Source organism: Desulfitobacterium elongatum, from assembly GCF_055378975.1.
The window spans coordinates 1,671,909-1,787,251 of sequence record NZ_AP038772.1; the positions used below are offsets into that span (position 1 = coordinate 1,671,909).

At 42.4% G+C, this 115,343-nt stretch carries 118 protein-coding genes, 2 pseudogenes and 2 riboswitches (1 of these 122 only partly in view); of the genes and pseudogenes, 111 read left to right on the forward strand and 9 right to left on the reverse strand.

All coding sequences use genetic code 11. The features are described 5' to 3' along the window. Positions 1-357 precede the first annotated feature (357 nt). The 9 genes and pseudogenes from ACZ42W_RS07870 to ACZ42W_RS07910 all read left to right on the forward strand — a co-directional run. Positions 358-1,140 (forward strand): annotated as a pseudogene (locus ACZ42W_RS07870) (DUF5714 domain-containing protein); the annotation flags it as partial. 119 nt (positions 1,141-1,259) lie between these two features. Further along, positions 1,260-1,427, forward strand: coding sequence for a hypothetical protein (locus ACZ42W_RS07875; RefSeq protein WP_464169759.1), 168 nt, complete (start codon positions 1,260-1,262; stop codon positions 1,425-1,427). Between the two features lie 235 nt (positions 1,428-1,662). Further along, a complete protein-coding gene (locus tag ACZ42W_RS07880) occupies positions 1,663-2,175 on the forward strand; it encodes a hypothetical protein (protein WP_464169761.1) in 513 nt (170 codons plus the stop codon). A 418-nt stretch (positions 2,176-2,593) separates the two neighbouring features. Further along, the gene (locus ACZ42W_RS07885; protein WP_464169762.1) at positions 2,594-3,148 is read left to right on the forward strand and encodes a GNAT family N-acetyltransferase; all 555 of its coding nucleotides are present in this window, start codon (positions 2,594-2,596) and stop codon (positions 3,146-3,148) included. Between the two features lie 136 nt (positions 3,149-3,284). Continuing rightward, on the forward strand, positions 3,285-4,013 hold the full coding sequence (locus ACZ42W_RS07890) for a class I SAM-dependent methyltransferase (protein WP_464169764.1): 729 nt from the start codon (positions 3,285-3,287) through the stop codon (positions 4,011-4,013). Positions 4,014-4,298: 285 nt separating this feature from the next. After that, positions 4,299-4,838: a nitroreductase family protein gene (locus tag ACZ42W_RS07895; RefSeq protein ID WP_464169766.1), complete on the forward strand. Its 540-nt coding sequence runs from the start codon at positions 4,299-4,301 to the stop codon at positions 4,836-4,838. Positions 4,839-5,026: 188 nt separating this feature from the next. Further along, the gene (locus tag ACZ42W_RS07900) at positions 5,027-5,581 is read left to right on the forward strand and encodes a GNAT family N-acetyltransferase (protein WP_464169768.1); all 555 of its coding nucleotides are present in this window, start codon (positions 5,027-5,029) and stop codon (positions 5,579-5,581) included. 13 nt (positions 5,582-5,594) lie between these two features. Further along, positions 5,595-5,990, forward strand: coding sequence for a ribosomal maturation YjgA family protein (locus ACZ42W_RS07905; RefSeq protein WP_464169770.1), 396 nt, complete (start codon positions 5,595-5,597; stop codon positions 5,988-5,990). A gap of 267 nt (positions 5,991-6,257) precedes the next feature. Further along, positions 6,258-6,605: an NUDIX domain-containing protein gene (locus ACZ42W_RS07910; protein WP_464170910.1), complete on the forward strand. Its 348-nt coding sequence runs from the start codon at positions 6,258-6,260 to the stop codon at positions 6,603-6,605. A gap of 80 nt (positions 6,606-6,685) precedes the next feature. Here ACZ42W_RS07910 and ACZ42W_RS07915 read toward each other — a convergent pair whose 3' ends face one another. Beyond that, positions 6,686-7,408 carry a hypothetical protein gene (locus ACZ42W_RS07915; RefSeq protein WP_464169772.1) on the reverse strand — a complete coding sequence of 241 codons (723 nt, stop codon included), beginning with the start codon at positions 7,406-7,408 and terminating at the stop codon, positions 6,686-6,688. 364 nt (positions 7,409-7,772) lie between these two features. Here ACZ42W_RS07915 and ACZ42W_RS07920 point away from each other — a divergent pair, with 364 nt between their 5' ends. From ACZ42W_RS07920 to ACZ42W_RS07930, 3 genes are all read left to right on the forward strand, one after another. Then, positions 7,773-8,273, forward strand: coding sequence for a GNAT family N-acetyltransferase (locus ACZ42W_RS07920; protein ID WP_464169774.1), 501 nt, complete (start codon positions 7,773-7,775; stop codon positions 8,271-8,273). Positions 8,274-8,552: 279 nt separating this feature from the next. Beyond that, complete coding sequence (locus tag ACZ42W_RS07925) at positions 8,553-9,029, forward strand: hypothetical protein (RefSeq protein WP_464169776.1); 477 nt, start codon at positions 8,553-8,555, stop codon at positions 9,027-9,029. A gap of 237 nt (positions 9,030-9,266) precedes the next feature. Continuing rightward, a complete protein-coding gene (locus ACZ42W_RS07930) occupies positions 9,267-10,190 on the forward strand; it encodes a TIGR01777 family oxidoreductase (protein WP_464169778.1) in 924 nt (307 codons plus the stop codon). 69 nt (positions 10,191-10,259) lie between these two features. On the opposite strand, the gene ACZ42W_RS07935 is transcribed toward ACZ42W_RS07930, so the two are convergent. Continuing rightward, positions 10,260-11,360, reverse strand: a complete 1,101-nt coding sequence (locus tag ACZ42W_RS07935; RefSeq protein ID WP_464169780.1) for a lactonase family protein — start codon at positions 11,358-11,360, stop codon at positions 10,260-10,262. Between the two features lie 501 nt (positions 11,361-11,861). Between ACZ42W_RS07935 and ACZ42W_RS07940 the strand changes: the two genes are divergently transcribed. The 6 genes from ACZ42W_RS07940 to ACZ42W_RS07965 all read left to right on the forward strand — a co-directional run bounded on the left by ACZ42W_RS07940 (position 11,862) and on the right by ACZ42W_RS07965 (position 15,852). Continuing rightward, positions 11,862-12,437 carry a hypothetical protein gene (locus ACZ42W_RS07940; protein ID WP_464169782.1) on the forward strand — a complete coding sequence of 192 codons (576 nt, stop codon included), beginning with the start codon at positions 11,862-11,864 and terminating at the stop codon, positions 12,435-12,437. Between the two features lie 535 nt (positions 12,438-12,972). Further along, positions 12,973-13,686: a 4Fe-4S double cluster binding domain-containing protein gene (locus tag ACZ42W_RS07945; RefSeq protein ID WP_464169784.1), complete on the forward strand. Its 714-nt coding sequence runs from the start codon at positions 12,973-12,975 to the stop codon at positions 13,684-13,686. 37 nt (positions 13,687-13,723) lie between these two features. Continuing rightward, a complete protein-coding gene (locus ACZ42W_RS07950) occupies positions 13,724-14,197 on the forward strand; it encodes a VOC family protein (protein ID WP_464169786.1) in 474 nt (157 codons plus the stop codon). Positions 14,198-14,376: 179 nt separating this feature from the next. Next, the gene (locus tag ACZ42W_RS07955; protein WP_464169788.1) at positions 14,377-14,700 is read left to right on the forward strand and encodes a DMT family transporter; all 324 of its coding nucleotides are present in this window, start codon (positions 14,377-14,379) and stop codon (positions 14,698-14,700) included. A gap of 55 nt (positions 14,701-14,755) precedes the next feature. Next, positions 14,756-15,202, forward strand: a complete 447-nt coding sequence (locus ACZ42W_RS07960; RefSeq protein ID WP_464169790.1) for a MarR family winged helix-turn-helix transcriptional regulator — start codon at positions 14,756-14,758, stop codon at positions 15,200-15,202. A 311-nt stretch (positions 15,203-15,513) separates the two neighbouring features. Next, positions 15,514-15,852: a hypothetical protein gene (locus ACZ42W_RS07965; RefSeq protein ID WP_464169792.1), complete on the forward strand. Its 339-nt coding sequence runs from the start codon at positions 15,514-15,516 to the stop codon at positions 15,850-15,852. 23 nt (positions 15,853-15,875) lie between these two features. Here ACZ42W_RS07965 and ACZ42W_RS07970 read toward each other — a convergent pair. Then, positions 15,876-16,007, reverse strand: a pseudogene (locus ACZ42W_RS07970) (helix-turn-helix transcriptional regulator); the annotation flags it as partial. A 28-nt stretch (positions 16,008-16,035) separates the two neighbouring features. Between ACZ42W_RS07970 and def the strand changes: the two are divergent. The 4 genes from def to ACZ42W_RS07990 all read left to right on the forward strand — a co-directional run bounded on the left by def (position 16,036) and on the right by ACZ42W_RS07990 (position 19,055). Next, positions 16,036-16,491 carry a peptide deformylase gene (gene def, locus ACZ42W_RS07975; RefSeq protein WP_464169794.1) on the forward strand — a complete coding sequence of 152 codons (456 nt, stop codon included), beginning with the start codon at positions 16,036-16,038 and terminating at the stop codon, positions 16,489-16,491. A 174-nt stretch (positions 16,492-16,665) separates the two neighbouring features. Next, positions 16,666-17,415, forward strand: coding sequence for a hypothetical protein (locus ACZ42W_RS07980; RefSeq protein WP_464169796.1), 750 nt, complete (start codon positions 16,666-16,668; stop codon positions 17,413-17,415). Positions 17,416-17,658: 243 nt separating this feature from the next. Next, on the forward strand, positions 17,659-18,108 hold the full coding sequence (locus tag ACZ42W_RS07985; RefSeq protein WP_464169798.1) for a GNAT family N-acetyltransferase: 450 nt from the start codon (positions 17,659-17,661) through the stop codon (positions 18,106-18,108). A 203-nt stretch (positions 18,109-18,311) separates the two neighbouring features. Beyond that, positions 18,312-19,055, forward strand: a complete 744-nt coding sequence (locus ACZ42W_RS07990; RefSeq protein ID WP_464169800.1) for an AAA family ATPase — start codon at positions 18,312-18,314, stop codon at positions 19,053-19,055. A 218-nt stretch (positions 19,056-19,273) separates the two neighbouring features. Here the strand turns inward: ACZ42W_RS07990 and ACZ42W_RS07995 are convergent, their stop codons facing one another. Further along, positions 19,274-19,714 carry a hypothetical protein gene (locus tag ACZ42W_RS07995; protein WP_464169802.1) on the reverse strand — a complete coding sequence of 147 codons (441 nt, stop codon included), beginning with the start codon at positions 19,712-19,714 and terminating at the stop codon, positions 19,274-19,276. 206 nt (positions 19,715-19,920) lie between these two features. Between ACZ42W_RS07995 and ACZ42W_RS08000 the strand changes: the two genes are divergently transcribed. The 7 genes from ACZ42W_RS08000 to ACZ42W_RS08030 all read left to right on the forward strand — a co-directional run bounded on the left by ACZ42W_RS08000 (position 19,921) and on the right by ACZ42W_RS08030 (position 24,140). After that, a complete protein-coding gene (locus ACZ42W_RS08000) occupies positions 19,921-20,529 on the forward strand; it encodes a lysozyme inhibitor LprI family protein (protein ID WP_464169804.1) in 609 nt (202 codons plus the stop codon). A 28-nt stretch (positions 20,530-20,557) separates the two neighbouring features. Continuing rightward, positions 20,558-20,881, forward strand: a complete 324-nt coding sequence (locus ACZ42W_RS08005; protein WP_464169806.1) for a DUF3795 domain-containing protein — start codon at positions 20,558-20,560, stop codon at positions 20,879-20,881. A gap of 153 nt (positions 20,882-21,034) precedes the next feature. Next, complete coding sequence (locus ACZ42W_RS08010; RefSeq protein WP_464169808.1) at positions 21,035-21,253, forward strand: helix-turn-helix transcriptional regulator; 219 nt, start codon at positions 21,035-21,037, stop codon at positions 21,251-21,253. A gap of 89 nt (positions 21,254-21,342) precedes the next feature. Further along, positions 21,343-22,623 (forward strand): IS110 family RNA-guided transposase, encoded by a 1,281-nt coding sequence (locus tag ACZ42W_RS08015; RefSeq protein ID WP_464166315.1) that lies wholly within the window; start codon positions 21,343-21,345, stop codon positions 22,621-22,623. 398 nt (positions 22,624-23,021) lie between these two features. Then, positions 23,022-23,429 (forward strand): hypothetical protein, encoded by a 408-nt coding sequence (locus tag ACZ42W_RS08020; RefSeq protein ID WP_464169810.1) that lies wholly within the window; start codon positions 23,022-23,024, stop codon positions 23,427-23,429. Between the two features lie 29 nt (positions 23,430-23,458). Continuing rightward, positions 23,459-23,662, forward strand: coding sequence for a hypothetical protein (locus ACZ42W_RS08025; protein WP_464169812.1), 204 nt, complete (start codon positions 23,459-23,461; stop codon positions 23,660-23,662). A 16-nt stretch (positions 23,663-23,678) separates the two neighbouring features. Further along, complete coding sequence (locus ACZ42W_RS08030; RefSeq protein WP_464169814.1) at positions 23,679-24,140, forward strand: hypothetical protein; 462 nt, start codon at positions 23,679-23,681, stop codon at positions 24,138-24,140. 6 nt (positions 24,141-24,146) lie between these two features. On the opposite strand, the gene ACZ42W_RS08035 is transcribed toward ACZ42W_RS08030, so the two are convergent. After that, entirely contained in the window at positions 24,147-24,674 is a 528-nt protein-coding gene (locus ACZ42W_RS08035) for a dihydrofolate reductase family protein (protein ID WP_464169817.1), read from the reverse strand. A gap of 308 nt (positions 24,675-24,982) precedes the next feature. Here ACZ42W_RS08035 and ACZ42W_RS08040 point away from each other — a divergent pair, with 308 nt between their 5' ends. The 18 genes from ACZ42W_RS08040 (at position 24,983) to ACZ42W_RS08125 (ending at position 38,750) form a co-directional block, all read left to right on the forward strand. Beyond that, a complete protein-coding gene (locus tag ACZ42W_RS08040) occupies positions 24,983-25,831 on the forward strand; it encodes a VanW family protein (protein WP_464169819.1) in 849 nt (282 codons plus the stop codon). 180 nt (positions 25,832-26,011) lie between these two features. After that, positions 26,012-27,088, forward strand: a complete 1,077-nt coding sequence (locus ACZ42W_RS08045) for an EFR1 family ferrodoxin (RefSeq protein ID WP_464169821.1) — start codon at positions 26,012-26,014, stop codon at positions 27,086-27,088. 149 nt (positions 27,089-27,237) lie between these two features. Further along, entirely contained in the window at positions 27,238-27,972 is a 735-nt protein-coding gene (locus tag ACZ42W_RS08050; RefSeq protein WP_464169823.1) for a 4Fe-4S binding protein, read from the forward strand. A gap of 185 nt (positions 27,973-28,157) precedes the next feature. Next, positions 28,158-28,307 carry a hypothetical protein gene (locus tag ACZ42W_RS08055; RefSeq protein WP_464169825.1) on the forward strand — a complete coding sequence of 50 codons (150 nt, stop codon included), beginning with the start codon at positions 28,158-28,160 and terminating at the stop codon, positions 28,305-28,307. A 33-nt stretch (positions 28,308-28,340) separates the two neighbouring features. Beyond that, positions 28,341-29,264 carry a PhzF family isomerase gene (locus ACZ42W_RS08060; protein WP_464169826.1) on the forward strand — a complete coding sequence of 308 codons (924 nt, stop codon included), beginning with the start codon at positions 28,341-28,343 and terminating at the stop codon, positions 29,262-29,264. A gap of 93 nt (positions 29,265-29,357) precedes the next feature. Next, on the forward strand, positions 29,358-30,149 hold the full coding sequence (locus ACZ42W_RS08065) for a lipid II flippase Amj family protein (protein ID WP_464169828.1): 792 nt from the start codon (positions 29,358-29,360) through the stop codon (positions 30,147-30,149). Positions 30,150-31,057: 908 nt separating this feature from the next. Then, on the forward strand, positions 31,058-31,528 hold the full coding sequence (locus ACZ42W_RS08070; RefSeq protein WP_464169830.1) for a hypothetical protein: 471 nt from the start codon (positions 31,058-31,060) through the stop codon (positions 31,526-31,528). Between the two features lie 203 nt (positions 31,529-31,731). Further along, the gene (locus ACZ42W_RS08075; protein ID WP_464169832.1) at positions 31,732-32,487 is read left to right on the forward strand and encodes a metallophosphoesterase family protein; all 756 of its coding nucleotides are present in this window, start codon (positions 31,732-31,734) and stop codon (positions 32,485-32,487) included. 67 nt (positions 32,488-32,554) lie between these two features. Further along, positions 32,555-32,989 carry a GNAT family N-acetyltransferase gene (locus tag ACZ42W_RS08080; RefSeq protein ID WP_464169834.1) on the forward strand — a complete coding sequence of 145 codons (435 nt, stop codon included), beginning with the start codon at positions 32,555-32,557 and terminating at the stop codon, positions 32,987-32,989. 248 nt (positions 32,990-33,237) lie between these two features. Further along, positions 33,238-33,696, forward strand: a complete 459-nt coding sequence (locus ACZ42W_RS08085; RefSeq protein WP_464169836.1) for a hypothetical protein — start codon at positions 33,238-33,240, stop codon at positions 33,694-33,696. A gap of 376 nt (positions 33,697-34,072) precedes the next feature. Then, a complete protein-coding gene (locus tag ACZ42W_RS08090; protein WP_464169839.1) occupies positions 34,073-34,540 on the forward strand; it encodes a pyridoxamine 5'-phosphate oxidase family protein in 468 nt (155 codons plus the stop codon). Then, positions 34,537-34,902, forward strand: a complete 366-nt coding sequence (locus tag ACZ42W_RS08095) for a DUF4180 domain-containing protein (RefSeq protein ID WP_464169841.1) — start codon at positions 34,537-34,539, stop codon at positions 34,900-34,902. Before ACZ42W_RS08090 ends, ACZ42W_RS08095 begins: the two co-directional genes overlap by 4 nt. Positions 34,903-34,939: 37 nt before the next feature. Beyond that, positions 34,940-35,635: a class I SAM-dependent methyltransferase gene (locus ACZ42W_RS08100; protein ID WP_464169843.1), complete on the forward strand. Its 696-nt coding sequence runs from the start codon at positions 34,940-34,942 to the stop codon at positions 35,633-35,635. A 55-nt stretch (positions 35,636-35,690) separates the two neighbouring features. After that, positions 35,691-36,350, forward strand: a complete 660-nt coding sequence (locus ACZ42W_RS08105) for an oxidoreductase (RefSeq protein WP_464169844.1) — start codon at positions 35,691-35,693, stop codon at positions 36,348-36,350. Positions 36,351-36,440: 90 nt separating this feature from the next. Then, a complete protein-coding gene (locus ACZ42W_RS08110; RefSeq protein WP_464169846.1) occupies positions 36,441-37,049 on the forward strand; it encodes a 4Fe-4S binding protein in 609 nt (202 codons plus the stop codon). Between the two features lie 152 nt (positions 37,050-37,201). Then, on the forward strand, positions 37,202-37,675 hold the full coding sequence (locus tag ACZ42W_RS08115; protein ID WP_464169848.1) for an Lrp/AsnC family transcriptional regulator: 474 nt from the start codon (positions 37,202-37,204) through the stop codon (positions 37,673-37,675). 44 nt (positions 37,676-37,719) lie between these two features. Further along, a complete protein-coding gene (locus tag ACZ42W_RS08120; protein ID WP_464169850.1) occupies positions 37,720-38,448 on the forward strand; it encodes an AzlC family ABC transporter permease in 729 nt (242 codons plus the stop codon). After that, a complete protein-coding gene (locus ACZ42W_RS08125; RefSeq protein WP_464169852.1) occupies positions 38,415-38,750 on the forward strand; it encodes a branched-chain amino acid transporter permease in 336 nt (111 codons plus the stop codon). Before ACZ42W_RS08120 ends, ACZ42W_RS08125 begins: the two co-directional genes overlap by 34 nt. 62 nt (positions 38,751-38,812) lie before the next feature. On the opposite strand, the gene ACZ42W_RS08130 is transcribed toward ACZ42W_RS08125, so the two are convergent. Then, entirely contained in the window at positions 38,813-39,703 is an 891-nt protein-coding gene (locus ACZ42W_RS08130) for a phosphatidylserine decarboxylase (protein ID WP_464169853.1), read from the reverse strand. 234 nt (positions 39,704-39,937) lie between these two features. On the opposite strand from ACZ42W_RS08130, the gene ACZ42W_RS08135 reads away from it, so the two are divergent. The 18 genes from ACZ42W_RS08135 (at position 39,938) to ACZ42W_RS08220 (ending at position 55,034) form a co-directional block, all read left to right on the forward strand. After that, positions 39,938-40,468: a YqeG family HAD IIIA-type phosphatase gene (locus tag ACZ42W_RS08135; RefSeq protein WP_464169855.1), complete on the forward strand. Its 531-nt coding sequence runs from the start codon at positions 39,938-39,940 to the stop codon at positions 40,466-40,468. A 175-nt stretch (positions 40,469-40,643) separates the two neighbouring features. Beyond that, positions 40,644-41,468 (forward strand): shikimate dehydrogenase, encoded by an 825-nt coding sequence (gene aroE / locus ACZ42W_RS08140; RefSeq protein ID WP_464169857.1) that lies wholly within the window; start codon positions 40,644-40,646, stop codon positions 41,466-41,468. A 116-nt stretch (positions 41,469-41,584) separates the two neighbouring features. Beyond that, entirely contained in the window at positions 41,585-42,082 is a 498-nt protein-coding gene (locus ACZ42W_RS08145) for a prepilin-type N-terminal cleavage/methylation domain-containing protein (protein ID WP_464169859.1), read from the forward strand. A 14-nt stretch (positions 42,083-42,096) separates the two neighbouring features. Then, positions 42,097-43,245 (forward strand): chorismate synthase, encoded by a 1,149-nt coding sequence (aroC, locus tag ACZ42W_RS08150; RefSeq protein ID WP_464169860.1) that lies wholly within the window; start codon positions 42,097-42,099, stop codon positions 43,243-43,245. Positions 43,246-43,247: 2 nt separating this feature from the next. Next, positions 43,248-43,799 (forward strand): shikimate kinase, encoded by a 552-nt coding sequence (locus ACZ42W_RS08155; RefSeq protein WP_464169862.1) that lies wholly within the window; start codon positions 43,248-43,250, stop codon positions 43,797-43,799. Continuing rightward, positions 43,780-44,862 carry a 3-dehydroquinate synthase gene (aroB, locus tag ACZ42W_RS08160; RefSeq protein WP_464169864.1) on the forward strand — a complete coding sequence of 361 codons (1,083 nt, stop codon included), beginning with the start codon at positions 43,780-43,782 and terminating at the stop codon, positions 44,860-44,862. The genes ACZ42W_RS08155 and aroB overlap by 20 nt, the downstream gene beginning before the upstream one ends. 433 nt (positions 44,863-45,295) lie before the next feature. Further along, complete coding sequence (locus ACZ42W_RS08165) at positions 45,296-45,661, forward strand: competence type IV pilus major pilin ComGC (RefSeq protein WP_464169866.1); 366 nt, start codon at positions 45,296-45,298, stop codon at positions 45,659-45,661. Beyond that, entirely contained in the window at positions 45,658-46,044 is a 387-nt protein-coding gene (locus ACZ42W_RS08170; RefSeq protein WP_464169868.1) for a hypothetical protein, read from the forward strand. Before ACZ42W_RS08165 ends, ACZ42W_RS08170 begins: the two co-directional genes overlap by 4 nt. Before the next feature lie 48 nt (positions 46,045-46,092). Beyond that, positions 46,093-46,599, forward strand: coding sequence for a PulJ/GspJ family protein (locus tag ACZ42W_RS08175; RefSeq protein WP_464169870.1), 507 nt, complete (start codon positions 46,093-46,095; stop codon positions 46,597-46,599). Next, positions 46,554-46,970: a hypothetical protein gene (locus ACZ42W_RS08180; protein ID WP_464169872.1), complete on the forward strand. Its 417-nt coding sequence runs from the start codon at positions 46,554-46,556 to the stop codon at positions 46,968-46,970. The genes ACZ42W_RS08175 and ACZ42W_RS08180 overlap by 46 nt, the downstream gene beginning before the upstream one ends. Beyond that, on the forward strand, positions 46,963-48,723 hold the full coding sequence (locus ACZ42W_RS08185) for a GspE/PulE family protein (protein WP_464169874.1): 1,761 nt from the start codon (positions 46,963-46,965) through the stop codon (positions 48,721-48,723). The genes ACZ42W_RS08180 and ACZ42W_RS08185 overlap by 8 nt, the downstream gene beginning before the upstream one ends. Positions 48,724-48,749: 26 nt before the next feature. Beyond that, positions 48,750-49,781: a type IV pilus twitching motility protein PilT gene (locus tag ACZ42W_RS08190; RefSeq protein WP_464170912.1), complete on the forward strand. Its 1,032-nt coding sequence runs from the start codon at positions 48,750-48,752 to the stop codon at positions 49,779-49,781. A gap of 12 nt (positions 49,782-49,793) precedes the next feature. Next, complete coding sequence (locus ACZ42W_RS08195; protein WP_464169876.1) at positions 49,794-51,020, forward strand: type II secretion system F family protein; 1,227 nt, start codon at positions 49,794-49,796, stop codon at positions 51,018-51,020. 110 nt (positions 51,021-51,130) lie between these two features. Continuing rightward, entirely contained in the window at positions 51,131-51,556 is a 426-nt protein-coding gene (locus ACZ42W_RS08200) for a prepilin-type cleavage/methylation domain-containing protein (protein WP_464170913.1), read from the forward strand. Positions 51,557-51,584: 28 nt separating this feature from the next. Further along, entirely contained in the window at positions 51,585-52,346 is a 762-nt protein-coding gene (locus ACZ42W_RS08205; RefSeq protein ID WP_464169878.1) for a prepilin peptidase, read from the forward strand. A gap of 62 nt (positions 52,347-52,408) precedes the next feature. Next, positions 52,409-53,848 (forward strand): type IV pilus biogenesis protein PilM, encoded by a 1,440-nt coding sequence (pilM, locus tag ACZ42W_RS08210; RefSeq protein ID WP_464169880.1) that lies wholly within the window; start codon positions 52,409-52,411, stop codon positions 53,846-53,848. 11 nt (positions 53,849-53,859) lie between these two features. Beyond that, the gene (locus ACZ42W_RS08215; protein WP_464169882.1) at positions 53,860-54,411 is read left to right on the forward strand and encodes a hypothetical protein; all 552 of its coding nucleotides are present in this window, start codon (positions 53,860-53,862) and stop codon (positions 54,409-54,411) included. A gap of 23 nt (positions 54,412-54,434) precedes the next feature. Then, positions 54,435-55,034, forward strand: coding sequence for a LysM peptidoglycan-binding domain-containing protein (locus tag ACZ42W_RS08220; protein WP_464169884.1), 600 nt, complete (start codon positions 54,435-54,437; stop codon positions 55,032-55,034). Positions 55,035-55,096: 62 nt separating this feature from the next. Here ACZ42W_RS08220 and ACZ42W_RS08225 read toward each other — a convergent pair whose 3' ends face one another. From ACZ42W_RS08225 to ACZ42W_RS08235, 3 genes are read right to left on the reverse strand one after another with little or no spacing between them, the layout of a single operon-like run. Beyond that, on the reverse strand, positions 55,097-56,422 hold the full coding sequence (locus ACZ42W_RS08225; protein WP_464169886.1) for an MFS transporter: 1,326 nt from the start codon (positions 56,420-56,422) through the stop codon (positions 55,097-55,099). 12 nt (positions 56,423-56,434) lie between these two features. Then, entirely contained in the window at positions 56,435-59,089 is a 2,655-nt protein-coding gene (locus ACZ42W_RS08230; RefSeq protein WP_464169888.1) for a phosphoenolpyruvate synthase, read from the reverse strand. A 22-nt stretch (positions 59,090-59,111) separates the two neighbouring features. After that, positions 59,112-59,705 carry a TetR/AcrR family transcriptional regulator gene (locus ACZ42W_RS08235; protein WP_464169890.1) on the reverse strand — a complete coding sequence of 198 codons (594 nt, stop codon included), beginning with the start codon at positions 59,703-59,705 and terminating at the stop codon, positions 59,112-59,114. Between the two features lie 167 nt (positions 59,706-59,872). On the opposite strand from ACZ42W_RS08235, the gene aroQ reads away from it, so the two are divergent. The 46 genes from aroQ to ACZ42W_RS08465 form a co-directional block, all read left to right on the forward strand. Then, positions 59,873-60,307 (forward strand): type II 3-dehydroquinate dehydratase, encoded by a 435-nt coding sequence (gene aroQ / locus ACZ42W_RS08240; protein ID WP_464169892.1) that lies wholly within the window; start codon positions 59,873-59,875, stop codon positions 60,305-60,307. Between the two features lie 68 nt (positions 60,308-60,375). Further along, entirely contained in the window at positions 60,376-61,437 is a 1,062-nt protein-coding gene (locus tag ACZ42W_RS08245) for a M24 family metallopeptidase (protein WP_464169894.1), read from the forward strand. A 122-nt stretch (positions 61,438-61,559) separates the two neighbouring features. Next, the gene (gene efp, locus ACZ42W_RS08250) at positions 61,560-62,117 is read left to right on the forward strand and encodes an elongation factor P (RefSeq protein ID WP_464169896.1); all 558 of its coding nucleotides are present in this window, start codon (positions 61,560-61,562) and stop codon (positions 62,115-62,117) included. A 97-nt stretch (positions 62,118-62,214) separates the two neighbouring features. Continuing rightward, positions 62,215-63,873 (forward strand): ribonuclease J, encoded by a 1,659-nt coding sequence (locus ACZ42W_RS08255; RefSeq protein ID WP_464169898.1) that lies wholly within the window; start codon positions 62,215-62,217, stop codon positions 63,871-63,873. A gap of 127 nt (positions 63,874-64,000) precedes the next feature. Next, positions 64,001-65,065 carry a stage III sporulation protein AA gene (spoIIIAA, locus tag ACZ42W_RS08260; protein ID WP_464169900.1) on the forward strand — a complete coding sequence of 355 codons (1,065 nt, stop codon included), beginning with the start codon at positions 64,001-64,003 and terminating at the stop codon, positions 65,063-65,065. Positions 65,066-65,068: 3 nt separating this feature from the next. Then, positions 65,069-65,578, forward strand: a complete 510-nt coding sequence (locus ACZ42W_RS08265) for a stage III sporulation protein AB (RefSeq protein WP_464169902.1) — start codon at positions 65,069-65,071, stop codon at positions 65,576-65,578. Between the two features lie 23 nt (positions 65,579-65,601). Further along, on the forward strand, positions 65,602-65,799 hold the full coding sequence (gene spoIIIAC, locus ACZ42W_RS08270; protein ID WP_464169904.1) for a stage III sporulation protein AC: 198 nt from the start codon (positions 65,602-65,604) through the stop codon (positions 65,797-65,799). A 12-nt stretch (positions 65,800-65,811) separates the two neighbouring features. Further along, positions 65,812-66,198, forward strand: a complete 387-nt coding sequence (gene spoIIIAD / locus ACZ42W_RS08275; RefSeq protein ID WP_464169906.1) for a stage III sporulation protein AD — start codon at positions 65,812-65,814, stop codon at positions 66,196-66,198. A gap of 9 nt (positions 66,199-66,207) precedes the next feature. After that, positions 66,208-67,437, forward strand: coding sequence for a stage III sporulation protein AE (spoIIIAE, locus tag ACZ42W_RS08280; RefSeq protein WP_464169908.1), 1,230 nt, complete (start codon positions 66,208-66,210; stop codon positions 67,435-67,437). 12 nt (positions 67,438-67,449) lie between these two features. Continuing rightward, positions 67,450-68,031 carry a stage III sporulation protein AF gene (gene spoIIIAF, locus ACZ42W_RS08285; protein WP_464169910.1) on the forward strand — a complete coding sequence of 194 codons (582 nt, stop codon included), beginning with the start codon at positions 67,450-67,452 and terminating at the stop codon, positions 68,029-68,031. 42 nt (positions 68,032-68,073) lie between these two features. Then, on the forward strand, positions 68,074-68,628 hold the full coding sequence (locus tag ACZ42W_RS08290; RefSeq protein WP_464169912.1) for a stage III sporulation protein AH: 555 nt from the start codon (positions 68,074-68,076) through the stop codon (positions 68,626-68,628). After that, a complete protein-coding gene (locus tag ACZ42W_RS08295; RefSeq protein ID WP_464169914.1) occupies positions 68,628-69,200 on the forward strand; it encodes a SpoIIIAH-like family protein in 573 nt (190 codons plus the stop codon). Before ACZ42W_RS08290 ends, ACZ42W_RS08295 begins: the two co-directional genes overlap by 1 nt. Positions 69,201-69,285: 85 nt before the next feature. Next, on the forward strand, positions 69,286-69,651 hold the full coding sequence (locus ACZ42W_RS08300) for a response regulator (RefSeq protein ID WP_464169915.1): 366 nt from the start codon (positions 69,286-69,288) through the stop codon (positions 69,649-69,651). Positions 69,652-69,853: 202 nt separating this feature from the next. After that, complete coding sequence (gene accB / locus ACZ42W_RS08305) at positions 69,854-71,731, forward strand: acetyl-CoA carboxylase biotin carboxyl carrier protein (RefSeq protein WP_464169917.1); 1,878 nt, start codon at positions 69,854-69,856, stop codon at positions 71,729-71,731. A 10-nt stretch (positions 71,732-71,741) separates the two neighbouring features. Next, positions 71,742-73,088 (forward strand): acetyl-CoA carboxylase biotin carboxylase subunit, encoded by a 1,347-nt coding sequence (gene accC, locus ACZ42W_RS08310; protein ID WP_464169919.1) that lies wholly within the window; start codon positions 71,742-71,744, stop codon positions 73,086-73,088. 730 nt (positions 73,089-73,818) lie between these two features. Continuing rightward, a complete protein-coding gene (locus ACZ42W_RS08315) occupies positions 73,819-74,217 on the forward strand; it encodes an Asp23/Gls24 family envelope stress response protein (protein ID WP_464169921.1) in 399 nt (132 codons plus the stop codon). A 63-nt stretch (positions 74,218-74,280) separates the two neighbouring features. Continuing rightward, positions 74,281-74,805, forward strand: coding sequence for an alkaline shock response membrane anchor protein AmaP (gene amaP / locus ACZ42W_RS08320; RefSeq protein ID WP_464169923.1), 525 nt, complete (start codon positions 74,281-74,283; stop codon positions 74,803-74,805). Then, positions 74,802-75,044 carry a DUF2273 domain-containing protein gene (locus ACZ42W_RS08325; protein ID WP_464169925.1) on the forward strand — a complete coding sequence of 81 codons (243 nt, stop codon included), beginning with the start codon at positions 74,802-74,804 and terminating at the stop codon, positions 75,042-75,044. Before amaP ends, ACZ42W_RS08325 begins: the two co-directional genes overlap by 4 nt. A 62-nt stretch (positions 75,045-75,106) precedes the next feature. Further along, positions 75,107-75,532, forward strand: coding sequence for a transcription antitermination factor NusB (gene nusB / locus ACZ42W_RS08330; RefSeq protein WP_464169927.1), 426 nt, complete (start codon positions 75,107-75,109; stop codon positions 75,530-75,532). Next, entirely contained in the window at positions 75,532-76,479 is a 948-nt protein-coding gene (locus tag ACZ42W_RS08335; protein ID WP_464169929.1) for a Kae1-like domain-containing protein, read from the forward strand. Before nusB ends, ACZ42W_RS08335 begins: the two co-directional genes overlap by 1 nt. A 117-nt stretch (positions 76,480-76,596) precedes the next feature. After that, positions 76,597-77,445, forward strand: a complete 849-nt coding sequence (locus ACZ42W_RS08340; protein WP_464169932.1) for a sulfide/dihydroorotate dehydrogenase-like FAD/NAD-binding protein — start codon at positions 76,597-76,599, stop codon at positions 77,443-77,445. After that, positions 77,445-78,833 (forward strand): NADPH-dependent glutamate synthase, encoded by a 1,389-nt coding sequence (gltA, locus tag ACZ42W_RS08345; RefSeq protein ID WP_464169934.1) that lies wholly within the window; start codon positions 77,445-77,447, stop codon positions 78,831-78,833. The genes ACZ42W_RS08340 and gltA overlap by 1 nt, the downstream gene beginning before the upstream one ends. Positions 78,834-79,091: 258 nt before the next feature. Continuing rightward, on the forward strand, positions 79,092-79,946 hold the full coding sequence (locus ACZ42W_RS08350; protein ID WP_464169936.1) for a bifunctional 5,10-methylenetetrahydrofolate dehydrogenase/5,10-methenyltetrahydrofolate cyclohydrolase: 855 nt from the start codon (positions 79,092-79,094) through the stop codon (positions 79,944-79,946). Continuing rightward, complete coding sequence (locus tag ACZ42W_RS08355) at positions 79,946-80,581, forward strand: cyclodeaminase/cyclohydrolase family protein (RefSeq protein ID WP_464169938.1); 636 nt, start codon at positions 79,946-79,948, stop codon at positions 80,579-80,581. Before ACZ42W_RS08350 ends, ACZ42W_RS08355 begins: the two co-directional genes overlap by 1 nt. Positions 80,582-80,925: 344 nt before the next feature. Then, positions 80,926-82,740 (forward strand): two-component system sensor histidine kinase AtoS, encoded by a 1,815-nt coding sequence (atoS, locus tag ACZ42W_RS08360; protein WP_464169940.1) that lies wholly within the window; start codon positions 80,926-80,928, stop codon positions 82,738-82,740. A gap of 16 nt (positions 82,741-82,756) precedes the next feature. Beyond that, positions 82,757-84,148 (forward strand): sigma-54-dependent transcriptional regulator, encoded by a 1,392-nt coding sequence (locus ACZ42W_RS08365; protein ID WP_464169941.1) that lies wholly within the window; start codon positions 82,757-82,759, stop codon positions 84,146-84,148. A 30-nt stretch (positions 84,149-84,178) separates the two neighbouring features. After that, positions 84,179-84,262: riboswitch (cyclic di-GMP riboswitch) on the forward strand. Positions 84,263-84,349: 87 nt separating this feature from the next. After that, positions 84,350-86,326 carry a methyl-accepting chemotaxis protein gene (locus ACZ42W_RS08370; protein WP_464169943.1) on the forward strand — a complete coding sequence of 659 codons (1,977 nt, stop codon included), beginning with the start codon at positions 84,350-84,352 and terminating at the stop codon, positions 86,324-86,326. Between the two features lie 235 nt (positions 86,327-86,561). Further along, a complete protein-coding gene (locus tag ACZ42W_RS08375; RefSeq protein ID WP_464169944.1) occupies positions 86,562-87,743 on the forward strand; it encodes an acetyl-CoA C-acetyltransferase in 1,182 nt (393 codons plus the stop codon). Between the two features lie 50 nt (positions 87,744-87,793). Further along, complete coding sequence (locus ACZ42W_RS08380; RefSeq protein WP_464169945.1) at positions 87,794-88,975, forward strand: acetyl-CoA C-acetyltransferase; 1,182 nt, start codon at positions 87,794-87,796, stop codon at positions 88,973-88,975. Positions 88,976-89,131: 156 nt separating this feature from the next. After that, the gene (locus tag ACZ42W_RS08385; RefSeq protein ID WP_464169946.1) at positions 89,132-89,581 is read left to right on the forward strand and encodes a sigma-54-dependent transcriptional regulator; all 450 of its coding nucleotides are present in this window, start codon (positions 89,132-89,134) and stop codon (positions 89,579-89,581) included. A gap of 270 nt (positions 89,582-89,851) precedes the next feature. Further along, entirely contained in the window at positions 89,852-91,267 is a 1,416-nt protein-coding gene (locus tag ACZ42W_RS08390) for a short-chain fatty acid transporter (RefSeq protein ID WP_464169947.1), read from the forward strand. Positions 91,268-91,372: 105 nt separating this feature from the next. Further along, a complete protein-coding gene (locus ACZ42W_RS08395; protein ID WP_464169948.1) occupies positions 91,373-92,044 on the forward strand; it encodes a CoA transferase subunit A in 672 nt (223 codons plus the stop codon). A 10-nt stretch (positions 92,045-92,054) separates the two neighbouring features. After that, positions 92,055-92,675, forward strand: coding sequence for a 3-oxoacid CoA-transferase subunit B (locus ACZ42W_RS08400; RefSeq protein ID WP_464170915.1), 621 nt, complete (start codon positions 92,055-92,057; stop codon positions 92,673-92,675). A gap of 268 nt (positions 92,676-92,943) precedes the next feature. Next, a complete protein-coding gene (locus ACZ42W_RS08405) occupies positions 92,944-94,068 on the forward strand; it encodes an ABC transporter ATP-binding protein (protein ID WP_464169949.1) in 1,125 nt (374 codons plus the stop codon). Between the two features lie 131 nt (positions 94,069-94,199). Then, positions 94,200-95,234 carry a PucR family transcriptional regulator gene (locus ACZ42W_RS08410; protein ID WP_464169950.1) on the forward strand — a complete coding sequence of 345 codons (1,035 nt, stop codon included), beginning with the start codon at positions 94,200-94,202 and terminating at the stop codon, positions 95,232-95,234. Positions 95,235-95,266: 32 nt separating this feature from the next. After that, on the forward strand, positions 95,267-96,124 hold the full coding sequence (locus tag ACZ42W_RS08415) for a MurR/RpiR family transcriptional regulator (RefSeq protein ID WP_464169951.1): 858 nt from the start codon (positions 95,267-95,269) through the stop codon (positions 96,122-96,124). A gap of 80 nt (positions 96,125-96,204) precedes the next feature. Beyond that, entirely contained in the window at positions 96,205-97,806 is a 1,602-nt protein-coding gene (locus tag ACZ42W_RS08420; protein WP_464169952.1) for a gluconokinase, read from the forward strand. Next, entirely contained in the window at positions 97,803-99,425 is a 1,623-nt protein-coding gene (gene ilvD / locus ACZ42W_RS08425; protein WP_464169953.1) for a dihydroxy-acid dehydratase, read from the forward strand. Before ACZ42W_RS08420 ends, ilvD begins: the two co-directional genes overlap by 4 nt. A 327-nt stretch (positions 99,426-99,752) precedes the next feature. Continuing rightward, on the forward strand, positions 99,753-101,069 hold the full coding sequence (locus tag ACZ42W_RS08430) for an ABC transporter substrate-binding protein (RefSeq protein ID WP_464169954.1): 1,317 nt from the start codon (positions 99,753-99,755) through the stop codon (positions 101,067-101,069). A 113-nt stretch (positions 101,070-101,182) separates the two neighbouring features. Beyond that, entirely contained in the window at positions 101,183-102,058 is an 876-nt protein-coding gene (locus ACZ42W_RS08435) for a carbohydrate ABC transporter permease (protein WP_464169955.1), read from the forward strand. Between the two features lie 3 nt (positions 102,059-102,061). After that, the gene (locus ACZ42W_RS08440) at positions 102,062-102,880 is read left to right on the forward strand and encodes a carbohydrate ABC transporter permease (protein ID WP_464169956.1); all 819 of its coding nucleotides are present in this window, start codon (positions 102,062-102,064) and stop codon (positions 102,878-102,880) included. A 15-nt stretch (positions 102,881-102,895) separates the two neighbouring features. Then, positions 102,896-103,519, forward strand: a complete 624-nt coding sequence (locus tag ACZ42W_RS08445; RefSeq protein ID WP_464169957.1) for a bifunctional 4-hydroxy-2-oxoglutarate aldolase/2-dehydro-3-deoxy-phosphogluconate aldolase — start codon at positions 102,896-102,898, stop codon at positions 103,517-103,519. A gap of 26 nt (positions 103,520-103,545) precedes the next feature. Then, on the forward strand, positions 103,546-104,811 hold the full coding sequence (locus ACZ42W_RS08450) for a nickel pincer cofactor-dependent isomerase, group 22 (protein ID WP_464169958.1): 1,266 nt from the start codon (positions 103,546-103,548) through the stop codon (positions 104,809-104,811). 29 nt (positions 104,812-104,840) lie between these two features. Further along, positions 104,841-105,761, forward strand: a complete 921-nt coding sequence (gnd, locus tag ACZ42W_RS08455; RefSeq protein WP_464169959.1) for a phosphogluconate dehydrogenase (NAD(+)-dependent, decarboxylating) — start codon at positions 104,841-104,843, stop codon at positions 105,759-105,761. A 680-nt stretch (positions 105,762-106,441) separates the two neighbouring features. After that, complete coding sequence (locus tag ACZ42W_RS08460; RefSeq protein ID WP_464169960.1) at positions 106,442-107,926, forward strand: gluconokinase; 1,485 nt, start codon at positions 106,442-106,444, stop codon at positions 107,924-107,926. Positions 107,927-108,067: 141 nt separating this feature from the next. After that, a riboswitch (cyclic di-GMP riboswitch) is annotated at positions 108,068-108,152 on the forward strand. 236 nt (positions 108,153-108,388) lie between these two features. Continuing rightward, positions 108,389-115,343, forward strand: the 5' portion of a protein-coding gene (locus ACZ42W_RS08465; protein ID WP_464169961.1) for a DNRLRE domain-containing protein. 2,513 nt of this gene lie beyond the right edge of the window; 6,955 of the gene's 9,468 nt are visible here — the first part of the coding sequence; the start codon lies at positions 108,389-108,391; the stop codon falls past the right edge of the window.

Here is a 115,343-nt window from a genome sequence, read left to right on the forward strand (position 1 = left end):
GCCGAAAATTGTTAAGATGAATGTGGTTGGGATGCTTCGGCAATGCCCAGGCGTTATCCGAAACCGTACGCAATTGCCGCGCGTCCATGCGCGGATTACGGAATTAGTAGTGGAAAGTGCGCATTTGTAAGAAAATGCGATATACAACTTCATGAAATTTCATTTTACGGATGGGGGGTATAATTTCCTCAAAGAAGTTAAAAGTTAGGAGGAAACAATTGGGGTAGTGACTATAACATAAATAAGATGTCTTCGAGAAGATGTTACTTTTTTAAAAACATAGAACAGAGGTGATATCTCATGGCTGAAAATTCAGAAACATATAATCTTCCAGCAGCTAGTTGTTGAGGCAGTAATAGTGATGCTGGTCAGCATCCAGAAGAGAGCAATACAGAAAATTGCCAGGTATGCGGAGGTAAATTAGAATACTTCAGCAACGGTAAGGAACTCACTTGTTTCAGTTGCGGTAAAACTGAGCTTGCGAACATTTTATGTCCTAACGGTCATTATATTTGTGACGAATGTCATGGCAGAGATGTCTTCGAGACGATTAAAGACTATGTTCTAACCACAACCTCTAAGAACCCTTTAGAAATTGCAGAAACCCTGATGAACCTTAAAGACAAAGTACCCATGCTAGGTTGTGAAAATGCTTGGATTGCATGTGGTGCTTTGATGGCATCTCTAAAGAATGAAGGCACAATTGAACTTTCTAACGAACATATTGTAGAGGCATTAACCAGAACCCAAAGACAAGCAATTGGTGGATATTGCGGTTTAACGGGTGTTTGTGGTATTGCTCCTGCAATCGGAGCATGTTTCAGTGTTATTCTCGGTGCAGCATGCCCTAAACACCAAGAAACAGCGACGACAATGAAAGTAGTAGGTAGAATAGTAAATGCTATTGCTGACCAAACTGGTCCATGCTGTTGTAAGAATTTCGTCTGGACTGCACTTAGAGAGGGCATTAAATCTGCTAAAGAGCATCTTAATGTATCCTTGCCTTCGCCTGGTGAAGCAATTATTTGTACTCACAGTTCACGCCACCCTCATGGATGTAGAGAATCTAAATGTTCCTATTTCAAAATGAACGAGACACCTCAGAATCTTAAAAAAAGATATGGCAATGTGCAATATTAAAAGCAGTGATATTATACATTTTTCTTATGTTGTGACCTACCCGCAGGATTAAGTGAAGTAAGTATAGAAATAAAAATGGAACAATGCCCATAGATAGTGTATAGAAGGAGGTACAATAAATGTTTATTTTCCCAGCGTTTATTACTCCTGCGGTTGCTATTAGTGTATTTATGCCCTTCATTTTAGTACCAGTTGCTTTACTTGCTTTTATGGTATGGCAGATTAGAAAACTCAATAGAATTGACGAAAAACTTAAAGATATTCAGGAAAGATTGAAAGATAAATAGGGTTTTAGTACACATTATTCATAAATTGCGTACTAAAAGATACGGAGGCGCCGTCCATGGCGGCCTCTGAATTTGGGGGCGTACGGCATCGGATAACACAGAGTTCCCGCAACTAGAGGAAGGTGAATGTGGTTGGGACGCTTCGGGAACTCCTAATCGTTATCCGAAACCGTACGCAAAGGCCGCGCGTCCATGCGCGGAGATAGTATGAGATTTTAGAATAAGCGGGGATTTTATGAAAGATAAAAAACGATTATTCTATGTGTTGCCTATTTTGTTACCCGTGATAATAATTCTTGCTTATTTTTTTTACCTCTTATCTTATGTACAACCAAAGATAGATTTTGGAGCTCAAATTACTAAGATCAGCAGTGTTGACTATGAAAGAATATTAGACAATAAACAAGTAATCTCACAAGATAAAGGAATTGAGAAATTTAGACATTTAAGTGTAGAGATAAAAGTAACAACACCATTTGGGTTTGAGCTTATAAACTCCGTAAAGATAGAAAGGGATTTGCTCCATAAATATTTAGAAAGCGATGACAGTATACAGATATTAAGTGGTGGGGAATTTGAACACGGTAGTGGCAAGGAATATGCGGACAATATTGAGATTTATTTAAAGGATATATCTGAAGAGGATTTAAGGAATGTGCTTAGAGATTTCAAGGTAAAGGTTACATGGCAGAGTATATGGCATAGCCAGAATGATAAGATTTTTTATCTAAGGGATTATCTAAGATAAGTCTTTAAATAATGGCGTAATGAGCTAAGGGGGCGTTCCAGGGGCCGACGTCCGTGGCGACCTCTGGCTTCTTTTATTCGATGCGCGAAGTTCCTGATTCTACTGAGAAAATATTAATCGGAGGCATCGGAATAATTACACAGTTTATTATAGGAGTGGGAATTTTTCTTGGTTCACGAGGATTGGTTAATTTCTTAGATACTATTAGAAGTGCGGGAATAAAGAGAGAAAATGATAATGAGGAAGAAAGGGAATGATGTGGTATACCTCTGCCAACGGCACATAACAATAGATTTCCGCGAGGGTGCCAGAAGAGGAAAGTATCGGGAATCCGGTACTTTAGACGAAAAACCAATTTCGGGGCTGAAGTATAGGGTCATAAAGTTATAGTTTGGAAAAAGGCATGGAGACACAATAAATGAATTATCAGTTGATGAGATTAGAAGATAAACATATTAGAGTTTTGTATGAATGGGATCGAATGGAGAAGGACCGTGAGTTTTACACATGCCGACCACTGCATGAGTTACTATCATTCGATGAGTACAAACAAAACAACATAAATAAGATTAGTAGCGGGATAAAGGAAGTATTTGTATTAGTTGAGCAACACAGTGCAAACATTCCACTGGGAAGGATTATGTTGTTCGACTATAATCCAAGAAATCACAGCAAAGAGGTTGGCTATTATATCCCCCCAGATTTGCGTGGAATGGGTATAGGTACAGTAATGCTTTCTTTATTGCTAAAAATGGTTCTATCTGAAGAAGAGGGACTGAACAAAATTTACGCAACAACATCATCTTACAACATTCAATCGATTGCACTACTAGAAAAAACGGGTTTTAAGTTAGATGGCAGGTTGAGAGAACACTATTGGATTAAAGATAAAAAGTTTGACCAACTTCATTACTCAATTTTGCAACGAGAATGGTGTGAACTACAATTGTTTCCACAAATGGTTAATTCGTAAGTGGATATGAAAGATTAGTTCTTCGTCTAACAGAGGGTTTGCGACATCGGGGTAGACCATTTTAAGTAATAACCCGACATCGCAAACCCTTAAAACGTTATATGACATTGGAGAAATAGAGGAGAGAGATTAAGGGATGAATGAGGTTTCCGGAAATAATGATTTGGAAGATATATTAAATGCAGAAGATGTATTAAGCATGTTGGATTCTCTGTTAAGGGAACCGGCTCCTTTTTGGGATGGATTTTACTGTGATAAGGAAAAGGACATTCCCTTTTTTGTAGATGTACCTGATGAAAACTTAATTTCCTATTTCGAAGATTATGATATTAATCCAGATACGGCACTTGAAATTGGATGTGGGAATGGGCGTAATGCAATATATATGGCTAAAAAAGGTTGTCAAGTTGAAGCAATAGATATTTCTTCAGAAGCAATTAGCTGGGCTCATCAGAATGCCGATAGATCCAACGTAGATATCACATTTATAAACGGTTCTGTTTTCGATATTGTAAATGATAAATGTAAGTATGACTTTATATACGATGCGGGTTGCTTACACCATATTGCTCCGCACAGGAGAATTAATTATATCGAACTAATTAAGAGGGCATTGAAGCCAGGTGGATATTTTGGATTAACGTGCTTTGCCCATGGGCAAGGTGGTGGGGCAGAGATAAGTGATTGGGAAGTTTATAGATTGCGTAGCCTTAAAGGTGGGCAGGCTTTTACAGAAGGAAAGCTTAGGAAGTTATTCGAGGGAGCCTTCGATATAATTGAATTGCGTATGATGAATGAAATTAAGCAACCTGCTACTGCTTTTGGCAAATCATTTTTATGGGCAGCCCTATTTAGAAAAGCATAAAGTAGCATTTAGGGACTCCAACGCCATATAACACAGGATTCCCGAAATTAGAGGATGATGCATGTGGTTGGGACGCGTCGGGAACCCCACAACGTTATATGACACGACCATGCCGGAGAATTCTTAATAGTTATAAATTTAAAATTGAGGTCCTCAATTTGCGTTAGTCTAGATCCCGCATTTGAAGTTTCGATAAAAGTGTACCCTTACCTAAGAAGTGATGGTATAAAGCTACTATCCCGGACCACAGGAAATAGAAGTAGTTCAAGAAAAGGAAGTAATATTATGATTGAGCAGATTAAGATGCGTAGAAGTATAAGAAAATATCTTGATAAACCAGTAGAAGATGAGAAAATTATTCAATTATTAGAGAGTGCAAGGCTTGCTCCATCCGGTAGTAATACACAACCATGGCATTTTATCATCGTCAAATCAGAATTAACTAGACAAAAATTGGCTGAAGCATCTCATAATCAAAAATGGATGCTCTCCGCACCAGTTTTCATTGTGTGTGTCGCAGATATACGTTCTAGAATTGAAGATAATGTAGAAATATCACTCGATGAATATAGTCCGCAACAAGAACTCAAGCAAATAATCAGAGATACATCTATTGCTATTGAGCATATTGTACTTGAAGCTAACAATATTGGACTAGGTACTTGCTGGGTTGCATGGTTCATACAAGAAGAAATTAGAGCGATCTTACATGTGCCTTCCGATAAATATGTGGTCAGTATTATTACTCTTGGCTATGCAAACGAAGCACCGAAAGCTCGTCCTAGAAAGAAACTTGAAGAAATAATACATAATGAAATTTGGTAAAAGAGTTTAGAGAAGGGCAAAAATAGGGGGGCGGGTCTTATAGGTGGTCGCATCATATAGCAGCGTGTTCCTGACGCTTGGAGGATGATGAATGTGGTGTGGGCGCGTCGGGAACACGCGAGACGTTATGCGTCATTATAACTTTCGGGGTGTAAATTTTTGGAGAATCCAAACAAGGAGAAGGTTAAATGCTAAGGCTAGAGTATATAACACGGGATGATTTCGATAAAGTGCTTGACTGGAATAAAAACTCCACACCGGAATTTTTGATGCAATGGGCAGGCCCCATTTTTGATTACCCATTAACTAAAGAACAGCTTGATACCTACTTTTCTCGTGGAGCAAACGAGCAGGACTCGGACACATTTGTCTATAAGATTGTTCAGGTGGAGAGCAATCAATGTGTTGGCATGATTGAGTTAGGCAAAATTGATAGAAGAAACAAATCTGGTAGAATCGGGAGATTTTTGATTGGGGAACAGAATAAAAGGGGAAGTGGAATCGGACAGTTAGTATTGAAAACTATAATAGGTATTGGTTTTGAAGAGTTTGGTCTACATAAAATAAGCCTTGGTGTTTTTGACTTTAACCACCAGGCAATTAGTTGTTACGAAAAAGTAGGATTTGTTAAAGAAGGATTTCTGAGGGACTCAAGGAAGGTTGGCAATTGCTATTGGAGTCTATATGAAATGAGTATTTTAGAAGAGGAATGGAGATCTGCTAGAGATTGCAATATTCGTTGAGAGGACTGCCATTATGTTAGTTAAGAGGAATGGTTTTACATATTTTGCTTTGGTAATTATCGTTATGATACTAGGTCTGGGCGCCAGATACTTATCAGTACATTTACCTAATTGGATTAATATATACTTGGGTGACGCTTTATGGGCACTCATGGTTTATTTCCTTTTCGGTCTCATATTTAGGACTATAGAGACTAGATGGATTGCAGTACTAGCTTTTTTGTTCTCTTTCTGTATTGAGATAAGTCAATTGTATCATTCACAGTGGATTGACTCATTAAGACAGACAAGGTTAGGGGGATTAGTTTTGGGTTATGGCTTTTTGTGGAGTGATTTGGTTTCATATAGTATTGGAATTAGTGTAGGTGTCCTCTTAGAAAGATTCGTTATTCTTACCAAAAATCGTTGAAAGTATTGACCGTTGATGTGCAAATACTAATTATTTGTGAATGCTTACTTTGCCATACGACATATAACACAGAGTTTCTGAAACCACTAGGTCGGATTATAATGATAAGTTAAATAACAGAATTTCACAAAATCTCGTTCTTAATAGTGTTGGGAGGGGAAAATTATTGAGAAGATAGTATTCGGACAGAAAATAGATGGTATTAATTATCTTAAGCGACCAGGTGTTTATGGAATAGTATTCAACGAGAAAGGTGAAGTTGCAGTAATAAAAACATCAACTGGTTACTTCTTGCCGGGCGGTGGGATTGAAGGTGACGAAACTCATCAGGAATGTATTGAACGGGAGTTCGTCGAAGAAACAGGGTATTCAATAAGAATCCGAGAATTTATTGGCAAAGCATCTAAATACCACTATTCCGATACAATGAAATGTTACATGCATGGTGTCGGACATTTTTATATTGTTACCTTGAAGGATAAAGTTAAGAATGAAATAGAAGATGATCACCAACTACTTTGGCTTGAGCCACAGAAAGCAATTGAGTGCCTGTTTTTAGAACATCAAGCTTGGGCAATATTAAGGTCGGTTGGTAACGATTATATAAATAATTAGAAATGCTTTGCTCTTAATTGCAATTTTGGACTAACATGGTGTATGCCACCACATGATCGAACAATATTTGCTCGTAAAATCTAAAAAGATAGGACTATATCATGGGGTCCAGGAGATTGCTTGCCGGGATAGGTTCCCTTTTCATTTTCATAAAGGAGTTTTCCTTCAAATACCTCATACAATACCCGTTGATGGAAGATTTTCCAATTTCCATCTTCCCAAAGTAAACGGAACTGGTACGTCCAGGTATAAGAAGGGGTTTCACGATTTTCAGTATCAACAAGCACGATAATTTCAGGTTTATCATTAATCATAGAAGGCTTAAATGACGCAGTATAGAGGACAGCCGATTTATACGAATGCTTGTAGACTTCTTTAGGATTAAAGATTGATTCTTTTGATAAGAAGGAAAGGGCATTCTTCTTTCGATTAACCGCTTCCAAATAACCCTTAAGGAAATCAGCCACTTGCCGATTTAATTCTTCATTCTCCATAGGCTCAATCTTAAGAGAGACAGTATTTTTGCTTTCTTGGGGTATTTCAACTTGGTAAGTAACTCTCGGGTTTTCATTTTTGACTTTAATGAAGTTGTCTTGACCTTCAGGAATGGATAACTTTATCTCGCCATTATTTGTCTTGTTCGGTTGGGGTTCCTCGTTTACATAAACCGTTAGATTTTCAGGGACACCTTTTGTATCTAGTGTAATGCTTTTGACTGAGTTTTTTGAAGATGCGGTAGAAGTGGAACAGGCAGTGAGGAGAAGACAAAGAAAAAGAGTCCCAAACTGATTATGTAACCGCATTGAAAATCCTCCTATATCTTGTTTCGATTTTCCCTTTAATAGTTCGTTCTCTAACCAGTTTTTCAGTGGGTTAATCCCGTTCTAGGAAGATGATTAATCTTAAAACTTATCGGGACATTATCTTTAAAATATTCTAATTCTATGCTGTAATGTTTTGTGGGTGGTTCAAGGAAACGCTGTCCATGGTGGTCTCTAGTTTTGTGGAACGTATGTCTTCGTATAACACAGGATTCCCGCAACTTTGCAAAGAGGAATACGCCATGGCGCTGCGGGAATCCTCAAACGTTATACGCCATTTCGGTCAAATAGTTTTTTCTTGTACAACTTTTAATGATTTTCACTATGCTTTGGAGGTGAGTGGAGTATGGATATTATACAAGCTTCGGAAAGACACATAGAAGAAGTTCTGAGTTTATGTAAATATTGTTCAGAAAACATGGTGAATAACTTAATAGATCAATGGGATGAGGTTTATCCAAATAAAAATGTCTTTTTGGGTGATATAAGAAATAAATCGTTATACGTTGTATTTGCTAATAATTCAGAGGAAGTAATAGCTTGTATTGTCTTAAACGAGTATCAAGATCCAGAATACAAAGAAATTAGTTGGGGATATGAGGGAGAAAAGATTGCGGTCATTCATAGATTAATGGTTCATCCACAACATGAAGGAAAAGGGATTGCAAAACGTTTAGTAAGATATGTTGAGGGACTAGCGAAAAATAGACAACATGAGGCAATTAGATTAGATGTTTTTGTTAAAAATCCTAGAGCAGTAGGTTTTTATAATAAACTGGGATACGAAGTAACCGGTAAAGTTTTTTTTAGAAAAGGAGAGTTTTTTTGTTGTGAAAAACTCATATAAAAGTATCTCTTAAAGTGGAATCTGATTCCTAAAGAAGAAGGAATATTACGGGAAAGTGTTTTCTTAAATGGGAAATATCTTTCATTATCGATCATGTCAGTTCTAGAAAATGAGTTTGAAGTAATGAAGAGAAATGATTGATTTAGTCTACTCATAAGCATAACAGCACGTTCCTGTCACTTGTAAGATGATGCATGTTGTAAGTGCGCAGCGGGAACCTGAGGATCGTTATATGACTGGACGCTGATAGAGTCTATTTTAGGTAAGGGAATGAAGATTGTGAAGGAACATTTATTCAAGATGATTTTTTACTTTGAAACAGGTGCTATAAGTGAATTTGAAATTATTCAATGGGCAATGAACCAAGTCATAGATGGAAATGAGTCTGACCCAATTATTCAGTTAGCTTCACTAACAAGAAATGAGAAAGATGAAGTTAGATTTTTGTTGGAGCAAGCGATTAAGGATTTAGGATTTGATTATCCATCGAAGAATGCACTCGGTTATTATCGAGCAAAGTTAGTTTCAGAGGAAATAATTAAAGGGAAACTTTTACCTGTAAAGGGATGTTCAATAATCGGGAGGATATGTTCTGACCTTGAATGGCCTGAAATTCTGTCTGATTTTGGATCAATAAATCATGAGTTAACGGGTCATGAAAATTTAGGAATAACTGAAGATGGATTGACAAAGGACATTATCTCTTGTGCATATAAATTAATAGATAATGTTAATGCGCATCTGAATCTTGAATGAGTTTAGCATCAAATGGGGGCGTATCGTCATATAACACAGGATTCCCGAAACTAGAGATGATACATGTAGTTAGGACGCCTCGGGAATCCCTAAAGTTATCTGTTTTCAGGTCTCAAGGTCTGTCTCACAAGAGGCGCCCCATAAGATAACAAGGATTCACGAAAATTGCCAAATTGAATGCGGTCAGGACGCTTTGTGGATGCCAAGAACGTTAGACGCCATTCCGGAGGTGGAAAGATGAATGTGTTAGTTTTTGGTGGGACGGGTTTTGTCGGAAGAAATCTGATAGTGGAATTAATTAAGAATGGATATCAGGTATATGTTGTAACGAGAAATCCTCAAAAGACTACTAGCATTATTGAAAATAATGTTCAGGTAATAGAGTGGGACAATAATTTACCTTTATCTTCGGCTTTAAAGCTGGAGCAAATTGACGTAGTCATTAATTTAGCGGGTGAGTCAATCGGTAATCGTCGATGGACCAATTCAGTAAAAGAGGAGATTATAGCAAGTAGGATAAGAACAACTGGTGCAATTGTTACTGCTATTAACAATGGTACTATTCAACCTAAAGTTCTAATTAATGCTTCAGCAGTTGGATACTATGGCCCCCATGAGGATGAAGAGATGACTGAGTCTAATGAAGTGGGACAGGATTTTCTAGCACAAGTTTGTCGAGATTGGGAAAATGAAGCATACAAGGTTAAAAGTAATTTAACCCGAGTAGTAACCATTCGGATTGGCGTAGTTTTAGGAAATGAAGGCGCACTAAACAGAATGGCATTGCCATTTAAGTTTTACATGGGAGGTCCATTGGGTAAGGGGAATCAATGGCTATCCTGGATACATATTCAAGATTTAACGAGTATGATAAGGTTTATAATCGAACATCAAGAGCTGACTGGTCCTATAAATGCTGTTACTCCAAATCCAGAAAGAATGAGAGATTTTAGCAAGATACTAGGTAAAGTTCTAAATAGCCCATCATGGTTACCGGTGCCAGATATTATATTAAAAATAGCATTAGGTCAAATGGCTGAAATGTTATTACACGGACAACGAGTTGTTCCAAAGAAAATTCTAAATACGAATTTTGAATATAGGTTTCCAAAGTTAAAGGAAGCTTTAGAGAATGCTCTGGTGAACCGGAACGGCATCTAACAACACATTCCATTCCAAAGATCATCCGTAGCATTTTTTATTAGCTATTTATTACCTCATTAAAAAGAACTACAGAACAACTAAACCTTGTGATCCAAGATATGGGAAGTCAGCCGATGCTGCAATCTGCAATCTGACAAGACTACCATCATTATTGATATGAAATACTGAGATTGTGCCCTGATTTCCGTTAAGGGTGTAAAAATTGCGTCCGTCTTGACTCACTCCAACATCTATTGGCAGGCCAGCGGCTACACCTGGCGGTGTACTGGTAGTAGTGCCGATAACTGTCAACGCTCCTCTATAATCAATGCGGTAGGTTGTAATTGTACCACTTAAAGTGTTGGTAGTATAAGCGAAACGTTCATTTCTCGTAGCAATAACCCAGCAAGTGGCCTTTTGGCCGGTCGGTACAGAGCCACTGATAACATTAAGGATCCCATTGTCGCTAACTGAATATGATGACAGAGCATTGGAAACTACTTCTGTAACTAAAAGGATTCCTGAGGATAGGAAATAAGATCCGAACGGCCCCATACCGTAAGAATTGTTAATTACTGGTCCTGTGACTGTACCATTTTTATTAACTTTGAATACACTGAGACGGTTTGTAGTATACTCAGATACAACGATTTTACTGCCATCAGGAGTAAATGCAAGTCCCGCTGGTTGAGCATTAATAGTGCTTAGGGAATGGATGGATCCTGCAATATGAACAAGACGTCCATCATCATTTATGCGAAAACCATTGATATTAGATGAAAAATTATTGGCGGCATTGCCCACATTAGAAACATAGAGAAGATCACCAAATACATCCAGGCCATTAGGTTGAGCACCTCCTGATGGCTTAACATCTGCTAGAACGAGTTCCCCACTGTTAGTTATGATGAAACTACTGATAGTATTGCTGCCTGCATTAACCGCAAAAAGGAAACGGCCATCACGGGATAATGCTACTGAGCCTTTTGACGCAAGTGGATCGACGCCTTCGTTTACCGTTGCAGTCGAGACTTCCCTTGCGCCAGTTCCTCTGCCACCTGTTGGATAGGAACCTATAATAGTAAGTATTCCATTCATACCGCGGCAAAAAGCAACGACTTCATTTATTACTGGCATATTGGTCATCATGTAAACCATGCTTGGGCGAAAATAGTTTGTTGTCTGCATTTTATGATACTCCTCCGCAAAGCCATTTAAAATCCGAATCCTAACTGCCATTCTGACGATTTCCTATTTGCCATCAAGTTTACTTGGAAAACTCTAATTTATTGTAAACTCTTCAGTAATGCTATCGGTTCAAAGTATTCATCTTATATTGGTTTTGGCACGTTTGATGAATACTAATAGGTAAAATTTTTCATTAGAATAGATGCCGCGGGCGCGGCATATGGGCGAGTTATACGACATATCGTGCAAAGGCCGCGCCATCATTGGCGTGGATGATCTCACATTTTTCATAGCCTTTACTAAAACTTTCAGTTTATCTTCAGTAGACTTTAAGCATAATTTCAGCATAATTTCAGATAGAAATCCTAGAATGAGGATGCTGTTAAAAGTGCTCTTAAACCAAATGATCTAGGTGGTGGACACGTTAAAGAGAATAACAACAATTCTATATTGTGGCTAACAAGAAGAATATATGTTAATGAAGGAGGATATTATTTTCGTATGAAAAAGCAAGGTAAAGTGCTTGATAATGGTAAGATGTGGTTATTAACGGGTGTGTTATTATCCATGATAGTTGTCGGAGTTAGCGGTTGTGGTTCATCTAACTCAGCAGTAACAACTTCTGTACCAGCAACCCAACAACCATCTACTCAACAAAACCAAGGGAAACCTACACAAAACCCCGCAGTACAGGCAACAATGGAAATACGCCGTTTACAAAGTGACCAACAAATGGTTTTGACTAGCGACCAGAAGGATAAGATCAAGCCGATTCTCCAAGATTTAATTAATACTGCTAATCCTAGTCAAGATTTTCTTCAGCAAAAAGCCGATGCTATAAATGCAGTGTTTACCGAACAACAAAAAAACTATTTAACTACTCATTCTCAAAGAGATAACCAAAAAGGAAATAATCAAAATGGGCAAAAACCCAACGATAGCAACTTAAATGGGAATAACTCTAATGGCAATAGCTCAAACGGAAGTAACTCGAATAATCAACAAAATGAAACCCAAAATAGGCAACCATTACAACCACAGGATATATATAAACAGGTTTTAAATTCTTTATCATAAAAAAATTTACCGCTCTGAATTGTTGGTTGAGAAATACCATTCATAAAGGAAAAGTCCTCTATCGTATAATAGCAATAGAGGGCTTTAATACACGGGTTATTTATCAAGGACAAGCTAGTAAGCTTGTCCTTTTTCTAACCTTTATCTAATTTTGCGGTTTAATTGAAACCTGATGATCTTGGGGCTGCGCACATTTTAAATAAGTCCAATTTAAAACACAGTAACTTATCTCTATAAAATTTAAAATCAACCTCAATTAAATATTAAGACTGATTCTTAAACCTTGATATTTTAGAAGTATAAAGATTAGCTAATAAAAGCCGGTCCAGATATCTGGATCGGCATTGTTTTTGTATAGAAAAACAAAGGATATCTATGGTTAAGATGGAATTATTTAAGGGTGAGGTAATCTTAGGGTGTACTGATTAGATAATCCCATGTATGTAGTTAGGACGCCTCGGGAATCCCTAAACGTTATGTAAAATTGCCCGTGGGGCTGGCCCCATCGTGTGGCGGATTTGGTTAGGAGGATTATATGAGTATTAGTAAGGAATTAAAAGAAAAATTAATATCTAAAGGTGCTTCATTAGTTGGATTTGCTGATTTAACTTGTCTACCAAGAGAAAATACAAAAGGATATGACTTTGGGATTTTGATAGGGGTAAGTATAAAGCCGGAAGTATTATTGGGAATTGGCACTGGACCCACTTTAGAATACTACGAAGAATACAAAAAGCTAAATAGACTATTAGATAAACTCGATGAATATGCCGCTGAGATCCTCAAAGGAAAGGGCTATTCAGCTTATCCAAATCTGCAAAGAAATGTTGAAATAGATGAAAGGACAAGAAGAACAGAATTGCCTCATAAGACAGTTGCAACTCGCGCTGGAATAGGATGGATTGGAAAGTGTGCTTTATTAGTGACAGAAGAGTTTGGTTCAGCAATCAGAATTTCAACTGTTCTAACGGATGCTAGCTTGGAAACTGGAATACCAATCATTAAATCAAAGTGCGGCGATTGCATAAAGTGTAAGAAGGAATGTCCAGCTGGAGCGGTATCGGGTGAAAATTGGGATGTTAATAAAGATAGGGATGACTTTTATAATGCATTTGATTGTAGAAAAATAGCACGAGAAAGAAGCTATAAAGCAGGCATAGTTGAAAGTTTATGTGGATTATGCATACTTAAATGTCCCTGGACGGAGAGATATTTGAGGGGGCCACGTCCTGGCGAGCTACTGAAGTAAGGATATCATCTCTATAATCTCATTGAGGAGGTGTATAGTGAAATTCTCAAATCCATTGATAGTTGTTTCGGATATGGAAAAGGCAAAGCGATTTTACTATGAATTGCTTGGGTTAGAAGTTATTGTTGATTTTGGTGCAAATGTAACTCTATCAGGTGGTATTTCATTACAGACGAAGGATACTTGGTTAACTTTTATCGACAAGCAGGATAGTGAAATTATTTTTGGAGGAAATGTAACAGAGTTATATTTTGAAGAAGACGATTTTGATGTTTTTATTCAAAAGATGCATGCCATTGTAGACATTAACTATGTACATCCTATGATAGAACATTCTTGGGGGCAGCGTGTTGTTCGCTTCTATGACCCTGATAAGCATATAATTGAAGTCGGAGAAAATATGATTATGGTTGTCAGACGATTCTTAAACAGTGGTCTATCAATTGAAGAAACTGCTATAAGAATGGATGTACCAGTTGATTATGTGAAATCTTGCTTAAGTACATTATGAGTTGACCTGTAGTAAGCAAACGTCACAATCTTCTTATTGGTGTACTGAAATGATACGGAGGCTGCAATTAAGGATTAAATATAAGTAGTTACATTATTTTTGACAGATTAAATAAATCAAGCTACAATAATATTGGTCCGTAATTGGACTAATATTATCTGTGGAGTGAGGTTTTTTATATGGAGTGGATTTATTTATTTCTAGCAATTGCATTTGAAATTTCTTCAACAACTTTGATGAAAATGTCTAATGGTTTTACGAAAATATTACCAACTGTAGGAACATTTTTAGGATACATAATATGCTTTATTTTTCTCTCTATTTCACTAAAAAAGATAGATATGAGTGTAGCGTATGCTATATGGTCTGCGATTGGAATAGTTGTATTATCAGCAATTGGAATATTTGTTTTTAAAGAAAGTATTAATGTATTAAAAGTAATATCTATACTTTTCATTGTTTTAGGCGTTGTTGGATTAAATTTAAGTGGAGCAAGTCATTAATTTATTATGATTGTCAGAGGTATTATCTAATGATAAAAGGAAGCGTGTATGGAAAATGGATAGCAAAGAGAAAATTAATCAACAGATAGACAGTTATTATAACTCATGGTTTGAAATAAATAATATATACCATGTTTGGGCTAAAAGGCATGGTATGCAAGAAACTACTTTGTTTGTTTTATATGTAATAAATAATACAGTACCATACTGTACACAAAGTCAAATTTGTAGCAAATTATTTTTACCTAAACAGACTGTATCTCAAATATTATCAGGACTTGAAAAGGATGGATATATACTTAAAGAAGCAAATACTAATGACCGTAGAAATAAGATTATTGGATTTACTGAAAAGGGAACATTATTTGCAAACTCTATCCTTGACAAACTAAAGTTAGCAGAGATTGAGACTTTTAATCAAATGTCACAAGAACAACGTAGGAATGTGATAGAGAGTTTTGAATTATTATCTAATTCATTAATTAAAAGCCTTTCCAAGTAAAGTATTAGATTTGGAAAGATAAGTTACGCTCATACCGTTTAACCATATTGTAGATGATGGCTAATATTTTAACTAGTACGCAATGTTCTTAAATAGCGTACTAAAAGATGCGGAGGTTCAAGGGGCCGCCGTCCATGGCGGCCTCTGATTCTGGGTGTACGGCTTCGTATAACAAGGCATTGCCGTAACTTGTAAAGATGATGCGGTTGGGACGCTTCGGCAATGCCAGGGCGTTAGATGAAACGACGGTTTCAAAAAATGTTTTTCAAATTATCTCAATCTAAGCAATAACTTGCAAAGAGGGAATATCAGTGAAGAGAAAAATGTTCAATGCTTTAATCTACTTATTATTGTCTTTAATATTAGCGTGCATTTTTTCATTAATAATTGCTAAATTATATGGTTTTGCAATTATTGATGTTCTATTTTGGGTTGGGCTTGTTGTAGTTGCGGTAGGATGTTTGTCAAGTATCGGTGGTGATCCAACTGAGATAAGGACTTTTGATGGGACGGTAGATGGACAATACCAATCATTTCCAAACTTCTATAACAACTTTATGAAACATGGAGTATTTGATCCCAAGGTTTGTGGAATAAGCATAATTATTTCAGGAGTTATGCTTATTTTTATTAGTTACTTTTTGGGGTGATTTTCAAATTAAACAATTATATGTTTTGAAATATCATAGGCCAACCAGATAGATGGTTCAAATTTTTCAGTTTCAATAGCATTAATTGCTTGTCTTGAAACCCCCACAAACTCTCGAGGATATTTTTCTTTTTGAGGAAAGTGAAAGAAAATCAAGAGCTCAACAAAGCAGAGGTGTGATTTAATGGCATTAAGACAACTCATGCTTTTTGATAACGAAATATTGAGAAAGAAAAGCAAAGAAGTTGAAGTTATTGATGAAAAGATAAAACAAATTTTAAATGATATGGCTGAAACAATGTATAATGCTGGAAATGGAGCAGGGTTAGCTGCTCCTCAAGTAGGGATCTTGAAGAAATTAGTTGTAATAGATATGGGACAAGGTTTAATAAAGTTGGTTAATCCAAAGATAATTAAGCAGGAAGGAAAACAAAAAGTAATTGAAGGGTGTTTAAGTTTTCCTAATATTTTTGGAAAATTAATAAGACCTGCAAAAGTAACTGTACAGGCATTGAATGAAAATGGTGAGGAAATTATATTGACAGGTACAGGAGATTTAGCAAAATGTTTTTGTCATGAAATAGATCATTTGGAAGGAGTACTTTTTACAGATTTTGTTACCGAATATTTAAGAAGATAGCATAACTGGAGGGGCTGCCGTCCATGGCAGCCTCTGAATTTGGGGGCGTACGGCTTCGTATATCAACGTATTCCCAAAATCTGAGAGAATATAAAGGTAGTAACCAGACTTCGGGATACGCAGGACGTTATGCGTCATCTAGGTCACTTTAATTGTAGAAAGGATTATATGAAAATGGGTAAGGTTAATACTTACAAGAATATTCTCAGTAATCTTCCTGATTGGGACGAGTACTTGTTAAAAGAGTCGGGACTCCCTGGACCGAGAGCCAACCTTGAACTTCTACAAGCAGTTGTCGATGTCGGAACCGAGGAGACCTTTATTAGATACTTGAATTTTAACTTGATGAATGATTCAACTAACATTCCTGAAGAGTTTTTAACAATTTGCGGAACTGTCGGCCTAGGGAAATTAATCTCTGAAGGCAAAAAACAATTCCTTAATGACTTGCGTCATTTTTCTTCGGACAAAAGATGGAGGATACGAGAAGGGGTTGCGATTGCCCTTCAGCTTCTAGGCGATTCGGACATAGATTTAGTGCTTCGGGAAATGGAGATTTGGAGAAAAGGGAATCTACTGGAGAGGCGAGCGGTCGTTGCAACCTTATGCGAACCCAGACTACTTACTCAAAATAATACGGTTCAACAAGTACTGGGATTTCTTGACCAACTCACTGAGGATTTACTAGACATTTGTGATAGAAAAGAGGAAAACTTTAAAACTCTTCGAAAGACTTTGGGATATGGGTGGAGTGTGGCGGTAGTGGCTGATCCACAAAATGGAAAAGATCTAATGGAGAAATGGTTTTCGAATGAGGATAAAGACATTAGGTGGATAATGAAGGAGAACTTGCGTAAAGAACGATTGAGTCGAATGGACAAGCAATGGACTTCGAAATGGAAACAAACACTAGGAGTGAAATAATTGATACAATGCATGATACCCTTTGCCGACATCGCATAACACAGGATTCCCGCAGCTAGAGGATGATGAATGTGGTTGGGAAGCTACGGGAATCCCTAAACGTTAGGAGATAGACCATGCGGGACCAGGCGTCCTTGCCCGGATAGGGCAGCGATTGTTTAAGTTTTAATTAATAGTCATTTGTTAGAAGATATGAATTTAAGATATTATTAACCTTTGTTTTAATATATGGAGGAAGTAAAAATGAAAATTGTAGAAGTAGATCCGAACATACCCGATGTTCTTCTTTTAATGGATGAACTATCTGAGGATTTAGAGTTCATAACAGGTGACAGCGGGAAGAGTTCGTTTAATCTGAACGATATTTGTGCTTCACGTTCCTTATTTGTAATAGCTTACAACGACGATGGAGAAGGAATAGGCTGTGGAGCCATACGCCCTATTAATGAAAATATCGCTGAGGTCAAGCGGATGTTTGCTAAAACAAAAGCAATGGGCGTAGGAACTGAAATTTTATGTTACTTAGAAACACAGGCACAAAAACTGGGTTACTCTATTCTTTGGCTTGAAACTCGATTGATAAATACACGAGCGGTAGTATTCTATGAGCATAGAGGATATCATCGTATACCAAACTATGGTAAATATGTTAACAATCCTGAAGCAGTGTGCTTTGAAAAGCACATAATTTAAATACATATTCTTCTTATTATGTGAAATTAGACCATACGGAAGGCAAAAGGGACCGGCGTCCATGGCGGCCTCTGATTCGGCGGCTTCGTATAACAAGGCATTGCCGTAACTTGTAAAGATGAATGCGGTTGGAACGCTTCGGCAATGCCAGGGCGTTATAGGAAATCACCTAATTTGGGTCTAAGAGGGGGAAGGATGTAACATTGTCGTATCTCAAGAAAATATCGCTTAACTGGGAGCGTGTAGATAATAGAGATGACTATCCATTTAACATACCATCAATTTCAAATTTAGATTCGCTTGATCTAGACCACGATGTTGTTTTTATCGTTGGCGAAAATGGGACTGGGAAATCTACACTACTTGAAGCGATTGCCTATAAGTGTGGTTTTGGAATTGGTGGGGGTGGAAGGAACAATGATATAGGGTTATCAGACGAGAGTGCATTATTGTCCGCGATTTTGACTTTATCTTGGATGCCTAAGATAAATAATGGGTTCTTTTTAAGAGCAGAAACCTTCTTTGACTTTGCTAAACACTTAGATGAAATGGCAAAAGATATTTATTCGGGTGGTAGGGAAGTTTATGGCGCTTATGGTGGAAAGTCCTTAAATCAGCAATCTCATGGAGAAGCGTTCTTATCTCTATTCATGAATCGATTTGGCGGAAGAAGTTTGTACATACTTGATGAACCGGAGGCAGCACTCTCACCTCAGCGCCAATTCGCTTTTTTAAGTATCATTCATGAATTGGAACAGTCAAATAGCGCACAGTTTATTATTGCAACGCAATCACCAATTTTAATGGCTTACCCAGGAGCGATGATTTACCAATGTGATGAAGAAGGATTTAATCAGATTAATTATGAAGAAACAGACCATTATCGTTTGACCAAGTCCTTTCTTGATAATCCAGAAAGGTTCTTCAAACAACTATTTCAGGATTAGATGAATAGTTGGTGACTTCCTATGACACAGAGTTTCCGCAACTAGAGGATGATGAATGTGGTTAGGACGCTGAGGGAATCCCTAAACGTGAAACCGGGTTCATCCGAGCCATCCTTGGCGCGTTAACTACATACCGCACGGGCTACCGTTGAGGCAGCCAAGATTGATAGCAATTAGGTTTAATTTGCGATTTTTGTTAATACTTGCCTCGAAATTTCCTAATTTTTTTCAAATATTTTAAGAGTTATTCCCAATATGATTCCCCATAAAATAACCGCCATCATATTTGAAAGAGCCCCTGGATAAGTTTGCAAACCAGACAAGACAGGAACTCGGTAGAAGTTCACAATTACTTTAAAGAGGAACCAAAGAACTAAACCATAAAGAGTTGATTTATAAACAATACCTTTCGAGGTAATCAAAACAACTAGAAGAGCAAAAACTATTCCTAGGAACCCATCCCATACAATTATTTGAAGTAATAGGGCAATAACTTCTTGAAAACCGTTTGCTGGCTTAGCCCATGTTAATAAAACTGCTAACCAGTCCAAAAATCTGATTTCTGTAATGTGGAGAATATAATAGTCAATGAGATTCCAAACGTTCATAGCAACTCCGGCGATAATTCCAGCTAGTAGTCCACGGGTTGTTTTATCCATTGTTTTTACCTCCATAAGTTATTAGAGGTATAGTTTTTGTCATATATTGTATTTTATTCCTCATTGATATTGTAGCGATTATTTGCCCTATGGCTGCCCTAACTCTGTCAATATACATGAAGTTGGGATGCTACAGGAAAACGAGAGACGTTATGTGCAATAGGCCTGTCGGTGTCGACACAAAAGGTTGTTTAGGGGAGATTTTTATGAAGAGAATTATTAAGGTTTGCCTTCTTATTTCTGTAAGTTTTTTACTTGTATCATGTGGAAAAGTAGATGATACCGCACAATCCCAAAATGGAACCCCCCCTTCAGAGGTATCTCAACAAATAGCCAATGGGAAGCGTGTTCAAGTTAGTAGTTCAGGTAATTATGGAGTTTATGACATGACAGGTGAATTTGTAACTAAAGTAAATAATAATCCAATAGACAGCGACTATGGAATCGAATTGAATGAGCTTAACCAATCTAAAAGCTTTTCAACAACTGCTCAGTTGGAACTTGAGTTAAAGTTTGCCGAAATATGGGATAAAGAGTTGAATTCTATCTATAATAAGTTACTCGCAAAGCTGAAGACAAAAGAGAGAGGGGCATTAATAGAGTCCCAAAAAGGTTGGCTACAATTCCACATGAAAGAATCGGAATTTGTTAAGCAGGTGTTTTATTTCCAAGAATCTGGCCCAGTTCTAGGTAGTCAGGGGGCTGTTCAGATGCAGCAAGCAATTAAAGGGAGAATACGCGAGAGAACACTAGAGTTAATGGAATATTACTCGATCCTTGGGAATCCTGTTAAATTTGTATATAAGGAAAAATAACCTTAGAAACCAGAGGAGATTGATAATAATGGATAAAGAAATGATTGGTATGTGCGGGACTTATTGTGGTGTCTGTGAATGGAGAGAAAGGACAAACTGTCCAGGATGTCAGAAATCGAGTAGTCAGATGTTTTGGGGAGAATGTTTAGTAGCAAAGTGTTCAATTACAAAAGGCTTCAAACACTGTGGCAATTGTTCAGAACTACCATGTGAAAAACTGCAGGATGCCTTTAACAACCCTGAACATGGGGATAACGGAGAACGTCTGATTAATTTAAAATCTTGGGCAAAGGGAGAGGAATCGTACATTAGAATTCGAACATTAAACCAAACTGATCCTGAAAACAGCTAAAAGGGACTGCCAAGTAGTTGATATTGTCCTTGCGCGGGAAAGAAGCTTATTTTTCTGTGATGTGTGTGTAAAGCTAACTTGACATAAAAGTGAGCTAAACATATAATTACATTGTAAAGTGAACTTTACATTACAGACGAAAGGAGATTAAGGTTGAAAAATAAGATAAGGGATCTCAGGGAGCAATTCGATTTGACTCAACTGGATTTGGCTGAAAAAGTTGAAGTATCAAGGCAAACAATTATTTCACTAGAAAATGGTAAATATAATCCCTCTATTTTTCTTGCGTATAAGATATCAAGAGTTTTTAACTTGGGAATTGAAGAGGTTTTTATTTTTGAAGAGGAGCATTCCTGTAATGAATTAAAATGATCTTTGAAAAAAGAAATACCTCGCTGTACTATTACGAGGTGTCGTCCGTCAAGTCGACCCTTAATTATCTGTACAGGAGGTACTCCCAAATGAATAATAAGCAAAAACAACGAATTAAGCAAGTATCAGAAACAACTCTTATCATTGGTGCAGATATCGCAAAAGAAAAGCATGTAGCCAGAGCTCAGGATTTCAGAGGGATTGAGCTTGGTAAACGGCTTATCTTTCATAACAACGATAGTGGTCTTACCCAACTCGTAAACTGGATTAGGGACTTACAAGCAAAACATGATAAAGAGGATGTCATCTTGGGATTAGAGCCTACGGGCCATTATTGGTTAGCAACAGCTCAGTTTCTTCACCAAAGTGGAATCAAAGTCGTTTTAGTTAACCCCTACCATGTAAAGAAAAGTAAAGAACTTGATGACAACTCACCCACTAAAAATGACATTAAGGATGCCCGTGTCATTGCTCAACTTGTCAAAGATGGAAGGTATACAGAACCTAATTTACTAACAGGAGTCTATGCCGAATTACGAGTCGCAATGGTTCAACGGGAACGGTTAAACAAAGAGTTGAACCGAGTAAAAGGCCGAGTCATCAATTGGCTGGATCGGTTTTTCCCAGAGTACCTACACGTATTCAAAAATTGGGAAGGTAAAGCATCTCTTGTGACGTTAAAGCGATTTCCATTACCGCAAGATATTCTCAAGTTAAAGCCCGAAGAGATTGTGGTTGAGTGGAAGGAAGAGGTTCAACGGGCAGTAGGGATGAAACGGGCTAAGCTGCTTGTTGAGCAGGCAAACGTCTCAATTGGTTTAACATCGGGTCTCACGTCTGCGCGCTATGAGTTAAGGCAGCTTCTTGAGCAGTATGAACTTTTTTCGAGGCAAATGGAAGAACTCATGCTTTACGTTGGGCAATTGCTGAATGAAATCCCGAGTTCAAAGAAAATGATGACTATACCCGGAGTAGGATGGGTAACTGTAGCCGGCTTTTTAGCTGAAGTTGGGGATATAAATGGTTATGAACATCCTCAACAAATCATTAAGTTGGCGGGATTAAATCTTAAAGAGAACAGTTCAGGTAAACACAAAGGGCAAACAACTATAGTTAAACGAGGTCGACCTCAACTTAGGGCCCTACTGTTTAAGTGTGTGTTACCTCTAGTCGCTAAAAATCCTGAATTCAAAGCAATACACCGTTATTTAACCACAAGACAAAATAACCCCCTAAAGAAAAAACAATCACTCATTGCATTATGTGGAAAACTCATACGAATTCTATTTACATTGGGGACAAAAAACCATACCTATAATCCACAAAAGGTTTTAAGTCTAGTTCATTTGGAGCAACATTTAGCAGCTTAATCGGATAGCTCATTAGAACAGATTCAAACTCATTCTTTATATACTTGAGGACAATTGAAGCATGGAGAAGCCGGAGCAATTTTATCCATAAGGGCGTTTGACCCAGCAGAGGAGCTTATCTGGCCTCCACCCCTTGAAAGGTAGAACGAAGGAATGTAAGGGCCGTTTACGGACCCCGTGAGACATGGGAGGGTAAACCGCAAGGGTGATTGTGGAGATCCATTATGCGATCATATTTTAAACTAGAGGCACTAGCCTTTGCTGTAACACAACCCCACCATCCATATAATCACATTGCTTCAATTATAAACCATCAAGCCGATATGCTCTTAAAGTGAAATTCTAAGAATGAGCGAGATATAACGAGAAAATTTCAAATTATAGAGGGAGGATATTTGATGAAAAGAGATGAATATTTGAAAAGAGAAATAATTTATTCGTCTATCTTTATTCTTATTGGAGTTATAGCTTTAATTAGTTTCTTTATAGGGTTTGAAAAATCTATGATGCTTGGAATTGCAATTGGATTTATTCCAACTGGAGTAGGTATGCTTTTGATTTATCAAAAAGCCAAGAAGCACACGGGACTTAAAAAGAACCTACAACTTGAAAAAGAGGAACGAAATATCTATATCAACACTAAAGCAGGGGATACGGCTTTTTGGATTTCCTACTGGTATATTGTTGTTGCTTTAGTATTTAGTAATGTTATTAACGTATCAATGCAGAGATTTACAATCTTCACACTAATATTTATGCCCGTCGTATATTTTTTCTTTGTTGCTCTAAACCATAGAAAATATTAAGGCTATCAAATTAGGAGGCTATTCATAGGGTGGCCGTCCATGGTGACCTATGGTTTTGGGGGCGTTCAGCATCGTATAACAGCGTTTTCCTTCCTGTGCTGATATGGCATGGTGGATTTAATTTATTAACAGCAAGTGACCAGGCAGGTGAAGTGATGGCAATGGTGTGTAGCATGTTAGTAATTATCCATGGTGTAGTATTGTCGAGGAAGCTTTCGAAGGAAGTTTATTAGTCTTTGATTAAAAGAGGTGTTATTTTTGGAAAGAGTAATTGCAGTTATAAAAGAAGGACATAGAACTTTAGGTTACCGTTTACTTGATGAGATCACAGCAACAGTGCAGGACTTGGGTTTAGCTAGTGCGTTAGAGTATATCAAAGAGAATGGTTGTCGAAATGCCCATGCAGAAGGTGTAGCTTTGGTGGCAGAAGAGGGGTCTATGGACATGTTACCTGTAATTGACTCTCGGACTAAAAAGTGTATTAAGAACGATAAAAACATAATAATAGGGACTTTTAAGCAGGGAGATAGGATAACTTCAATCAGAGTCACGGATTATACAGGTAGTATTATGGATATCGAGGTCGGACAACTTATGATGTTAGAGGAAAAGGGGTATTGTAACGCAAAAGTACAGAATGTGGGAGAAAAGAGGGCTATTAAGCCTTTGGATTTACCTTGGCCTGTCTTGAAGTGGTCTTCAAGTAAATAATACAAGCTATTTCCTTACATAATGAAGTTGAACAAATTCTCCAAAATGTCTACTTTCCTTAAAGGATAACTTTAGTTCAGGGTTATCCTTTTTAAACAGGGGAATGCCTTTTCCCAATATGATCGGCGCAACCGTAATAATGAACTCATCAACCAAGTTTTCCTTCAAAAATTGGTCTAGTAACCCTGACCCACCAACGAGCCAAATATTTATCCCGTCAAGGTGTTGCAGATTTTGAGTGAAATTAACAATATCACAGCTAACAAACTCCACATACTCGTCTCTACCAATTTTTGAATTTGAGAATACATAGCATTTTCTATCTGAATGCGGAAAATCATCAGCTAATACTAACATATGGTCATATGTTGTTTTGCCCATTATGATGGTATCAATAGTATTATAGAATTCGATGAATCCATTATCCCCATTCCCTTGGATTTCATTAAGCCAGTTGATATCACCGTCTTCCCTGGCAATAAATCCGTCCAAACTGGTTGCAATAAACAAGACAACTTTTCTCTTTTCGTTCATATACTTCTTCCTTGTCTTCATGTTTTTCGAATACCCCACATTGTAACTCATTATCCAACGTTGTTCCAGGGTCTCGTTACTTTAGAGTTTTCAGTATGCGGCTAAATTTATTCTATCAGCGTAGTAATTGGGGCGCGCCCCATCCATCTAACAATAGATTCGGGCAAGGGCGCCAGAAGAGAAAAGTTTCGGGAAGGTTCAGGCGCCATATCCCCGCACCTAAGATAAGATCATCTAAGGCTCTGGGAAGTCCGAATCCGGAACGTTATAGGTCATATCCGCAAAGATAGGAAAGGGAGGGGATTGTTATGGCTTTACACTACCATTTTCAAACTAAAAGGCCCGTTCCCCGTTCAAATATACGAATGTTTCTAGGGAAGTTGTACTTCACCTGGAGGCGATATTTTAGGTGGATATTTAATCGATCAATTAGATATGCCTCTACTATAAAGAAGATTGAGCTTCCTCATATAGTGGTATCCCATAAAACGCCATTGTATAGACGATTGAGGAATGTTGATATGTGGCTGCAGGAGAATAAAGTAACTAACTTAAGGTTGGCTTGTGGAAAGATAAATGGGATAACATTAAAACCCGGAGAGACCTTTTCGTTTTGGCGTTTGGTTGGAAAACCAACAAAAGCAAAAGGTTTTTTGGAAGGAATGGTTTTGACAAACGGTTCATTTACAGCAGGTGTAGGAGGTGGCCTATGCCAATTCTCAAACCTGATTTATTGGATGGCACTTCATACGCCTTTGACTGTGACGGAGCGGTGGCGACACACACACGACGTTTTTCCTGATGCAAATCGAACCCAACCGTTCGGAAGTGGTGCAACAGTTGTATATAATTATGTCGATTTGCAAATTAAGAATAATACTCCATATGAATATCAACTTAAAGTTAGTGTGGGGGATAATGACTTAGAAGGCGAATGGAGATGTGAACAGCCCTGCCCATTTAAATATCAAATCTATGAGAGCGAGCATCTGATAAAACAAGAATGGTGGGGTGGCTACATGCGTCATAATGCTATAAGGCGTAGCGTTTTAGACCTAAACGAAAATAAAATCGCAGATGATTTTGTTACAGAAAATCATGCCATTATGATGTACGAACCATTGCTTGGAGAAGGGACAAAGAATGTTCAAGAATGAATTTGGAGGCGGATACGTCATATATTAGCGTGTTCCCGCCACGTTGAGGATGATGATATTAAGTTAGAAGGTGGAAATAAATTTTTGTAGAAGTATATATCTTTATGTTCATTCCAAGGAAGCGGAAAAAGGCAAGGAAAATATAAAAGGTTATCGGGCAACGGTAATAGGGGGTGGGACATGAATTATAAGTCGATGGAAATATACTTCATGAGTGGAACAGGGAACTCTTTTCGAGCGGCTACATGGATGACGAAAATAGCCAACCAAAAAGGCATAAACTCAAAACTACATCAGATATCCAGATACTATGAAAAATCTGACTCGGGAGAAGGATTTAATGACTTGTTAGGAGTGGTATTTCCAACTCATGGGTTTACAGCACCTTGGCACGTAATTAGGTATGTTTTGCACTTACCACATGGAAGGGGAAAACATGCTTTTGTGGTGGCAACAAGAGCTGGGACTAGAATTGCATCGATTCCGTTCCCGGGTTTGGAAGGTACTGCAGGTTATCTTCTTGCACTCATACTGATTTTTAAGGGTTACATTGTTCGTGGGGTCATGGGGCTTGATATGCCGTCAAACTGGATGTCATTACACTGGGGTTTAAATTCTATAAACTCCAAGTTCATAATTGACAGAGCAGAGGTAAAAGCAGATGCTTTTATGACAAGTATTTTAGAAGGAAGAAAAGTGTATAGGGGAATTCTATCTCTATTATTAGGTCTAATGCTGAGTCCTATTTCTTTAGCGTACCTAGTCATAGGGCGGTTTTTCTTGGCAAAGTTGTTTTTCGCTTCTGGAAGCTGTACAGGTTGTGGATTATGCGCTAAAAGTTGTACAGTTAAGGCAATAAGGATGGTAGGAAGTAACAAGTCTCGTCCTTATTGGACATTTGCTTGTGAAAGTTGTATGAGATGTATGGGCTATTGCCCTAACACAGCAGTAGAAGTAAGCCATTCGTTTGCAATTGTTTTATACTTTGTAACAACACTACCAGTATCATTCTACGTATTAAATGAATTAAGTAACATTCTAGCGATAGAACTTAATGTTTTCCTAGTTAAGGTTCTGCTTGATTATATTTGCATATTGGTTTCATTTATTGTAGCCTACCATATCCTTAGCTGGCTTATTAAAGTTCCTTTACTTAACAAACTTTGTACATACACAACATTTACACACTTATATCGTCGCTATCACGAGCCTGACACAGCACTCAAAGATATTATGGTAGAAAACAAAAATGACTGAGTGTGCAATTTACCGCCACATCTTCTTAAGCTGTTCCCAAAATTTGAAAATGTGAAAGTAGTAACTAGACTTTGGGAACACAGGAACGTTTGGTGACATTCGCATAAATCGTGCGAAGGTTTTTGCTAAAAGAAAAGAGGATGAATTCGATGAAAAGACAACGAATCAGAAAAGCTATTCTGCTAATTTCATTTCTACTTTTTCCAATAACTATTTATTACTTTTCGCCTGTTTTGGTCATCCAGGGCGCCAGTCAAGGCGTCGTCGTTGGAAGTCTTATCCTTTTCGGGTTGATGTTTCTAAGTTCCCTCTTCCTCGGAAGGGGATTTTGCGGTTGGGCTTGTCCGGCGGGAGGGTTACAGGAGTGTTGTACCCTCTCTGTTGACAAAAAGGCAGCGGGAGGAAAGTTCAACCTAATCAAATATGTTATTTGGGTGCCATGGATTTTAACCATTATCGTATTGGCATTACTGGCTGGTGGCTTTAATTCAGTGGACTTTTTTTACCAGATTAATGACGGTATATCCGTATCAGACAAATTTGGCTACATTATCTACTACTTTTTCGTGGGACTCATCGTCTTATTGGCACTTGCAGGAGGGAAAAGGGCTTTCTGTCACTATGTCTGCTGGATGGCACCCTTTATGGTCTTAGGGTCAAAGATCAAATCAGTTCTGCCCATTCCATCTCTACGGGTTCGTCCGATCAAAGACAACTGTAAAAACTGCAAGTCCTGCGATGGAAAGTGTCCGATGAGCCTCCCAGTTTCAACAATGGTTCAACAGGACTCAATGGAGAACACGGAATGTATATTGTGCGGGCAGTGTGTTGACACCTGTACAAAAGGTGCTTTGAAGTTTTCATTTGGACTTCCCAATAGATAGGTTTTAAATTGGCTCTGCTGGGTCGCCTGCTATCCATGACGGGATTTTGAAGGAGGAGCTAGAAATCTTACTTCGCACTTGAAGGATAATTGTACAGCAATAAAACTATACGATAAATTAGTCTTTCCTATGGATCTATACTTCTTGCATGGCTGTGCCGTGGGAGCGGTTGGAGCGTTATTCCTGTGCTGATATGGCATGGTGGATTTGACCTATTAACAGCAAGTGACCAGGCAGGTGAAGTGATGGCAATGGTGTGTAGCATGTTAGTGATTATCCATGGTTTAGTATTGTCGAGGGAGCTTTCGAAGGAATCGTTGGACGATGTGTCCTAAATCATCCTATACGTTAGACGCCATGCCCAAGATATGAAAGGGGAAGGGGAGCAAGTGAGAACACTAAAGATTTATCAGGTTGATTCATTTACTACTGAGAAATTTAAGGGGAATCCTGCTGGTGTAGTTATGAACGCAGACGGACTTACCGATCAGGAAATGTTATACATTGCTCGGGAAATGAACAATTCGGAAACGGCATTTATATTCAAGCCAGATGGAACTGATCATGAGCTTAAGATCAGATATTTCACTCCGAAAACTGAAGTTCCAGTGTGTGGACATGCTACCATTGCCGCGCACTATGTTCGGGCACTAGAACATAAACTTAGCTCTTCAACAGTAATTCATAAGATTGGAATTGGAATTTTACCGGTTGAAATAATTAAAGAGAGCAATGATTATTCCATATTAATGACTCAGGGGAAAATTGAATTTTATCCACCACTTGTTATGCAAGAAAGGGATAGCATAGTTAATGCCCTGGGACTAAAAGAAGACGAATTAGATCAACGATGCCCAATTCAAATTGTTTCTACAGGACATTCGAAGGTTATGATTGGAATTAAAACTAGACGTAGATTGAACGACTTGTTCCCAGATATGCAAGCATTAGCCCAAATAAGTAAAACGATTAACTGCAACGGATATTTTGTTTTTACAATGGATTCGGAACAAAAGGATATTTTAACTCATGGAAGAATGTTTGCACCTTACATTGGAATTAACGAAGATCCGGTAACAGGAAACGCTAATGGTCCCCTTGGGGCATATTTAGTTAAACATGGATTGGTTGAACATAATAAGTCTAATTTTTCTTTCAAGGGCGAACAAGGGCATGCAATTGGGCGAAGTGGCCTAGTAAATGTGATGGTTCATTTAGATAATGGAGAGCCTGAACAAGTCAAAATTGGAGGAAGAGCGGTTATTGTGTTTAAGACCGAAATCGAGATTTAATAAAGAATTTAACACAGAAGAGATGACATTAATTTTCAAGGGTCAAGTTAAACCGGCACGGCGTCTAACAATGGGAGAAAGGGTGGTGGGTCAGTGGAAAGAACGTTGGTCGAATTGATTATTCTAACGTCAATTATCCACCTCGTTGATACCCTTGCCTACTCTGTGAGATTGAACTCTGTTAAGAGTGGGCAAGTTGCATTATCCTTTTCTCTATTTAATCTTATCGCACTTGTTTCGCGTACTGCTAATACCTTACAAGCCCCATTGATAGCAGGTGTTATTGGATTAAGTATTACTCAAGGTTTAAATCCAATAATGGATATGCGTAAAGTGATTTTTGCTGCAACAATTGGAACTCTAATGGGTGTACTTTTAATTCCTTCATTTCTAAGAATTTTCGAGAAAGCAGTAAATCGCCTAGAAGTAACGGGTTCTGTCCCATCGCTTGTTGTTGAGGCTTTACAAATAAACAATATCAAACGAATAGTAGAGAGTGTCACTAAACCTTCAAAGACAATGCTAGAAAGATTAAGGTATCGCGAAATCCCAAAGCGTTTGCTTATTTTAAATGCATTAGTCACAGGAATATATACGGTCGGCGTTCTTGCAGCAAGTTATTCGGCAATATTGGTTTCAGAGGAATATAGACTTGCTGTTGTTGCATCATCTGGAATGATCAATGGGGTTGCTTCAATTTTACTTACGCTTCTTATAGACCCAAAGTCAGCTATGATTACAGACCAAGCGTTAAGAGGAAAGAGACCCTATGGCGATGTTAAGGCACTCGTTGTGTTACTCATTACTTCTAAGTTAGTAGGGACTTTGTTAGGACAGGTACTATTCTTGCCCGCAGCCGAAGTGATTGCCTTTTTTTACAAGTAGTGACTACTTCATCAATAGAAAACTCATGATGTATGATGACTATTTTGTAAAGTTTGAGAATATGTAAACCTAATAGGGCAGGGGTTATAAGATTCAAGAAGTTATATGAAACGGCGCAGGAATGAAATTTCTGGGGAGGTGTTCAATTGGTAGCTGGAAAGCAGGGCAATTCAGCTAGAAGATATGATATAGATTGTGCCACCCCAAGGGTACCTGGCTAAAATAACACGATTCTCGCAACTTTACCATGATGAAAGCGGAAAACGCTGAGGTTATCGTTAGACGTTATATGACAGTGCGTTCTATCGGGGTAAGTTTTTGGGTCACTTAATACAGGGATAAGGTTTTTGCGGTTAGAAAATAATGCGCTCAGGAGTGTTTTTATTGAGGGAATCTAGAAATCCAAAATGTATACTCTTAATAATCAAGGTTCTGCATACTGTCATTTGGGCATTCTTAGTTCTAACTATTTTGTACATCCTATATGCTGCAATATTGGACAGAATAGGTACATTACTTTGGATCGCAATAGGTCTAATCGTAGTTGAAGGAATTATCCTGCTTATGAACGGAGGGCGATGCCCACTTACCCGTCTGGGAGAGAAATACACCGAACAAGCTGATGTTGGATTTGATATCTTTCTTCCGAAGTGGTTGGCTAAGAATAACAAAACTATCTTTACGACGCTCTATTTCGTAGGCGTAATAATAGTATTATACAGATTACTGACATAGTTGTTTGTTAATTAGTTTTGGGGCATTTACAGTTTGATTCGTTTGAGGCCGTAAAAGATTTCCCAGGCTGATAGGTTAAACGTTTAGTGGTGTGTCTCACAGGGGAACGCAAAGGTCCGTGCGTCCATGCGCGGACTTTAGGGGGAAAGATTTTTTAGTTAGAAAGGGTGATTATGATGTTTAAAGGGAAAATTTTAGGATATGTAGGACGTTTCTCGCTTGTTCATGTTATAACTTATGTAATTGCCGGCCTTATTTTTATGAAATTACAGAACTATACAAGCGCTTTCACAACTTCACATCAATTTGCTAACTTTAGATCATTGGGTTCCCCTATTGTTCGAGCTTCCGCATTGTTTCAGTTTTTACGTGGCATTTTCTTTGCATTGTTACTATTTCCTTTTTATAACACAATTGTTAATAGTGAACGTGGCTGGTTAATACTTTTTGGAGTTTTATGGGGGTTTACGTTGATTGGATCAGTATCAGCAACTCCAGGTTCAATTGAAGGTTTGATATATACTAGAACTCCGTTATGGGAACATTTAATAGGAATACCAGAAGTAACTATTCAAATGTTAGCATTTTCTTGGTTGTTTTTTATATGGGAGCGAAAAGTTAATTGGAATAGAAATAAAATGTAATTTGACGCTCGGATCCAAATATTACTGTTGATACTATATTACCGGGCTAAATTAATTTCAGAGAATATTATTAATGGGAAAATCTTACCCCAAAAGGGTTGTTCATTTATAGGGAAAATTTGCTCTGATAGAAGGCCCGTTCCCTGTTCAAATATACGAATGCTTCTCGGGAAGTTGTACTTCACCTGGAGGCGATATTTTAGGTGGATAAAGGGGGAATTCGTTTGAGAATTGCAGTCATAGCAGATATACATGGAAACATTTATGCGTTGCGGTCGGTCGTAGAAGATATTAATCGTAATAACATTGACGAAGTCATTTTCTTAGGTGACCTAGTGTTAAATGGCCTTTATCCAAAAGAATGTTTTACGTTACTGCATGAGCTAAAACCTACTATTCTTATTAAAGGTAATACTGATGGATGGTTTGATGAATTAGATGAAACATTGCTAATCCAAGAAAATAAAGAAAGTGGAATATTCTATAGGTATAAGTACTTAGTCGACCATTTGGGTAAAGAAGAAATCAATGAGATTAGGAAATTCTCTCAACCCCAAACGATTATTAGAGATTCAGTGAGAATCTTCTGCTGTCATGGTTCACCACGTTCTTATTCAGAACAGGTTTTAGAAGGCATGAGTGATGAAGATTTAAGCATAGCTTTTAATGATATTAACGCCACTGTTGTACTTGTTGCCCACACTCATACGAGGATGGATATAAATAGACATGGGAAAAGAATAATAAATCCCGGAGCAGTGGGATACTCGTTTGATGGAGATTCAAGAGCAGCGTATGGGATTTTAGAAGTTATTAATGACAAGATTTTATACGAGCAAAGAAATATTGAATATGACAGAAGTAAGTATATACAAGAATTGGCGCGATCTAATACTGGGTTTTCGGATAATGTAATAGAACTGGTTTCAAAAGGTTTGGTACCTAAATCGTATAGATGAATTTATTCGTATTTTCATTTTGCTAAGATAAAGTAGTTTATTACGGTTGGGCAGGGGGCAAAATCTAATGCTAACTATACAGCACGCAAAAGGCGCAGATTTGGAATCATTATCTAAACTATATGAAGAACTGATTGGCGAGCGAACCGATCTTGATAAGATGAATCAGAATTTCAGATTAATGGAGTCAAACCCTAATTATATCGTTTTAACTGCTAAAAAGGATAATTCAGTAATAGGCTCAGTAATGGGAATTATTTGCCTGGACTTAGTGGGTGAGTGCAAACCATTTATGGTTATTGAAAATGTAGTTGTGAAAAGTGCTTGGCGTGGTAGAGGAATTGGAGCAAAGCTTATGGAAGAGATCGAGGAAATTGGCCGAGAGAGAAACTGTTATTACACTATGTTCGTGTCAGGAAGTCATAGAAAAGAAGCACATCAGTTTTATAAAGCGATCGGCTATGATTTAGACTTTGTTCAAGGATTCAAAAAGTACCTGTAACAACAATATGTTTTACATCCAGGTATTCTCATTTAATAGAGAAAGATTTATTTCAGAAAGCAACTCAGTGGTAGTACCGTTAACTTCAGTACAGCATTCAGAGGGTAATTGGTTACAGAATTATTCAAGGCAATAATCATAATCGCGACATTTTTATAGTAGTAACGTTCTTAATTCTTTTAAGGAAACGTCTTGATAAGTAGAAGTCTGGGGCCCGGAACATCGAATAATGGAAAGAAGGAATGATTGTGGAAAATAAAATGCCCATGACCTCTAAATTACTCGTATTTCTTCATCTTTTATTGGGAATAGGGGCAATTTTCGGAGGTGGCGGATTAGTTATTGACCCCAGTGGAGAATTGATGAAAATGCCACTTACTCTGCTGGAACATTCTCCTTTTGAAAGCTATTTGATTCCGGGGCTCATCCTTTTTATCGCCATAGGAGTTTTTCCCTTGCTTACTGCCTTTGCCCTTGTCAAAAAACCGCAGATTGAATCCGCCAATGCATTCAATCTATTTCTCGATAAGCATTGGTCATGGGCATACTCGATATATCTCGGCTTTGTCCTCATTATTTGGATTACTATAGAGGCTTTCTTCCTGAAAGAGATGATTCATATTCATGTCGGCTATATCTTCCTCGGATTAGCTATACAAGCGGTGACATTATTACCCAGTGTGCAAAAATACTATTTAAAGGGCTAATATAGACACTTGTCATTGTTTACTTGGTCATCAATAGCTATTTCCTATTTTTAATAATTTGCAAATCTAAAATGATCTGTAAGAAAGGGGTATGTATTTTGACAACAAGAGAAGCAATTAGAAATTTTCTGGATCAGAAAACATTGGCCGTTGTAGGCGTATCTAGGTCAGAAAAGAAGTTCTCATGCAAGGGGCCGAATCAGAAGAGGCAATAGGTTTCAGTAAAAAGAATGGAATAAATGTTATACATCATCAATGCATCCTGATGTTCGCCGACCCGTCATTTCCACATAAGTGTCATCTTTACATATGGAAGGCATTAGGTAAACTACCTAAATAATATAAAGACAGACTAATTTTGCTGAGGAGGAAATGCATGAGAAGGAAGGATAAACAGGTTACTGATATAGAAGTTCTAAATAGCGTAATAAATAGCGCACTCGTTTGTAGAATTGGATTAGTTAAAGACGATCGCCCATACGTAATTCCACTAAACTTTGGTTTTGACGGAAGTAACTTATATTTCCATTCTGCTAGAAGTGGAGAGAAAGTAGAAATATTGAAAATAAATAGCCATATCTGTGTAGAATTTGAGCAAGATATCAGCATAATTGAAAATGAAAAACCTTGCAATTGGGGTGCACGGTACTTAACAGTTGTTGTCCATGGAACAGCTGAATTAGTAGTTGACTTAGTTGAGAAGAGATATGGATTAGTTCAAATACTTGAACATTATAAAGCCGGTGGAGACCAGTATCCATTTAGTGACGAAGAAATTGAACCAGTCCTAGTCTACAAAGTAATGGTTGAGGAGATAATCGGAAAGATTGGAGGACGATTATGAGGACAACAACTATAAAAGATAATAATATAGAAATCGCTGTTGTAAGTAGTAGCGAGATATTGATATCAGATGTTCAGTCGGCATTAGATTTTATGGCAACGATAAAGTATGAAACAGGTTGTAATCGTATAATTTTGTATAAATCAGCGATATGTGAGGACTTCTTTGACTTAAGTACAAAACTTGCGGGGGAGATATTACAAAAGTTTATCAATTATCAGGTAAAGATAGCTATTATCGGTGATTTTTCTGTATATACAAGTAAGAGTTTGAAAGATTTCATTTATGAGAGTAACAAAGGGAATGCAATATTTTTTCTGCCGAATGAAAAGCAGGCTGTTGAAAAATTGAGCAAAAATTAGTACGAAAGACCTTGATTATAGATGGGGGGGAGATTGAATGCCTGATCATGACGAAGTGTACGAGACCAAGGCAGAACAGTACGATCGTTTAATATCACGGGAGGATTACCTTAATAAGATTCCTCAAACACTTACCAGTATCTGTACTTTTGAAGGTGCTGAAATTATTGATTTGGGTGCAGGTACGGGAAGACTAACTTGTCTTTTTGCACCCATAGCTCAGTCAATATTGGCTTTTGATTTATCCGAACATATGCTAGAAGTTACTGCAGCTAAGTTAAGGAATGTCGGATTAAACAATTATAAGACTATTGTGGCTGATCACCGTTCTCTGCCCGTTGAAGATAAAAGTGCTGACATCGTTATGGCAGGATGGAGTATTTGTTATATCGCAAGCTTCAATGTTGATGACTGGCAAAACAACATAAGGAAAGTTATATCGGAAATGAAGCGTGTTGTTCGCCCCGGGGGTGAATTAATCATACTCGAAACGTTGGGAACAGGTAATGAAACTCCGCAAGCCCCTGATTTTCTTCAGGGCTATTATAATATGTTAAAGAACGAATTCGACTTTTCTCATACCTACATACGTACCGATTATCAGTTTGAATCCGTTGGAGAGGCGGAAGAATTGACGAGATTTTTCTTCGGGGATGAATTAGCGGACAGAGTCGAAAGAGAAAAGCTTACCATTGTTCCAGAGTGTACAGGAATATGGTGGTTAAGGGTTTGACCGTGTCATTCTAACGGGCGGTCATTACTTCACTTCAGGACAGGAGGAAATTTCCGTGGTAAGTAGATTGGCACTGTTGTTTGGGGCAAGTGGGTTAGTTGGTGGTGAACTACTCAATTGCTTATTGAATAGCCCGGTATACGAGAAGGTATTTATCCTTGTTCGAAAACCTCTCGGCTTAAAACATCCAAAACTTGAGGAGCGAGTCATTGAATTTGAAAATTTGGTTCAATACAAAGAATGCTTCAAGGTTGATGATGTGTTTTGTTGTTTAGGGACAACGATAAAGACGGCCAAGACTCAAGAGGCATTCAAAAAGGTTGATGTTGACTATCCTCTGGAAATAGCCAGACTAGCTAGAGAAATGGGGGCGCAACAATTCCTGGTTATCAGTTCGATGGGGGCGAATGCTAAATCTCGAGTGTTCTACTCCCGTATGAAAGGGCTACTCGAAGAAAAGCTCAAGGCGATAGGAATTAAATCGTTACATATCTTCCGACCATCGTTATTACTTGGAGATAGAAAAGAGGTTCGGTTTGGTGAATGGGTATCGACCTATGTAACAAAAGGCGTTTCATTCATCTTCGTAGGCTCGCTGAAGAAGTATAAACCTATCACCGCTAAAACAGTGGCCACAGGAATGGTTAAGGCTGCCCTGAGTAATGCAGTAGGTGTTCATACCTATCTATCCGATGAAATAACAGAAATGGCTTAGAAACGAGTAGGAGTTGGGTATATAAAAGATAAAATCAAAGAGATTTTCATTAATCTTGGCGCAGAAGTTTGCGGTGTTGCCAATATTGAGTTGTTTATCGATGCACCAAAGGGCTTTCATCCTAAGGACATTTATCCTGATTGTAAATCAGTGATTGTTTTTGCTAAGAAAATTCCGAGGGGATTAGCCTATGTAAGTCCGAGGATTATTTATCAACATTTTAATAGCATTAGCCCTGTGGAATTGGATAGAATTGCCTATTTAGCTTCTAATGAAATTGAAAAAACATATAACGGAATTGCCGTACCCATCCCTTCTGATGGACCCTATGATTATTGGGATGCAAAAGAAATGGAGGGGCGGGGTATAATTTCTATGAAGCATGCGGCTGTATTGGCAGGTATAGGAACCCTTGGGAAAAGCACGTTGTTGCTCAATAGTCAGTATGGAAATATGCTTAATATTGGTGCTGCTTTAACAAATTTGAATTTGCCATCAGATACGCCCGCTGAGAGTATTTGTATAAAAGAATGTAGCTTATGTATTGATAATTGCCCAGTTAGTGCAATAAATGAGTATAGTGTAAATCAAAAGCTTTGCAGAAAGTGTGCTTATGCAAGTAATGATAGAGGATATGATGTTGTAAATTGTAACCGATGTAGAACAAAATGCCCCATGGCTTTTGGGAAAAGGGGCTAAAAAAGCTGTCAAATACGATAATCTCGTATTTGACAGCTTTTCGTTTTTCTGGATTTATTCTACAACGTCTTGACAACTCGAAATAATATATAGTATAAATGGTGTATAACGATATATTATTCTTTGATTTTCCTTGAAAGGAGAATTATATTATGGAGATAACTCTTGATAATCACGATAAAGTAATTATTCATGCGTTGCAGGAAGATTCCTCGATTTCAAACTTAGAGTTGTCTAAGCTGATTGGATTGTCTCCTTCGGCATGTCTTGCAAGAACGAAAAACCTAAAAGAATTAGGGGTCATTCAACAATTTACCACGTTCATCGATGAAAAAAAGATGGGTATCGAATTGATGGCATTTACTATGGTTAATCTTTCCCCGCTCAATCGTGAGGTTGCCAATAACTTTCTGGAGAGAATTAATGAAATCCCCAATGTCATTGAATGTTATACACTCACGGGCAGCCGCGATTACCTGTTGAAGGTTGTAACGAAAGACATGTCTGCTTTTAGGAACTTTATCATTGATTCACTCATGGCGATACCCGGTGTGAGCCGAGTGGAAACGAGTATCGTTATGAATACGGAAAAACGTACATTAACCATTCCGCTTGATCTAGAGTAGACATCGAAAGACGGAATGAAAGTAGAGGAGCGGAGAATATCAACATGCAGGAAAAGATAAAAGCCTTAAAGGCAGCCTTTCCCTATACCCTTCCTGTAATGACAGGCTATCTGTTTCTGGGCATAGCCTTTGGTATCCTTTTAAATAGTAAAGGGTATCATTTTGGATGGGCGATTTTTATGAGTATTTTCATTTTCGCTGGTTCGATGCAGTATGTGGCCATCAATTTGCTGACTATGGCGTTTAATCCCTTAAATGCCTTTCTCATGACACTTATGGTCAATGCAAGACACTTGTTTTATGGGCTTTCCCTCTTGGAGAAATTCAATGAAGCAGGGAAGAAAAAGCCCTATCTCATGTTTGGACTTGTCGACGAAACGTTCTCCATCCTTTGTTCTACTGAGCCTCCTGAAGGCGTCGATCGAGGCTGGTTTATGTTCTTCATCACTTTTCTTAACCAAATTTATTGGGTGACGGCATCAGCTATTGGCGGTATTTTAGGTTCTTTGGTCTCCTTTAATACGAAGGGAATAGATTTTGTCATGACGGCCTTGTTTGTCGTTATCTTTATCAACCAATGGAAATCACAAAAAAAACATGCCCCAGCCCTGATTGGAGTAGGTGCATCGGTTGTTTGCTTGCTGTTATTTGGCCCGGAAAATTTTATTATCCCCGCGATGATTCTGATTATCGCAGCTTTGACTATGTATCGAAAATCGTTTGAGAAGGGGGAAGATAAATGTTACTTACCGTCCAGCAGTCGCTCATCCTAATTACCGTGATTGCTTTTGGAACCTTTCTGACACGAGCACTGCCTTTCTTTCTTTTTCCTCCTCATCGAGAAACCCCTAAATTTATTCTTTATTTAGGAGATGTGCTTCCTTTCGCAGCCATTGGTCTGCTCATTGTGTACTGCATAAAAAATGTGACGCTAATAGCCGCACCTTACGGTCTCCCTGAAGGCATTGCTATAACTTGTATAGCCCTGATTCACGTGTGGAAAAATAATGTTCTCTTGAGCATAGGTGGGGGAACCTTGCTTTACATGGCCTTAGTACAGTTTGTCTTTGTATAAAAAAACTCGACTTCTGGAGAGATACCTCCCTCTGAAGTCGAGCTAATTATTTGGAGGACAAGTTATTCGCATTTCTCCCCAATCTTTTCGCCCAAGAGTACATAGGTTTCATACCCTAATTGGGTCTGTTCTACGATGTCCTTATCAATCTTAATCTTACCCGCTTCGAAGAAGAGGATAACCGTGGAACCCCCAAATTTGAAATACCCCTTTTCCTCCCCGCGGGTTACTTTCTTATGGGGAGTATAGGTTTGAATGATTGAACCCACAAAGGTTGCTCCGACCTCGATATATAAGATGTCTCCAAAGTTATCAGAATGGAAGGTGCTCCATTCTCTTTTATTTTCACAGAAAAGCTTCGCGACCTTTTGAAGCGCGACTGGGTTTACGGAATAGTAAGCCCCTTTTATTTTTGATGTAGCCTCACACGTTCCACTATCGATGAAATGGAAGCGGTGATAATCCGTAGGACAAAGTCTTAGAATTAAGCAGGTTCCGTTGCAATATTTCTTAGCAACTTCCTCGTTTTTGATCAGTTCACGAAGACTATAGGTAAAGCCTTTGACCTGAACGAGCCTATCCAGATCTATAGTCTCATAGGCAAAAAGTTTTCCATCTCCGAGGGAGACGACGGAGCGTCGATCACTGTCTATGGGGCGTGCTGCTGGCTTTAACTTTCTATAAAAGAAGTCATTGAAGGAGGAAAAGTCCTTTACCGTCTTTTCAGCGATCGATAGATCAAGGTTGAATTTATGGATAAAAGGGTTTATTTTATTTTTACTTATCCTTCTATCCAGATACCAACCATAGAGGCTTGAACTCATTCTTTTTTTCAGGACGGATTCTAAAAGCTTCATGCCCATGGGGGAGGAGTAGGTCCAATTCAAAACCTTTTCTCCAGCTACTTTCTCAATTTCATAGCATTTATTTTTTCGGTCATAATACTTTATCATTGCTTCAACTCCTACTGAGGTTATTGTAAATTATTTTCTTAATTTTAACCACTCTTGAAAGCAGTAAATTATAAAAATATCTATTATGGACGATTTTTTTTACTCGCAAAACACCTGGACAGGTCGGGCGACCATAAACTAAATGAGGGGCCCCCACTTTTAGAGAGTGCTGGCTTGCTCAGAGCCTGACTCTACGATATAATAAGTAAAAAATGCCATGTCTGGGAGGTAGCTATGTTTGATCTCTTCAAGCCTACTTTTCAAGCGGATTCACTGGATAGCATCCCGATCGAGAAACTCAAACGGGAAGGTATACGGGGTCTTATTATTGACCTAGACAATACAATGACACCTTGGAACGACTTGGAGGTCGGGCCGAAGGTCGCGCAGTGGTTTGAAAAGGTACAGGCCGCTGGAATTCAGGCGTGTGTCGTATCCAATAATAAGCATAAGCAACGGGTTGCAGTCGTTGCTGAACACTTACGTATACCATTTGTATTTCGAGCAACTAAACCACGGCGTAAAGCCTTCCGTTCCGGGATGGAAATCTTAGGGACGGGAACTTCGGATACTGCTGTCATTGGGGATCAACTGTTTACGGACATCCTAGGCGGAAATCGATTAGGACTTTGCACCATTTTGGTATTACCCATAAGTGATCGAGAGTTTATCGGGACACGCTTTTTACGTCAAATGGAGCGTGTGTTGGTGTGGGCGATGAAGCATTTTGCGACTGCAAAACCACATAGCCCCAAAGTACGCTGAGACTGAATAAATAGGAATGGGAGTATCAAGATAACGGAATGGGTAGACCATTCCGTTCCGCTTATTCAAGAATAATTTGATTCCAGATATGACCGTCCATAAGTTTAACACAAGCCACTCCCATTATATCAAATGAGTGAAGCGCGTTTACATTAAGTAAGAAGGGAGTCTTGGTATGGAAAAGCATTTTGCGGTGATTGGTCACCCAATCGCACACTCCCTTTCCCCAGTGATGCACCGTGCAGGGTATCAGTCGATTGGCTTAAACGCTGAGTATCAAAAGTTCGAGGTTAGGCCTGAGGACTTAGGAGATGCCGTTAAGGGGTTAAAAGGTCTAGGGTTTTCAGGATGGAATGTAACTGTTCCCCATAAAGAAAAAATTCTTTCGTTCCTCGATGAGCTGACGTTAGAAGCTCGACGGGCAGGGGCAGTGAATACTGTAAGTGTGAGTGAAGGTCGGCTAGTCGGACATAACACAGATGGGATAGGGTTAGTCCGTTCAATTCAAGAATGGATCGATATAGAGCCAGGTAAAAAAATAGTAATATTAGGAGCCGGCGGGGCAGCAAAAGGGATTGCCATGGCTTTAGCTCCTTTAGGAGTCGAGCTCCACGTTTTGAATAGAACCGCTGAAAGGGCAAGGGACTTAGTAGAGAATATTCGCGGCTTCGGTGGGAAGGCTGAATTTGAGGAGTGGGGTCAAGGAGACTGGGTTTCCGAAGCTGACTGTGTGATTCAAACGACCACACTCGGCTTGGAAAGAGAAGAGTATCCCTTTTCACTTAAAGGAATTTCGCCCGCAACGTTGGTCGTCGATATCATATTCAATCCCTGGGAGACTGACTTTTTGCACTCTGCCAAACAACAAGGGTGCAGAACGATAAATGGGGCGGGGATGTTGCTTTACCAAGGTGTTGCTGCCTGGGAGTATTGGTTAGGGGGACAAGCCCCTGTGGGGGCAATGAGGGCCGCCTTATATAATACCTTGAAATATTTTTAAGACCCTATGGCTTAGATTCTCGCTCAGGACGAAAGCCCTTTTGTCGCGTAGATAATCGCACTTGTTTCGTAGGGTTTCGGCCCTAACGTGTAGATTTACTGGATTGAGGAGCGTATATGAAGGAAGGCAATCAAGGTGGCAAAGGCTTACCTTTAAGCTTATTAAAGACTCGGAAGAATTCAGGCTTCACGCTCCTTGAGATACTCCTTGTCTTAATCTTGTTAGCTGGTGCGGGTTTTGTCCTTCTGGTCAAACTTCCTGTTCAGCTTGAGAACCGGAATCTTGCTTTAGCAAGTACACAGATGATGCAGGAGCTTCGAGATGCCCGACAAAGTGCATTGGCAGAAAACACGTGGTATGAGGTCAGATTTTATCCAGAGACGAATACTTATAAAGTTCTAAAAGAGGGGAACATCTTCATCAAGACTATCCCTTTACCAGAGAAAACTAAATTTGTTAATCGCCCGAATACGATCCGTTTTTCTTCCTCGGGAACTCCCATTTTTACGGGGACTCCCCCTCTGACGGGAACCATTTCCCTGACCAATGGGAAGAATATTAGAAATATTATCACCGCGCTGATCACGGGGAGAATTCGTGAAGAAATAAAGTAAAGGAGGGGTTTATCGTGCGTTATCTGACGGCCGGAGAATCTCATGGGCCCAAGCTCGTGGGGATTCTCGAAGGGATTCCTGCAGGAGTACCCGTATCTAAGGAAAAAATGGATCAGGCCCTCCAAGATCGTCAGAAAGGTCCTGGCCGAGGGGGCCGAATGATGATTGAAAAGGACGAAGTGAATATCCTCTCTGGAGTACGAGGAGGTTTAACGACGGGTGCTCCTATTGCCCTAGAAATCCTGAATAGGGATTGGGCAAATTGGGAGAAGATTATGGCCTCGGGAAGTGAGGCCGACTGTGAAAGTCGAAAAGTCATCGCACCTCGTCCAGGACATGCAGATTTAACAGGGTCTTTAAAATACAGGACAGAAGTACGCAATGTTTTGGAGCGAGCTAGTGCTCGGGAGACAGCAATGCGTGTTGCGATAGGAAATATTGCCTTACAAATCCTCGCAGAGCTCGGGGTCGAAGTCCGTGGTCAGGTGATCTCTGTAGGCCGCGTTCAGCTGCAATTGGAAGACTCTCCTGAATTCTGGGACCGCGTGGAACGTTCGGAGTGGAAAGTAGGGGATTCTTCGGGAGAAGACGCGCTGAATGATCAGCTTAAGCTGGCACGAACAGAGGGAGAATCATTAGGGGGGATCTTAGAGATTCAAGTCAGGAATCTTCCTGCTGGTCTAGGGTCTTATGTGCAGTGGGATCGGAAGTTAGATGGTCGACTCGCCCAAGCGATTCTATCCGTTCAAGCAATGAAAGGGATCTCCTTTGGACTGGGCTTTGAAGCAGGCAAACGCTTCGGCTCTGAGGTGCATGATCCAATAGGTTACGAACAGGGTCAGGGCTATTATCATTTTGGAAATAATGCGGGAGGAATCGAAGGGGGTATGACGAACGGGGAACCGATTGTTCTCCAAGCCGTCATGAAACCTATTCCAACCCTTTATCGACCTTTGAAAACGGTAAACTTGGAAACGAAGGAACCGATGGAAGCGAGCATCGAGCGAAGCGATGTTTGCGCTGTTCCCGCCGCTTTGACAGTCCTTAAGCATGTGGTAGCTTGGGAAATCCTGCAAGCCGTCCTAGAGAAGTTTCCCGCTGATACCCTGGATGAACTTCGTCAATCTTGGGGTAATTATCAGAAGTATTTGAGAGAGCAATGAGTATGAGTGAATTTAAATTAAGAAAAGAGAAACAAAATATTATCTTGGTTGGATTCATGGGGACGGGGAAGAGTAGCGTGGGAAAGCGCTTGGCCAAAATTCTCGGCTGGAGTTTTATCGATACAGATGTTGAAATTGAAAGGCTGACGGGTTTATGTGTTTCTGAGATTTTTCGGAGGCATGGAGAAACTCGTTTTCGTTCAGAAGAAAGACTCCTCGTACGGCGCTTAAAAGAACGAGTGAATTGTGTGATTGCAACCGGTGGGGGGGCTGTACTTAATCCACTGAATTGGGAGGAATTAGCCCAAAGTGGTGTAATGGTTACTCTATATGCTCCTCTTGATGTGATTTACGAACGTATTGGGTATCGAAATGATCGCCCTTTATTAAGGGGAGATCGAGAAGAGATTGAGGAGCGCTGGGCGAAGCGACAACCTATCTATAGACAGGCAGACTTAATTATTGATACGACAGATATGGGTATAGACGAAGTCGTTCAGGAAATTATCTGCGAGATCAAAGGGGGAGTAAGCGATGAAAGGGCAGAAAATTGATGTCGCCTCACAGAAACCGTATCCTGTTTTCCTTGGGGTGAATCTCGAAGATTTAGGAGCATACTTGACGACACGAATTGGATCTTCAGGGCACCTTTTGGTGATTACACACCCCCTAGTGGCCAAGCATCATCTGGAACGTCTTAAAAAAGGACTTGAAGCCTACCGTGTGGATACCTTGGTCGTCCCTGAAGGAGAAGAGGAAAAATCCTTAGAGCGGCTAAGTGAGTTGACAACGGCTGCTATAGCCTGTGGCGCGGATCGAAAGACGGTTGTTCTTGCGCTCGGCGGTGGGGTGATCGGCGATTTAGCTGGCCTTTTCGCGAGCCTATTTATGCGTGGAATTCGTCTCGTGCAACTTCCGACAACCCTCTTGGCAATGGTCGATAGTAGCATCGGCGGAAAAGTTGCAGTGAACCACCCCGCAGGGAAGAACCTCCTTGGAGATTTTTATCCTCCGCTGGCGGTCTGGACTGATTTCTCAACCTTAGAGACTCTCCCTTGGGAGGAAGTACAGAATGGCTTAGCAGAGACGATTAAACATGCTGTTATTGCCGATTCAGAACTTCTCTCTTTTCTCGAGAAACATCAAGTGGCAATTACAGAGCGCAACCCTGAACTTTTCAGACAAATCAGCTCACGCTCCTCTGCAGTAAAGGTCAAAATCGTTTCGGAAGATGAGAATGAACAGGGACGGCGATTGTTCCTTAATCTCGGACATAGCTTTGGACATGCTTTGGAAACTGAAATGGCCTATAAAGGGATTAGCCATGGTCAGGGAGTGAGTATCGGTATGGTGGCGGCTGCCCATTTTGCCCAAGAACGTGGATTTATGAGCTTGGAGGAGGTGGAAAGACTGATTTCCCTCTTAAAGGGATTTGGGCTTCCTGTCAACATACAAGCAAAAGACCCACAAATCCTTCTCAATCTAATGGGTGCAGACAAGAAAAATCAGAACGGGCAGAAAGTGCTCGTTTTACCCAAAGGAATCGGGCAAGCCGTGGTGATTAAAGATGCTCTAGATGAGGAAATCCTGAGGGCTTGGATGAAGGTTATTCTCTAGTCCGATCAACCCGCTACGGAACGGTCATGACCGTTCTCTACGACCGTCAAACAAATTAAGGTCCTGTGTCACTGCAAAAAATGACGTGACACAGGGCCTTTTTATTGAAGACGGTCTTGAATGTTACATGTAAGTTATGCATCCGTAGTAGGACCATGTAGGGAATGCTCTTGACCGTTCCTCTCTGAGGGTGTTGATTTGAGGAATAGACTTTGCTGATTAACCGGAAGAGCAATTCATAGTCAAAAGAACCTGAAAATTATCGAAGAATCCGAGAAGCAATAAGGTTATAGATAAATACAGGAAATTGTGTCGTGCTGTCCTTTGACGAAAGGAATTCAAAGTATAATAGATAGAATATGTACGTTTAATAAAGAATAGATGACTTTTATCCCTGATTAGAGTGAATATGGGATGATTGGAGCTCGATTTAATGAGCAATCAAAAATTAAAGTCACCTCAAAGGAGTAACAAGGGTTTTACCTTACTCGAAGTTTTGCTGGTTCTTTTTATCATGATGATTTTAGTCTATCAAGTTGCACCTCGGTTCACTTCTTCGGAGAGTCTAGCACGTGTGAAAGCGGATTCCGCTAACCGCCTGCGGATTGAAGGGGCAGTGGAACTATATACGCTGGATACCGGAGAAATCCCAGGGAGTATAGAGGATCTGATCTCACCAGCCACTGAGGTGAGAGGGTGGAGCGGACCCTATTTGGATCGGGCACTCGTGAATCCAATGAAGGGGGCTTTACCCTATGAGCTCGATGCTCAAGGGAAAGTGAGGACGACGACTCCATGAATTCTGGAAAGGGTGAACAAGGTTTTGTCCTTTTGGATGTTGTATTTGCGCTATTTCTCTTTACTCTTGGGTTTTCAGCCTTATATGGATTAACCGAAGGGGCAACTCAAGAAGCTCAGCAAGTGATTAATCTAACAGAGGCTGCGAATCACGCTCAATATTTAATGGAAGATCTGGCAGCACATCCTTGGATAGATAATTTCGCGGAGAGTCGATGTAAACCGGGTGAAACTGTGGAAGGGCAGAAGGGACGCTTTAAGTGGCAGGTATTCGCTGAATGGCATACCCCCGGGGAATTGTTAAGAGTTCAAGTGAAGGTCACTTGGAAGGAGAAACAGAAAACACGGAATTATACTCTAGATACTCTTTTCTCGATCCAGTGATTAAGCACTGAGCATGAAGAGAAGGGGAGAAGAAGGGGAAAGAAGCTAATGCTTGAAAAAGAAAGAATAGGCGTCATGAAGGTATCAGATTCAGGCTTCACGTTAACGGAAGTCATTCTAGCTCTCCTCATCACGGGAATACTCCTATCGGTCTCCATACGGTTTTTCACGGAGCAATGGCGATCAGGTCAAGCATTAAAAGAGAGAATGGAGGCCCATTATGCCGTCATGAATGCTGGAAGAACGGTCCTTGATGCCATTCGCGAGGCTGAGTCAGTTCAGTGGAACTCCGCTGGGATATTGACCGTTTCCCCAGGAGGTCAGGCTACCTATTCTGATCAGTACTATATTGCAGACAAGGATTATGACGGAGTCAAAGATTTGTATCGCTTTCACAAAGGTGCACATAATCCGGTAGTCAGTGGAATAATCGATTGGACGTGCTCCAAAGGAGAGTCAGGATTATGGACGGTTACGCTCAAAGGAAAAATAGGAAACCAGGCACTCGAATGGCAAGGGTTTATCAGGCAAAGAGCGACCCAACTCGTGAATTAGGTTTTGTTACACTCCTAGTACTTATCCTCTTTACGATGCTTTCAGCCTATGGTTTTGAAATGTACCTTAAAGCGCATCGCGAAAATATAATGGTCCGGCGCGAGGTGAATTCACGACAAGCCGTCTATGCGGCTGAAGGTGGAATTGAGTGGGTAAAAGTAAAGTTAGAGGGAGACCCAGATTTTCCAGGAGGACAGCTAATACTCGGGGAGGGAACGGTTGACGTCATGGTAACGGGGGTACAAAGCGGCTATAAGGTGACATCTATGGCACGGTATGGCTTAGCAAAGCGGAGGCTGGAAGTGAACCTTGAAAAGAGTATGGACCAGTGGGTAATAACGGAATACCAGGAGCTTCATGCCGATGAGTAAAATTAATGATTGGGCTATCTCAAAAAAGAGTAAAGGAAATCCGAAAATGCTCCTCACGGAAAAGGGGAATCACTTTTTTCGTGAGGGAGGTTTAGGACAGTATCTTATTTCTCATAAAATAATTAACTCTAGCCAACTTTCTGAGGCTTTAATGGAGCAAGAAGAAACGGGTGAACGGCTAGGCGAAATTTTCGTTAAGCATAAGATACTTACCCAGGATCAAATGTTGGATGGGCTAGGTGGGTATCTGGGGATTCCGAGAATAGATCTGACTCAAGTCGAAATTGACCCGAGCGTCGCCTCGATTCTGAGTGAAGAAATCGCCTTGCGTTATCTCCTAATTCCAGTGGGCTTAGAAGAGGGAATTTTGCAGGTGGCGATGACGGATCCGGCGAATCATCGAGCAGTCGATAATATCCGGATTTTGACTGGTTATAGTGTGGAGCTCTTCTTAGCGACAGAATCACAAGTCAAGGCTGCGATTAGAAAATACCTCACGGTTGAAAAATCCATCGCAGAACTCGCCTCAGGGCAAGAAGAACGTCCTGAAGAATCCTTGGGACGGATCAAGGGACTCGATGCTGAAGAGGGAAATGATGCGCCCACCATTCGACTCGTTGATTCTTTACTCAGAGACGCGATTCAAGCCGGAGCCAGTGATATCCATTGGGAACCGGGAGAAACGGCTTTACGGGTTCGCTATCGGATCGATGGGAAGCTGGAAACCAAGCGTTCTTTCTCACTCAGTGTCGCCCGCAATCTGCTCGCACGGATTAAGATAATGTCACGCTTAGATGTATCAGAACGCAGACTTCCCCAAGATGGAAGGACCACTCTTCTCGTGAATGAAAAAAATATTGATCTGAGAGTTTCTTGTTTGCCAACAGTCTATGGAGAAAAAGTAGTACTGCGAATCCTCGATCCCGATACGGCACAGCGCTCTTTAGAATCGCTCGGGATGAGTAGTGAAGTAGAGGCGGGGGTACGAAACCTGATTACTCAGCCACATGGGATAATCCTCGTAGTAGGCCCAACCGGGAGCGGAAAAACAACAACGCTTTATGCACTCTTGCGTGAATTAACTTCAGAGAGTCTTAATATAGTTTCGATCGAAGATCCAGTGGAATACCAATTGCCGGGTGTGGTCCCAGTTCAAGTGCACTCAAAAATAGGATTGACCTTCGCTCATGGATTACGCTCTATCTTAAGGCAGGACCCAGATGTTATTATGATAGGTGAAATACGGGATGAAGAAACTGCGAGGATAGCTATTGCAGCTGCTCTGACGGGGCATCTTGTTCTTTCAACCTTACATACGAATACAGCTTCTGAGGCGTTTACCCGCCTTCTTGACATGGGAATTGAACCGTATTTACTGGCTGCGGTCGTGCGGGGAGTCTTGTCCCAACGTTTAGTTCGTCGTCTCTGTGACCACTGTAAAAAGCCATGGGATATCAATACTCTAGAGCAAAGGGCTATGGATTTACCAAAGGGTGTGGAGCGGGTTTTGCAGGCGACGGGTTGTTCACACTGTCGGGGAACGGGTTACTCAGGAAGAATCGGCCTTCATGAACTTCTGCGGTATAATCAGGATATTAAAGACCTAGTCTTGGAACGCAAGAGTTCCCGAGTCATAGAACAAGCGGCCATAGCGGCAGGGATGATCCCTCTTCGGCAGGATGGGTATCTTAAAGTGAAAGACGGACTGACAAGCCTAGAGGAAGTATGGTATTCAACAACTGGAATGACTTAGATATTTAGGGAGTGAAGTGTGTGGTCATGATTGATGATCTATTAAAGCTTGCGGCGGAACGCGGTGCGTCAGATATTCATTTAACGGTTGAGAGCCCACCTGTTCTGCGGATTGATGGAACTTTGACACGAATTGGAGAGGAACTGTTAGCTCGAGGGGATATTGAGAAATTAGCCCAATCCTTGATGAATGAGTCCCAGGCGCAGAAGTTTTCAGAGTTAGGGGAATTGGATTTTTCCTATAGCCTTCCGGGGGTTGGACGATTTCGGATCAATGCTTTTCGCCAGCGTGGATCAGTGGGAATTGTAATCCGGTTAATACCTTTCCTGGTTCCCACACCAGAGCAATTAGGACTCCCTCCTGCTTGTGTGGAATTAGCGAACCTCCATAAAGGGTTGGTGCTCGTGACGGGTCCTACGGGAAGTGGAAAATCTACCACGTTAGCAGCATTGGTTGACTATATCAATCGGACGCGCTCTTCTCATATTGTCACTGTTGAAGACCCTATTGAATATCTCCATAAGCATCGCTTGAGCCTTGTAAATCAGCGGGAAATTGGCAATGATACGATGTCTTTCTCGAATGCCTTACGATCAGTTTTACGTCAGGATCCAGATGTCATCTTAGTGGGTGAGATGAGGGACCTCGAGACGATAAGTACCGCTGTAACCGCTGCAGAAACAGGTCATTTGGTCTTTAGCACGCTTCATACCAATGATGCAACACAGGCCGTAGACCGAATGATAGACGTCTTCCCGCCACATCAACAACAGCAGATACGGGTTCAATTGGCAGCAGTACTTCAAGGAGTTGTAGCACAACAGCTATTACCCCGAGCGGATCAACAAGGAAGGGTTGCGGCGCTGGAAGTACTGCTCGTCACACCAGCAGTGAGGAATCTTATCCGAGAAGGAAAAACACATCAAATTCCTACGGTTATTCAAACCAATGGCAAATTAGGAATGCAATCAATGGAGAAAGCGATTCAGGATCATTTTAGAGCAGGGCGTATATCAAATGAGGTGGCTCTAGAGAAAACCCAAACACTGGGACGGTAAGAGGTATGGAAGATGGGTAATCGCAGCTTTTCGTGGAAAGCGCTTGATCAGGATGGGCGTATTCTTCAGGGAACTTGGGAGGTCAATCGGGCAGCTGACGTACGAGCACAGTTGTTTTCCCAAGGGTACTACCCTTTGAAGATTCTCCGCGAGCGAAGAGTTCTTTACACTCTGGTTTCTTCTTTGGATTATCTGAATAAGAAGAGTGATCAACTTAGGATTTGGGCGGGTATTACTAAGCGTTTATCTATTCTCCTCCAGAGTGGGATATCTCTTCTTCAAGCGATTGAAATACTGGGAGTGCAGGAGAAACGGTCTAGGTTCAATCTACAGACGTGGGATTTAGTCAAGGAGCAGCTTGAGGCGGGGGCAGAGTTTTCAGAGGCACTCGATTCTCTAATTCCTCCCCCTTCACCCTATATTCGGGCCATGATTCAAGCCGGAGAACAAGGTGGGAGATTACCCGATGTCCTGGGGCAAATGTCAGTCGAACTTGAAGAGAAGTTTATCTTCCGCCGCAAATTACTCGGTGCTTACGCTTATCCTGGTTTTCTTTTTTTGCTTACTTTTGGTGTAATCTATGCTTTAAGTGTGTTCGTTTTGCCCGTTTACGAGCGGATTTTTTCAAATCTTGAGACAGAACTTCCTTTATTAACCCAAGTCATTTTCGAGATAACGCAGTTTATCCCCTATATTGCTCTGATAATACTTCTTATTTTGATAGGTGTACCCTCGATCCTTCGGCTTCGTTATCCTGATATTTGGAGGGAGAAACTAAGTGAAGGTTTCAGTCGCATTCCGCTCTTCGGTAGAATCTATCGCCTAAACGATTGTGTGCAATTTGCACAGATGCTGGGCACTCTTCTTGGAGCTGGAATTCCACTGATTGACGCTTTGAACTTGACAAGTGGAACGGTCCGAACTTACCCCATGAAGGAAATGATTAAGCAACTCGAAGTTGCGGCTCGTGAAGGGAGACGCTTGGCACCGACTCTTCGTCAGAATCAAAGTTTCCCACGCGATGCTTCTCAGATGCTTGAAGTGGGGGAAGAATCGGGACAGCTTAGTATGATGCTTCTACATATGGGGAGGATGTTTCGGATGGATCTCGAGGATCAGATGGAGAATTTGCCTCAAATCATAGGGCCACTTCTCATCGTCATCTTGTCCGCTATCATCGGATTGGTAGCGGTTGGGGTACTCCTTCCTATCTTTGATGTGGGGACACATCTGCAATAGGACAATGGATCGATGAAGAGAATTTGTTTTAAAAGGGAGAATATATAGTGGAAGAAAAGTGGAAGGAAAAATCTCACTCTCAGTCAGGTTTTACGCTAGTCGAGGTCTTAATGGTAGTTGTAATCTTAGCTATGCTCTCGGCAATCGCAATTCCGAAGGTAAGCGCGAGCTCAGATACAGCACGGAAAAACGCGGATGTCGCGACAGCCCATCAAGTAAAAGCGGCTTTAGATCGTTATCAGGTGGAAAATGGAATTTATCCGAAACCCGCTCAATTAACTGATGATAACAACGGTACTGTTACATCGACGGTACTCATTCCAAAGTATATCGGTAAGCTTGATGTAAACACGACTCAACAGCAAGCTGAGGATAAAAAGGGATTTGCAGTAGCTGCACTCGAGACGGATGGGACGATACCCGCCGACTCGAAGACGAATCTCATCATGATTTATTTAAGTTCTGATGGTTCAGCCGCCGAAGTCCGGGCATATGATGCGAAACTTGAGACTGTGCTTTGGACCTCTGCAAATTAAGTTGATTTTGATTGAAAGGACTAACATCGTGGGACTAGAACTAAGCCTGTTTATTGGAGCTTTTGGACTAATTATTGGTAGTTTTCTAAACGTTGTTATATACAGAATGCCCAGGGGGGAGTCAGTTGCTTATCCTGGGTCGCATTGCCCTACTTGTGGTCATATGCTTAGGGCATGGGAACTTATTCCGGTTCTCAGTTATCTGATATTGGGTGGACGATGTGCGAAATGCCGGGAGAAAATATCGATACGCTATCCCTTATTCGAACTGACGAATGGACTACTTTACTTCTATGCAGCCAAGCAGGATACTTCTGGGTCATTCCTACAACTGGGGGTGAATCTCGTCTTTCTCTCTGTTCTTCTCGTGCTCGCGGGGATTGATTGGGATACCTACCGTTTACCAGATATCTTCACTCTTCCCCTCTTGGGGATTGGGATAGTTTCAGGATTTCTCCTTCCAGGTGATCCTTCAGGCTGGGTAAGCCTAGGATCGGCCCTTGGGGTGGGTGGATTCTTCTGGCTGATTGCTCTGGTTTATCCCAAGGGGATGGGACTGGGTGATGTGAAACTTATTGCTGCTTTAGGAGCATTTTTGGGTTTTCCTAAGGTTCTGCTTGCTCTCTTTATCGCCAGCCTTGCGGGTTCTATTATTGGAGGCTCAATGCTCTTATTAAAGCAAAAAGGCTTTCGTGAACAGATTCCTTTTGGTCCGTATCTCGTTTTGGGTGCATGGATCGCCTTCTTTTGGGGCGATGCTTTGGTCACTTATTATCTTTCTACTTTCTAATAGCATCGTCGTGATTAATTCATTCTCGTAGACGAATGTTGGGTTGGGGGGTATCGAATCAGATGAGATCACGTGAGTACGAACAAGTAAGCGTTGAACTAACGGATCATGAGATTCGCTGGTTGTGGTATAACCCAGGGCGGAATAAAGAAGGGATTAATATGACTCCGGTCATATATGAGATTATTCCTCTTCCCCAAGGGATTATCGAGCAGGGGCAAGTTCTTCAGCCCACGGAATTAACTCGCATATTAGAGAGACTTCGAGAAGCTCATGGAACCAAAGGAAGAGTTAGGGTGCGGATTGGAATCCCCTTTGCGAATAGTTTCATTCGTGAGTACACCCTTCCTTGGGTTTCTAAGCGTGAACGAGCTCGTCTTCTCTCCTATCTCGCAGATGAAGAAATTCCAATCCCGGCGCATGAAAGGGTTTCTGATTCCTTTGTCTCTGACGAGAATTCTTCACCCAGACGCTTGAGTGTCATTTTGTCGGGGATAAGAAAACCGGTTCTTTCAGGAATCGATGCGAGTTTTGAGGTCGCTGGCTTTTCCATCGAGATGATCGGGTTTTCCCTGATTGCATGGGCAAGGTTACTTAACTTTAAAGCGGAGGACTATACCCTTTTGATCAAAGAACAAATGGGTATGGTTCAGCTTATTCTTTATAAAGGTCAAATTCCGGAGATCACACGGGTGATCCCACCTTCGGCTAAGCATTACGGAGCAGAAGAGTGGGGTCTAGAAGTTCAACGTATTCTAGCTTATTTTTCAACCATGCACGAGCAAGTGAACATTCAACGGGTTGTCGTGAGTCAAGGAGTTGAGACCGAAAATTTAGGTCGGAGGATCTGTGCATACCTAAGTCTCGAAAGAGGGATAGAGCCGAACTTTCAAGTGTTGGATGGTGCTATACCTTCGCTGCCTCAAGTGGAAAACTGCTCCAATCCAGATAAGCTCTTAGCTGTGACAGGTATGGCACTTGAAGAACCCATGACATCCCCTCATAATTTTTGGCGAGGAGAAATCAAAAGGAAAATAAGGCAAAGGAACAAGTGGATTGCCGTAGGATTATTATTTGCCTTAACTTTGGCAGAGCTAGGTATACGAGTTTCTACAGCCGATAAATTGAGTGCTCTGGATCAAGAGGTCCTGCAACTCCGTACGACAGGGGAAAGCATCGAGCAAATAAGAAAAAGTCAAGGTGATCATAATCGGGCTTGGACTAATCTTGCCGAGAATTCGACCACAGTGGGTGAGAATCTAACCCTATTAGAGGGTTTAACTGGAAACGGAATTCTGTTTGGCCGATTAGAGCTTAAGGATGAGACCCTGATTATCCAAGGAAATGCATCTGAGGGGGCTTCAGTTCAGAGGTTATTAAATCAACTTCAACAGTTAGGATGGGAGAAAGCAAGGTTAAGCAATTACCATTTGGATGAGAATCGTGATTCTGAAGCTGGACAGATCGCATTCACGTTCATTGCAGAACGAGTAGGGAAATAGGGGAGATGAGCTTGCTCTATCTAAGAAAATCTGTGAAACTAGGGTTTCGCAATAAGCCATTAAAAGCTAATCTAGAACGTTCTACAGCTAAACATGCAGATATTATGCTCGTCGGGGTTCTCATTCTTTTTATCCTGATGGGAGGAAGCCTTTTCCCCCTCTTTCGTGAACTTGCGTCACTGCAAGGTGAAAAGCAAGCTTGGGAGGAGGCTGCCTTGCATGCGCCAATTGAGGGAAAAATAGATATTGGTCCAATTGCTGAGGACATCCCTAGCATGATTGATCAGTGTGCTCAAATCTTTAAGAAAGAGGATATGAAAATTCACTCTTTTAATTTGGAGCGCTTCGGAGATGGGGGAGGAAGTCAGTCCTCCTTCGTGAATTTTGCACTCGTTCGTTTTGACCTAAGAGGGACTTGGGAGGGCCTTCGAAAGGGTTTAGAAAAGATTGAGTCCCTTCCTAACCAGGTGATCCATATCCAAGAGGCAAAACTTACAAGTGCAGGAGGAGAAATTCTTCTCAAAATTTATTTTCAAGAACCTGACAATCCCCCTAAACCATAATATGGAAAAGAGGGGGTGGCCCTATGCCTGAATATTGTATTCAGCCGGGAGATACATTTTACCAGCTGGCTCAACGCATGGGTGGGACCTGTGAAGAATGGATACAAGCCAATCCAACGCTGAATCCGAACTATCTGCAAGTTGGACAAATGATAGTCCTTCCTGGATTAAAGAATCCCAAAGGACGTGAACAATACGCCGAGGTTAGCCTTGATGAAGGAACAGAGTATGCGGGAGATCATCTGGATGATATCGAGATGGAGATTGAAGGGGTAAGGTTCAGAGTCAAACGGATTGGGGAGAGCCGAATTCCCCATGAAATTCATCTAACTGTTCCACGGACAGAAATTCGTAAGATTCAACCCCAGGGCGTAAACGGACCCTGTGAAGTGCAGATTATGCTCAGTAATGTGAATATCATTCATTCCCCACGCCTAATGAGCGAAGGGGGAGGAGCAACAAAGGCGGGGAGTCAAGGGAGTACGAATCAGTCAGGAACTCAAGAGGGTGTGAATCAAAGTGGCACCTTAGGCGGGCAACGAGCAAATGACACGCAGGCCCTATCTCAGACCAGTGAACTTCGCTTTGATATACGGCCAGATCTGCCTCCGGCTTCACGATAATTAAACATCGGCAAATTTTAAGAGGGGCTTCCCAAAAAAAATATGGGAAGCCCCTTGCATATCTATAGAATCTCGTTAATCACCCCGGCGGCACATATTGCTGCCAGAAGTCCAAACGCTCCCCAAAACTGTCCGATTCCGTTGATTAGGCTAATCTCAGGGAGCATTCCGGTAAGTACTGTAACCCCTATAGACGCTCCGAGATATCTGCCCAGTTGGATTAAACCACTAAGAACGGTCCTGTCTTCGCTCTTTATGGCATTCTGTGAATTGATAAGGAAGGTTGCCATGATTCCGCCGGTGCACAATCCGATCAATACTTCTAATAGATTAAATACAACCAGATTCCCTATACTGATGGAATAGAGCAGGATTATCGAACATGCTGACATCACTAACCAAAGGAATTTTGTATAAAGACCTGACCTGAACTTAGTTGCAAGCCTGCTGCTGACGAGTAGTCCTACGGAGATACCAAGCATGAAAAGGAGGAGCATCTTACTTTCATCCATCTTGAAGCCTTGTTTACTGAGAATAATTCCGCACAAGGGGAGTAGGGTGACAAGGCCGTACATTACCCCTCCCGCTAGGATAGCACTTATTATGGAGCGTCTGATAATCTTGGCTTTGAGGAATTCCATTTTGATGATAGGGCTATTATGACGATTTTCAATAATGAAAAGTAGGACTGAGGTACTTAAGAGGGCTAGAAGAAGCAATACCCCTCCGATACCCCATTGGCCTTGCTTGCTTAAAGTATTTGAAAGGCTCACGGTAATCACACAGAAGACTCCAAAAATCAGGCCACCTGCAATATCTATCTCAGATGGGTTCATTGAAGACTTGCTTTCCTGATACTTACCGCCTAGGGCAACCAAGAGACTTGACACAATGACCATTCCTAAGTTAAGGAAGAAAATCCAGTCCCAGCCCAACTCTTTGGTGATGTAGCTGCCTAACAGGGGGCTCAGGAGGTTTGCCAAAAGCTGGATAAAGGCAAAAACACCGATCATGTTTCCTCTTTTTTCAGGCGGAAACATATCTGTAACCATGGCCATGGATACAGGAGTAATAATCCCTGCTCCCAAGCCCTGAATCACCCTTGCGCCTATTAAGTGGGCCATATTAGGAGAAAAGCCTCCATATAAGCTCCCTACGGCAAAGATACTCATGCCCAGGATAAAGAATTTTCGTTTACCATAGATATCGGCCAACTTTGAAAATAAGGGGATCGTAGCAATTGAAGCGAGCATGTAACTTGAAAATATCCAACTGTATAAGTTGCTACCTCCGATCTCTGTCACAATGTACGGCAGAGCGGTGGCTAGGATAAGTTGCATCATACTCATCGCAAACATACCAAGGAGTAAGCCGACAAATCCGATCATAGGAACTACCACCTATTCTTCCACTACGATGACAAAGCCTGCATTACCATCCACCCGAATCTTTTGCCCTGTCTTGATTTTCTTCGTGGCGTCCGTGATTCCGACAACTGCAGGAATCCCATATTCTCTGGCAACGACGGTGCCATGTGTCAAGAGACCACCAACTTCCATGACCAAGCCAGCGGCGTTGATGAAAAGGGGTGTCCAGCCAGGGTCTGTAAAAGGAGCAACTAGAATCTCGCCTTTGTTTAGAGAGGTTTTTGCAGGATTGGTGATGACCCGGGCTATTCCTTCGATGACTCCTGCAGATACAGGCATACCGGCTAAGGCGCCCTCAGGGAGGTTCTCTCTCTTATAGCTGGCACTTATTGCTTCCCCTTCACTGGTCAGGACTCGCGGAGCGCTTAACTTGCTGAAGTGCTTGTATTCTTCCCTCCTTTGCTCCACAAGCTTTATCAGGCTTTCCTTATGTTGGAGGGCGTGATAGAGCTCCCAGAGGCCTACGTAGAATACATCCTTTTCTTCTGCAAGCAGTCCTTCACGCACCAAATATTTGGCCTCATCCAGAAAAGCTTTCTTGAATAACAAGATGAGTTTCATGATGAGATATTTTGGATGTTCCCGTGCAGGCAGATGGTTTCTTAGAAGCCGAATGAGTCTTTTTGCTACTTTAGCCTTGAGTTTTCCATGCTTGTTTTCTATTTCTTCTACCAGTGCTTCTGCTGCTTGTTTCGCTCGAGTAATTGTTGCTTGGTATTCTTTTCTGAAGATGCCTTCCTCTGAGGTTCTCACAATAGCCAGGATAGATTTAGCTAAGGGTTCGGGATTTTCTATCCACCGGTCCTTGGCCATATCAATCTCTCCGGCTGCCCTCATGTCATATTTGGACATGAAGGCATTATAAAGTTGCTTGAAATCATCGTTTCCTTTGAGCTTATTAATTCTGAGGTGTAAAGTCGTATAGTCTTCGTTCTCAAACTCTTGGATGAGTTCAGGCGATTTTCTAATGATATCTGCCATATCTCCAGTTAAAAGCCCCATCTCTGTCGTTATATTGCCTTCTAATCCTTTGATGATAAGATCAACATAGTGACGTGTTCCCAGTAGCTTCTGCTCGAGTGCTTCTAGTGCCTTTAGACTGATAATTCCTGGGGCCAAGATGGGAAGGAGTTTCTGGAAATCGTTATAAAAATTGGCGACCTCAGTGATTGCTTGCAACCTTTCGATACCTGGCTTGGCCCTATTGACCGTTTCTTCCGCTTTATTAGTGCGTTCTTCTATATACTCGTTCACGAACGTGATGGTACCTTCCGGTTTCCTATAGGTCACATTCTTAAAAATATTGATGAATATAGGTTGAAAGAATTTCTTTAAAGCCTTTGTTGCCTCCTCATTCTTAGGAATTTGGGTATCAAAGTCTGGTCTATTGACCAGCTCACTTAATGCAGAGGCCATCAAAGCATCGGCATTTTGCATAAAAGCTGTAAGTCTTGTTCTTAACTTTTTGTGCTGTAAAAGCACGCTCATATCTATATAGATCCTACCTGCTGCTGATTTCAAATATTTATAGTCCTCAGAACTTCGAGCCTCACGATCGACGGGAGGAAAAAGTCTCAGTATATCTCGACCAAGAGGGGAGATGGGATCTGTCATGACTTGAAGATGGTTAAAGGAAATATAGGCATGAAGCTCCTCATCGTGTGGTTGCGGCTCAGGTAACGGGAAGAGAGACGTGATGGCACGGCTCTGAACGATATAGAATTTGCCCTTTTCTAGACACCACTCAATATCCTGAGGGCAGCCGTAGTGTTTTTCTATGGCCATGCCGAGCTCAGCTAAGCTCCTTATCTGAAAATCGCTCATGACTTGGCTCGTAGATTTCTCCCCAGTTATCTCGACCTTTTGGGTTCCGCCGCCCTCTATCGGCATAATGGCCAATCGTTTCTCTGCTATGATCGCGCTCTCGATCTGGCTCTTACTCTTTCTGAATTTATAGATGTCTGGGGAAACAAGCCCTGAAACAAGCGCTTCCCCTAAGCCGTAGCTAGCATCTATGGTTAGGATTCCCCTATGTCCTGATACAGGATCAGCAGTAAACATGATGCCGGATACCTCAGGAAGCACCATCTTCTGGATGATGACTGACATTTGAACCGTATCATGTTCAATATTGTTTTGAATCCTGTAGAGTATGGCACGATCTGTAAATAATGAGGCCCAACAGTTTCTGACGCAGTTAAGGAGGAATTTTTCTCCCTTGATATTGAGATACGTGTCCTGCTGACCAGCAAAGGAGGCGAAGGGTAAATCTTCTGCCGTGGCACTGGATCTCACCGCATAATAGAGGTCTGCACCTTCCTTATCAATTGCTTTTATGATTGATTGCTCAACCTGTCCAGGAATCTCCGACAGACTAATTTTTTCCCTGATTTCCTGCCCAATTTGAGTTATAGTATCAAAGCTTGCTTTCCTAATGGCCTGGGCTATGAAATCCGAAAGATTGTTATGCTTGATGAACTCCTTATAGCTTTCAGTCGTAACACAAAATCCGTAGGGAACAGGGAAACCTGCCTTAGTCATCTCACCAAGGTTGGCCCCTTTTCCGCCTACTCGTGGCAAGTCTTTGCTATCAATTTCATTAAAGGAGAGGATGAAGTTCTTATCCATGATCATTACCTCCAACCATTTATTATTTAACGCCGTTTAGAAATATATCGATTAACTGATTCCTTAATGTAGACACATCCATGGGCTCATTCGCGTATAAACTAGCAATAAGGTAGCTTCTTGCGAGAAATTGAAAACTCCTTGCTAACACTAAGGCGGGAATATCCCCTCTGATTTCCTTATTCTCCTGTGCTTCATTCATGATTTCTAATACGAAATTTTCTAGTCCGCTTCGTTGAGGATTATCGAACGGATTGTTGTCTAATAAGGTTCGCATTCTAAATTTTAGATAGATTGTTCCTAACTCCAAATCGTTGGCCAATATATGATCTGTTATGAAGTCCAGTAGGAAATTAAGCCTGGCCTGTATCCCCTGAATCTCCTTCAGACGTATTCTGAACTCCTGGCCGTAATCAGCGATGATTGACTGGAAATAGGCGATCAGTATCGATTCCTTGTCTTGAAAGTAATTGTACAGAGTCCCTTTGGATATATCGGCTATTTCTGCTATTTTTTCCATGGAGGTTTTATCGAAGCCATTCTCCTTAAACAAATCGACTGCACAGTCAATGATGTTTAAACGTGTTTCTTCCTTTTTGCGCGCTCGTCTATTCATTGAGGTTGATCCTCCTTAATCATTATTAGACACGGTATAATATTATACTATCTATAAAATTATACCGTGTCTAATAATATGTCAAGAAGAGTATAGCTAGCTCTGTTCTTATGAAAAAAATTATGGTAAAATTTTGAGGTATATGGCGTATAAAGGAGGAAATGTAAATGAGAAAAATTTGGGTACTCCATGGCGCCAACATGAATTTGCTTGGTAGACGAGAGCCGGATAAGTATGGGACTCAAACACTTGATGAGATTAACCGAGATTTGCTTCAAAAGGCTGAAGCCGCGGGAATTCCTATCCAAGTAGAGCAAAGCAACTTCGAAGGGGAGCTGATCCAGTGGATTCACCAGATGAATCAGCAGGATTTTTTAATTATTAATCCTGGTGCCTGGACACATTATAGTTATGCGATTCGTGATGCAATAGCTGGGGTGCAAGTTCCTGCAATTGAAGTGCATCTATCGAATGTTCATGCCCGAGAAGAATTTCGCAAGAATTCCGTGATTGCTCCGGTTTGTATCGGACAAATATCCGGTTTGGGAAGGAAAAGCTATACTTTAGCAATGCACTATGCCCTTGAGTTTTTAGAAAAGTAGTCTCTGTAAGCATGACCTTCAGAGAAAATTTTAGATTTTATGTCACTCAATGAAAGGGGTTTGGTCATATGAGTCGTTTAACAAAGTTAAGGGAGAAAATGCAGGAAGAAAATCTTGATGGATTCATCATTGCTTCTCCGGAAAATCGGAGGTATATGAGTGGGTTCACAGGTACGAGTGCGATGCTAGTAATTCTGCTTAAGAAAGCGTATTTACTCACTGATTTTCGCTACATAACGCAAGCAACTTCACAAGCCCCAGACTTCGAAGTCGTCGATGCGGGAGCTGATTTTTACCAGTCGGCGAAGGAACTCACTCAAGGGGCAGAACGGATCGGCTTCGAGGAAGATTACACCACGTATGCGATGTATCTAAAATTGAAAGATGCAGTTGCACATGCTGAGTTACTCGAAAAGGCTAACCTCCTCACCGGATTACGTTCGGTGAAGGAACCTGAAGAACTTGATACGATTCGGCAAGCGGTGAAGATTGCGGATGATGCCTATGCTCATATCTTGAAATTCGTTGATTTTGGACAGACTGAGCAAGAAATTTCGCTTGAGCTAGAATTTAATATGAGAAGAGCAGGCGCCAGTGGCGGATCCTTTGATTTTATCGTCGCTTCCGGATGGAGAGGGTCTATGCCTCATGGAGTTGCAAGCTCAAAAACCCTTCAACGAGGTGAACTTTTGACACTGGATTTTGGTGCGGTATACCAGGGGTATTGTTCAGATATTACCCGTACGTTTGCTTTAGGTGAACCAGATGAGAAACAACGCGAAATCTATGAGATTGTACTTCAAGCGAATAAAGCTGCGATTGCGGCAATTAAGCCGGGGTTAAAGGGTAAAGAAGTGGATGCAGTTGCCCGGCAGATCATCGAAGAGGCAGGTTATGGCAACTACTTCGGACATGGCCTGGGACATTCCGTAGGACTTGCCATCCATGAAAGTCCACGTTTCAGCCTTCGAGAAGAGCAGATGATCGAGCCAGGTATGGTTATTACGGTAGAACCGGGTATTTATCTGCCCGATTGGGGTGGAGTCCGAATCGAAGATATGATAGTTGTGACAGAAAACGGTTGTGAGGTCTTGACACAAGCGCCAAAGGAGTTCATTATTATTGAGTGATTCTTTGCGGATTTTGGCCAAATATCGTCTTATTTGCTAGTTATAGGTCTTGACCCATCCAAGTAATTCTGTTTCGAATGGGACAAGCTAAATAAAAATGAAAGTTTAGGAGGATAATTTATATGATTTCATCCAATGAATTTAAGACTGGTGTAACCATTGAAGTGGATAACGATGTTTATACGATTGTTGAGTTCCAGCATGTTAAGCCTGGAAAAGGTGCGGCCTTCGTTCGTACCAAGTTAAAGAATGTTAAAACGGGTGGCGTTGTTGAGCGCAAATTTAACGCGGGTGAGAAAGTGCCGAAGGCGCATGTCGAACGTCGTGATATGGAGTATCTCTATAAAGATGGGGATCTTTTTGTCGTCATGGACAATGAATCCTATGAGCAAACCTCACTCACTGATGCTCAAATCGGAGATGGAGTAAAATGGCTTAAGGAAAATATGAAACTGGGTGTTCTGTTCTTTAATGGGAATGTCATCGGTGTAGATGTTCCTAATACGGTTCAGTTAAAGGTTACCCAAACTGAACCCGGTGTACGCGGTGATACGGCAACTGGCGGTACCAAACCTGCTACTTTAGAAACCGGCGCTATCGTAAACGTTCCTTTCTTCGTCAATGAAGGTGAAGTGCTGATTATTGATACCCGTACCGGAAACTACGTACAACGTGCTTAGAACCTAAGTAAGTTTCCTCAATTAGCGAATCATAATTCCTCCTTTAGGGAAACCTTTTGTTATAGAAAGGCTCGCCCAGAGGAGGTTTTTTGTTGTTATGAAGCTAAGTGTTATTCCCTTAGGTGGTACGGGTGAAATTGGTAAAAACCTTTTAGTCTTCGAATATGGCGATTCCATCGTCGTGATTGACGGTGGGGTAAAATTTCCTGATGATGAACTATTGGGTATCGATTTGGTCATCCCGGATATTACTTATCTAGAAAAACGTAAGGAAAAAGTCAAAGGAATCTTTATTACGCATGGTCATGAGGATCATATCGGCGGACTTCCCTTTATCCTTCCTAAACTTCAGGTTCCCGTGTATGCAACTAAACTGACCATCGGCTTAGTTCGTGCCAAACTCCAGGAGCGTGGAGGATATCCTGAAGAATTGCTTCGAGTAATTGACCCAGGACAACCCATCAAAGCGGGAGATTTTGAGGTGGAAGCCTTTCGGGTCACCCACAGTATTCCAGATGCCGTAGGCTATGGACTACTGAGTCCGGTGGGTCGGGTTATCTATACAGGAGATTTCAAAGTGGACTATACTCCAATCGATGGGCAGGAAATGGATTTAGGAAAGCTTGCTGCCTGGGGGCAGGAAGGAGTTATTGCACTGCTCTGTGACTCGACTAATGCAGAGCGAGCCGGATCTACCCTGTCAGAAAAAGTGGTGGGTAAGACATTAAGAGATGCATTTTCGCGAGCCGAAGGAAAAATTATCATGGCCACTTTTGCCTCGAATGTCCACAGAATCCAACAAGCAGTCGACGCAGCTGCCGAACTTGGCCGTAAGATCTGTGTGGTCGGCAGGAGTATGGAAGCAGTCGTCAGTACCTCTCGTGACCTGGGATACCTACACCTTCCTGACCCCGATATGTTGATTGAAGCAAGTTCAGTGAATGAAGTCCCTGCATCACGGCTGCTCATCTTAAGCACCGGGAGCCAAGGAGAGCCCCTTGCAGCACTCACACGGATGGCAACGGGTAGTCATAGACAAGTGAACGTTTCACCCGGAGACACTGTTGTGATTTCAGCAACGCCGGTCCCAGGAAATGAAAAGTTAATCGGTCGGACAATTAACCATCTCTTCCAGATCGGGGCGGAAGTCTTCACGAAGGATATGGGACTTGTTCATGTTTCTGGTCATGCAAGTCAGGAGGAAATGAAACTGATTATTCGTTTAACCCGTCCTAAGTTCCTAATCCCTCACCATGGTGAGGTCAGACATCAAGCAGCTTTCCGTAAGATTGGAAACCTCATGGGTTATGATGATAAAAAGATTGCCATGACACAGCTCGGCTCACGAGTTGTACTCTCCAGCGACACGATGGATATCGCAGAACGGGTTGAATCCGGAAGTGTATATGTTGACGGACTTGGAATCGGGGATGTAGGTCAAATCGTTCTCCGGGATCGTCAACAGCTTGCCAAGGATGGAGTTGTCGTTGTTGTCGCTGCACTCAGCAAGGGACATCCTACTACGCTCGTTTCCGGTCCGGATATCATCTCGCGCGGTTTTACCTTTATGAAGGAAGCAGAGGAATTGGTCGAGGGTGCGAAAAAGGTTGTAGCTTCATCCATTGAAGCCCAACTTCAACGTGAACGCTGGGAATGGGGAGTGCTTCGGGGCGCGGTCCATGAATCCCTAAGTCAGTACCTCTGGGATAAAACCCGCAGACGGCCAATGATATTGCCGGTGCTGATGCAGTTTTAGATTTTTAAGCGAAAGAGCCACAACGTTCTTTCGCTTTTTCTATGTACTTTTTTACGAAACCAGACCAGAAAAGCATGTCTAAAACGTAACGCTCGGACATACCTTTTTAACAAAGGGGGACAGCATCGTGTCGTTACGTTACTCTTTACATCCCATAAAAATGGACCCTGAGCCAAGTCGTGCTCGAGAAGAGATAAATCTTAGTACAAATTCAACGGGTTGGGAAAGCATTGCCCGATGGTTTGGAGATCACCTTCGCGAGATCTTAGAACAAATAAGTGGAGCCAAGCTCAAGGACATCGAGGAAATTCGAATCCGAATTGGCAAACCCCTCCTGCTCCTGGGCAGTCGACATGAGCTTTTCATCGATCGTCAAGGAAAATCCGTCTCATCAGAAAAAGCTTACCGAATCGAACGAGAAGATCTCTTGCAAACCCTTGAACGAATGACCCAAAGTTCCCTTTATGCGGCTGAGGAAGAAATGAAACAAGGCTTTCTAACCTTGCCAGGAGGACATCGAGTGGGCATAACAGGGGAAGCCATCATGAAAGATGGTGACCTCCAAACTCTAAAGCACATTTCGGGATTGAATGTAAGGGTTGCTCAGGAGATTCAAGGGAGAGCAGTTCTACTTTTACCGAAGCTTTTAAAGTCGGACGGCGTGCTTTGCCATACATTAATCCTCTCTCCTCCTCGTGCAGGGAAGACCACTCTTTTGCGGGATTTAATTCGAAACTTAAGTGATGGGAACCCCGCCTTAAGCTTGCGAGGGCAAACGGTGGGTGTAGTCGATGAACGAGGAGAACTCGCGGGAATGTGGCAGGGTATCCCTGCCTATAACCTGGGATGTCGGACTGATGTCTTGGATGGTTGCCCGAAGCGGCTAGGAATCAGTATGCTGGTTCGCTCAATGTCACCCAGTGTGGTGGCTGTAGATGAGTTAGGACATCCACAAGATGTGGAAGCTGTACTCGATGCTCTCCGGACCGGAGTGAGGGTATTAAGCACAGCCCATGCCTCGAGCTTAGAAGAAGCACTTGAACGTCCATTCTTGAAGGAACTGTTTGCTTATAGTGTATTTGAACGCGTCATTGTCCTAAGTCGTAGACGAGGGCCAGGAACTGTAGAAGCCATCTATGATCTAAAAAATCAGCAGAGAATAGCATTTGACCTACAGGGCAAGGGGGGGTGAATCGTGATTATTCTAGGATCCTTCATTTTAATTCTTGGGTGCGGAAGTCTGGGCCTGTATCTAGCTGCTCGAATTCGAAAAAGACCTGTGGAATTGAGAGAATGTCTTACTGCCCTGACCCTTTTGGATACGGAGATTTTCTGGGGGGGAACTCCCTTACCTGAAGCGTTTTCAATCTTGAAGGAGAGAACAGATGGAGCTTGGCCGAGCTTTTTCTCCGAGCTTGAACACCGTCTGCAAGACGGGGAGGGGGCTAATCCAGCCTGGAAGGCAACGATAGCGCATCAGATGAAAAATTTTTGCTTGAAACCTGAGGATTGGCAGGTGATACAAGACGTAGGGAAGGGTTTAGGACGCTCCGATCGACATGAACAACATAAGCAGATCGAACTTGTTAAACAACAGGTTGCCTTGGTAAAAGAGCATGCAAGCCAATGGGCTGAAAAGCAGGCGAAAATGTGGTCCTATCTTGGATTCCTGGGGGGCATCGCTGGGGTCATTTTCTTAATCTAGAGCAACGAAAGAGGAGGGAGATTATGAATTTCTACATGATCATGAAAATTGCCGGTATTGGGCTACTCGTTGGAATCCTCGTCATGGTGCTTGAACAGGCCAATCGGAAGGATATCGGACAATTGACGGTTTTAGCTGGATTAGTTGTTGTACTCTATATCGTCGTTCAAGCGGTAGCCGATCTCTTTAGCCTGGTTCAAAGCGTATTTCAGATCTACTAGGGAGGCCTGATTGTGGAAATTTGGCAGATTGTAGGGCTCGCCTTAATCGTTGCTGTCATCTCAGTTGTGTTAAAGCAGTTTCGTAAGGAAATCGCGCTTCAACTCACTATTTTGACAGGTGCTGTTATCTTCATGCTCATTTTGGGCAAGATCAAGATTATTATCGACTTGCTCCAGAACCTTGCGGACCAAGCCAATATCAGTTCCTATTATCTGTTAATTGTCCTGAAGATTGTAGGGGTCGCCTATCTTGCTGAGTTCGGTGCAGATATCTGCAGGGATGCAGATGAAAAGGCCTTGGCGACAAAGATTGAAATCGCGGCGAAAGTCGGAGTTCTTGTTCTCGCGATTCCCATTATCGTAGCGATACTCGAGTCCCTAATGCGACTCGTACCGTGAGGTGAAAAAATGCAGCGGTTAATTCGGATTTTTCTTCTCTTTTTTTTATTCTGGAGTGGGACAACTCCTCAGCTCGTCTGGGCAGAAGGAGAACCCCCATTAGGAGTAACCCCAATTCAAGTCGAGGTGAACCCAGGGAACTTGGATTCCAATAGCGAAGGCTCAGTGGATCTTTCTAAGAAAGTTGATATCACTGAGGTGCGTGGATTTTTGGAACAGATCGATCAAGATGTCAAAGAATCTATGCCAGACTTCTCCCTCACGAAGATGTTTGATGATCTCAGGCATGGGCAACTTGATCTCCATCCTGAGAAATTGGGTAAGGATCTGCTCTCTTTTCTCGGACAGGAAATTCTTAAAAGCGCTCCCTTGATCGGAAAACTCATAATTCTTGCAGTATTGACCGCAGTTCTTCAGCAGCTTCAAACGGCGTTCAGCGGAGGAGGGGTGGGTAAGTTAGCGCAAGCGCTCGCCTATCTGGTTCTCATGGGAATTGCCCTGGCGACGTTTCAAGTAGCTATTGATCTCGCGAAAGACTCGATTCAAAAGATGACGGGTTTCATGCAAACCCTTTTACCGGTCATGATGACGTTGCTTGTAGCCATGGGAAATTTGACGACCGCCGCGTTATTTAAACCTATGGTCTTAGGAAGCTTAACCTTTCTGGCGACGTTAATTATGAATGTTGTCTTACCCCTGTTTTTTCTAGCAGCTGTCTTAAAGCTGTTCAATCACATTTCGAGTGAATTCAAGTTGAGTAAACTTGCTGGGCTTCTTGAATTCACTGGGAAATTGAGTTTAGGCATTATTATGACGGTCTTTATCGGAGTAATGGCGGTCCAAGGTGTCACAGGTGGAGTAGCGGATGGGGTTGCGCTTCGAACTGCGAAATACTCGGCTGATCTCATTCCTGTCGTAGGAAAGTTCTTCAAGGATGCGGTAGAACTCGTTGTAACTTCCGGTCTCTTGTTAAAAAATTCGCTTGGAATCGTAGCCATTCTTGCGATCGCATTAATCTGTATAGGACCCGTCATTAAAATTGTCGCCATGATTTTAGTGTTCCGAATCTCCTCGGCCTTGATTGAGCCCCTCGGGCAACAGGACTTAGCAGATACTCTACAGGATATGTCCAAAAGTCTTATTTTTATCTTCGCCTCAGTAGCTTCGGTAGCGATTATGTTCTTCATGACGGTTGCGGTCGTTGTCGGGTCAGGCAATTTGACAGTGATGCTTCGATGAGGGGGTGAAATAGTGGAAAGCTTGCGAACGTTGGTCCGAAATCTAGCCATCATCTTACTCCTTGCGAGTTTTTTGGAAATGATGCTGCCCTCAAAATCCATGCAAGGTTTCGTGAAATTGGTCATGGGATTGTTCGTCATTTCGGCCATTTTAACCCCGATTACTTCTTTCCTCCATATGCCACTTGAAATGTCTATTCCGGCTTGGACAGAAACTGCTGCCCGGGATATGCCAGTACTCGCTTCCGGGAAAGTGAATTCAGAAATCGGCAAGGATGCAGTCCAGGAACAATTCAAAGCGATTATAAAAAATCAGGTTAAGGCCATAGCACTAGGGATTCCAGGGGTAAAGCAAGTTGAGGTTGAAGTTGAATTGTCTGAGGGTGCAGGTGGCTTAACAGATCAACCCCGCATCACACAGATCGCGATACAAATCGATTCGAATGCTCTAGAGATAAAGCCTGTGGAAGAGGTAGTCATAGGGAAGGGAACATTAGAAGGACAGAAACTTTCCTCAACCGCAATCGAAGTTCGTGAAAAGGTTGCAGCCTTCATGCAAGTAGCCGTCGAGAAGGTTAGCGTTGAAGAGAAGTAGTAGAGAAAGGTATGTATCGAAAGAAAAAAGGAGGCGTATTTCATGAATCTTTTTCAGGATATTTCCCCTAAAGTGTTAATCCCCGTCGCAGCCGTTGTACTTGCTGTCGCTCTGATTTCGTTTGGAAAGGGAACAGGTGAAAAGGCAAACCCGATTGCTCAGCCTGTAGCGCAGAGTACTTCTTCTGATACCACACGGATCGGAAACTTGGAAAAAGAAATGGAAAAAAAGTTGGTGCAGAATCTCCAACAAATGACTGGAGTCGGAAGTGTTCAAGTCTCTGTGACCTTTTCTTCCAGCCTAAAATCAGACTATGCGACGAACGGAAGCGTAACCAAGAAAACCACGAAAGAATCGGATAAAAGTGGTGGTATCCGTGAATCGACAGAAGTGACCGAAAATAATCAACTTGTCATGCCTAATGGTGCAAGCCAACCGGTTATCGTCATGGAAGAAAGACCTACTGTAGCTGGGATATTAATCATCGCAGAAGGAGCAAGTGACCCGAAAGTTCGGGAGAATATTCATAATGCGGTACGGACCCTTCTCGATATCCCGTCAAGTAAGATTAATGTCCAACCCATGGGAGGAGTATGATGAAAATTTTCGTGCTTCGGCGTTGGGTAGAATTATCTAAGGGGCAAAAGTTTAGAAGAGGCATTGCAGGGGCGCTGGGGGTCAGTATTCTGGGTTTTTCACTCTGGTTTGCTTTGACTTCTGATGCACCTTCTGGTTTCTCGGGTATTGATAGTTTGCCAGTAAATGCTCAGGTAGGGGATACTAATATTGAATTTACTTCGGAGATGGTCAAGCCTGTACCCCAAGGGGAGGACTATTTCGTAAATTATCGACTGCAACGTGAAGTGACCCGTCAAGAGGCCAAGACGATGCTTTTACCCCTTCTTAATTCAAGTGTAACGAAAACAAAAGAAGAAGCTCAACAAAAGTGGCTGGAGCTTTCTCAAAAAATTGAAAAAGAAGATCAAGTCGAAAACTTACTGAGAATCAAAGGCTTTCAAGATGCCGTTGTTGACGTCAGTAAAAATGGGGTCAACGTGATTGTATTTATCCCGACTCTGGCTCGAGATGAAGTCCGTTTAATTCAAGACATCGTTGGACGGGTAACCAGTGTTCGAATTGATCAAATTTATATTTCTTTTAAGAAGTAGGTAGAAGGCAGACTCAGTTTGTTGTAAAATAGTCGAAGGGATTTTGAATTTTGCGTCCTAGGTTGAGAGAGCGGGGTCTAAAGAAATGTGTAAGATACTTGTGGTAGATGATGCGAGCTTTATGCGCCTCATGATTCGCCAGATTCTATCCAGTTCGACTGATCTGGAGATTATCGAAGCGGAAAATGGAGAAGTTGCTCTCGAATTGTTTCAAACCCATCATCCCGATTTAGTTTTTCTGGATATTACTATGCCTGTTCGGGATGGGCTTTCTACACTCTCTGAGATTTTAGAGGTTGATCCCAATGCAAAAGTTATCATGTGTAGTGCTATAGCCCAAGAGAGTGTGGTTTTGGATGCTCTCAAAATGGGAGCTATTGATTTCGTGATCAAACCGTTTCGCCGCAACCAGCTTTTGGACGTGGTCGATAAATACTTGTCTAACGGTTAACAGCATGATTCAAATTTAATTTTTTGACAAAACTAAGTATAACGACTTTGAGGCTGTAATTGAGCCTCTTTTTCTTTTGTTTTTAAATGATACTGTATACTTACGCCTGTTTCATTGAAAAAGGGATATCTGCTCCATATAATAATAATAAGCCAAAGAGGGTATATGTGGTAAAATTCAGATGAGAGGGGTCAATGTTCTGATGAAACCGGTTAGAATTACCGATACAACTCTACGTGATGCGCATCAAAGCCTTTGGGCAACCCGGATGCGGACAGAAGACATGCTACCCATCTTATCTGCACTAGATGAAGTGGGCTATCATTCTCTTGAAGTTTGGGGAGGGGCAACGTTTGACGTCTGCCTTCGCTTCCTAGGGGAGGATCCTTGGGAACGGTTAAGGACAATCAAGCAACACGTCAAGAAGACTCCTCTACAGATGTTACTCAGAGGACAATCCCTAGTGGGCTATCAACATTATCCCGATGATGTCGTACGTGAATTTGTGCAACTCAGTGTGAAGAACGGAATCGATATTATCCGGATTTTTGATGCTTTAAATGATGTCCGCAATATGGTCGTACCCATCGAGGCAGCTAAAGAAGCGGGGGCCCATGTTCAGGCTGCAGTGGTTTATACGGTAAGTCCGGTTCATACTATTGAACACTATTTGGAGACTGCAAAAGCCCTTGTTAATCTGGGAGCAGACTCGATATGCATTAAAGACATGGCGGGTTTATTAACCCCAATGCGTGCTTATAAATTAGTTAGTCTACTCAAGCAAGAACTAGGAGTAATGATTCAACTGCATACCCATTATATCGGCGGAATGGGTACAATTGCTTATGTGAAGGCGGCAGAAGCTGGAGTGGACGTAGTTGATACTGCGAGTGTCCCCCTGGCCTTTGGGGCGAGTCAACCTCCGGTAGAACTTGTAGCCAGAGCTTTACAGGATTTTGAATTCTCTCCGGAACTCAATATTCAACAGCTCTTTAACATTGCTAATTATTTTGAAACTCTACGGAGAAGCAGGGGCTTCGATCGAGGAATTACCCGGATCTCAGATATGCGCGTATTCGAGCATCAGGTCCCAGGAGGAATGATTTCTAATCTAGTTTCCCAATTAGAGGAACAACGCGCTCTAAACCGAATTAATGAGGTGCTTGACGAGATACCCCGAGTTAGGGCAGAATTGGGGTATCCCCCTTTGGTAACGCCAACCAGCCAAATTGTGGGAACTCAGGCAGTATTAAACGTGTTGAGCGGGGCAAGATATAAATTAGTGCCAGAAGAAGTCAAAGCTTATGTCCGTGGGCTTTATGGCAAACCTCCAGCACCTATCGACCTTGTGATACAGAAGAAAATTATTGGAGATGAAGAAACTCTAACAATTCGACCTGCAGATAAATTAGCACCTGGTCTTGAAAAAGCAGAACAGGAGACTAAAGGATTAGCTCAATCACGTGAAGATATTTTGAGTTATGCATTATTTCCTCAGGTGGCAAAGAAATTCTTTATAGAGAGACAGAAGGGGGTTGTGGTTTCTATACAGAATCCACCAAGCCCTGCTTCGAAGGAGGACCCAAAAATGAATTTACAAGAAATTAAGGAACTGATTAAAATTCTAGGGGACACGGAAATCACTGAACTCAATCTTGAGAGTGAAGGGGTAAAGATGTCGATTAAAAAGGGAAATGCTGCGATTCCTGCATCGGCAGTTCCTGTACTAGCGACGGTTACAGCTCCTGTACCTCAGGTTGCTCCAAGTGCTCCTGTGGCACCCGCAGTAGCTGCTGTGCCCCAGATAACTCTGGAAGTAACTGAGCCCATCGTGAATAAAAATTTGGAGTATATCAAGGCCCCGATGGTTGGAACCTTCTACCGTTCGCCCTCTCCTGAGGCACCTTCATTCGTAGAGTTAGGACACAATGTAAAAGCCGGACAATCGGTTTGTATCATTGAGGCGATGAAGCTTATGAATGAGATTGAAGCAGAAATAGAGGGTAAGATCGTTGAAATCTATGTAGAGAATGGTCAACCTGTAGAATTTGGGCAACCTCTGTTTGCCGTTGAAAAATGAGGAGATAGGCATGTTTAAAAAAATTCTAATTGCCAATCGTGGAGAGATCGCACTCCGTATTATTCGGGCGTGCCGGGAAATGGATATAGAAACCGTTGCGGTCTTTTCAGAAGCGGATCGGGATGCTTTGCATGTGAGAGCAGCAGATCAAGCGGTATGTATTGGACCCCATGCCACTGCAAAGAGCTATTTAAACATTCCAAATATAATCAGTGCCGCTGAACTTACCGGAGTGGATGCAATTCACCCCGGTTATGGTTTCTTATCAGAGAATGCACGATTCGCAGAGATCTGCGAATCGTGTGGAATTACATTTATAGGACCGTCACCTCGTGCAATTGAGATCATGGGGGATAAGGCAACCGCCCGCAAGACGATGATCGAAGCTGGGGTACCCGTCGTTCCGGGATCGAAGGAAATCATCAAGGATTTAGACGAAGCTGCTATCATTGCACAAGAGATCGGATATCCTGTCATGATTAAAGCCTCCGCCGGGGGCGGGGGAAAGGGAATGCGTATAGCACAAAACCCTAAAGAATTGGTGAAGTCCATTCAGGCTGCACAGTCTGAAGCTCAAGCCGCCTTTGGGAATCCCGAAACTTACTTGGAAAAGTACGTAGAAGAACCTCGACATATTGAATTTCAGATCTTAGCGGACAAACATGGTCAAGTGATCCATTTAGGGGAACGAGATTGCTCCCTGCAACGCCGTAACCAAAAGCTTCTCGAAGAAGCCCCTTCCAGTGCACTCACCCCAGAACTCCGCAAGGCGATGGGAGATGCAGCGATTAAGGCAGCTCATGCTGCGAATTATTCAAGTGCGGGTACCATCGAGTTTCTGCTTGATAAGCATGGTGATTTTTACTTCATTGAGATGAACACTCGGATTCAAGTGGAACACCCAGTCACAGAATTAGTGACGGGGATTGATCTCCTTAAAGCACAGATCAGAGTCGCTGCTGGAGAACCGTTAGGAATTAAGCAAGAAGATGTTCAGATTCGAGGCTGGGCGATCGAGTGTCGAATTAACGCCGAGAATCCAGATAAAAACTTTATGCCCTCTCCCGGAACAATCGAATTCTATCATGTTCCCGGTGGCCCTGGAGTTCGTGTCGATAGTGCAGCTTATCAGGGATATACCATCCCTCCCTATTATGATTCCATGGTAGGCAAGCTCATCGTCTGGGGTGCCGACCGTGAAGAAGCCATCCAACGCATGAGACGCGCCCTGGAAGAATTCGTCATCGAAGGAATCCATACCACGATTCCCTTCCACCTCAAAGTCCTTGATAATGCTTTCTTCCGCAGAGGGGAAGTTTATACGAACTTTATTCAGAGACGGATTCTAGGAGAATAATATTGTAAGCCGAAGATGTGCAAGTCGAGTTACGTTACAGGCGCTCGGAATTACGCTCGCAGACCAAACTAAGGGCGAAACTGCTTGATGCAAGCTGCGGGGTACCCGCCTAAATCGACATCCCGATAGTCGGACGAGACTATCGCACTTGTTTGTCTCGTAGGCGGCGAGTCACAACCCTTCGCCGTTGAGCTATTATATTCTGCAGGTAGCTTGGGGCGAAAGCATCCACTGGATACTTTCGTCGTGTAACTCGCCCCGCAGTCTCGGGAGCAGTTTAGCCCAAGTTTGGGGGCTGCTCGCGAAGAAACCTCGTTTTTGTAATCGTAACTCACTTTGCAGAAAGGCTTGCAAGACGCTATGTAAGGGACCAACCCAGACAATAATCTTGCGAAACCGCCAAAGGATTTTGTTTTGCAATATGGAACGGCTTCTAAGCGAGCGGAAACCGAACTTCGCGAAAAGGTCACAGCGGAGACGGGTTGGAAACACGACGTTTCCAACCGGCCACGAGGCATGGACGCCGATTTGGCCGGGGACCCGTCGGAGCGGAGAACTTGAGCGATTAGTTCGGTCCGTACAGCTTATTGAGTGAACGTTGTAAAACAAAATCCTGGAGACATTACTTACGACGATATAATCACAATATGATTCACCTTTGCCAGCACTTGTTTCTTTTGCTATAATTGACGAAGAAACTAACGGATAATTTAGGATATGAGGTGAAGATATGGAAAAACCAAACATAGAGAATTCCCTCGGTGCGATTCGGATAGCTGATGAAGTCGTTGAAATAATTGCAGGTTTAGCTGCTTCAGAAGTAGAAGGAGTAGCAGGGATGAGCGGGGGCTTTGTTGGAGACCTTGCTCAGATGCTCGCTCGTACCAAAAATCATGCCAAAGGGGTCAAGGTAGAAGTCGGTGAACAGGAAGCTGCGGTTGATCTCTTCCTGGTCGTAGACTATGGGGTGTCCATACCTAATGTTTCCTTGCGAGTTCAGGAAGCGGTTAAAGAAGCGATTGAAAGTATGACAGGTCTGAACGTAGTTGAGACGAATGTTCATATTCAGGGCGTGAATTTTAAACCTGCCCCAGAACTGAAAGATGACGAAGTATTGCGGGTAAAATAGTTGAAGCGGATTACCCCCTCTGGAGTGCCAGGGGGGGTAAACAACTGTTGGGTGGTGGAAGATGTGTTGGCTTACGTTGTAGGTACCTTTTTTGTGGTCATATCAGGTTGGATCCTTGCGATTGCAACAGGATGGAGCCTCCCTTACGATGTTTTACTTCAGGGTCTGTATTGGTTAAGGGCCCATTCTTGGGAGAGTTTAGTTCTAGCGATATGTTTCTTAATCGTAGGGATTCTTCCATTTCTCAGACCCCGAAAAACCATCGAGCTATCCTTTCGAACCTCCTCAAAGTGGGGTGAGGTCCGGGTTACAATGGAAGCACTAGGGGATATTATTTCTCGAAGTGCTCACGAAATGACTGGAGTGCGACTTGTTCAGCCTGTTCTCAGACAACGGGAGGATGGTTTAGAAATTCAACTGAATTGCCAACTCAATCCAGAAGTGGTTATCCCTGAAATGTCTGATGAACTTCAAAAGCGTATTAGAGAAGACGTGGAACGCTATACCGGAATTAAAGTAGCTGAGGTGAAAGTGTTGGTGCGTAGATTTGAAAATGCTCAATCTGCCCAACCCGCACGCGTCCGATGAACGGGTTTTGGTCAGAACTAGGGATGAAAATAACACGCTTTTTCCTCTGGGCACTCGAGGAACATCCAGGCAAACTGATTGGGACTGCAGCAGGATTCATTCTTGGGCTACTGGTTGTTGTCTTAGGCTTCTGGAAAACCTTAGCACTATCTTTGTTCGTCCTCATCGGATTGCTTTTAGGAAAACGACACGACGATCATAAAAAGCTCTTCGATTGGATGGACCGCTTTTTTAGTTAACGAGAGAAAACTATTACTACTCAAAAAAACTCTACATTAAAAATTATTCTAGGAGGAACCCCATGAGCCGCAGATTAGCACGTGAAACAGCGTTGCAAGTCTTGTTTCAATTGGATATGGCAGGAGATAAGTTGGATAATGTGACAGTTGTCCGCAAGTGGGCTGAAGAATTTGCTGTGCCAGAAACGAGTATTCCTTTTGCTCAAGAATTAGTAGAAGGAACATTAGCACATATGGAAGATATTGATGCGAAGCTTGGTCAACTATCAGAAGGCTGGGCGTTAACCCGTATGGCAAATGTAGATCGTAATCTTTTACGGTTGGCCTGTTATGAGATTCTTTATCGTGAGGATATCCCAGGACGAGTAACTATCAATGAAGCTCTAGAAATCGCGAAACGTTATGCCAGTGAAGAGTCAGGTAAATTTATCAATGGAATCTTAGACCGCGTTGTAGAAAGTGTAAATAAGAAGGAAGAGAAGAAGTAATGTCACTTTATCTTGGGATAGACACAAGTGCTTATACGACTTCTTTAGCCATCGTTAATCATCGGGCTGAGCTCGTTTGGGAAACCAGAAGGGTTCTAGAGGTTCCACGTGGGGAGAGAGGGCTAGCTCAATCAGCAGCCCTTTTTCAACATGTGCAGAATCTTCCACAGCTCATCGCTAAGATCCCAATGGAATTATGGGAGTCAGTTTCTGGAATTGGAGTGAGCGTTACCCCACGTCCTGTTTTGGGATCGTATATGCCTGTTTTCACCCCGGGTTATGGTATTGCTGCTTCCTTAGCCTCCGGTTTGCGGATTCCACTTTTGCAGACCAGCCATCAAGAAGGGCATTTAGCAGCAGGAATTATTTCTAGTCAACTTCCTAAACGAAGCCATTTTCTTGCCGTTCATATATCAGGAGGAACGACCGAGTTGCTCGACGTTCGACAATCAGAACCTGGGAAGCTTGGTATAGAGATTTTGGGGGGAACAACAGATCTGCATGCTGGACAGTTTATTGATCGAATTGGAGTCCGTTTGGGCCTGCCTTTTCCAGCCGGAAAAAGCTTAGAGGGACTCGCTCAACAGGCCAACCCTAAAGCTGCGTCTTGGTTGCCCTCAGCTGTTAGAGGATTTGAAGTTAGTTTTTCTGGAGTGGAAACTGCTGCCCAGCGCTTGATAGATCAGAAAAAGGAGCCCTCTGATGTGGCTAGGGCCGTTGAAGGGTGTGTTGCCCGTACCATGACTAAGCTGATTCAAGCAGGCTTAGAGAAAACGGGACTGACACAGGTTCTAATCGTCGGGGGGGTAGCATCAAACCGCTTTATCCGTACTGAGTTGGAAAAAAGAGTCTCAAAGAAGGCTGAATTGTTCTGGGCAGAGCCTGATTGGAGTCGAGATAATGCAATAGGTGTCGCGATTCTTACTTCAGAACATCTAGTCTGCTAATGCAGGCTTTTTCCACAAATGTGCAGGGCTTTTTTCAGTTTATGATGCAGGAAATTGTCATAATCATATCGAATAGTAAGAAAGTTATAAGATATAGGACTTTAAGGAGGAGTGTAAGTGTACCGGGTAGTCAAAAGAAGACAGCTAGCTCAAGCCCCTTCCATCGTTTTGTTGGAAGTTGAAGCTCCGGCAGTCGCTGCAAAGGTTCAGGCAGGTCAATTCGTTATCGTCCGAATGGATGAACATGGCGAGCGAATCCCGCTTACCGTCATGGATTTTGATAGGAAAAAAGGTACAATCACGATAGTAATCCAGGATGTCGGTTATTCTTCTGCTATGATTAACCAAATGGAAGAAGGCAGTTACTTCAAGGATTTCGTTGGTCCATTAGGTGTAGCTTCTGAAATCGAAAATTATGGTACTGTTGTTTGCATCGGCGGAGGTTTGGGTGTAGCACCCGTTTATCCGATTGCTAGAGCGCTGAAAGAGGCTGGAAATAAAGTAATTTCTGTTATTGGAGCACGGACAGCTGAACTGCTCATCCTCGAGGAGGAAATGCGCGCTGTCAGTGATGAACTCGTCATTGCAACGGATGATGGAAGCCGTGGAGTCAAGGGATTTGTCACAACTGCTTTAGCACAGATTCTTGATCAAGGAACAAAAGTGGAAGCCATTTGGGCCATCGGGCCGGTTGTCATGATGAGATCAGTGGCTAATTTTACTCGTCCTCTTGAAATTAAAACAATTGTCAGCATGAATCCAATCATGGTTGATGGAACCGGTATGTGTGGCGCTTGCCGCGTAAGTGTCGGTTCAGAGACCAAATTTGCTTGCGTTGACGGCCCTGAGTTTGATGCTCATCTCATCGATTTTGATTTAGCAATGCAACGTTTGAATTTCTATAAGAATGAAGAAGAACGCGCTAAATTTGGTAATGACTGTGATTGCGGAAAGGGGGAGCACTAATGGCCTTGAAAGTTCCGCGTCATGATATGCCTTGTCAAGACCCGCAAGTGCGTGCTCATAACTTTGAAGAGGTCGCCTTGGGTTACACTCGGGAAATGGCAATTGAAGAAGCACAACGTTGTTTACAATGTAAAAACCCAAAATGTGTTCAAGGTTGCCCTGTTAATATTTCAATTCCTGATTTTATTAGTAAAATCGTTGAAGAAGACTTCCTAGGAGCCGCACAAGTCCTTAAAATGAGCAGCTCACTACCTGCTGTCTGTGGTCGAGTATGTCCTCAAGAAAGTCAATGTGAAGCAAGGTGTATCGTAGGAATCAAGGGTGAGCCTGTGGCTATCGGTCGTCTTGAGCGTTTTGCTGCCGACTTTGAAATCCAAAGTGGGGCTTCGAAAGCTGACATTCCGGAATCAACGGGCAAACGAGTTGCGATTATTGGAGCAGGTCCTGCTGGTTTAGCCTGTGCGAGTGATCTAGCAAAAGCAGGCCACAAAGTCACGATTTTTGAAGCCTTGCACGTTGCGGGTGGAGTTTTGATGTACGGAATTCCTGAATTCCGTCTACCAAAGGATATCGTTCAGACTGAAATCCGTAACTTAGAAGCTCTGGGTGTTGAAATCCTAGTTAACCAAGTTGTGGGTAAAGTTACATCTGTTCATGAATTATTGGAAAACGGTTATGATGCAGTATTTATTGGAACTGGAGCTGGACTCCCCTATTTCTTAGGAATCCCCGGGGAGAACTTGAATGGAGTCTACTCTGCTAATGAGTTCCTTACCCGTACCAACCTGATGAAAGGGTATAAGTTCCCTGAGTATGCAACTCCGGTTAAAGTGGGTAAGCGCGTAGCCGTTTTCGGAGCTGGAAACGTAGCTATGGATGCTGCTCGTACAGCTCTTCGTTTAGGTGCAGAAGAGGTTAGTATTGTTTATCGCCGCTCCCGTGCTGAAATGCCTGCACGTCATGAAGAGCTAGAACATGCGGAAGAAGAAGGAGTGAATTTCCAACTTCTCACAAACCCAGTTTCTATCGAGGGAGACGACAAAGGGGCTGTAAGAGCTCTGACTTGCTTGCGCTATGAGCTTGGTGAGCCTGATGCTTCAGGACGTCGTTCCCCGGTTGCTATCCCTGGTTCAGAATTTGAACTTCCTATGGATACCGTTGTTGTTGCGATCGGACAAGGACCTAACCCATTGGTAACACAATCTACAGCAGGGCTTGAACTCAACAAGCGTGGAAATATCGTGGCCAATGAAGAAACGCTTGAAACCTCCATTCCTGGAGTATTTGCTGGTGGAGATATCGTAACTGGCGCTGCTACCGTTATCTTAGCGATGGGCGCTGGTAAAAAAGCTGCTGCAGGAATCGATGCATATCTGAAGCAAAAATAAAATACAACGAAGTTTTTAGTAAAAAATTAAAGTAAATTATAAGAAGCATGCTTACAAGAGAAATTTCTCGTAGGTATTGCTTCTCTTATTTTCTGTCTTTGTTATTATTTATTTTTTTGCTAAAGTTAAATTGAATCATCTGAATTATAGAAAAAATACTGCTTGATATATTATCCATTTGAAAGGGAATTCAGTACGAAATGGAGAATAATAACCTGTATAGAGGTTGAAAAGTAAGAGAAAGAGGAGTGAAGTTTCTTGGCAGAATTACTGGATGGCAAAGCGATTGCCAAAGTTTTAAAGGAAGAGATTAAGCAGGAAGTTGCTACATGGAAGGAACAGGGGATCAATCCGAAATTGGCAGTTATCCTCGTAGGGGATGATCCAGCGTCTGTGGTGTACGCCAAGTCAAAGCAAAAGGTCAGTGAAAGCTTAGGTATAGATTTTGAACTGTTCATCCTTCCGAACGATAGCCCAGAAAGTGAAGTATTAACACTTATTGATTCCTTAAATACCAATCCAGAAGTTCATGGAATTATGATTGAGCTGCCTTTACCAAAACATATCTCTAAAGAGCGGGTTATGGCTGCAGTGCGTCCGGATAAAGATGTCGACGGGGTTCACCCTATCAATCGTGGGTATATCTTAAGCGGAGAAGAAGGTCTCTTTCCAGCAACACCTCAAAGCTGTATAGAAATTTTGCTGCGCTCAGGGGTTAAGATTGCTGGAAAACATGTCGTAATTGTAGGCCGTGGCGAGACCGTTGGTAAGCCTCTGGTTTTCCTCATTCTTAAACATAACGCCACAGTTACAATCTGCCATTCGAGAACTCCTGATCTGGGCGCCTTTACTCGTCAAGCGGATATCGTTATCGCTGCTGTCGGCAAAGCAAAGCTTGTGAAGAAGGATATGGTCAAGCCCGGTGCGATTGTAGTAGATGCAGGAATTAATGAGATTCCTGGAGGAATCTGTGGAGATGTTGATTTTGAGGAAGTTAAAGAAGTTGCTGCCTTGATCTCTCCAGTTCCTGGTGGGGTAGGGTCTTTGACGACCGCTTTAGTCATGAAAAATGTTCTCAATGGAATTTCCCTACAACAAAAGGAGGGTAACTAATGTCTGAAAGTAAGGTATGGGAATGGAGTTCAGCAGAGTTCTTAGCTCAGTCCGCAAGTGCGGCCCCCACTCCGGGAGGAGGAAGTGTATCGGCTTATGTTGGTGCCCTCGCAGCGTCGATGGTCTGCATGGTCGCGAATTTGACTGTAGGCAAGGAAAAATATAAAGACGTTGAACCCCAAGTCCAAGTCATCTTGGAGAAGGGACAACATCTACTCAATGATTTGAAGACAGGTTTGACACAGGACATTGCGGAATTCTCGAACTTCATGTCTGTCTTGAAACTTCCGAAAGAAACAGAAGAACAAAAGACTGCGCGTACAGCTAAATTGCAGGAAGTTCTTGTCTCTGCCACCGACACCCCGCTCGGAATCGCCCAGAATTGCTATGCTGTTCTTGTGCTTGCCCAAGAACTTGCTCCGATCGGAAACAAAGGAGCAATTAGCGACGTCGGTGTGGCTGCATATCTAGCAGAAAGCGCCTTGAAGGCAGCGATGTTCAGCGTTGATATCAATCTGCCCCAAGTTAAAGATAGTGCTTATCAAGAAAAGGTAAAAGCTGAGCGCGAACGCCTCTTCGTACAAGCCGAAAAGCTCAAGACTGAAACCGTCCAAGTTGTACAAAGTAGGATCTAATCCCAAACAACAAGTAGCCGATATGTATACTCCATTGAAAAAACTTTAAAGGCCCTAAAGGATTGTGAAGGAGTTCCCACGAGGAACTTCTTTTTCTGATTTGCATTATAGTTCGGATTATCGGGAAGTGAAAACTTCTGGTGTAGTAAACATTTCTTGCGCAGTGTGTAAAATTTGCGCACTTTTTCTTTTTCAAATTTAAATATGGAGAAAAGGTATTCTTCAAATGAACTGAGAACAAGCTGTTTCTTGAGTCTAATAACGATTGGCATTATTATTGCATAATTATTTCTATAAACATTGAAATTCATATATTAACAGGTAACGCCCTGGGAGGATGTTAAATGCGAGGTTTTAGTTTACGTTTAAAGCTGATGCTCATTTTAACGCTTGCTGTCACTATTCCGATCTTAGGTTCTGGGTATGTTATTATCCAAAGAGCGGAACAGTCTCTGATTAACGAAAAGGAAACCAAACTATATGGTATTGCCCGATCCTTAGACTTCAATCTTCCCGGGGACTATGATAGCCTTTTATCAAAGGACGAGCAGATGTTACCTGACAGCGAAAAGATTGCGATTTTGAATTCAAGACTTGCCAAGGTAACAGATCAAATTGTTACGGCTAACCCTGGAGTAGGTGCTGGGTTTTACTCCAAAGATTTAGATGCCATTATCACGTACGGGCCCAGTAGCGAATTCTCCAGTAAGATGGGGGAACCCATTAGTCTAGATCATAAGGGCCGGGAAGTTATGGCTGAGGGGATTTCCGAGGCCGTACGAGGACAGATGGTCCGAGGAAGTATATTAAACGCCATGGTACCGCTACAGAGAAATGGACGAATCATTGGTTATACTTGGGCAAACGAGCTAACAAAGAGTGTAGATGAACAAATCCTTTCTATGGAATTGGTTATGTACTTGACTTTGGGAGTGGCACTGTTAGCGGGACTAATCACTGTCCTTGTCATTGCCAACTATGTTTCATCATCGGTACAAAGAATAATTGCGGGTTTAAGGCGTCTTCGATCCGACTTTGAATACCGCATGCCTAATATAAATGGTGAATTCGGAGAAATAACCGCAGCGATTAACGATATGGCGGCTAGCTTGGAGAAATCACGCTCACATACAGATGTGATTATGGAGAGTATGGTAGATGGAGTTATTACCATTGATAATGACGGGAAATTAACAAGGATCAATGATGCTGCAATTAAGATTAGTGGCCTGAAAAAAGAAGATATTGGGAAAAAATGGTGTGATCTTTTGGCAGATCAGGGAAGCTTTCAAACATTGATTTTGGATACTTTGCATACAGGCCAGATTTTTATTGGAAATGAAGTGGTTTTTAACCGCAATGATGGCAGCACAGTACCTCTGAGTGTCAGTACGTCGACCTTGCGCAATAAAGAACATATCTTAGGGACGGTCATTGTTTTTAAGGACTTATCAGAACGTAAAGTTTTTGAAGACTGGGTCCGGAGAATCGACCGGTTGGCCGCCATTGGAGAATTGGCTGCTGGGGTTGCTCATGAGATTCGTAATCCCTTGGCTGCCATCTCAGGTAGTGCGGAAATTCTCTTGGATGAAATACCTAGGGATAATCCATCAAGACAATTTGGCGATGTCATTGTTAGGGAGATCACCCGCTTAAACGGGATTGTAGAAGATCTACTTTACTTTGCCAAACCTTCAAAGGACTATATTTCTCAAATTGATCCGAATAAACTGGTTTCAGAGACGCTAGTATTGCTTTCTCCTAGTCTTAAAAAAGATTTTGTTGTATTAATTAAAGATTTTGAACCGGACGTTGGAATGATTTCAGTTGATGCTGGACTGATTAAGCAAGTATTAGTCAACCTGTTACTCAATGCTGCACAATCACTTCCGCCTCAGGGGGGAGAAGTAAGGGTCAGGACGAGGAAGGCTGATAAGGGGATCGTGATTGACGTAATAGATACAGGCTGCGGAATTAGTCCTGATGATTTACCGCGGATTTTTGACCCTTTTTATACAACTAAGGACAGGGGAACAGGTTTAGGATTAGCGGTGAGCAACAAGATTGTGGAAATCCATCATGGGCAACTTCAAGTTGAGAGTAAACAGGGGGTAGGAACCATCTTTAGTTTATTCTTACCATATACTACCGAAGCTTAAAGATTGGAGGAAGAATATGCCAGAAAAAACAAAGATTCTGATTGCCGATGACGAGCCGAGCTTGTGTATGGTGCTGGAAACAGTGTTGGGTAAAGCTGGTTATAAAGTAGACTCTGTCAATAATGGTACCGATGCTTTGGAAATGGCCTTAAGTGGAGATTACGGAGCTGTGTTATTAGATATCCGGATGCCACAATTGGATGGTCTTCAGGCTTTTTACGAAATACACAAACAAAAACCTGACTTGCCAGTGATTTTGATGACTGCTTATAGTACGGCAGAGATTGCTGTCGAAGCGATGAAACGTGGTGTTTTTGATTACGTCATAAAGCCTTTTAGCGTAGAGGAAGTAAAAATCTTGATTGCAAGGGCAATACGCATGTCGGATCTGAGTAAGGAAGTAGAGTATCTTACTCAAGAGGTTCAAGCTTTAAGCCAAGAGACTACTGGACCTTTCAGGTTGATCGGTGAGAGCTCTAAAATACAGGAAGTTTATAAGAGCATCGGCAGGGTGGCAAACTCCAAGGCCACTGTGCTTCTTTCTGGTGATAGCGGTACCGGCAAAGGTATGGTCGCAAGAACTATCCATTTTGTCAGTGAGCGCTGGCAAAAACCCTTCATCCAAGTGAATTGTGGATCTATACCTGAGGGCTTGGTGGAGAGTGAGCTGTTTGGACATGAAAAAGGATCCTTTACGGGTGCTATTAATCAAAAACCGGGTAAATTCGAACTTGCTGAGGGCGGCACAATCTTTCTTGATGAAATAGGTGAGCTGAACCTTAATTTACAGGTTAAACTTTTAAGAGTATTGCAGGAGCGGGAATACGAAAGGGTTGGTGGCAATCAGACTTATGTAACTAACGTTCGTGTTATCGCAGCAACCAATCGTGATTTGGTTAAGGAAATTGCCGCAAAGCGTTTTCGGGAGGACCTATACTATCGTCTTAATATTGTTTCCATTCATCTTCCTCCTTTACGTGAGCGCGGAGACGATATTATTTTGCTTGCAGAATATTTTCTCAAGCATTTTGCTGCGGAAGCACAGCGCGAGGGTATGTTTTTTTCCCCGGAAGTTATTAATGTTTTTCGGCATTACTCGTGGCCTGGCAATGTTCGAGAATTGGGAAATGCAGTTGAACATGCACTAATAATGAGTAACTCGAAGGTAATTGTACCTGAAAATTTACCCTCCCATTTAATTCCTGAAGAAACAGAGATAGAAAGTTCGCTTGAGGAAAGTACAGAAGCCTTTCGTTCATTACGTACTATTCTAGCAGAAGCAGAGAAAAACCATATTGTCAAAGCCCTTAGCGCTACGGGTGGCAATCGGGCCCATGCGGCTAAGTTACTACAGATCTCTCGACGCGCATTAATTTATAAAATTCAGGAGCATAATTTAAAAAACTAATATAAGGTCTATCCATTAAAAAAATATTTCCTGCGATAAAGGCAAACATGGCGAAAGCTATGGACGCAAAGCTATGGGTCTTCCACTTTGAGTGATGACTGCCAGGCTACCGACAGACGCTATCTTTGTCGCCATGCCCTAGGGAGTGTGGCGCTTTTTTATTAATAAAGGAGTGTTTTATTTGCGAAAGGAGTGTTTTATTTGCGCAGTATTAGGACAGTTTTCATTACATTTGTAGGAGTCATTCTCGTATTAACACTCGGTGTACTCACGCTCATTAATTACTTTAATACCAGAAACATAATTATGAGTGATCTAAACCAGGAGATGACTTTAACAACCCAAGGCGCGGCCAAGGATTTGGGTGCGTGGATTGGTGTTCGTAAGGGTGAATTGGAAACAATAGCGAATGCTCCAGTAATCTTAACTGGTGATCAGACAGCGATTAAGAATTATTTAAGTGCAGAGTTGAAACGTCTACCAGATTACAGTACATTTTGGGTATCAGATGAAAAAGGAAGTTGGTACTCACCCGCGGGGACAACAGGAAGCATTAGTGAACGAGATTATTATTCAAAATTGTTGAAAACCAGTCAAACGGTTATCTCAAATCCCCTCCTGGGTAAGGCTGATGGAAAAATGGCGTTTGTCATAGCAGTGCCGATTAAGCAAAATGGCAAGATCGTAGCGATTTTGGGTGGAAATGTTAAAATGGATGAACTTTCGCGCAGGGTAACTGAGATTAAAGTGGGGAAAACGGGCTATGCATCTTTATACCAAAGTGATGGTATGACGGTTGCCCACCCAAACCAAGACCTGGTGATGAAATATAATCCGATGCAGGATTCCGAACTTGATCCAACGCTTAAGGCAGGATATCAGAAAATACTTAAGGGGGAAACCGGTGAATTCCAGATCAAACTAAAGGGTGCGGACAACTTTTTAGCTTATGCACCAGTGCCCGGGGTTACCTGGGTCCTCTCCGTTACTGCTTTAACACATGAGTTTCTAGGCCCTTTGGTATCCCTTGCTTATTCCTCAGTTATAACTACAGCAATTCTTCTCTTGATAGCCATCCTTGCTTTGGTGGTCTTAACAAATCGGATAACCAAACCGCTTTCTAATTTACAAGCTCAGGCCGAACGGGTTGCTCAAGGCGATTTGAGCCAAATCGAGATGAATATTAAGGCCAAAAACGAAATTGGCCGCCTTGCCGAAGCGCTGCAGATGATGGTCAAGAATCTGCATTCTTTAGTGGGACAGGTTGCAATTTCTGCGGAACACGTTGTATCTTCAGCGGGTCATTTGGCGATTAGCGCTGAACAATCAGCTCAGGCAGGTGACCAGATCGCCAGCTCTCTGTCCCAGGTAGCCGTGGGTGCTGAGCATCAACTTATGACCATCGATGAGGCCAAGCAAGCTATGGCTGAGATTCAGGATAGCATTCAACATGCGACCGGCAACACGGACAAAGTGGTGGAATTTTCTGGGAAAACTCTACTCGCAACCCAAACTGGGAGTGATGCGGTAGATAAGGCCATGAACCAAATGGACCGTATTCAAGATGTGGTCACACAGGCGGCCGAACTTGTCCTCAAACTGGGTGATCGCTCGAACGAGATTGGGAATATAGTGAATGCCATTTCTGGAATTGCCGAACAGACAAACCTCTTAGCTCTTAATGCTGCCATCGAAGCAGCACGTGCCGGAGAACAGGGCCGTGGTTTTGCTGTTGTAGCCGATGAAGTGCGTAAGTTGGCTGAGCAGTCAGCTGAGGCAACGAAACAGATTACACTCCTCATACGGCAAATTCAAGGGGATACAGAACAGGCAGTTCAAGCCATGACTGCTGGGACGAAGGAAGTTGAGACAGGGGCAGAAGTGGTGGGAACCGCAGCAACTAGTTTTCGTGATATTTCTTTATCCGTAAACACGATTTCACAGCAGATTAAGGTCATATACCAGATGGTTCATCAAGTAGCACTGGACAGTGAGCGTGTTACAACATCAATTGATCAGTTAAGTAATGTAAGCAAGGATGCCGTCGCACATGTTCAATCTGTATCTGCCTCTTCGGAAGAACAACTGGCGTTTATTCAGGAAATAGCGCAAGCCAGTCAAGACCTTAACAAAATGGCAGAGGGTTTACAAGGAGCTGTAACACAGTTCAAAATTTAACCACGTGCGCAGGTTATTGCACTCCAGAGTGAAAAAGTTACACGGGTTCGATAAGAAATACGAGAGAACCGGTGGGCATTTGAACAGCGTAGTTACGAAAAGTGTGACATCAGCAGGCTTTGACGTCTATTATTCTAAAAACGCCAAAGTTGGCATGAAGTTTGCTATATATTTAGTTTAGGTAAGTGGCTCAGTCCTAATCTGATCCTAGACTAAATACAAGGAGGAACTTTAAGTGAAAGATGTCGTTATCGTTAGTGCTGTTCGAACACCCCTCGGTTCTTTTAATGGGGCACTAAGCCAGGTTACTGCTGCGGATTTGGGTGCAATTGTCATTAAAGAGGCTATTAGCCGTGCCGGTATCGCTCCTGCTGATGTTGAAGAAGTGATCATGGGTAATGTACTATCCGCGGCAAAAGGGCAAAATCCAGCTCGCCAGGCGGCGATGAAAGCCGGGGTTCCACAAGAGGTTCCATCTTGGACTGTGAGTAAAGTGTGCGGTTCCGGTCTAAAAGCTGTAGCCTGTGCAGCCCAGGCGATCATTGCCGGAGATGCCGATGTGATTGTAGCCGGTGGTATGGAGAGTATGTCCCAGTCTGCTTACGCATTGCCAAAGGCTAGGAACGGTTATCGTATGGGAAATGATGTTATCGTAGATACGATGGTCAATGACGGGTTGACCGATGCTTTTCATAATATTCATATGGGTATAACAGCTGAAAACATAGCTGAAAAGTTCGGGATTACGCGAGAAATGCAAGATAATTATGCTGTACAAAGTCAAAACAGGGCAGAGAAAGCAATTAAGGCAGGCATATTTGTGGAAGAGATTGTACCTGTAAGCATTCCACAGCGTAAAGGAGATCCTATCATCGTCGAGCAGGATGAATTTCCGCGCTTTGGCGCGACCAATGAAGGACTTGCTAAACTTCGCCCAGCATTTAAGAAAGATGGAACAGTGACGGCCGGAAATGCTTCAGGGATTAATGATGGGGCTGCAGCTGTTGTGGTTATGAGTAAAGAGAAGGCTGAACAACTCGGACTCACTCCGTTGGCAGTTATCACATCTTGGGCTTCGGCAGGTGTCGACCCACTCATCATGGGGACCGGACCCATTCCTGCTACACGTAAAGCTCTGGTCAAAGCAAACTTGACAATAGAAGATATCGACGTTGTTGAGGCGAATGAGGCATTTGCCTCGCAAACTTTAGAAGTAGGTAAAGAGCTTGAGCTTGAATCCGAAAAAACGAATATTAATGGAGGGGCTATTGCTTTGGGGCATCCAATTGGAGCTTCTGGCGCACGTATCTTGGTTACCTTACTCCATGAAATGAAACGGAGTCAAGCGAAACGCGGTTTGGCTACTCTGTGTATAGGTGGTGGACAGGGTATTGCCATGATTGTGGAGCGGCAGTAGTTTGTTGGGTTAGTTTTACCTTTCCGCCTTAAGTATTGGAGGGATGAATTTTGCGGCAAGCCGTGATTGTCAGTGCAGTACGCACGCCTGTTGGCTCATTTAACGGTGTATTTGCACAAACCAAAGCAACGGAGTTAGGTGCTATAGCTATACGTGAAGCTATCAACAGGGCGGGGATAACTCCTGATCAAGTCGAAGAAGTGATTATGGGCAACGTGTTACAAGGCGGGCAAGGGGAAAACCCAGCTCGTCAGGCGGCTATATATGCGGGCATTCCACAGGAGACCCCTGCTTGGACGATGAATAAACTCTGTGGTTCTGGGTTAAAAGCGATTATTTGTGCGGCTCAATCTATCTTACTCGGCGACGCTGATATCGTGGTAGCTGGTGGGATGGAGAACATGTCCTTAGCCCCGTATCTCCTGCCCAAAGCACGTAGCGGTTATCGTATGGGGAATGATGTAATTTACGATAGCCTTCTGAAGGACGGCTTGATGGACGCTTTCGAAGATATCCACATGGGTGTAACGGCAGAGAATGTGGCCGAACAGTTTAGTATCACTCGAGAGGAACAGGATCGGTATTCTGTCAGCAGCCAGAATCGAACTGAAAAAGCCATTAAAGAAGGAAAATTTAACGAAGAGATTGTTCCTGTCAGCATACCCCAACGTAAGGGTGAGCCTATCATTATTAATCAGGATGAGTTTCCTCGATTTGGCGCAACGTATGAATCCCTGTCAAAACTTAAGCCAGCTTTTAAAAAAGAAGGAACGGTTACGGCTGGAAATGCTTCAGGTATTAATGATGGAGCAGCTGCCGTTGTTCTTATGGCCAAAGAGATGGCTGAAGCTTTAGGACTTGTACCTTTGGCGACTATCCGATCTTATGCTTCAGCGGGCGTCGATCCAAAAATAATGGGGACTGGACCGATTCCGGCCAGTCGCAAAGCCTTAGACAAGGCTGGGTTGACTATAGAAGAAATAGATCTGGTCGAAGCTAATGAAGCTTTTGCAGCACAAACTTTAGAGGTGGCCAAGGAACTCAAACTGAATATGGATAAGACAAATATCAATGGTGGAGCGATTGCCTTGGGACATCCTATTGGAGCTTCCGGTGCTCGTATTTTGGTAACCCTTCTGTATGAATTAAAACGGCTTCAAGCAAGGCGCGGCCTGGCAACACTTTGTATTGGTGGAGGACAGGGCATCGCCTTAATCGTAGAGCGTGATTAGAGTGCTGTAAACTCTTAGAAGTGAAAATATTAAGGGGGAACCCATCTGGGTTCCCCCTTAATATTAAAGTCAGTACAGATTAATTCTAGATGAGAAGGTATGATAAGGCCGTCATAAGGTGCATATTATGGTTCTTCGTAACTGGGCCGAGGAGGGGTGAGTAAGATTTCAAGCAAAGGTAATATATTGATAGCAGATGACGAGGAAAGTCTACGCTTAGTGCTTAATACGGTACTGCGTAAAGATGGGTATGAGGTGGATGCAGCTGAGAACGGTATTCAGGCCTTAGAAATGGTTAAGATGAGGGAATATGAAACTGTGATTTTAGATATTCGTATGCCCCAAATGGATGGGCTACAGGCTTTTAGCGAAATTCATAAGATAAAGCCAAACTTGCCTATCGTATTGATGACAGCTTATGGGAGTGGGCAGGATGCTGTGGAGGCTATGAAACGCGGGGCCTTCGATTATATAATAAAGCCGTTTAACGTGGAACAAGTAAAGTTTTATGTGGCACGTGCTATTCGCATGAAGCGTTTGACCTCTGAAGTGGACCAGCTATTCCAGGAGGTTAAAACTCTTAACCAATACAAAAAGGTAACCTGAGTGCGCACATTTATGCGCGCATGGGTAAAGCATTTCACACCATTCGATGATTTTCCCCTCAAGCACCCTAACATGCGTGGCACTGAAAATCGGCAGAACCCGCCCGGGAGACATATCTCCCGGTTTTTTTTATATTTCAACAAATTTTTCGGAGTTGGCACAGAGATTGCTTTATCTAAAGAGAGAAAGGTGGTGTGAAGTTAATAAATTAACCTTATATTTTTTATCTTTTATTCAATATCTATTTTATTAAAAGGGGGATTAATGCTAATGTCACTACAAACAAATTCAGGTCATGTAGAAGAAAAACCCGGGATTCTGGAACGGATGGGTGGCGCTCTTGCAGAATGGAGTGAAAAATGGTTCCCGGATGCCTATGTTTTCGCATGTTTGGCCGTTGTAATCGTTACCATCGCCGCCTTAGCTATGGGTCGGTCACCCATGCAGATCGGAGTAGACTTCGGTTCTAACTATTGGGGCTTGATTCCTTTTACAATGCAGATGTCCTTCGTTATTATCTCAGGGTATGTTGTTGCAATGTCCAAACCTGTCATGAAATTCATTGAAAAATTAGCTGCAGTGCCGAAGACCGCAAAAGGGGCGGTAGCCTATGTCGCATTTTTCGCCATGGTCGCTTCTCTACTGAGCTGGGGATTCAGCTTGATCTTCAGTGGTGTTTTGATTAAAGAAGTGAGCAAAAGGGTTAAAGATGTTGACTATCGAGCACTTGGCGCAGCCGGTTATCTCGGATTAGGAAGTATCTGGGCCTTAGGTCTATCTTCTTCAGCTGGCTTACAGATGGCGAGCAAGTCATCAATGCCTGCTGCACTTTACAAAATCAGTGGTGTTATTCCTCTGACCCAAACGATTTTTACCTGGCAAAGTGGAGTTATGGTTCTTGTCTTAATTGTCCTTTCTGTAGCAATCTGCTACTTTTCTGCACCCGATGGAAAACATTCGAAAACTGCAGAATCTGCCGGTATTACCTATGGCGATAATGGAATTATTGTTGGAAAGCCTACCCGCCCCGGAGAAAAGCCAGAATACAGCCCGGTTTTAACCGTTATCATTGTTGCTCTTATCCTGCTCTATCTCATTGATGTCATTAGTAAAAAAGGACCTATTGCAGCACTTGACTTAAACACATATAACATTTTATTCCTCATGCTAGGTATGATACTTCATAAGAGCCCTAAAGCATTCTTGGTTGCTTGTGCTAAAGCAGTTCCCGCAACGGGCTCAGTCCTCATCCAATTCCCGATTTACTCCGGTATTTTCGGAATCTTGATGGGATCTGGTCTTAATGAAGTCCTGATGAACTTCTTCGTCTCTATTTCTAATGAACACACCTTTGCACCGATTGTAGCGATCTACTCCGCTCTTCTTGGATTCTTACTTCCTTCCGGCGGTGCGAAATGGGTTGTTGAAGCACCTTATATTCTTTCAGCTGCGCAACAGTTGCATTTTAATATGGGTTGGGTTGTTCAGATTTACAATGCTGCCGAAGCCTTACCTAACTTTATCAATCCTTTCTGGATGCTCCCTTTAATGGGTGTCATGGGCGTAAAAGCTCGTGACTTGGCAGGGTTCTCCTTCCTACAACTAATATTCCATACTCCAGTCGTCATCATCATGGTATGGCTCTTAGGTTACACAATCCCTTATGTAGCACCGATCATGATGTAAATGAAGGTAATCACTTCAGGTGGAGTTTCAAACTCCATCTGAAGCTTTCCCCATAAAAACTGACGCCATGACACAAGTAAGTAAGCAATAAGGAGGTTGAAGCTAATGGCGGTTATTATCAGTCCACAAGAAGCTGCACGTAAGGTAGAAAACGGAATGACGATTATGGTAGGCGGTTTTATCGGGTGTGGAGCGCCAGGGAAGTTACTCGAAGTCATTCGTTTACAAGGGACAAAAGACTTGACACTCATTGCGAATGACACAGGGATCCTTGGTGACGAACTGGCACAACTCGTAGTTGATCACTGCTTTAAGAAGGTTATTGCTACCCATATTGGTACAAACAAAGAAACGGGAAACCAAATGAATTCAGGTGAACTAGAAGTCAAACTGGTTCCGCAAGGAACTCTGGCGGAGCAAATTAGAGCTGCCGGTGCTGGACTAGGCGGAATTTTAACTCCAACCGGAATTGGTACTGTTATTGAAGATGGAAAACAAAAGATAGTTGTAGAAGGCAATGAATACCTTCTAGAACTGCCTCTAAGTGCTGATATTGCGCTCATCAAAGCCAAGAAGGCCGATAAAGCAGGAAATTTAGTCTATCATGGTTCTGCTCGTAATTTTAACTCTCTAATGGCTACTGCAGGGAAAACAGTAATTGCCCAGGTTGAAGAGATCGTAGAGGTGGGCGAAATTCAACCTGATGAAGTTGTAACTCCCGGAATCTTTGTGGATTACTTGGTGTTTGTACCTAAGGAGGTGGCTAAAGTTGGATAAGCAAGAACGGATGGAATGGTTAGTTAAACGTGTAGCCCAAGAATTCAAGAACGGCGACGTTGTTAACTTGGGAATTGGTATGCCGACGAAAGTTGCTAATTATTTGCCAGAAGGTGTCAACATTATTCTACAATCAGAGAATGGTTTCTTAGGCGTAGGACCTACCCCAGAAGTTGGAACGGAAGATTCAGATATCGTTAATGCTGGTGGACAAAGTTCGAGCATTCTGGCCGGAGGATGTACGTTTGACAGTTTAACCTCCTTTGGAATTATTCGGGGTGGGCACGTGGATGTTACCGTACTGGGCGCCCTCCAGGTCGATCAGGAAGGTAATCTAGCAAACTGGATGATTCCAGGTAAGATGGTTCCGGGTATGGGAGGAGCTATGGACTTGGTTGTCGGCGCTCGTCGGGTCATTGTGATGATGGAGCATTGTGCCAAAAACGGAGGTTTTAAGGTATTAAAGAAATGTACCTTACCATTGACGGCTGCAAAACAAGTCAATTTAATTATTACTGAAATGGGCGTTATTGAAGTGACTCCTAAGGGCCTTGTGCTTAAAGAGATCGCACCAGGACTCACATTTGAGGATGTGCAGACAGCTACAGAAGCGACATTGCTAACAGCATAAATGACTTATAACAATTGGCTTTTTCCACTTGTCGGTTATATGAATGATAGCCTAGTTATAAAATTGAGTGAACGCTGCGCGAAAAGCTACCTAAGCAATGAATATCTACTCCGAAGTCATGAGGCTTCGGAGTTTTTTTCGTCAAATTGCCCAACTGCTTTTGGCTATTCTTCCAATAGCATTATGAGACATGCTTTGCTAAACTTGTACCTAGTATTATTGAATGAACTACAAGATCGATATCAAAACACTTAAAGGAGGAAATCCCATGGCAGGTCTTCTATTTAAAAATGTTGTCAAGAAGTATGATCAAAATACAGTTGTACATGATTTGAATTTAGAAATTGTTGACAAGGAATTCTTAGTACTCGTCGGTCCTTCAGGCTGTGGAAAAACGACAACACTTCGTATGATCGCCGGTTTGGAAGAGATTTCTGAAGGGGAACTTTATATCGGAGATAAATTGATCAATGATGTTGCACCCAAAGATCGAGATATTGCGATGGTTTTCCAAAGCTATGCGCTTTATCCCCATATGAGTGTGTATGAGAATATGGCCTTTGGACTTAAATTACGAAAAGTCCCCAAAGCAGAAATTGATAAGCGCGTCAAAGAGGCAGCAGAAATCCTAGATATTACCCATTTGCTTGATCGAAAACCAAAAGCACTCTCTGGTGGACAGCGCCAACGGGTTGCACTTGGCCGTGCGATTGTTCGTGAACCAAAGGTTTTCTTGATGGATGAGCCACTCTCTAACCTCGATGCCAAGCTTAGAGTTCAGATGCGTGCAGAAATTTCAAAGCTTCGGCATCGTCTTCAAACGACGATTGTTTATGTAACGCATGATCAGACAGAAGCTATGACCATGGGTGATCGGATTGTTGTAATGAAAGATGGGTTTATCCAACAGGTAGATACTCCGATGAATCTCTATAATCATCCTCGCAATATGTTTGTTGCCGGGTTTATCGGTTCACCTGCGATGAACTTCTTAAGGGTGAAACTCGTAGAGGAAAATGGAGAATTGATGCTCGTTTCCAAGGATTTTAAAGTCCCACCGTTGCCAGAACGGCGCGAAGCTCTTGCACCCTACATCGGCAAGGAAATCGTGATGGGGATTCGTCCAGAAGCCATTAAAGACGAGACAATGTTCCTTGAGGCACATCCAGAATGGTCAGTCGATATTCATGTTGACGTAGTGGAGCCCATGGGTTCAGAGAACTACGTTTACTTCTCAGTTAATGGGGAAAACGTTGTTGCTCGAGTTGGAGCTAGAAGCACTGTAAAAGTGAGACAAAATCACAAGATCGCTTTTGATATGAGCTTAGCTCGTTATTTCGATGCAGAGACACAGGACGTTATTCATCGTCCAGGTTATCAAGCAAATTATTAATCTTCAATCCATGGGAATCTGATTCTTCTTAGGGAGAATTGGGTTCCCTTAAGGTTTTACATCCTGGAAAAGCATGATAAAATGTTTTATACTCCTCGCATACTTATCATACTATTGAAGGATGAATGATATTGAATCAAGAAATCCAAAGGAATCGAACGGATCTCACAAAACGACTGATAGATCGCCTGTCCTTGGAAACGGGTCTTCAATTTTCTCTAAAGGAGAATTTAGAGCCTTCCTCTGACTTAGACGTTGATGAACCACGAGCTTTTTTTAATATTAATGTGGAGCAAGGGTTCCAATTAGAATGTAAGTGGCCCGAAGCAGTGCTCCCGAACAGTTTAACTCGAAGGCTTGTCGAAGCTTTGGCCCTTGAAATCTATAAGGATATCCTTCGAGAAAGTTCGCAAGAGTCTACAATTCGTTGGACTTGGGAAAAGTTTATCCAGATTGCCTTGAAAGAGGAATGGAATACAGATACAGTCAAACAAAAAGTCATTGAGTACCGACTGCCTCGCCTGGGTCTAGGGTACCCCGTGTATGTTCATTGTTCGCATTGGCAGAAAGAGCTTGCTCAGGTGATCAAACTTCTTTTTCCACAGGCCAAGGTGCGGTGGATAGAAGATCCCGATGTATTCTTGTGGATTCCACTTGAGGATAAGGAAGCTAGCAATCTGGAAAAACGATTACGGGGTGAATCACTCATCCAAGAAATCCATACCCTTCTAGCAGATGAGTTGGGAATCAACTCGACGATTACGATCGGAGAGGCTACAGAAGGGAACCTATGGGAGAACTTCCTTGGGGTTCGCCGGTTGATCGAGATTCAGCAGCGTTTTTTTCCAGGACGCCCTGGTTTAGCGGCATGGAATCTAGGACTATCACTCTTGTTTTCTGACCTTAAGCCCCAAACAAATCAACGTTATATACAGAGAGTGATTGGGACTCTCTCTGAAGACTTACTAGAGACCTTAGAAGCCTTCTTAGACCATGATTTAAGTATAAGTGAAACGGCTAAAGCTTTATTCATCCATCGGAACACCTTAATTTATCGTTTGGATCGGATAACTGAGTTTACAGGATATAATCCTCGCCAGATTATTGGAGCAGTGCATTTGTATTGTGCAGTATGGCTGATGAAACATCAGAACATGAGTCTCTAACGAGAAGAGATGTGCGGAAGAGGAGGATTACTATGGATGAAAAAGGCCTAAAAGGCTGTCTTGTTCGGCTCAGAGGGATGCTTCCCTCACTAACCTCAGCAGAAAGTCGAGTGGCAACGTATGTCTTAGAAAATCCTGATCAGATCATTCATCTTTCAATTACAGAGCTCGCTGAGTTTGCCCAAAGTGCAGAAGCGACAGTCTTCCGTTTGTGTAAGAGGTTAGGATATGGAGGCTACCAAGCTTTCAAGATTGCTCTAGCTAGTGATTTAGTTAAACCACTTGAGAATATCCACCAAGAAATTACTCCGGGAGATAATTTATCAACCATAGCGATTAAGGTATTTCATTCGAATATTGAAGCACTTCAGGATACCCTTACACTTGTACGGGACGAGGTTCTGGAAAAAGCAGTGGATGCTCTTAATGGAGCAGAACGCATCGAGTTCTATGGATTGGGTGGATCTTCCCCCATTGCCCAGGATGCTTTTCATAAGTTTATGCGAGTTGGAATTCCTTGTATTGCCCTGACTGATCCCCATCTACAGGTTATCTCGGCTAGGCTGTTGAAACCTGGGTCAGTCGTATTTGCAATTAGCCACTCAGGGAGTAACAAAGATATCGTGGAGTCTCTTTCAATTGCTCGGAAGGCAGGGGCTGTGACAATCTGTCTTACGAATTATCCAAAGTCCCCGGTCACGAAGCAAAGTGATATTTGTCTGTTCTCCTCCAGTAAGGAATCTTATTATCGGAGTGAGGCTATGTCTTCCCGAATTGCGCAATTAAGTATCATTGATACTCTTTTTGTTGGAGTTTCTTTACGTCGACAGGACATTCTTTTAGATAACCTTCAGAAAATCCGTGAAGTAATTGCCTTAAAAAGGTTTTAGGGGTGGATAAATAAACCGTGAAACCTTTTTTAATCACTTGCATGAAACTTTTTTTTATTCTATTCGTCCAATAAGGAAATATGTTTCGGGCATATGAAGCTCGAGATGAAGATGGGGTGGCAGGATTGAGCCAACGAGATTGGATTCTAAGTGTTGATGTTGGAACCTCTAGTGTAAAAGCTGCTGTTTTTGACGAGAAGGTTCGTTTAGTAGCCGAGCGGAGTAGCGGTTATCCTTTGATACAGGCTCAGCTTGGTTGGGTAGAGCAGGATCCTATGAAAGTAAAGGACGCCTTTCATCAGGCTATCCGCTCGGTTTTAAAGGTAGTTAAGAAGCGCCCAAAAGTGATTGTGTTAAGTACCGCTATGCACGCCTTATTAGGAATTGACCAGTATAATACACCTGTGACTAACCTAGTGACCTGGGCAGATCAAAGAGCGGAGTCTATCGCTCGGAAACTTCGTAGTCAGAGTGAGGGACTTGAAATTTACCAAAGAACGGGGACTCCGATTCACGCGATGTCTCCTCTCTTAAAGTTAGCTTGGTTTCGAGATAACCGACCTGACCTTATGGGCGAGGTGAAAAAGTGGGTCGATCTGAAGTCGTTTATTCTCCATGATTTAATTGGCGAGTGGGTTATCGACGAATCCTTGGCTTCAGCTACTGGGTTATATAATTTATTTACGCATGAATGGGATGAGAAAGCCATTCAGTGGTGTGGAGTCTCGATAGATCAGATGCCAAGAATAGTAAAGACGACGGAGATCCTTAAGGGGATTCAACCAGAATCAGCTGAAGAAACGGGACTTTCCTCTGATACATGGGTTGTTGCAGGAGCAAGCGATGGCGCTCTGGCTAATCTGGGGGTCGGGGCAGTTCATCCCGGATCCTTTGCCATCTCAATCGGAACGAGTGGTGCAGTGCGTGGAGTCGTTCAGCAACCGAAATTAGATGCTGAAGGGCGTCTGTTTTGCTATGTTGTGGATGATAATCATTATATTGTTGGAGGCCCCATTAATAATGGGGGAATTGTACTGCGCTGGTTGCAGGGACTTTTGTATTCAGGTAATCTTAGCTCGGATGCATTAGCTCAGGATGCCGCTACAGCTTCGCGTGATTTTTATACGAAGATGAATGAGGAGGTTGCCGGAATCGCACCCGGTACGGAAGGGCTTTTCTGCCTTCCTTATCTTACAGGGGAGCGTGCGCCCCTTTGGCGAGAAGATGTTTCGGGAAGCTTCAGGGGCTTAAAATTGAGCCATACTAGGGCACATTTAGCACGATCTGTCCTCGAAGGAATTAGCTATCAGCTCAATAGCGTGGTTGAGCTTCTTATTCACATGACAGGAAGCCCTCACGAAATCCGTGCTACGGGTGGTTTTTCTAACTCTGAAGTATGGGTTGAGATCCTTACGGATATCTTAGGAACACCGCTAGGAATCCCGGAACATACTCAGGGATCGGCTTTGGGTGGGGCGTTTCTCGCCTGGTATGCCTTGGGGCAATTGGAGTCCCTTGAACGATGTGCTGAATTGGTACCGCTTTCAAGAATTCAAGAACCGAAGCCAGAACACCAGAAACGCTACCAGGAAGGATATCAGCTCTATCAGGAATTGGTTCGACTTGGAGAAACACAGTTCCATCAACTCTATGAATTTGCACAAGGAGGGTCTTCAAAATGACAAACCGTCTAAATCAGCTACCACCTTTTCAAAGAGCGATTGCAAAAGCTCACTTGTGTACTGCAGGTGCTCGATATGAGGATTTGGATAGACCCATCGTCGCCGTTGTGAATACCTGGAATGAAATTGTTCCCGGTCATGCCCCGCTTAGGGAGTTAGCAGAGCATGTTAAGAGAGGAATTATCCAAGCTGGAGGAACTCCACTGGAATTCAATACGATTGCAATTTGTGATGGGATCACTCAGGGGCATTGTGGAATGAACTACGCCCTACCGAGTCGCGAACTGATTACGGATTCTGTGGAAAGTATGATTTCAAGCCACGATATCTTTGATGGAATGGTCCTTATGGGTTCTTGTGACAAAATTGTACCCGCACTATTGATGGCTGCTGCACGGATAAACCTCCCTAGTATCCTCGTCACTGCTGGTCCGAATGTTCCAGAGATAAAGCCTTGGGAGTCAAAGGCCGCACGTCAGAAATTTATGCGGGGAGAAATTGATGAGAAGACACTCGTTGAAGAAACCTTGCGCTATTATCCCGGCCCGGGGATATGCCCTTATTTGGGCACTGCTAATTCCATGGGAATGCTCACTGAGGCTATAGGTTTAGCTTTACCAGGTAATGGACTTTTCCCTGCTCAAAGTTCGAAGCGGTTTAGTTTAGCAGAGGAAAGCGGAATGCAAGTGGTCAAAATGATTCATGAGGGAGTCCTACCTCAAGACATTTTAAGCAAGGAAGCCTTTGAAAATGCAATTCGAGTATTATTAGCTATCGGGGGCTCTTTGAACGGGGTACTTCATCTTTTAGCCTTGGCGAAAGAGATTAACCTGGAATTAACACTCGAGGACTTTGATAGATTAAGTCGGACCACACCGTTTCTGGTAGCTGTCGTTCCTAATGACCAAGAGCATACGGTTGTTGACCTTTATCGTGCAGGGGGAACACCTGCTGTCATGAAACGTATGGAATCACTGCTTCATACAGAGGTTATGACCGTAACAGGTAAGACGATAGGAGAAAATCTAAGTGAGGTTCATGAGATAGGAGAGCTCATTCGGCCGCTAGAAAACCCGATTCAATCGGAGGGGGGACTGGTTGTCCTCTATGGAAACTTGGCCCCAGAAGGGGCGTTGTTGAAACAATCTGCCATCTCTGGAGAGGGAAAACGTATCGAGGGAGTCGCACGGGTCTTTGATTCGGAGGAGGATTGTCTGGCAGCGGAAAAGATTAATTCGAATGATATCCTTGTTGTTCGTTATGAAGGACCTGCCGGCGGACCGGGGATGCGCGAGCTCCATCGTGTCACAGAGTTTCTCCAAGTTCGTGGTGGGAAGGCAATTCTGACGGATGGCCGATTCTCTGGGGCTTCAGGGGGAGTTTCTGTTGGATATATCTCACCGGAAGCAGCAGCAGGCGGCCCCATTGCCTTGGTTCATGACGGAGATAAAATCTTAATCGACCTTGAAAACCGTCGTCTCGAAATCCTCGTTGATGAGCAAGAGTTGGAAGAACGACGTAACGCTTGGGAACCCATCCAGAAGCCTGCTTCACGTTATCTTAAGGGGTATGCGCGGAAAGTGTCCTCTGCTAACTACGGAGCGGTTTTTGACGCTTAGAATTCCTCTTGCAGCAAAGAATAAAGAAAGCATATATCAGGTGGAGTTCCTAAACTCCACCTGAAAGTTTAGTACCTTATCCGGTGACGGTGAGTCATCGTATAAAAAGGACTTTAATCATAGAAGTATTGGGAAATAGGAGCATTACCTATCATCTGTACTCAATAGTTTATCAGTAAAGCCCTCTGATATATAATGGGCATAATTTTCATGTAGAGGTTGTGAAAAAGAATTTTTTTTTCAAAGAGGAAGGATTTCCGAATATTTTGGCGTAATTATAAATGTGCATGAATTGCAAACTTATATTAAAAAATAGGAGGGGAAGTCGTGAAAAAACCAAAATTTTTCAGAGGGGTAGCAATGGTATTGAGCTTAGCCATGGTCTTAGGCTTGGCAGCAGGCTGCGGTACCAAAGAAACTCCAAAAACTCCAGCAGCAGGGGATAAACCGTATGCTGGAACTGAACTCCGAGTTGTTTTTGCTAACCATCCATGGGCAGAGGCAATGAAACAACAACTCCCAGAGTTTGAGCAAAAAACAGGTATCAAAGTTAAACTGGAAAGCTACTTTGAGGATCAACTTACGCAAAAACTCACGGTCGAGTTGACTTCTGGATCCACGACAATCGATGCCTTCATGTTCCGCCCACTTCAAGAGGGTAAGCTCTTCGCTAAAAATGGCTGGTTAAATGATGTTACAAGTTATGCACAAAAAGATACCGCTTGGGATCTTAAAGATTTCAACAAAGCTGCAATTGGTTCAGTAACCATGGATCAAAAGATTTATGGAGTACCGCTCATCACAGAGCGCGAAATTCTCTACTATCGTAAAGACATCCTAGAGAAGAACAACATTCCTGTACCAAAAACGATGGATGAGCTTGTCGCTGCTGCGAAAAAAGTAAACGATCCTTCTAAAGACCTTTATGGTTTCGTGGCCCGTGGTCAACGTTCTCCAGCGGTAACTCAATTCTCTAGCTTCCTTTATAGCTTCGGTGGAGATTTTGTAAAAGACGGTAAAGCCGCTGTAAATACTCCAGAAGCGATCAAAGCGTACCAAACCTATGGAGATCTCCTTCGTCTGTATGGACCTCCTGGAACGCTGAATATGGCTTGGCCGCAAGCCTTCGCTGTATTCCAACAAGGTAAAGCTGTTTTCCTCACAGACGCAGATAGCTTGTATACGAACTTAACGGATAAAGCAAAATCTACGGTTTCCGATAAAGTGGGCTTTGCTGTAATTCCTGCAGGCACTGCTGGTGCTAAGCCTTACAATATCACTTCTTGGGCTTTAGCAATGAATGCTAAGTCTAAGAATCAAGATGCTTCTTGGGAATTTGTAAAATGGGCAAGCAGCAAAGAAAACGTGCTGAAAATGCAACAAGCAGGTAACCCAGGTGCTCGTGAGTCGGTCTGGAATAACCCAGAAGGATTGAAGAACTTCCCAGCAGAGTATTCTAAAGTGGTTGTAGAGTCTATGAAGACTTCGGTTGACCATGACCGTCCACTTGTTATTGATATCGGACCGGCTCGTGATGCAGTCGGTGGCCCGATTCAAGCAGCAATTCAAGGTCAAGATGTCACGAAAGCTGCGAATGATGCAAATACTGCATTCCAAGCGATTATTGATAAAGAGAAAAAGTAAAACGAAACCTCGTGGGTTAAGTTTACATCTTACAGTCTCATTATTTTAATGAACGAGCCTTCCGTTCTTGCGGGAGGCTCGGCTCCTGTTAATAGTGCAAGGGGGTCACCATATTGAGTCGTTGGCTTGAGCGGAATATAAAATATATCTTTCCACTTCCTGCTGTTTTATTTATTGTCATCATGATGGTATTTCCAATCGGTTATACCTTAAGATTGAGTTTTTATGATTGGAGCATGTCTTCCTTAGTCCCGCCAGAGTGGGTCGGATTAGCCAACTATAAAACTCTTTTATTTGAGGATCCACGCTTTATCTCATCGATCTGGCGAACTTTCGCTTTCACCTTTTCAGCAGTTGCGGTAGAAACAGTTCTCGGTGTTGCGATTGCACTGTTGTTAAACCAGGATTTCCGTGGCAAAAATGTTTTAAAAACCTTGTTCCTTTTACCGATGATTGCTACACCCGTTGCGATTGGCTTGGTATGGCTCTTAATCTATGAACCAAATATCGGTATTGCGAATAAGTTGATGGAATTTCTCCATCTCTCGCCCCAATTATGGCTTGCTTCGCCGAAGCAGGTTATTATGTCTCTTGTCATTGTAGATGTATGGCAGTGGACACCTATGATTGGACTCATGATCCTAGCAGGATTAACCTCTCTTCCCACTGAGCCTTATGAAGCGGCGATGGTGGATGGAGCAACTCGCTGGCAAGTGTTAACAAAAATCACTTTGCCACTTTTACAACCGACAATTCTGGTTGCGATACTTCTCCGTTCGATTGACGCGCTTAAGACATTTGACATCATTTACTCCATGACCGGGGGAGGTCCGGATTTTCATTCGGAGACCATTAATATTTATACCTTCGTGCAAGGTTTTTCCTACTTCAAGTTGGGGATGACCTCTGCTTCTTTGATGATTTTCTTTGTTATCGTTCTTGGTATGAGTATGCTCCTGGTTTCAGCCAGGAAACGGTGGGGGGCTTAAGTTATGGCAAAGCGTAAAGATCCTGTTCAATATCTTCAGCGACTTTTGCTGGTTGCTGTCGTTCTCGCCTTCTTGTTTCCGTTTATCTGGATGGTTTTGGCGTCCTTCAAGACACAACAGCAAATTCTTTCTACAGAAAATATCCTTATTTTTAAACCAACCTTCCAGAATTACGTCGCTGTTTTTGAACAATATAGTTTTCTCAAGTTTATTATTAATAGTTTTATCATTGCGGTCGTATCCACTATTTTCTCCTTGGTCTTGGGTTTACCTGCAGCGTACTCGATTGCGCGTTATCGCCAAGACAAGCTTGGTCTAACGATTTTAGTAGCACGGATTGTTCCGGGGATTACCTTCCTTATTCCATGGTTTATCCTCTTTACGAAGCTTAATCTTGTGGATTCTTACACGTCTATGATTCTAAGCCACATGCTTGTTGGGCTACCCTTTATAGTCTGGATTATGGTGTCCTACTTTGAAAATATTCCCTTAGAACTTGAAGAGTCGGCTCGCGTCGATGGGTGTACGATACAGGAAGCTTTCTGGCGGATTGTTCTACCCATTTCTGGGCCTGGAATCATTACCTCGGCAATTTTTTCCTTTGTTTTCTCTTGGAATAACTTCATGTTCTCCCTCGTTCTTGCCGGTGAGAAAACAAAGACCTTGCCAATTGCTGTCTACTCCTTCCTTTCTTACTCGGATATTAACTGGGGAGGATTGATGGCAGCCGCGGTTATTATTACTCTTCCTGTACTCATTCTCGCTCTCTTTGCTCAGAAGTATATTATTAGCGGTTTGACTGCAGGTGCAGTGAAAGGATAAGGAGGAGTCGTTTTTATGGTTACCGATCGTCTTTGGCACAAAGGTGTACTCGCGATTTTGCGTGGATATAGTGAGACCGAGGCTTACGATGCTGCTCAGGCATTAGGCGAAGCAGGAGTGTCTGCGTTTGAAGTCACCGCAGATTCGCCAGGTGCTTGGCGAGTGATTGAGTCGTTAAAAAAAGATTCACGATTTATTGTCGGAGCAGGTACCGTTTTAGATACGGAAACAGCTCGTCGAGCTATCGAGTCGGGCGCCGATTTTCTTTTCTCTCCAGTGGTTCGACCAGAGGTTATTCAATATGCACATCGGTATGGCCGGGTAGCCATTCCTGGTGCGATGACTCCTACGGAGGTACTACTCGCCTTGGAAGCAGGGGCTGATATTGTTAAGCTTTTTCCGGCAGGATCTCTGGGGGTTAACTACCTAAAAGAGTTACGTGGTCCGTTCCCGTATATTCCCTTCATGCCGACCGGCGGAATTACTGCTGAAAATGCCGCAGCCTTCATTGGAGCGGGTGCAGTTTCGGTGGGAATGGGGGGAGCCTTGGTTAAGAAGGACTGGGTTAAAGAGAAGAAGTTTCAAGAGATCACGAATCTCGCCAATAAATTATTGCAAGAGTTTCAATCTGCATTGTAGAAATACCAAGCTTAGAAGGTGACCCTATGGGGATTTATGAAGAATTATTAAGTGATGTGGCGTTACCTAAAATGGCACTCGTGAAACAGTCTTTTCCGAATGAGAAAGTAAAAGATATACCCAACGCGATCAAAACAGCTCTTCAGAGACCTGGGACCTTGGATCGTATCCAAGCGGGTCAGAAGGTGGCGATTGCAGTTGGAAGTCGAGGGATCAATAACCTTCCGCTTATTGTAAAACAAGTTGTCACTGAAATCCGAAGTCGAGGTGCAGAGCCCATTATTATCCCTTCTATGGGAAGCCATGGGGGTGCTACTTCGGAAGGGCAGAAGGAGATGCTCCTTGGCCTAGGCATTACGCCTGAGGAAGTTGGAGCTGAGATTCAATCGAGTATGGGGGTCCTCGAAGTTGGCGTCTTACCGGATGGGTTACCCGTCTACATCAGCACAGATGCGATGGCCGCCGATGCGATTGTCTTAGTGAATCGGATAAAACCGCATACCGCTTTCCGCGGAAGTATAGAAAGCGGTTTAGTTAAGATGTTGACTATTGGTCTTGGGAAACAAAAAGGTGCAGAAGCATGTCATGCTCATAGCTTTAAGCATATGGCAAGGCATATTATCGAGATGGGCAGCATGCTACTTGAGAAAACCCCAGTGGCCTTTGGCCTCGGAGTGGTTGAGAATGCGTATGACCAAATCCATTCGATATTCGCTATACCCGCCGAGCGTCTTTTAGAAGAAGAGCCAGTTTGGCTTGAACTTGCAAAGAAGCTCATTCCGAGTTTGCCAGTCAAGCAATTGGATGTACTTGTTATCGATGAGATCGGCAAGGATATTAGTGGGGATGGGATGGATCCAAATATCACGGGGAGATATCCAACTCCGTATGCTCTTGGTGGACCTGCGGTTAGTAAAATGGTACTTCTGGATTTAACAGAACGAAGCCATGGGAATGCGAATGGTATCGGGACAGCTGATATAGTGGCACGTCGCTTGGTGGAGAAGATGATTCCTGAACAGACCTATCCCAATGCCTTAACGTCAACAGTAACCGGGCCAGTTCAGATCCCACTCACTCTTGAAACGGACTATGATGTCATTCGGGCAGCAGTGAAAACGAGTAATGCCTTAGATCTTTCCAAAGTACGCTTGGTGCGGATCAAAAACACCTTGCACTTATGTGAATTCTTGGCATCAGAATGTGTTATTCAAGAACTAGTCACCCAAGGAAAATACGAAATAGGCGACTTGCGTAATTGGGCGTTTGATGAGCAAGGGAACTTGTTCTAAGATACTTTTTAAGAAGGGATGAGGAACATATGGGAAATTGCTCATACGGTATGATCGGGCTAGGTAAAATGGGAGCTTTGGCAGCTGAGAACGTATTATCTAAAGGAATTAATGTTGCAGTCTTTGATATGAATACAGAATCGGTCGCGAAGCTTGCAACTCTAGGAGCGAAAGGGTGTCAATCCATCCAAGAGGTTGTGGATTCACTAAGTTCACCACGTGTGATTTGGTTGATGGTACCTGCGGGTGACCCTGTAGAACAAGTTCTTTTTGGTGATATAGGCCTCAGCGAATTGCTCGCCGCGGGTGATATAGTAATCGATGGGGGAAACTCTTTCTATAGAGATTCCGTACGTCGTTCCCAGAGACTGGCCGAAAAAGGCATCCGTTATCTCGACTCAGGCTCAAGCGGTGGTCAAGAGGGAGCGAAGGCTGGACTCTGCCTGATGATTGGTGGAGCGAAAGAAGCCTTTGAACAAGCCGAGCCGCTCTTCAAAGCACTTTCTGAAGGCATGGGAGAGTACCTGTACGTAGGGCCTAGTGGCTCAGGACACTTCACAAAGATGGTCCATAACGCGATTGAATATGGAATGCTTCAGGCTATCGGAGAAGGTTTTGAACTTCTATATAACGGTCCCTACGATCTGGAACTTGATAAGATCGCTCATCTCTGGACGGAAGGAAGCATCATCCGAGGCTACTTGATGGAATTAACCGAGAAGGCCCTTCAAAAGGATAACACCTTAAATGAAATTACAGGTGAAGTAGGCGGCGGAAGCACCGGAAGTTGGGCCATTGAAGAAGCGTGGAAATTCGGAGTACCCTTTGAAACGATTGCTATGTCCTTTGCAGCTCGACTACGTTCCCGCCAAGAAGACACCTTCGCAGGAAAAGTCGTTGCGGCTCTACGGAATGAGTTTGGTGGGCATGCAGTGGTCGAAAAGGAATAATGAGGAAAGATGCCCGTTCGGGTATCTTTTTTCATATATGATAAGCGTTACGAACGGTACTTGTAAGTTATGCTTTGCAAGAGGGACTTGCAAGTGGAGTTACGATACAGACGCTCGGAAATACGCTCGCAAAGCAAACTAAGGGCTAAACTGCTTCTTGCAAGCTGCGGGGTACCCGCCTAAATTCGCTCCTGCTCGATAGGCGGCGTGTCACATCCTTGTGACCCGCCCCGCTATCTGGGGTGCAGTTTAGCCCAAGTTTGCTAACTGCTCGCGAAGAAACCTCGCATACTGTAATCGTAACTCACTTTGCAGAAGGCTTTTGTGATGCTTCGTAGAAGGACTTGAGCAGGCTTTACAGGATGATTGAGCTCATTCGTAGAAAGCCTCAGCAAAGTCAAGACTTGAGAGAAGCTCGAGCAATAATCTGAAAAACTACCCAAGGATTATGTTTTACATTAGTGAGCGCCTTCTAAGCAAGCGGCTACCAATCTTCGCGAAAAGTTCGTAGCGGAGACGGGGTGGAAACATGGACGTTTCCAACCGGCTATGAGTCAGGAGACGATTTAGCCGGGAACCCGTCGGAGCGAGAAACTTGAGCGATTAGATTGGTCCGCGCAGCTTATAGAGCGAACGGTGTAAAACAAAATCCTGGAGACATCTATACAAGGAGACTTAAAATGAACGCACAGATCTATCGTACAGCAACCCTCGGCGTCGACATCGGCACCACCGGCTGCCGCAGTATCGTTTACAATGATCAAGCCGAGCTCGTCGCAAGCTCTGAAAAACTCTATCCCACGAATTCCCCAAAAACCGGCTGGGCAGAACAAGACCCCAGCGTTGTCATAAGCAAAGTAGAGGAATCAATTCAAGAAGCTGTGGCCCGTGCAAAAGTCGGGGGCTATGAAGTGATGCTAATCAGCTTTAGTGCCGTCAACCACGGGATAATCCCAATGCGAGGCGGACAGCCTTTAAGGCCATGCATCATCTGGGCGGATAATCGTAGTACTGGAATTATCGAAGCGTGGAAAGAGGAAGGGCTGAAAGAAGAGTTCTATCAAAGAACCTGTTGCCCACTTCACCCTATGTATCTTCCTGGAAAACTCGCCTGGCTCAGACAGTTTGAACCGAGTGTCTTTGGAGAAACTGAGCGTTTTATCTCCTTAAAAGAGCTACTTTTTTACCGCTGGTTTGGTAAATACGTAGTCGATACCTCAATTGCGACAAGCTCGGGACTTTATAATGTTCATCAGATGACTTGGGACGAAGAAATTTTAAGACGCATCGGAGTACGAGCAGATCAACTTTCTGAGATTGTGCCAACGACTACAGTGTTTGAAGGATTGAAAGAAGAAGTTTTAATAAAACTAGGTTTGGACTCGAAAGTCAAAGTGGTCATCGGAGCGGGGGACGGGGTACTCTCCAGTTTAGGTGCTGGAGCGATTGACCCAGGTGAGGTTACGGTTATGATCGGAACGAGTGGAGCTGCACGGATTACGGTGGATAAACCCACTTTAGATCGATTGGGACGGACGTGGTGTTATTATCTGTCACCGAATGCTTGGGTTGTCGGTGGAGCAATTAACAATGCTGGACTCACGTTACAATGGGTACGCCAGAATTGGCTACATGGAATTAGTTTTGAAGAAGTTGAAAAACTTGCAGCTACTACGCGAACTGGATCAGATGGACTGATGCTTATGCCCTTTCTGACGGGTGAGCGCTCTCCAAATTGGAATTCCGATATCCGAGCAGCATTAATAGGGCTAGACTTTGCTCATGGACCAGGACATTTTGCTCGGGCTGCTATGGAAGGAGTGGCTTACAGGATTAGAAGCGTTTACGAACCGATTCAGGAGATGGCTGGAAAAGTGACTTCACTTCGGATTGGCGGGGGATTTATGGCTTCTCCAACGTGGGTACAGATTGTAGCAGACGTCCTAAATCAACCACTTGAAGCGCTCGGTGAGCCGCAAGGATCGGCTTTTGGAGCTGTTCTTCTTGCCTGGCTATCTTTAGGGAAAATCTCTGCTTTGAGCGAAAGTAGGCGTTTTATGAAGGTGGACCGTGTAATCAAGCCTCAAAAGGCACAGGTAGAATTATATAATTCAGAGTACATAAAGTACAAAGAACTCTATGATAAAATCTACGTTAGCTTGTAAGCTGCTTTAGAGAAAAGCCTTTAAAGATATCGCAGCAAAGGCAAATCTATATCTAATCTTCTTATTACGACACATTTCGCTAAAGGTGTATGGTATTCTGTTACAAGTTGGTTAAACAACCAAGTTGTAACAGAATTTTTTTAATTTAATAGGCAAATCCACTGAAAGGTGGAGACGCAAAGCTATGGGTCTAAGGCTATAGAGCTATGATTGCCAAGTTGCTGATTATGAGCAGAATTATAATTATGTTTTTAGCTTTTCTCCCAAATAGGAGAAAAGCTTTTTTTTATTTATTAAAAAGAAAGAGATTTGGAGGAAAGAAATGTTTGGGAAGTTCAATAAGAAGGTAATTAGTGTGCTACTGATGACTTGTTTTCTCTGGAATACCATATATTTAGATTTTGCCTTAGCAGGGAATTCCATTAGTACAAATGGTGAAAAAGGAAAATATTATGGTAATCCTTGCCCTTAAAGGAGAAAGTAAAAGATGTTTCCCTTGCTAAAGGGAAAACAGAAAAGCCTAAAAAGCTTCCACAAGTTAGTCAAAAGAAAAAACCTCACGAATTAAGTATTGCCAAAGGGAAAGAAATCATCGAGAAAAGAACTGAAAATAGCAAGACCTTTAAAAATGATCAAGGACAAAAAACCTTTCTCTATCTTAACAAAATTCATTTCAAAGATGCATCAGGGGCCTTACTTGACATTGACAACACTTTAGTGCCTGTGAAGGGCAATAATCTAACCTCGAAGACAGAGGCAAAGGGCGATTTAGTAGCCGAACAAGGTAAAAATCGATCAAAGAATGAAGCAGACAGCGAAGCAAGTGATAAAGCAAACATTAAAGGTGAAAATGTGAGTTCGGTCTATGAAAATAAAGCAAATGATTATAAGGTGCGTTTTCCAGCAATTATAAACAAGGAATTGCCGATTCAGGTCGAAAAGGGCGATGTTACCCTTAATCTTATTCCGTTAGAAGGGGATTACAGCCAAAGCGCAATTAACGAGAATGCTATTCTCTACAATGATGTCTTTGATGGAATTGATGTCCAATATACCGTTCTCAACACGAAAGTCAAAGAAGATATTATCCTTAATAATTACGTGGATAAAAACACGTTTAGCTTTGCAGTGGACACATCTGGTTTAGAGTTGAGGGAAGAGAGTGGATCAATATTCGGCTATGAAAAGGGCAGTACTACACCATCATGGGTGTTGTCTGCACCGTACATGATCGATGGCAATGGAGTAATTTCGGGTAAGGTCGAAATTCAGCTTGATAAAAATCTTTTTACTAAAGATCAGATTATAATCACAGCTGATAAAGAGTGGTTGGAAGCACCAGAACGCGCATATCCTGTCAAAATTGATCCTTCAATTACGCTTGGAAGCGAACAGCTTCAGGATACTACCGTGGAACAAGGTTCTCCAAACGTTTATACAGATAATCCTTATTCCTATATCGGCTATGATGATGGAATCAAAAGTGGTAATATAGCAAATTTTATTGAAGCTCATTTAAGGACTCGGACGTTCCTCAAATTCAATCTTCCAAATATTGGTGAGGACCAAGAAGTCAAATCTGCTTCCCTCCAAATGTACAAATATACCAGCTGGAGCAATACCTCTAGGGCTATCGAACTTCAACGTATAAAACAACCTTTCTCCATCTCGGGACTAACCTGGAATAACCAGCCTCAGGAAACCCAGTATGAGACGGAGACGACGATTGATGGCTCTGTAGGGTATGTGGGTTGGGATATGACTCAGCTGATGAAGGATTGGTATAGCGGAGCGCCCAATAATGGAGTTGTCCTGCGGTATACCTATGAGACCGAGCAGGCAGAGGTTTTTGCCTCAGCAGATAACACCTCTTTTCCAACTCCCTATGTCGAAATCACGTATGAGGATAGCGAAGAGATCGACTCGGATATGCCCTTGATTAGACCTGAAATTAATCTACGCCCATATGCCGCAGCGAGCAATGATGGGTTGCTTCAATTTATCGGCTTGACCGCAGATGGGATGGCAAAGCCACACACCATTTTGGAATACATGACTGTTCCTGATAATAGTGACGGCTTTGCTGGCAGTGTCGAACCGGATGGGAATTATGTCTATCCGGACTTTAATCCCGAAGATATCCCGGGGCTTGAGGAACTGATTTCGAATGGAGGCTCCTTCAATCAATATGCAACGAAAGAGAGTAACTGGCAAACAGAATTTTGGCCCACTCCAGAGAGGGACAAGCTCTTCCGCATTGAAGCCACCTCCTATGATGAAGAAGGAAATCCCAGCGAAACTGGTACCAGTGATAGCTTCCAGAGCTACCTTGTTCAGGGGAAGGACCTGCTTCCCAGGGTCATGCAATTTTACGGAATTAGTAACCGATCTCAGTTTTTAAAAGATAACAATATGAAAGATGATGCTCTCATGGAGAATAACGTCATCTTCATTCGTAATCCCCAACAAAATCAAGGGAAAGCCTATACAGCACCCGGCCCCTTAACAGATAAAGAAAAGAAACGCCTTGATGATCTTCTGATTGGACGGGCAAAACACTGTGTATTTGGGTTCGAACCCATAAACCTGAACACCGGGAATTTCTATTACACCGCTACGGATCTCGCCCTTTCTGAATGGGGTGGAGAATTTAAGATTGACAGAACGTATAACGCACTATCCGATCCAATCCAGGGATTATTCGGCAAGCGGTGGAGTTCTGAGCTCAACAAGTATATTGCCTTTATGGCCGATGGCTCAATTGCTTATGTTCGTGAGGACGGAAGTGCCATCTACTTTGACAAAAATTCGGACGGCAGCTATAAAGCTCCGATTGGACAGTACTATACTCTGACAAAGATTCAAAATGGATACAAAATCGAACAAAAAGACGGTACTGTGTATACTTTCTCCAAATCAGGATTAATGAAGACCATTGAGGATAAGAACGGAAATCGGACCACTCTGACCTATGATGAGTATGATTACCTTACCTCCCTGATGACTCCGTCAGGTAAGGTATTCCCAATTGTTCAAGATTCAGAAGGGCGGATTGTCTCTATCGGATTGCCCAACGGAAGTTTCCTTGGTTATGCTTATGATGAAAAGGGGAACCTAATCTCCTTCCAGGATGCAAACGGAGATGAAACCACTTATCAATACGATGACAAGGGACGTATGACATCGTTCTATGATCCGAATGGGAACCAAGTGATTAAGAATATTTATGATGATCAGGATCGAATCATTGAACAAGAAGATGCGAACGGGAAAACGATATTCATTAAATATTTTAACGGATATAACGAAACCACGGATAATAACGGGAATAAAACGGTTTATCACTTCGATTCCCAATATCGTATTACAAAAATTGTTCGACCCGATAGTAAGACCGAAGAATATTCCTATGATACAAAGAATAATGTCAAAACGTTTAAAGATGCTCTAGGAAAAGTCACAACGTATGACTATGACACACAAGGGAATCGCATTGAAGAGACGCGCTGGGATGGAGTATCCAAGACCTATGCCTATGATTCGTATGGAAACTTAAAGTCTGCTCGGGACTTTAACGGACAAACTACAACAATGTCTTATGATGGGAAAGGGAATTTACTGTCGCTTAAGCGCCCGGATGGGAGCTCTTTTGAGTATACCTATGATTCTCATGGGCAAGTTTTAACCACGAAAGATCCAGATGGTAATATTTCAGTCAATGAATACGACGGAGCTCATATTTCAAAAATCAAAGATCCTAAAGGGAACGTCTATCAGTATTACTATAATTACTTGGGACTTCCGGTGACGGTGGTGGATCCAGCAGGAAAAATAACCCGCTTGGCTTATAGACCATCAGGAGAGCCTTTAAACACTCAACTCCCCGACAATAGCATAAGACGATATATTTATGACCCGAATGGAAATAATACGTCAATTATAGATGGTAATAAAAATACGACCCTATTAAATTATGATCCCTTGAATCGTTTAGTTTCGGTTGAAGATGCGCTGGGTCATGTTACCTCCTTTATCTATGACCCCAATGGGAATAAGATTGAAGAAAAAGACCCTAAAAGCTATACCTTGAAATACGAGTACAATCCCCTCAATCAACTGGAAAAAGTCATAGACCAAGATAACGGGATCACACTTTATGAGCGGGATGCCTATGGAAATATTACATCTGTCACAGATCCTAATGGCAATAAAACGTCTTACTTCTATAATTATAAAGTGAACAAACCCGAGAAGATTACTTCCACCCTCGGGCAAATTACAACCCATACTTACGATAATGAAGGGAATTTGCTCAAAACCGTTTTCCCGGATGGAACGGTTAAGGAGTATAAGTATGACGAGCTTTACCGGGTTGAGGAATTAACAGATCCAACCGGAGTCAAGACGTATACGACCTATAACGCCCTCAACCAAGCCACGCAGATTCGGGATAGTTTGGGACGCGTCTACGCGTATGACTATGATGCCAATGGGAATATCCTGACAACACGAGATCCCTTAGGGTATGAAGTTCATTATACCTACGATTTGCACAACCTTCCTGTCACTATTATGAACGAAGAAGGAGAAACCACAACCTACAAATATAACAGCATAGAGAAACTGGAAGAAGTTATCAATGCCAATGGACAGAAGCAAGTATTTGAGTATGATAAAGCCGGAAACAGGGTTAAAGCCACAGATGCTAGAGGGTACTCTACTGAATATTTCTATGATCCTTTGAATCAGTTAACAGCCGTAAAGGATGCCCTGGATAATATCCTTCAATACCAATATGATCCTTCCGGACGTTTACAGAATCAGATTGATGCTTTAGGGAACAAGACGACATTTGATTATAACGGCAGGGGGTTGTCGATTCGCGTTCAGGATGCTCAGGGAAAAGCCGTACAGATGAAGTACGATTCCAATGGAAACAACACTGAGATATTAGACCCCAGCGGCGCAAGCCAGATCTATAGTTATGACAAGGGGAACCGCCTTGTTAAGATCACTGATTCGATGGGGCTGACAACCCAGTATTCGTACGACATCATGGGCCGAAAGATATCGGAAGAAGACAATGCAGGAAATCAATTCGGTTATCTCTATGATAAGTGGGGGCGGCTTATTGAGGGAAAAGATGTTATAGGTCGCTTGACGAAGTACACCTATGATTTGACAGGAAATCTTTTATCTCAAACCGAACCCGATGGTAATACCACGTCTTTCGAATATGATCTGAAAGACAGGCTTACACGAATTACGGATCCTGAAGGGAAAGCGACAAGGCTCGCTTATGATGGGCTTAACCAGCTCGTTTCAAAGGAGAGCTTTGGAAATCGTTTATACGAATATGCCTATGATAGCGTAGGGAATTTAACTCAGGAGAAAAATCCTCTTAAAGCAGAAACTGTTTATACCTATGATGAGAATAACAATCTCGTTGAAGTCAAGAATGCCAAGGGTTTCAGCAAAACATACGAATATGACCCACTCAATCGATTAGCTGCTTTTTGGGATGAACGTCAAGGTCAAACGTCTTATGCCTATGATCCCAATCATAATCTGATTTGGAAAGTCGATCCTGAAGGGAATAAAACTCAATACGCCTATGACGCACTAAATAGATTAGAACTTGAAGTCGATGCCCAGGGATTCGAAAGGCGTTACGGGTACGATAAACTCGATAACCTTGTGAGCCGAATCGATTCTCGAGGAAATAATACCGGATATGAATATAATCATCATGGACAAATTACAAGGCTGACGGATGCGCTTCAAGGGGTTACACAGTACCAGTATGATCTTAGTGATCAGCTCCTCGCTCAAATTGATCCTTTGGGTGCAGAAACTCGCTATACGTATGATTTGATCCACCGACTGACTTCGAGTACTGATCCCGAAGGATATATCCAGTATTTTGACTATGACGACTTAGGGAACTTGGAAAAGGAATATGATTCTGAGGGAAATATTACCTTGTCGACCTATGATAAAATGCATAGGCTTCTTACCGAAAAGAACACAGCAGGGCATTTAACACGTTATGAGTATAATCCATTCGGAAATTTGGCAGCAGTCACTCAGCCTAATGAAAATAAAACATCTTACCAATATGATGTGATGGATCGGTTGATTCGAATTATCGATCCCGAGTCTAAAATCACGGAAATGAGTTATGATCTTCTCGGTAACTTAGAGAAAATAATCAAACCCGGGAATCAGGAATATACGTACAGTTATGATCCCGCAAATAATAAGATCACAGAGATGAATCCCCTAGGGGAAAAGACAACCTTTGATTACAATAAGAATAATCTTCTTCAGTCCGTTACCAATGCATTAGGAAATACCTCAACCTATCGGTATAACCCGATGAACCTACTTGAGGTTTCGACAGATCCCTTAGGGAATACCATACACTACGAGTACGATCCCGATGGGAACCTGGCAGGGCAAATTGACGGCAATGGGCATGCTACTCGTTATCAGTTTGATCCGCTAAACCGAGTCGCTCGGATCCAGAACCCCTTAGGGCATGTCACCAATTATACCTATGATCCCGTAGGAAATCGACTGAGTCTTACCGATGGAAATAATCACTCCACTGAGTTTTCATATTCCAAGCGGAGTGAACTTTTGACAGTGACTCACCCCCTCGGGGAAATCGAGGCGTATACGTATAATCCTGTAGGGACAATGGCGAGTTATACAAAACCCGATGGGACGGCAATTCGTTATACCTATGATATCCTCAATCGTCTTTCTGGCAGACTCTATGAAAAAGCTCCTGTACAACCAGAAGGCCTCCTTCTTGATGGAATGCTTCCTCCAACAACACCTTCATTAAGTCCTTCCTCAGGCTCTACTTCTCCTAGTAATGGCAAATCGAACGATACAAAATCCAAGATGAAAATTCAGGCTAAGCCCCAACCAAAAGAAGGTAAGCCTGGCACTGGAAATTCGCTTTCCCCCAGTCTGCCACCTACAGGGGACATAGATGGAAGTTCAGGGCTATTAGACCCATCTCTTTATGGTGTTCCCACCCTTGATCCCGCTCTTCTGGATCCGACTCAGGAACTCATCGAAGATGCCTTCTTTGATTACGATATCATGGGAAGCCGTACCTCTATGTCCGGTTCCGAAGGGGATACCGAATATACCTACGACCGTATGGAACGTTTAACTTCGGTTAGCTTCCCGACGGGAGAAGAAATCCAGTATGAGTATGATGAGCTCGGTCGCAAATCCAAAGTGATTTATCCTAATGGCGACACTATGCAATATAGCTATGACCAATTGAACCGAATTATTTCTGCTGAAGACTGGGAGGGACAAAAAACAACCTATAGCTATGATGCCGGAGGGCGAAGAACGGAGACCGTTCTACCTCATGGGACGAGGGTTTCATATA

What these genes read in the sequence shown, in the direction of transcription:
- ACZ42W_RS07875 (WP_464169759.1), top strand. Translation starts at nt 1,260, where the DNA reads ATGTTTATTTTCCCAGCGTTTATTACTCCTGCGGTTGCTATTAGTGTA.
- ACZ42W_RS07880 (WP_464169761.1), top strand. Translation starts at nt 1,663, where the DNA reads ATGAAAGATAAAAAACGATTATTCTATGTGTTGCCTATTTTGTTACCC.
- ACZ42W_RS07885 (WP_464169762.1), top strand. Translation starts at nt 2,594, where the DNA reads ATGAATTATCAGTTGATGAGATTAGAAGATAAACATATTAGAGTTTTG.
- ACZ42W_RS07890 (WP_464169764.1), top strand. Translation starts at nt 3,285, where the DNA reads ATGAATGAGGTTTCCGGAAATAATGATTTGGAAGATATATTAAATGCA.
- ACZ42W_RS07895 (WP_464169766.1), top strand. Translation starts at nt 4,299, where the DNA reads ATGATTGAGCAGATTAAGATGCGTAGAAGTATAAGAAAATATCTTGAT.
- ACZ42W_RS07900 (WP_464169768.1), top strand. Translation starts at nt 5,027, where the DNA reads ATGCTAAGGCTAGAGTATATAACACGGGATGATTTCGATAAAGTGCTT.
- ACZ42W_RS07905 (WP_464169770.1), top strand. Translation starts at nt 5,595, where the DNA reads ATGTTAGTTAAGAGGAATGGTTTTACATATTTTGCTTTGGTAATTATC.
- ACZ42W_RS07915 (WP_464169772.1), bottom strand. Translation starts at nt 7,408, where the DNA reads ATGCGGTTACATAATCAGTTTGGGACTCTTTTTCTTTGTCTTCTCCTC.
- ACZ42W_RS07920 (WP_464169774.1), top strand. Translation starts at nt 7,773, where the DNA reads ATGGATATTATACAAGCTTCGGAAAGACACATAGAAGAAGTTCTGAGT.
- ACZ42W_RS07930 (WP_464169778.1), top strand. Translation starts at nt 9,267, where the DNA reads ATGAATGTGTTAGTTTTTGGTGGGACGGGTTTTGTCGGAAGAAATCTG.
- ACZ42W_RS07935 (WP_464169780.1), bottom strand. Translation starts at nt 11,360, where the DNA reads ATGCAGACAACAAACTATTTTCGCCCAAGCATGGTTTACATGATGACC.
- ACZ42W_RS07940 (WP_464169782.1), top strand. Translation starts at nt 11,862, where the DNA reads ATGAAAAAGCAAGGTAAAGTGCTTGATAATGGTAAGATGTGGTTATTA.
- ACZ42W_RS07945 (WP_464169784.1), top strand. Translation starts at nt 12,973, where the DNA reads ATGAGTATTAGTAAGGAATTAAAAGAAAAATTAATATCTAAAGGTGCT.
- ACZ42W_RS07955 (WP_464169788.1), top strand. Translation starts at nt 14,377, where the DNA reads ATGGAGTGGATTTATTTATTTCTAGCAATTGCATTTGAAATTTCTTCA.
- ACZ42W_RS07960 (WP_464169790.1), top strand. Translation starts at nt 14,756, where the DNA reads ATGGATAGCAAAGAGAAAATTAATCAACAGATAGACAGTTATTATAAC.
- def (WP_464169794.1), top strand. Translation starts at nt 16,036, where the DNA reads ATGGCATTAAGACAACTCATGCTTTTTGATAACGAAATATTGAGAAAG.
- ACZ42W_RS07980 (WP_464169796.1), top strand. Translation starts at nt 16,666, where the DNA reads ATGGGTAAGGTTAATACTTACAAGAATATTCTCAGTAATCTTCCTGAT.
- ACZ42W_RS07985 (WP_464169798.1), top strand. Translation starts at nt 17,659, where the DNA reads ATGAAAATTGTAGAAGTAGATCCGAACATACCCGATGTTCTTCTTTTA.
- ACZ42W_RS07995 (WP_464169802.1), bottom strand. Translation starts at nt 19,714, where the DNA reads ATGGATAAAACAACCCGTGGACTACTAGCTGGAATTATCGCCGGAGTT.
- ACZ42W_RS08000 (WP_464169804.1), top strand. Translation starts at nt 19,921, where the DNA reads ATGAAGAGAATTATTAAGGTTTGCCTTCTTATTTCTGTAAGTTTTTTA.
- ACZ42W_RS08005 (WP_464169806.1), top strand. Translation starts at nt 20,558, where the DNA reads ATGGATAAAGAAATGATTGGTATGTGCGGGACTTATTGTGGTGTCTGT.
- ACZ42W_RS08015 (WP_464166315.1), top strand. Translation starts at nt 21,343, where the DNA reads ATGAATAATAAGCAAAAACAACGAATTAAGCAAGTATCAGAAACAACT.
- ACZ42W_RS08020 (WP_464169810.1), top strand. Translation starts at nt 23,022, where the DNA reads ATGAAAAGAGATGAATATTTGAAAAGAGAAATAATTTATTCGTCTATC.
- ACZ42W_RS08035 (WP_464169817.1), bottom strand. Translation starts at nt 24,674, where the DNA reads ATGAACGAAAAGAGAAAAGTTGTCTTGTTTATTGCAACCAGTTTGGAC.
- ACZ42W_RS08040 (WP_464169819.1), top strand. Translation starts at nt 24,983, where the DNA reads ATGGCTTTACACTACCATTTTCAAACTAAAAGGCCCGTTCCCCGTTCA.
- ACZ42W_RS08045 (WP_464169821.1), top strand. Translation starts at nt 26,012, where the DNA reads ATGAATTATAAGTCGATGGAAATATACTTCATGAGTGGAACAGGGAAC.
- ACZ42W_RS08050 (WP_464169823.1), top strand. Translation starts at nt 27,238, where the DNA reads ATGAAAAGACAACGAATCAGAAAAGCTATTCTGCTAATTTCATTTCTA.
- ACZ42W_RS08060 (WP_464169826.1), top strand. Translation starts at nt 28,341, where the DNA reads ATGAAAGGGGAAGGGGAGCAAGTGAGAACACTAAAGATTTATCAGGTT.
- ACZ42W_RS08070 (WP_464169830.1), top strand. Translation starts at nt 31,058, where the DNA reads ATGATGTTTAAAGGGAAAATTTTAGGATATGTAGGACGTTTCTCGCTT.
- ACZ42W_RS08080 (WP_464169834.1), top strand. Translation starts at nt 32,555, where the DNA reads ATGCTAACTATACAGCACGCAAAAGGCGCAGATTTGGAATCATTATCT.
- ACZ42W_RS08090 (WP_464169839.1), top strand. Translation starts at nt 34,073, where the DNA reads ATGAGAAGGAAGGATAAACAGGTTACTGATATAGAAGTTCTAAATAGC.
- ACZ42W_RS08095 (WP_464169841.1), top strand. Translation starts at nt 34,537, where the DNA reads ATGAGGACAACAACTATAAAAGATAATAATATAGAAATCGCTGTTGTA.
- ACZ42W_RS08100 (WP_464169843.1), top strand. Translation starts at nt 34,940, where the DNA reads ATGCCTGATCATGACGAAGTGTACGAGACCAAGGCAGAACAGTACGAT.
- ACZ42W_RS08115 (WP_464169848.1), top strand. Translation starts at nt 37,202, where the DNA reads ATGGAGATAACTCTTGATAATCACGATAAAGTAATTATTCATGCGTTG.
- ACZ42W_RS08120 (WP_464169850.1), top strand. Translation starts at nt 37,720, where the DNA reads ATGCAGGAAAAGATAAAAGCCTTAAAGGCAGCCTTTCCCTATACCCTT.
- ACZ42W_RS08125 (WP_464169852.1), top strand. Translation starts at nt 38,415, where the DNA reads ATGTTACTTACCGTCCAGCAGTCGCTCATCCTAATTACCGTGATTGCT.
- ACZ42W_RS08130 (WP_464169853.1), bottom strand. Translation starts at nt 39,703, where the DNA reads ATGATAAAGTATTATGACCGAAAAAATAAATGCTATGAAATTGAGAAA.
- ACZ42W_RS08135 (WP_464169855.1), top strand. Translation starts at nt 39,938, where the DNA reads ATGTTTGATCTCTTCAAGCCTACTTTTCAAGCGGATTCACTGGATAGC.
- aroE (WP_464169857.1), top strand. Translation starts at nt 40,644, where the DNA reads ATGGAAAAGCATTTTGCGGTGATTGGTCACCCAATCGCACACTCCCTT.
- ACZ42W_RS08145 (WP_464169859.1), top strand. Translation starts at nt 41,585, where the DNA reads ATGAAGGAAGGCAATCAAGGTGGCAAAGGCTTACCTTTAAGCTTATTA.
- ACZ42W_RS08155 (WP_464169862.1), top strand. Translation starts at nt 43,248, where the DNA reads ATGAGTGAATTTAAATTAAGAAAAGAGAAACAAAATATTATCTTGGTT.
- aroB (WP_464169864.1), top strand. Translation starts at nt 43,780, where the DNA reads ATGAAAGGGCAGAAAATTGATGTCGCCTCACAGAAACCGTATCCTGTT.
- ACZ42W_RS08165 (WP_464169866.1), top strand. Translation starts at nt 45,296, where the DNA reads ATGAGCAATCAAAAATTAAAGTCACCTCAAAGGAGTAACAAGGGTTTT.
- ACZ42W_RS08170 (WP_464169868.1), top strand. Translation starts at nt 45,658, where the DNA reads ATGAATTCTGGAAAGGGTGAACAAGGTTTTGTCCTTTTGGATGTTGTA.
- ACZ42W_RS08175 (WP_464169870.1), top strand. Translation starts at nt 46,093, where the DNA reads ATGCTTGAAAAAGAAAGAATAGGCGTCATGAAGGTATCAGATTCAGGC.
- ACZ42W_RS08180 (WP_464169872.1), top strand. Translation starts at nt 46,554, where the DNA reads ATGGCAAGGGTTTATCAGGCAAAGAGCGACCCAACTCGTGAATTAGGT.
- ACZ42W_RS08185 (WP_464169874.1), top strand. Translation starts at nt 46,963, where the DNA reads ATGAGTAAAATTAATGATTGGGCTATCTCAAAAAAGAGTAAAGGAAAT.
- ACZ42W_RS08190 (WP_464170912.1), top strand. Translation starts at nt 48,750, where the DNA reads ATGATTGATGATCTATTAAAGCTTGCGGCGGAACGCGGTGCGTCAGAT.
- ACZ42W_RS08195 (WP_464169876.1), top strand. Translation starts at nt 49,794, where the DNA reads ATGGGTAATCGCAGCTTTTCGTGGAAAGCGCTTGATCAGGATGGGCGT.
- ACZ42W_RS08200 (WP_464170913.1), top strand. Translation starts at nt 51,131, where the DNA reads ATGGTAGTTGTAATCTTAGCTATGCTCTCGGCAATCGCAATTCCGAAG.
- pilM (WP_464169880.1), top strand. Translation starts at nt 52,409, where the DNA reads ATGAGATCACGTGAGTACGAACAAGTAAGCGTTGAACTAACGGATCAT.
- ACZ42W_RS08220 (WP_464169884.1), top strand. Translation starts at nt 54,435, where the DNA reads ATGCCTGAATATTGTATTCAGCCGGGAGATACATTTTACCAGCTGGCT.
- ACZ42W_RS08225 (WP_464169886.1), bottom strand. Translation starts at nt 56,422, where the DNA reads ATGATCGGATTTGTCGGCTTACTCCTTGGTATGTTTGCGATGAGTATG.
- ACZ42W_RS08230 (WP_464169888.1), bottom strand. Translation starts at nt 59,089, where the DNA reads ATGGATAAGAACTTCATCCTCTCCTTTAATGAAATTGATAGCAAAGAC.
- ACZ42W_RS08235 (WP_464169890.1), bottom strand. Translation starts at nt 59,705, where the DNA reads ATGAATAGACGAGCGCGCAAAAAGGAAGAAACACGTTTAAACATCATT.
- aroQ (WP_464169892.1), top strand. Translation starts at nt 59,873, where the DNA reads ATGAGAAAAATTTGGGTACTCCATGGCGCCAACATGAATTTGCTTGGT.
- ACZ42W_RS08245 (WP_464169894.1), top strand. Translation starts at nt 60,376, where the DNA reads ATGAGTCGTTTAACAAAGTTAAGGGAGAAAATGCAGGAAGAAAATCTT.
- efp (WP_464169896.1), top strand. Translation starts at nt 61,560, where the DNA reads ATGATTTCATCCAATGAATTTAAGACTGGTGTAACCATTGAAGTGGAT.
- ACZ42W_RS08255 (WP_464169898.1), top strand. Translation starts at nt 62,215, where the DNA reads ATGAAGCTAAGTGTTATTCCCTTAGGTGGTACGGGTGAAATTGGTAAA.
- spoIIIAC (WP_464169904.1), top strand. Translation starts at nt 65,602, where the DNA reads ATGAATTTCTACATGATCATGAAAATTGCCGGTATTGGGCTACTCGTT.
- spoIIIAE (WP_464169908.1), top strand. Translation starts at nt 66,208, where the DNA reads ATGCAGCGGTTAATTCGGATTTTTCTTCTCTTTTTTTTATTCTGGAGT.
- ACZ42W_RS08290 (WP_464169912.1), top strand. Translation starts at nt 68,074, where the DNA reads ATGAATCTTTTTCAGGATATTTCCCCTAAAGTGTTAATCCCCGTCGCA.
- ACZ42W_RS08295 (WP_464169914.1), top strand. Translation starts at nt 68,628, where the DNA reads ATGAAAATTTTCGTGCTTCGGCGTTGGGTAGAATTATCTAAGGGGCAA.
- ACZ42W_RS08300 (WP_464169915.1), top strand. Translation starts at nt 69,286, where the DNA reads ATGTGTAAGATACTTGTGGTAGATGATGCGAGCTTTATGCGCCTCATG.
- accB (WP_464169917.1), top strand. Translation starts at nt 69,854, where the DNA reads ATGAAACCGGTTAGAATTACCGATACAACTCTACGTGATGCGCATCAA.
- accC (WP_464169919.1), top strand. Translation starts at nt 71,742, where the DNA reads ATGTTTAAAAAAATTCTAATTGCCAATCGTGGAGAGATCGCACTCCGT.
- ACZ42W_RS08315 (WP_464169921.1), top strand. Translation starts at nt 73,819, where the DNA reads ATGGAAAAACCAAACATAGAGAATTCCCTCGGTGCGATTCGGATAGCT.
- ACZ42W_RS08325 (WP_464169925.1), top strand. Translation starts at nt 74,802, where the DNA reads ATGAACGGGTTTTGGTCAGAACTAGGGATGAAAATAACACGCTTTTTC.
- nusB (WP_464169927.1), top strand. Translation starts at nt 75,107, where the DNA reads ATGAGCCGCAGATTAGCACGTGAAACAGCGTTGCAAGTCTTGTTTCAA.
- ACZ42W_RS08335 (WP_464169929.1), top strand. Translation starts at nt 75,532, where the DNA reads ATGTCACTTTATCTTGGGATAGACACAAGTGCTTATACGACTTCTTTA.
- gltA (WP_464169934.1), top strand. Translation starts at nt 77,445, where the DNA reads ATGGCCTTGAAAGTTCCGCGTCATGATATGCCTTGTCAAGACCCGCAA.
- ACZ42W_RS08355 (WP_464169938.1), top strand. Translation starts at nt 79,946, where the DNA reads ATGTCTGAAAGTAAGGTATGGGAATGGAGTTCAGCAGAGTTCTTAGCT.
- atoS (WP_464169940.1), top strand. Translation starts at nt 80,926, where the DNA reads ATGCGAGGTTTTAGTTTACGTTTAAAGCTGATGCTCATTTTAACGCTT.
- ACZ42W_RS08365 (WP_464169941.1), top strand. Translation starts at nt 82,757, where the DNA reads ATGCCAGAAAAAACAAAGATTCTGATTGCCGATGACGAGCCGAGCTTG.
- ACZ42W_RS08390 (WP_464169947.1), top strand. Translation starts at nt 89,852, where the DNA reads ATGTCACTACAAACAAATTCAGGTCATGTAGAAGAAAAACCCGGGATT.
- ACZ42W_RS08395 (WP_464169948.1), top strand. Translation starts at nt 91,373, where the DNA reads ATGGCGGTTATTATCAGTCCACAAGAAGCTGCACGTAAGGTAGAAAAC.
- ACZ42W_RS08400 (WP_464170915.1), top strand. Translation starts at nt 92,055, where the DNA reads ATGGAATGGTTAGTTAAACGTGTAGCCCAAGAATTCAAGAACGGCGAC.
- ACZ42W_RS08405 (WP_464169949.1), top strand. Translation starts at nt 92,944, where the DNA reads ATGGCAGGTCTTCTATTTAAAAATGTTGTCAAGAAGTATGATCAAAAT.
- ACZ42W_RS08415 (WP_464169951.1), top strand. Translation starts at nt 95,267, where the DNA reads ATGGATGAAAAAGGCCTAAAAGGCTGTCTTGTTCGGCTCAGAGGGATG.
- ACZ42W_RS08420 (WP_464169952.1), top strand. Translation starts at nt 96,205, where the DNA reads ATGTTTCGGGCATATGAAGCTCGAGATGAAGATGGGGTGGCAGGATTG.
- ilvD (WP_464169953.1), top strand. Translation starts at nt 97,803, where the DNA reads ATGACAAACCGTCTAAATCAGCTACCACCTTTTCAAAGAGCGATTGCA.
- ACZ42W_RS08440 (WP_464169956.1), top strand. Translation starts at nt 102,062, where the DNA reads ATGGCAAAGCGTAAAGATCCTGTTCAATATCTTCAGCGACTTTTGCTG.
- ACZ42W_RS08445 (WP_464169957.1), top strand. Translation starts at nt 102,896, where the DNA reads ATGGTTACCGATCGTCTTTGGCACAAAGGTGTACTCGCGATTTTGCGT.
- ACZ42W_RS08450 (WP_464169958.1), top strand. Translation starts at nt 103,546, where the DNA reads ATGGGGATTTATGAAGAATTATTAAGTGATGTGGCGTTACCTAAAATG.
- gnd (WP_464169959.1), top strand. Translation starts at nt 104,841, where the DNA reads ATGGGAAATTGCTCATACGGTATGATCGGGCTAGGTAAAATGGGAGCT.
- ACZ42W_RS08460 (WP_464169960.1), top strand. Translation starts at nt 106,442, where the DNA reads ATGAACGCACAGATCTATCGTACAGCAACCCTCGGCGTCGACATCGGC.